Genomic DNA, 113119 nt, shown 5'->3' with positions numbered 1-113119 from the left:
TCGTGGATCGGTTTCGAGGCCGAGAAGTTCTTCGAGCACGGCCTGTCCCGCGACATCCACTTCGCCAACGACGCCGACGTCGCCGGCATCGCCGAGGTCCGCTACGGCGCCGCGAAGGGCATCAACGGTCTCGTGATCCTCACGACGCTCGGCACCGGCATCGGGTCGGCGATGATCTACGACGGCGTCCTCATCCCGAACAGCGAGCTCGGTCACCTCCAGCGTGCCGAGCACAAGAAGGATGCCGAGGGTTACGCCGCCTACTCCGCCATGGAGCGCGACGAACTGTCGTGGGAGAAGTGGGCGAAGCGTCTGCAGTGGTACTACGACTACGTCGAGTTCCTCTTCAGCCCCGACCTCATCGTCGTCGGCGGTGGCGTGTCGAAGCACTCCGAGGAGTTCCTCCCGCTGCTGAAGCTGCGCGCCCCGATCGTCCCCGCCAAGCACCGCAACAACGCCGGCATCATCGGCGCGGCGTCGCTCGCCGTCCCGGTGCCGGAGGCTCTGCCCGCGGTGAAGTGACCGCAGGGACCCGCGATGACGGCCGAGCGGAACGCGCTCGGTACGTCATCGACGGCTGGGTGCGAATGGGCCGGCCTGTACGCCGGGTTCTGTCCGGGGGCGTGAGCCCCGTGGACGGTCATCTCTCTCGGCGACACGTTGCCGTGCCGCTCCAGCGGCCTACCCGGGGACTCGGCGAGCCGCGTCGTCATCCCCTGTCTGGCCTTGCTCCGGACGAGGTTTACCTCGCGGGTCGTGTCACCACGACCCCGGTGGTCTCTTACACCACCCTTTCACCCTTACCCGCGCGGTGAAGCGCGGGCGGTCTGCTCTCTGTGGCACTGTCTCGCGGATTGCTCCGGGTGGGCGTTACCCACCGTCCTGCCCTGTGGAGCCCGGACGTTCCTCGGCACGGGCGAACCCGTGACGCGACCGTCCAGCCGACCCATTCGCACCGTCGAGTCTACGCGGGCGGCTCAGCCCTTCTCGGCCGTCTCGCCGATGCGCAGGTCGAGGGGGAAGTCGATCGGGAACGTCCCGAACAGCAATCGACCCGCGGATGCCGCGGACTCCCGCACCGCGTCCGCAACGGCATCCGCCTGTTCGACCGGGGTGTGCACGACGATCTCGTCATGCAGGTAGAAGGCCAGGTGCGGCACCCGCGCGAACGCCGGGCCGGACGCGGGCGCGGAGCGCGTGGCATCCACAGGTTCGAGGGCGGAGAGGCGCGTGCGCAGATCGGCGAGCCACGCCAGGGCCCATTCGGCGGCGGTCCCCTGCACGACGAAGTTGCGGGTGAAGCGACCGCGGTCGCGCGCGGCCCGGCGGGCTCGGGTTTCATCGACGCCGGATGCCTCCGCGTCGCTGGCCTGAGACTGCACCGCCCGCCACAGGTCGCCCGCGGGCGGTGAGGTCCGTCCGAGCCAGGTGTGGACCCGGCCGCCCTCTTCGCCGACGCGCGCGGCGTCGTCGACGAGCGCCATCGCCCGCGGGAACGTGCGCCGCAGCCGCGGAACCAGACGCCCGCTCTCGCCGCTGGTCGCCCCGTACATCGCGCCGAGCATCGCGATCTTGGCATCGGCGCGGGTGCCGACGGCTCCGGCATCCACGATTCCGGCGTAGAGATCGCGACCGGATGCCGCCTCGGCCAATGCCGTGTCGCGGGCCATGGCGGCGAGCACGCGCGGTTCGAGTTGCGCGACGTCGGCGGTGACGAGGGTCCAGCCCGGGTCGGCGCGGACGGCCGTGCGCAGCTGCCGCGGGATCTGCAGCGCTCCCCCACCCGACGATGCCCAGCGCCCCGTCACGACGCCGGCGGGCACGTACACCGGGCGGAAGCGGGAGTCGTGCACCCACTCGGCCATCCACGCCCAGCCGTTGGCGGTGTAGAGGCGCATGAGCTTCTTGTAGGCGATGAGCGGGGCGACGGCGGGGTGGTCGTGCTCGGCGAGCTCCCAGCGGTTGGTCGAATCGACGAGGAGTCCCGCGCGATGCAGCGCGCGCAGCAGACGGGGTTGCGAGTCGAGCGAGACCGTCGGGTCGCCGAGCGCCTCACGGACGGCGGCCGCAGCCTGCTCGATCCTCGTCGGAAGCCCACCGCCGACACGGGTTCCGAGCTGGTCCGCGAGCAGACGCTCGTGCGCGTCGACGCTCCACGGCAGGCCCGCGGCGTGCAACTCCGCAGCGATGAGGGCACCCGCCGACTCCGCGGCGGCGAGCAGACGCAGCGCCCCCGGCGTCGACGCGGCGGCTATCGCGGCTCGCTGCCGGCGATACTCGGCGGCGGCCGACTCGGCGTCGTCGGGCGGACCACTGCTGGCGGCGCCAAGGGAGAAGAGCGTGTCGGTGTCGTCGGACGTGGGGGCGGCGGCATCCCACTCCCGATGCGCGCGGAGGTCGTGATCGTCGACGACGGCTTCGGCGTCGCGCAGGACGGCATGGACGAGCCGCAGATCCCAGGCCCGGGCGACCCGGATCCCGGACGCAAGTACCGGGCCGTACCAGGTGGGGGTGTCGCTCCACACCCACCGCACGTCACCGGCCGTCTCGCGGTCGCGGATCGCGGCGGGCAGCTCGTCACGCGCGACCTCGCGCGAGCGGGCGACGGAGCCGTCGGCATCCAGGTCGGTCAACGAGATGGTGCCGGATGCCGTGCGCCCGACGACGACCTCAGTCGAGGACGCCAGGGCGGGTCACCGTGATTCTTCGGTGCGGACGAGGATCGCGCCGCACTCGGGGCAGAACACGACCTCGTCGGTCTGCGCGCGGCGGACCACGGCGATGTCGCTCGGCGGCAGCACCATGCGGCAGGCCTCGCACGCGCCCGCGCGGAGGAGCCCGGCGCCCGTGCCGCGCGCGGCCAGACGCTCGTACAGAGCGAGGAGGTCGGCGGGGATGGCTCCGGCGACCGCACCGCGGTCGCGGCGCGCAGCCTCGAGACGGTCGGTGGCCTCGGCGACGACGCGCTTGGCCTCGGCGCTGAGCTCCGCGCCCTGCGCGTTGGTTTCGGCGATCAGGGTCTCTTGCTCGGCGACGGCGGCGTCGGCGGCTTCGAGCTGCTCCATCAGTGCGATCTCGGCGTCTTCGAGGTCGCTCTTGCGCCGGGCGAGCGAAGCCAGCTCGGCCTCGAAGCCCTGCGCCTGCTTGGCGTTGGTGGCGGCGGCGAGCCGCTCGGCGTCGCGCTTCACACGCGCGTCCACAACCGCGACGTCGGACTCGACCCGGGCCAGTTCGGCCCGCAGATCGTCGCGGACGTTCGCGCGATCGCCCAGTTCTTGCGACAGCGTCGAGCGCTGCGCGAGGAGCTCGCGCACCTTCGCGGCCTGCGGCGGGTTGCCCTTGACGTGCTCGTCGCGCAGGATCCGCGCGTCGAGGTCGGCGAGATCGAGCAGTTTGCGCTGGTCTGCGGGGTCGGCATTCACGGACTCCACGCTACCCCGGCCGTCCGACACGCCGGGACCTCGATTAGCCTGGGGCCACGGACCCCCCCACCGATGAATGGATGCCATCCGATGACCTGGAGCATCGATCACGCTCATGCGCGCGGTATCCGCCCTCCCGTCGACGAGATGGATGACGTGCGCGACGAGAACACCGCGATCATGGCCCGCGGCCTGCTGGGTGCGGACGAGCAGCCTGTGGGAGTCGTCCGGTGACCGCCGGGCTGCTCGGCGGCATCCTCTTCCTCGCCGGCGGGATCGTCGCCTACACCGGCACCTGGAAGGGCTGGATCCGCGTCCGTCGGGGGTTCGGCGCGACCATCGGATTCGCGTGGCTGTGGATCGGACTCGCGCTCCTCGTGGGGGCCGCGGCCCTGCTGGTCGAGTCCGCTTCGCGTCCCGCCTTCTTCGTCCTGATCGGTGTGGCCGCGGTCCTGCTGTCCGTCGGAGCGGTCGGGCTCTTCTGGCTGCCGCGGTTTCTCCTGCCCGCGTGGTTCCGGGTCCTGCGTGGCGACGACGCTCGACCGCGCGGACGGGCATGAAATTCTTCGCCGGCCGGGTCGCCCCCGAACCCGCGATCCTCATCGCGGAGACGCCGCACGCGACCGTCACCTACCCGAACTGGCTCGAGACGTCGCAGATCGACGGTGCCGACCTCGTCCTCACGCCGATCGACAGCCCCGAGGGCGTCATCCCCACCCTCGTGTTGACCTCGGTCGCCGGCGCGGCTCCCTTGATGGATGCCTCGACGGCCGCGTTCCATGCCGCCCGGGCCCGGCACCCCGGGTCGTACGTGCTCGCGGTCGACCTGTGGCATCCGACGCGCGACGACTCCGCGCCGCGCGGACGGCGCATCATCTTCGTGTACCGCGCGGAGAACGGTCAGGACGTGGTCGTCGCTGAGTGGGTGTGGGCCACCGGCACGCACCACGTCCACCTATCGGCGAGCTGCTCCCCTTCGCAGTGGACGGGGTGTTCGCCGGTGTTCGACGGCATCGCCGCTCGGCTGACGCTGACAGCCGACCCGGCGGACGTCGCCGAGGCGGCCGGCGCGACGGGCGACGCGCCGCTCGATGCGGCACTGTCCGCCCGGGCGGGTCACCCCATCGAGTCGCTCGACGGGATCTCTGCCCCTACGTTCCTCTCGGCGGCCCCGCGCGTCTCGACCGAGGCCCTGCAGGCGCTCCTCACCGGAGCGACGAAGGCGCGCATAGGCGCGGCCTACGGCATCCTGGCCCGCGCCGACCGCGGCACCTCTCGGGCGCGGGAGCTGCAGAATGCCGGCTGGATCGACGGCGAGGGTCGACTGACGCGCGAAGGCGGCGCCGCGGGCACGGCTCTGGCGGCGAACCGGCCCGTCGTGACCGTCCAGACACGGCGAGCCGATCGGGCCGCAGTGCTGGTCGCCTACGCGGGTCCGCGCGGAGTGCTCGTCCTGCACGATCCTCCCCTCACCGAGGCGTCGGCGACGGAGGGCGCTGCGCGCCACGCGGTCGTTCTCGACCCGGATCACGTTCCCACCTTCGTCTCGGCGTGGCTCGGGCTCACCCCGGGCTGGCCGGTGAGCGAGGAGGACGAGCAGATCACGGTCGCCGACCTCGCCGCGCACGTAGCCGCCGCCGACCCGGCCGTCGAGCCGTGGACCGAGGTGCTCTTCCGCAGCGAGGACGGCCAGCTCGCCGACGCGATCTCCCCCTCGCGGGGCTGGCTGCACCTCGGGCCGCCGGTCGACGGCATCCATCCCCTCCGCGCCGAGCCGACGGCCGCCGTGTTCGACGCGCTGGCGGCGTCGGTCTCGCGCGCCCGCGCCTGAGGGCGCCGACCGTCTCGGGCTAGACTCGAGGCATCCAGGGCCTTTAGCTCAGCTGGTAGAGCGCCACGTTTACACCGTGGATGTCGTCGGTTCGATCCCGGCAGGGCCCACCCCTCTTCTTCGCCGATAGCCTCGCTGCATGAGTGGACGACGCTGGGCCGGCATCCTCGTCATGACGCTCGTGCTCGTGACGTCGACGGTGTTCGCCGTTTCGGAACTGTTGGCGGGATCCTTCCCGCGGCACGCGGTCGGCGCGATCGTGGCTTCGGCGGTCGGTCTGGTGCTGTTCTGCAGGCCACGGGACGAGCCGGAGCGCTGATCGCGATGGACTCTTGGGCGTGCGCGACGGCTTGCGTCCGGGCGCACAGCTGACAGGGTGGTGCCATGGCGTCCCTGATCCAACAGCGGCTGGCGATCGAACGCATCCGCGTGCGAGCACTATGGATCGTCTGCGTCAGTGCCGGAATGTTCGTCCTGGGGTGCGCACTCGTCCTGAGCGGCACGACGAATTCGTTCTCGATTCCCCCTCTGGTCATCTGGGCCGGCGGGATCGTGACGGGCATCGTCGAGATGCGACGATATCGCCGCGCACTCCGCGAGTTCGAGGCGGAGCATGGGGTCGGTGCGGGCGACCAGACGTCGGGCACCGACTCGTGACGGCGCCTCATCGGGGCGCGAAGCTCCACGGGCGCACCTTCCGACAGCACGGGGTCGCGCTGGTCGTGTTCTCGCTGTTGTTCGTCGGATTCGTCGTCCTTGCGCTCCTCAGCGTGGATCTGCTCTCCGCAACCCCGATTCGCTGGTTCGTCGCCGGATTCCTCCTGCTGTCATCCGGGCTGACGGCCGCGTGGGAACTGCGCCTGGTTCTCCTCATGCGGCGAGGCGCGACCGACCCTCAGCGCACGAGCTGACCCTCGGTTGACGATGTCCACGCGGCGTCTCGCGTGGGTGGGCGATGGCGGGACGCGATCGTCATCGGTCTTTCGCATGGGTCGGAAGCGCACCCTGGATGGCGAGGGTCAGGCGCGGGCCCAGCGACGCGGCGAAGCTCGCGGTGAGGTGATTGGGGTCGCGGTACGCATTCCGGTTGTCGACCACCGGGCTGCAGATCGCGTCATCGCAGAAGACATCCGTGTTGTCGAGGACGTGAACAGACGGCCGCGCCTCCGCCGCGCGCGTCAGCGGATCGGGGGCAGGGGCCGCATTCTCACGCGACACGACACAGTCGCTCACGGTGCGGTTCAGCAGGCAGAGATTCGGATTGGTGGGGAAAGCGGGGTTGTCGACCACCGCGACGATCGGAATCGCGGCAACCGACGGACTGTCCCAAGCGCCCTCGAATCCCGCAACGGCCGCGTCCGTTCGGGACGGATAACCCGCGACGGAATACTGCGTGCCCGAATAGGCCGAGGTGACGATCACCGCTGGTGTTTGAGTGAGCAACCAACTCGACAGGTTCTCGCGCCACTGATCGCACACGCGTGCGAACGGAACCTCGGGGCCCAGCTTCGCCGTGCTCCACGGGCACCCACCCTTGAGCTCCGTCGTCAGTCGCCACCCTTCGCGGTCCGCGATGTCGGCGAGGACGTCGATGTACTGGAATGCGTGGCTGTCTCCGATCAAGAGCACGACGGGCGCCGCGGGGTCGTCCGAACCGAAGGTGCACGTGCGCGGTCTTGCGTCGTCGAACTGAGCGAGGCACTCCGGTGAATCCGGTGCATCCATGCCCGCGATGCTCGCTGCGGGCGCGAACCCGTCCGAGGAGAGGGCGCCGCAGGCATCCACGGATTCGTTCGATGGTGTGGAGCACATAGTCGGATCGGCGCGGAGATCCGCGAGCGCGGACCGGGCGCTGAGGTAGTGCGGGAGATTCGTCGCGGCGAGTCCGATCGTGAGGACCACGACGGCCGCCATCGCCACGCCGCCGACGGCCAACGTTCGGCGGGGGCGGGCGCGAACGAGCCAGGGCCATGAGCGAAGCGGCTCTTCGACGAACCGCTGAGTCAGCCAGGACAGAAAGACGGTCACGAGGAGCAGCGCCGTTGTCTGAGCGATATCCCCGGACCACCACGGCAGCGCGGGAACCAGCAGGATCAGCGGCCAGTGCCAGAGGTACAGGCTGTAGGAGATCTGCCCCACGAAGGCGAATGGCTGCACTGAGATCAAGCGAGTCGGAAACCACCATGACCCGCCCGTGGTGACGGCGAGGATGAGGGCAGTCGACGCGACGGGCAGAAGCGCGGCGTATCCCGGGAAATGGACGGCGTCACTCATCATCGTGAACGACACGGCCAACCCCGCGAGGCCGAGCCCGCCGCAGATCATTCGGCTGGTCGAACCTCGCGCACGCAGCCGGGGAACGAGCGCCAGCATCGCCCCGGCCCCGAATTCCCAGACGCGGGTGAAGGTGGCGAAGTAGGCCGCTGCGGGATTGACCTCGGTGAACCACACGCTCGCCCCGAAGCTCGTGAGCGAGATCAGCAGTACCGCACCGAGCATCCCGGCAGGACTCCGGCCGTGGAGACGGCGAGCGAACGCCACGCCGGCCAGGAGCGCCAGAGGCCAGACGACGTAGAACTGTTCTTCGGCCGACAGCGACCAATAGTGGCGGGCGAACGTCGGACTGTTCGAGTCTCCGAAGTAGTTGGCGGACGTCGCGACGAGGTGCCAGTTCGCCACGTACGAGGTCGCGGCCACGATCTCTTTCACCCGAGCGGGGAGCGCCGACAGCAACGCGAGCGACGGGCTGGAGATCACCACGGCGCAGAAGCCGAGCACCAGCAGCGCTGCGGGCAGCAACCGACGCACGCGCCGTGCCCAGAACGCCGCCAGACGCACCGTGCCGGTGGCGACGAGCTCGCGTCGGAGATGTCCGGTGATCAGGAAACCGGAGATGACGAAGAACACGTCGACGCCCACGAAGCCGCCCGGCAGCGCGGACGGCCAGAGGTGGAAGGCGACGACGCCCAGCACAGCTATCGCCCGCAGGCCTTGGATGTGGGGAACGAAAGACGGCTGATCGGTGCGCGGGGGCGATGAGGTCGACACGCGCGAAAACATCTCATGTGAACATGCCCTCGCTGTGCGGGTCGCCGACGGAGAGGGAAGGGTGATGCGTCGGTCGTCACGACCACCCGAGGGTCACACCTCGAACCAGGCGGCCCCGACCCCGTCGGTGAACAACATGAAGCTCCTCATCTGTCCCGTCCCAACGAAGGACGGGCTGGAGGGACGCAGAACGATGTTTCCGGAGACGAGGGATACGCTTCCTCCGTCGCTGACGACACGTACGACCTGACCCGAGTACGCATCGGTGAAGTTCGAAAATCGAACTTCACTGCTCAGCTTGATCGTTGCTCTCCCCGCGACGGACACGCCACCGTCAGCATCCGGCGTGAGAACCGTCGACACCTCCTGCGACCACGGCTCGATTGACAGCGCCGACAGGAGCTGGGCACGGTCAACCTGCTCGTAGCGGACGGCCTCGATGTGTCCCGGGTCGCCGTTCACTGTGGTCGGTAGGCCGTACCAATGGGGATGCCAGCCAGAAATCCGATTTCCGTTGCCCACCCCCAGCCCGATGGTGGCGAGGGATCCGGGAACTGCGTCGGCGTCGTCCGTACGCGCAGGGAAGTAGATGACCGGATCGAGGATGCGCGATGCTCCGCCTCGAAACCGGAAGAGGTCAGCGCGCGCCTGCTGCAGCGGGGCGCCGACCCCTCCTTGATCTCCAGTGACCCCGTCGTGGATGGTTCGGGCTACGGAGAAGCGACAGGCGGACAGAGTGACGTCATCGCCGAGATCGAAGCAGGCAGGTTCACCGTCGGCATTGCCACAACCGTTGAAGTCGCAACTGGTAAACGTCGCGTCGGAGCCGGCGAACCATCGTTCGCCTCCACCATCGGGCACCGTGAAGTGACAGGTATTGAAGGACACAGACGTTTTCGCCTTCTCGGATTGACTCCCTACGTAGCCCCTCTCCTCGATCCTGATGTGGGTCGGGTGCGTCCCCTCGTGCGCGTATGTGTTCTGGACGAACATGCAGGACGAGAAACTGATCTCGCTGACGCGCTCCGCGGCCGCGTAAGCAGGCGCTGACAGGCCGATCTGAATCGGCGACGCGACCGAGGAGGTTCCCCACCCGTGCTCGAACTTCGAGCCAAGAAAGTCGACGTGCCGAGTACCACGATCGAGGAACAGTTCGAGGGTGCAGAACTCGATATGGCATCCGATAAATCTCAAAGCGTTGCAGTTCTCTCGAAGTCGCCCCTCGGAGTCCCGTTGGCTGATGAGAGCGAGGGCGTACGGCTGAGGCTCGGCGTCGCTCATGCGAGCGCACCACCCGATGTTCACCTGAAGGAAGGTTGAATCCATGACCCCCTCGAGACGAAGCCCTTCGCGACGGAAGCCGAAGATGGAAACTCGTTCCAGCGTGATCTCCTGCGCTTCATGAATCAGCATGCCTACCCGATCGCTCACGGTGAAAGCCTGGAGCGGGTTGCCGTCGCTCTGGATACTGAGCCCCCGGATCGTGACGCGTTTGAGAAGATCTCGACTGACCCCGGACGAGTCAGGGCTGCCGAGGTAGACAACCGGACTGCCCGCGGTGTCCGAACCGGTGTAGTCCTTTGCAACGAGGACCGCACCGTCGGCCTCGACGAGGATGCGAACGGACCATTCGCCGAACTGGCGGCCGACATCACCCTCGAGATCCGAGAGATGTAAGTCGGCGGCGGTGACGGAGAGGTCCCACGTGTCTATCGGATAGAAGCCGGGCGGAACTCGCAGGGTCACCCCCGCGACCGGCTCTGAGACACTGTCGAGACCGGACGACGGCGAGGTTTGCATGAACGAGATCGTTCGAAGCCGCTCGAGCGCTTGTTTCCACGCCTGACGGAACACGCGGGAATTGATCCGTGCGCGTCGCGCGTACTCGAGTTCGTCGAGTGATCCCGTCGACAACGCATAAGGCACGCCTCGCAGCGCCCCCGACACTGTGATGGTCTCCATTGCAAACTCGCCATCGTCCACCTCGGCTGCAGAGGCGGGGTTTCCTTGAATGAGCGCAGTCAGACCGGCTGCCACTCCTGCGCCTGTGAGCAAAGTCCGGCGGTGCAGACGCCCGTTCAGTGTTTCCATGTGACGGAGAGTGCCAGTCTCGGGGAGCCTCCAATCAACTCGTCGCCACGGATTCCTTGCCAACCCGTGGAGTCCTCAACCCGACCGAGTCGTGGGCAACCGCGAATATCACCCTCAGGCGGACAACCAGAAGACGCACTATCGCCCTGTGCGTTTCGAGTTCCCATCCCGGCGGCTTCCCGGCCGCGTCGACGGATTCAGTTCAGGATGTTCACGCTGCGCGCGATCACCAGCGCCAGCAGCACGAACCCGGTGATCGCCTGCACCATCATGAACAGCTTCGCGCGGATGCTGAGGGGCATCACGTCGGTGGGGCTGAACGCCATCGCGTTGGATGCCGAGAAGTACAAGTAGTCGATGTAGCCGGGCGCCCAGTCGGCGGTGTTCGAGGAGCGGCGCTTCACTTCGCTCACGGCATCCCCGTCGGAGTCCTGCGGGAACTGGAAGTCGGCCGGCTGCAGTTGGTCGCGGGGGTCGCGGCGTCGGGCGACCGGACCGCCGCGGTCCATCTCCCAGTAGACCGCGCCGTAGCCGATGACGTTGATGGCCCACACCTGCGCGGCGCCGAGCAGGGTGACCGCGCCGCTCCCCTGGCCCGTGAGCAGTTGATGGACGAGCAGGACGAACGCGACCTGATTCGCCGCGAGCAGGATCGACACGAACCCGAGCGCGAAGGCACGCCCGATGCGCGAATCCCGGTCGAAGCGCGTGGGGTGCGCGATGAGCATCGCGATCGTGCACAGCAGGCTCGCGCCCATGACGACGTAGCGGAGTTCGCCGGACACGTCGCTCGGGAGCACGGCGTACAGCACCGTGCCCAGGGCCAGGCAGATCAGCACCGGCCAGCGGTGCTCCGGCCGCGTGCGGAACCCCGCGTACTCGCTCGACGTCACGCGCTCAGGCTAGACCTGCCGTTCGGCGACGCGACGACCATCGACGGTGCGCCCGCATCGCGGGTCGCTCGACGAACAGCCAGCTCGCCCACGCCAGAGGCACGGTGACGACGATGGCGAGCACGAGGGGCACCACGACGGGGACCCCGCGCTCGGCGAGGACGAGAGCGAGCATCTGCTGCACGGGGAAGGCGTAGATGTAGATCCCGTACGAGATGTCGTTCCGGGCCCCGATCCGGCGGAGCGGGAGCACGATCCCCAGCGAGAGCACGAGGTAGGCCATCGCGGGCCCGGCGATCGCCGTCGGCGCGCCCGAGATCGCCACCGCCGCAACGACGGCCGCCGCGGCCATGATGAGGCCCGGCCGAACCGGGACCCGGTCCCGTCCGAGGAAGAGGAGCGTGCCGGAGAGGTAGAAGGCGAGCAGGGTGGCGAAGGTCGCCAGCGTTCCCGGGACCGGGAGGAGCCCCAGAACCGACAGGACGGATGCCGTCATCGCCCCCGCCCAGAGCGCGACCGTGATCCGTGCTCCCCACCGGACGGCGAGGCATCCGAGGAGCCCGGTCACCACGTAGCACGCGAACTCGAACGCGAGGGTCCAGAGGGAGCCGTTCCAGACCCCGGGATACGGGATGTCGGCGAGCATGCCCGGGATGGTGGGCTGCGCGATCCAGAGTCCCGCGTTACGCAGCACGTAGAGAGCCCCGGCGCTGGGCGACCAGGGGCCTGCGCCCAGGAAGGCGGAGGCCGCGGGGGCGAAGGCGAAGGCGACAACCACGAGGACGACGAGGAAGGCCGGATAGATCCGGACCGCTCTTCGCGCGAAGAACTCCCCCACGCCTCGACCGCGGGCTCTGCTGAGCGCGATGAGGTAGCCGGAGATGCAGAAGAATCCGGCGACGGCCCAGGGCCCCAGCGGCTTGGTCTGCAGACCGTACCCGCCCAACTCCCACGCGTGGGCGATGAGCACGAGCAGCGCGAGCCCCAGCCGCAGGGCGTTCAGACTGTTGGACCCGGGATCGAGTCGACCGCCGATGGTCGCCGGAGCCCTGCGCGATCGGTCCCGGAGGATCAGATCTGGAACCACGCGGATCCCGAACCGTAGGTGTAGAAGACGAAGGACGTCATGTCGGACGTTCCCGCACGAAGCGTCTGGGTACCGCGGAGCACGAGAAGCCCCCCGATGAACGTGATCGGTTCGCCGTCCGCGACGACGCGGATCACCTGCCCGGCGTGGGCGTCGGTGAAGCCCGTGTACGTGCGGCCGCCCTGCACGCGCACCTGTTCCCTGCCGCACACCGACACCCGACCGTCGTCGTCGGGTTCGAGGATCGGGGTCGAGGTCCCGGTCAGAGCCTCCCAGGTGAGCGACGTCCCCAGCTGCGTGCGGTCGGGGTCTTCGTAGCGGACCGCGGCGATCGGCCCGGGCCGGCCGCTTCCGTCGCTGGGGAGGCCGTACCAGGCGGGATGCCACCCCGCCAGGCGGTTCGCGTCGCCGACGTCGCGCGCGAGCGTCGCCACGGACCCCGGCGAGGTGTGCACGCCATCCACCGGCGGCGGGAAGTAGATGACGGGGTTCAACACCCGCGAGGCGCCGCCGCGGAAGCGGAACAGGTCGGCCCTCGATCCAGGTACGGCGGTGCCGGCGTTCCCGTGCTGCAGCGAGCCGGTGACGCCGTCGTGCAGTTCGGCCACGGCGGAGAACCGGCAGTCGTCCAAGGTCACGTCGTTTCCGAGGTCGAAGCAGGCGGGTTCGCCGTCCGCGTTCCCGCAGCCCCCGAAATCGCACCCGACGAACGTCGTGTCACCGCCGGTGAACCAGCGCTCGCCGATGCCGTCCGGCACCGAGAAATGGCATCCGAGGAAGGTGACCGCCGTCTTCGCCGCCGCCGCCCGCCCGCCCACGTACGAGACCTCGCCGACCACGATGTGGCTGGGGTGGCTTCCGGCGTGGGCGTAGGTGTTCTGCACGAACATGCACGAGGTGAATCCGATCTCGAGCACGCGGTCGAGGGTGGAGCTGGGATTGGGAGGGAAGCCGATCGACACCGGGGAGTGTTCGGATGTGGTCCCCCATCCGTGCTCGAACTTGCACCCGAGGAAGTCCACGTGGCGTGTGCCGCGGTCCAGGAACAGCTCCTGTTCGCAGAACTCGACGTGGGTGTCGACCACCCGCAGGGCGTTGGAGTTCTCGATGATCTCGCCGCCCGCGTTGCGGGTGCTGACGATCGACAGACCGTAGGGAAGCGGGTCGGGTGGGGAAGGGAGCCGCGACGGGCGTCCGCACCAACCGATCACGGCCGCGTCGATCGTGGAGTCCATGACTCCCTCGAATCGGATCCCTTCGCGCGCGAGTCCGAACACCGACACCCGCTCGAGCCGCACTTCCTGGCTCTGGTGGACCAGGATGCCGACGCGGTCCGCGACGTAGTCGGCCTGGAGCGAGTGTCCGTCGCTCTGCACGGTGAGGCCGCGGATGACGACCCGCTTGAGGAGGTCTTTGCTGCCACCGGGCGAATCCGGATTGCCGAGGTACACCACGGGGCTGCCCGTGACGGAGCCGGGGTGATCCTTCGCCACCAGCACGACGCCGTCCGCTTCCACCGTGATCCGGACCGACCATTCGCCGTACTGCTGTCCGTCGGGTTCCGATCCCGGCAGTCCGAGATCGGCGGGTCGGGTCGCCATCGACCACTGATCGATGGCGTAGAACCCCGGCGGCACCCGCAGGACGACACCGGAGTTCGGGCGCCAGTTCACGCTGTTCCCCGACGCGGGCGAGTCCGCCGGCGCCGGCACCTCCGCGAGGCGCTGGAGAGCGCGCTTCCAGGCGTTCGTGAAGGCGTCGCTGTTGACCTGCGCTCGCCGCGAGTATTCGGCGACGTCCAGGATCGCGGTGCGGGTGCGGTACGGGATGCCGGGGATGGCGCCCTCGACCGTGATGACGTCGACGGGACCGGTCGGAGTGTCGGCGTGCGCGGACTGGGAGGGAGGGGCGGCGACGACGCTCGCGGCGGCGAGGGCGGCTCCGGATCCGGCTGTGGCGAGGAAGAGGCGGCGGTCGAGGGAGAGGGAGGGGCGGCTCACGAGCGTCACGCTAGGAGGCGTGTCGGGGGGCTGTCGTTCCGCCTCCGCCACCGTGCCGACACAGGTGAACGGGGCGGATGCGCGGGAACAGGGGCATGTTCGCATGCGCTTCCGCCCGGCCCACGACGGGGCGTCTCGCAGATTTGGCCCGGACCTTCACCCGGTCGCCGTATCGGTCCGATGGTTCGACACCGAGGCATCCTTCGGACCCCGCGGAGGTGGCGCCGCGCGTGGGCATCCGGCGGGGCACGAACTGACTAGGCTGGACGACGGTGAATTGTGCGGAGCAGACAAGGGTTGCCGCACACGTATGGCGATTCTCTGGCATGACCTGCCAGACGACGAAAGGTCTTCCGTGACTGTTCACGATCAGGATCCGTATTCGCAGGGGCCGCAGGACAGCGACCCGGAAGAGACCGGCGAGTGGCAGGAATCCCTGCGGCAGCTCGTCCAGGCCAAGGGCCCCGGTCGAGCGCGCGAGATCATGCTGAGCCTGCTCAAGGGCTCGAAGGAACTGCACCTCAACGTGCCGATGGTTCCGACCACCGACTACATCAACACGATCGCGCAGAAGAACGAGCCGGAGTTCCCCGGTGACGAAGAGCTCGAGCGTCGCTACCGCAAGTGGATCCGCTGGAACGCGGCGGTCACGGTCCACCGTGCGCAGCGTCCTGGCATCGGCGTCGGCGGCCACATCTCGACGTACGCCTCGTCGGCCGCCCTGTACGAGGTCGGCTTCAACCACTTCTTCCGCGGCCTCGACGACCCGTCCGGCGGCGACCAGATCTTCATCCAGGGCCACGCCTCCCCCGGCGCGTACGCGCGCGCCTTCCTCGAGGGGCGTCTCACCGAGGCGCAGCTCGACGGCTTCCGCCAGGAGAAGTCGGCTGGCCCCAACGGCATCCCCTCGTACCCCCACCCCCGCCTGATGCCGGAGTTCTGGCAGTTCCCGACGGTGTCGATGGGTCTCGGCCCGATCAACGCCATCTACCAGGCGATGTCGAACAAGTACCTCAGCAACCGCGGCATCAAGGACGTCTCCGACTCGCATGTCTGGGCGTACCTCGGCGACGGCGAGATGGACGAGGTCGAGAGCCGCGGTCAGCTCCAGGTCGCCGCGAACGAGGGCCTCGACAACCTGACGTTCATCGTCAACTGCAACCTGCAGCGACTCGACGGCCCGGTGCGCGGCAACGGCAAGATCATCCAGGAGCTCGAGAGCTTCTTCCGGGGCGCCGGCTGGAACGTCATCAAGGTCGTCTGGGGTCGTGAGTGGGACGACCTGCTCGCCCGCGACACCGAGGGCGCGCTGCTGAACCTGATGAACTCCACGCCCGACGGCGACTACCAGACGTACAAGGCCGAGAACGGCGCGTACGTCCGCGAGCACTTCTTCGGTCGCGACCCGCGGGCCCTCGAGCTCGTGAAGGACTACACCGACGAGCAGGTCTGGGGCCTCAAGCGCGGTGGCCACGACTACCGCAAGGTCTTCGCGGCGTTCAAGGCGGCCAAGGAGCACAAGGGCCAGCCGACTGTCATCCTCGCCAAGACCATCAAGGGCTACGGCCTCGGCCCGCACTTCGAGGGTCGCAACGCCACGCACCAGATGAAGAAGCTGACGCTCGACGACCTCAAGTCGTTCCGCGACGCGATGGACATCCCCGTCACCGACGCGCAGCTCGACGAGAACCCGTACCAGCCGCCGTACTACAACCCCGGCGAGCAGGACGAGACGATCAAGTACATGCTCGAGCGTCGTCGTTCGCTCGGGGGCTTCCTGCCCGAGCGGCGCACGACCCACGTGGGTCTGGAGCTTCCCGGCGACCAGGCGTACGTCCTGCCCAAGAAGGGCTCGGGCACGCAGGAGATCGCCACCACGATGGCGTTCGTGCGCCTGCTCAAGGACCTGCTGCGGGTGAAGGACTTCGGCCACCGCATCGTGCCGATCATCCCCGACGAGGCGCGCACCTTCGGTATGGACGCGTACTTCCCGACGGCGAAGATCTACAACCCCAAGGGTCAGCACTACACCTCGGTCGACCGCGAGCTGCTGCTGGCGTACAAGGAGAGCCCGCAGGGCCAGATCATCCACGTCGGCATCAACGAGGCGGGCGCCCTCGCGGCGTTCACCGCGGCGGGGACGGCGTACGCCACCCACGGCCAGCCGCTGATCCCGGTCTACGTCTTCTACTCGATGTTCGGCTTCCAGCGCACGGGCGACGCCCAGTGGGCGGCGGGCGACCAGATGGCGCGCGGCTTCATCATCGGCGCGACCGCCGGTCGCACCACCCTGACCGGTGAGGGCCTCCAGCACGCCGACGGGCACTCGCAGCTGCTGGCGTCCACCAACCCGGCGACGGTGTCGTACGACCCCGCGTACGGATACGAGATCTCGCACATCGTCCGCTCGGGCATCGAGCGGATGTACGGCGGCGAGCACTCCGACCCGAACGTCATGTACTACATCACGGTGTACAACGAGCCGTACGTGCAGCCGGCCGAGCCCGAGGGCGTCGACGTGGACGGTATCGTCCGCGGCATCCACCGCGTCTCGGTGGGCGAGGGCGAGGGTCCCCGCACCCAGCTGCTCGCCTCGGGCGTCGGTGTGCCGTGGGCGTACGAGGCCCAGCGCCTGCTGAAGGACGACTGGGGCGTCGTCGCCGACGTGTGGTCGGTGACCTCGTGGAGCGAGCTGCGCCGTGACGGTCTCGCCGCCGACGAGCACAACTTCCTGCACCCCGATGAGGAGCCCCGCACCGCTTACCTCACCGAGAAGCTCCGGGATGCCGAGGGCCCGGTGGTCGCGGTCAGCGACTGGATGCACGCCGTCCAGGACCAGATCCGCCAGTGGGTTCCGCAGCGCTACCTCACGCTCGGCGCCGACGGGTTCGGGTTCTCCGACACCCGCGCCGCGGCCCGTCGCTTCTTCAAGATCGACGGCCCGTCGCTCGCCGTGCGCGCCCTGCAGGGACTCGCGGACGAGGGCAAGGTCGACCGCTCGGTGATCGCCCAGGCGATCGAGAAGTACCGTCTGCATGATGTCAACGCCGGCACGAGCGGAAACGCCGGCGGCGAGGCCTGATCGCGTGACCGATCGCGCGGCCGTCGACGGCTCGGGAGGGAGCGGGCAGACCGCCCTCTCCCGGGCCGCCGAAGAGAAGGCCGAGACCCTGGCGTGGCTGCGCCGGATCTCGGGCGATCTCGCGACCGCGACGATCCAGCGTCTCGAAGAGACGCTGCCCTGGTACGCCGAGATGCCACCGGCCCGCCGTTCCGCGGTCGGGCTGGTGGCGCAGGCGGGCATCACCTCGTTCCTGCAGTGGTTCGAGGAGCCGGCCTCCACGCCCGCGATCGCCGCCGACATCTTCGCAGCGGCCCCCCGCGAGCTGCTGCGGAGCGTGAGCCTGACCCAGACGCTGCAGCTCGTCCGCGTCACCGTCGAGGTCATGGAGGAGCGCGTCGCGGGCCGCAGCGAACGGGTCCGCGAGGCGATGCTGTCGTACTCGCGCGAGGTCGCGTTCGCGGCCGCCGACGTCTACGCGCGCGCAGCCGAGGCCCGAGGCCTGTGGGACGCGCGGCTCGAAGCCCTCGTCGTGGACTCGATCCTGACGGGCGAAGCCGACGACGAACTCCCCAGCCGCATCGCCGCACTTGGCTGGCACGGCCACGGCGAGGTCGCGGTGCTGGTCGGGACGACTCCCCCGCAGCTCGACGTCGACCACGTCCGTCGCACCTCCCGCAAGCTCGGCGTCGACGTGCTCATCGGCGTGCAGGGCTCGCGGCTCGTCCTCGTGGTGGGTCGCGCGGATCTTCCGGTCCGCGGTCGCGACGACACCACGGAGCTGCCGTTCACCGAGATCGCGAAGCGACTCGAGCCGAGCTTCGGTTCGGGGCACCTCGTCCTCGGCCCTGCGGTCGCCGCCCTGGTCGACGCCGGGCAGAGCGCCCGCGCGGCCCTGGCCGGATTCGCGGTCGCACGCGCCTGGCGGCACGCCCCGCGGCCCGTCGAGGCCGATGACCTTCTGCCCGAGCGGGCCCTGGCCGGAGACGCGGTGGCCAAGCAGACCCTGGTCGACCGCGTGTACCGCCCGCTCCACGCCCACAGCGCCGACCTCGTCGCGACGCTGTGGAGCTACCTCGACAACGGACGCTCGCTCGAGGCCACCGCCCGCGAGCTGTACGTGCACCCCAACACGGTGCGGTACCGCTTGAAGCGCGTGTCCGAGGTGATCGGGTGGGATGCCACGGGCCCCCGCGAAGCGCTGATCCTGCAGACCGCGCTGATCCTCGGATCCATGGGTACCGAGGCCACGCGACGCCGAGGATCGGCGAACCGGCGCCCCGCGACGTCGCGCTGATGCACGGCGCGCACAAAGACACGCCGATTTCTTGTGCCGATATCTCCAGAACGCGTCGCCGGATCCTTGACAGGATGGGACGGTGATCATCGCCGTCTTCCCCGGGCAGGGGTCCCAGACCCCCGGGTTCCTCTCACCGTGGCTCGAGATCGACGGGACGCGTGAGCGTCTGGCCGAAGCCTCCGAGCACGCCGGAGTCGACCTCCTCGCCGCGGGCACCGAATGGGATGCCGACCGGATCCGCGACACCAGCGTCGCGCAGCCGCTGATCGTGGCCGCGAGCCTGCTGTCGTGGAGTGTCCTGCGGGACCGCGCGGCCACGGCCGCCGACGGCGTCGCGGGTCACTCGGTGGGCGAGTTCGCCGCGCTGGCGGCATCCGGGGTCCTCTCCGAGGCCGACGCCCTGCGCCTCGTCGGCATCCGCGGTCGCGCGATGGCCGAAGCGGCCGCGACGGTGCAGACCGGAATGAGCGCCGTCGTCGGTGGCGACGAGCAGACGGTGCTCGACCGCCTCGACGCGCTCGGCCTCACGCCCGCCAACTACAACGGCGGAGGACAGATCGTCGCGGCGGGTGAGCTCTCGGCTCTCGCCGAACTGGCGGCCGAGGCGCCCCGCGGGTCGCGCGTCATTCCGCTGCAGGTGGCCGGTGCCTTCCACACCCGCTTCATGGAGCCCGCCGTCGAGACGCTGCGCGCCGCTGCGGCCGACGTGGCGGCATCCACCCCCGGAACGACCCTGTGGACCAACTCCGACGGCTCGGTCGTCGACGACGGCCGTCGCGCCGTCGACCTGGTCGTCTCGCAGGTCTCGTCGCCCGTGCGCTGGGACCGGAACATGGCCTCCTTCGCCGAGCACGGCGTGACCGGCATCATCGAACTCGCGCCCGCCGGTGCCCTCACGGGCCTGGCGAAGCGCGCACTGCGCGGCACGCCGACCGTCGCAGTGAAGACCCCGGACGACCTCGACGCGGCCGTCGCACTCCTGAAGGGAGAGCAGGCATGAGCACCCCCGTCCTCCGTCAGCTCCAGGGCCCGGCCCACACCCGCATCTACTCCTACGGCGCCGCCCGCGGGGAGAACTTCGTCCCGAACGACGACCTCGTCGGGCCGATCGACTCGAGCGACGAGTGGATCCGCCAGCGCACCGGCATCGTCACGCGCGTCCGCGCGAACAAGGAGACGGATGCCATCGACCTCGCCTCCGAAGCAGCCCGCGAGGCCGTCGAGCGCTCCGGTGTCGACCCGGCGGAGATCGACGCGGTGATCGTCGCGACGATCAGCAACCCGAAGCAGACGCCCTCGGCCTCGGCGATCGTCGCCGACCGCATCGGCGCGAACCCGGCCGCGGCGTACGACGTCAATGCCGCGTGCGCGGGCTTCGCGTACGGCGTGGGCCAGGCGGATGCGCTCATCCGCGGCGGCCTCGCGACGCACGTCGTCGTCGTCGGCGCCGAGAAGTTGAGCGACATCGTCGACCCGACCGACCGCAGCATCTCGTTCCTGCTCGGGGACGGCGCCGGTGCCGTCGTGATCGGGCCGAGCGACACCCCCGGCATCGGCCCCACCATCTGGGGATCCGACGGATCCAAGGCCGACGCGGTGGGCATGAACGCCACGCTGACGGACTTCCGCGACGGCGCTGCTCCGTGGCCGACCCTCCGCCAGGAAGGCCCCACGGTCTTCCGGTGGGCCGTCTGGGAGATGGTGAAGGTCGCCCGACAGGCCATCGAGGCCGCCGGCATCCAGCCCTCCGACCTGGCCGCCTTCGTGCCGCACCAGGCGAACATGCGCATCATCGACGAGTTCGCCAAGCAGCTGGGTCTGCCGGAGACCGTCGTCATCGGCCGCGACATCGAGACCACCGGGAACACCTCGGCCGCCTCGATCCCGCTGGCCACCCATCGACTGCTCGAGGAGCACCCCGAGCTCAGCGGCGGCCTCGCACTGCAGATCGGCTTCGGTGCCGGTCTGGTCTTCGGCGCGCAGGTCGTCGTCCTCCCCTGACGCAGCGTCGTCGAACTCTAGACTGATCGGGGCCCGGACGACTCCCCGGGCCGCCCCCAACAACAGGAGAAATCATGGCATTCACCAACGACGAGGTTCTCGCCGGCCTGGCCGAGCTCATCACCGACGAGACCGGCATCTCGGCCGACGAGGTCGCGCTGGAGAAGTCCTTCACGGATGACCTCGACATCGACTCGATCTCGATGATGACGATCGTCGTCAACGCCGAGGAGAAGTTCGGCGTCACCATCCCCGACGACGAGGTCAAGAACCTCAAGACCGTCGGCGACGCCGTCACGTTCATCACGTCGAACCAGTCCTGACCCTCCCGGTGGGGGCTCCGGCCCCCACCGGTCACGACCTTTCCGGCCGCACCAAGGATCCCACCATGAGCACACCCCGCATCGTCGTCACCGGTATCGGTGCCACCTCGCCCATCGGCGGGACGGCGCCCGAGAGCTGGAACGCGCTGCTGTCCGGTGCCTCCGGCGCGCGCACCCTCGAACACGAATGGGTCGAGCAGTACCAGCTGCCCGTCACGTTCGCCGCCGAGGCCCTCGTGCGGCCCGAGACCGTCCTCGAGCGTCCCGTCGCCAAGCGCCTCGACCCCTCGTCGCAGCTCGCGATGGTCGCGGCGAAGGAGGCGTGGGAAGACGCGGGCGCCCCGGACATCGACCCCGAGCGGCTCGGCGTCGACTTCGCCACCGGCATCGGCGGCGTGTGGACGCTCCTGGATGCCTGGGACACCCTGCGTGAGAAGGGCCCGCGGCGTGTCATGCCGATGACGGTGCCGATGCTCATGCCCAACGCCGCAGCCGGCAACCTGTCGCTCCACTTCCACGCCCGCGCCTTCGCGCGCACCGTGGCGTCGGCGTGCGCGTCGAGCACCGAGTCGATCGTCAACGCGGTGCAGCACATCCGCGACGGTCTGGCCGACGTCGTGATCGCCGGTGGCACCGAGTCGGCGATTCACCCGATCACCATCGCGTCGTTCGCATCCATGCAGGCGCTGTCCAAGCGCAACGACTCCCCCGAGACCGCGTCGCGCCCCGGCAGCATCGACCGTGACGGCTTCGTCATGGGCGAGGGCGCCGGCGTGCTCATCCTCGAGACCGAGGAGCACGCGAAGGCCCGCGGCGCCAAGATCTACGCCACGATCGTGGGCGGCGGCGTCACGGCCGACTCGTACCACATCACCGCGAACGACCCCGAGGGCCGGGGTGCGGCCCGCGCCGTGCGCATGGCGCTGGAGATGGCGGGTGCGTCGCCCGACGACGTGACCCACATCAACGCCCACGCCACCTCGACCCCCGTCGGCGACCCGAACGAGTACCAGGCGCTGCGCGCGGTGTTCGGCGCCCGCGTCGACGAGATCCCGGTGTCGGCGACGAAGGCATCCACGGGTCACCTCCTCGGCGGCACCGGCGCTCTCGAAGCGATCTTCACGGTGCTCGCGCTGAAGAACCGCGTCGCACCGCCGACCATCAACCTCACCGAGCAGGACCCCGAGGTGCCGTTCGCGATCTCGGGTTCGCCGGTTGAGCTCGGTGCGGGCGACCAGCTGGCCATCAGCAACTCCTTCGGCTTCGGCGGTCACAACGCCGTCGTCGCGATCGCCTCCGTCTGATCACGACCGAACGCCCCCGGCATCCCCCGACTGCTACGGGGATGACGGGGGCGTTCGGTGTTGCATCGGGCCGGGGATACGCGGTCCCGGTGCCGGGAATGGTCACCGGCCTCCGGTAATGGCGCCTCCCCCACCCGACATCTCTCAGCCGACCTTGTGCAACCAGACAATGTGCTGGTCGTCGCCGGCGTGGCGGAAGGGCTCGAGCTCGTCGTCCCAGGCGGACCCGAGGGCGACGTCGAGTTCGCGCTGCAGTTCGAAGGCGTCGCCGGCGGCGACCTCCAGGGCGTAGCGCACGCGGTCCTCGCCGATGACGACGTTCCCGGCCGCATCCGTCTGGGCGTAGTGGATGCCGAGCCCCGGCGTGTGCATCCACCGGCCGCCGTCGCTGCGGGGCGTCGGATCCTCGCTCACCTCGAAGCGCAGGTGCTCCCAGCCGCGGATCGCGCTCGCGAGGGAGGCGCCGGTGCCCACCGGACCCTCCCAGTAGAACTCGGCGCGACGGCTGCCGGCGAGCACCGGCTGGTCGGCCCAATCGAAGTTGACCGCACGGCCGAGGGCGCGTCCCACCGCCCACTCGAGGTGGGGGCACAACGCGCGCGGCGCTGAGTGGATGAGGATCACTCCGCGCGAAGACGTGGTCGCCATGGTCTCTCCTTCGTCAGGTACGTCTTCCCCTACGACCTGCGCGAGAGCGGTGGCGGCTGTTCGATTGTCTCGGTCATTATCGCCGGTTGATAACGAAATCACAACTGTGATTCCTCAGCCGAACCAGAGCTTCCAGTAGAGCGCGAAGTTTCGGTTGCCGTAGGTCGAGCAGGCATCGCCCTTGTCCCATCGCGCGGCGATCGCCGCCGGGTTCGGCTGATACGGCGTGTAGTTGTACAGCGCCGCGGTGGCGTGGTTGCGGATCTCGATGTCGGTGCCGCCGCACGCGGGGTCGGGCGAATACGCGATGTAGTGGGTGCCTGGTTGCCGCATGAAGTCCGACGCCCGGTACGCCTTGAGGTCGGTCGCCCCCTGCGCCACCTGCGCGGCGAAGCCGGCCTGCCCGGGGTCGCACGCGGCGTCGTCGGGGCAGCGCGCACCCATCGCGGCGCCGAGAGCCTCGGCCGACGGGGCGCGCGCGATCCGGCCGGACACGAGGCTCTGCTCCTTCTGCAGGGTGACCAGCAGCACCTTCGCCGAGATGCCGCAGGCCCGCTGGATGCGGTCGATGATCTGCGCCGCGGTGAGCTCGCCGCCGTCGTAGCCCTCGCAGACCGTTTCACCGGTGTCCTCCGACACGATCGCGTCGCGAGCGGGGAGGTCGGCGCGCAGGACGGCGAGGCAGGAGTCGTTCGCGCAATCGCCGACCTCGTCGTCGAGGAACCGCTGGATCTCGTCGGCATCCATCGCATCGCCGTCGTAGAAGTCGGCGTCGTCGACCAGGAACCCGGGGTCGAAGCCGGTGAGGTCGATCGAGGCCTTCCGGGTCTCGGCGTTCCAGGCGGAGACGAGGTGCACGAGCGGGATCGCGGCGGCCACGACCAGGCCGACGACGACGGTGGCGAGGAGGCCGAAGATCAGACGTCGCCGCCGCAGTTCGCGCGCACGCGCGGCGGTGCGCCGGGGGCGGCGGGCGGCGGGGCGCTTGGACCGTGCCGGGGTCGGGCGTCGGCGTGCTCCCGTCCCCTGCTTCGCCATGCTCCGATCGTGCCGCACCGCGCTGACCGCGTGCTGGACGCGGCCCGCGCGGCGCGGCGGAATCGAGCGGTCAGCTGCCCTTCACCGCCGGAGCCGTGGCGCCGGGCGTCGGCGCGTCACCGGCCGCGGGCGGGGTGGGCGCCGTGCCGTCGGCAGGCGGGGTGGGCGCCGTGCCGTCAGCAGGAGGTGCGGGCGGGGTGTGTCCGTCCGCTCCGGGACCGCCGGGGTGACCGGGGGCTCCGCCGGGGCCGCACTCGCCCTGCTGCGGCCCGCCCTCCGGCGCGGCCGGTGCCGTGCCGTCGGCGGGCGGGGTGGGCGCCGTGCCGTCGGCGGGCGGGGTGGGCGCGGTCGTGGGGGCTCCCGTGGGCACGCTGGTCGGTGCACCCGCGCCGCCGTCGGCGCTCGGGGCGTTGCTCGTCGCTGCCACCGTCGTGGGCGTGCTCGACTGGGCAGCGAGCGCCGCCGTTCCTCCGGTGAGCCCGACCGCGGCGACCACCGCGGCGGCGATCACCGCGGGGCGGACCCATCCCCGACGCTGCGGGGCGGGCGCCGGCTCGTCGTAGCGCGGAAGCGGCTGGGTGGGGTAGTCGTCGTCCGACATGGTGTTCCTCTCCGGCCGGCGCATCTCGTCGGCGTCGATGACCAGCCTTCGAACCGGAACTGAAGCCGACCTGAAGCGACCGGAATGCGGGCGAACACCTAGCGCTCGCATAAGGGCCGTCCAGTGTCCGCCCGTATCGTCGGCCGGATGTCCGCCCCCGCCCGCGTGCTCGTCCTCGACGACGACGAGACCATCCGCCTCGCCGTCGTCCTCGCGTTGCGCGCCGACGGCTTCATCGCCGAGTGGGCGCCCGACGGCACCGACCTGACCGAGCGGCTGGAGAGGTTCCGCCCCGACCTCGTGGTGCTCGACTGGATGATGCCCGGGCCCAGTGGCATCCGGCTACTCCCCGTCGTGCGCGCCGCCGCCGACACCGCGGTGATCATGCTGACGGCACGCGACGAGGTCGACGATCGCCTGCGCGGCTTCGCCGAGGGCGCGGACGACTACGTGGTCAAACCGTTCACGATGGCCGAGCTCGTGGCCCGCACGGGCGCCGTTCTGCGGCGGCGCGGGCGGCTGCCCCAGACGGTGTCGGTGGGGGATCTCGTCGTGGATGCCGACGCCGCCACGGCGCACCGGGCGGGCACGCTGCTCGACCTCACCGCGACGGAGTTCCGCCTGCTGCGCCTCCTCGTCGAGAGCCGCGGCCGGACGCTCTCGAAGGCGCAGATCCTCACCCAGGTGTGGGGGTACGACGACTACGACGTCAACCTCGTCGAGGTGCACGTGAGTGCGCTCCGGCGCAAGATGGAGACGCAGGGCCCGCGCCTTGTCCACACGGTCCGCGGACTCGGGTACCGCCTGAGCGAGCGCTCATGAGCGCGCCGCGGCCCCTGCGGTCGGGATCCCTCCGCCGCCGGACGATCGTGTCGGTCCTGGCCCTGGTCGCGTTGCTGCTCGTGGTCCTGGCGGTGATCGTCGACATCGCGCTCGGGGCGCGGCTGCGGGGTCAGATCGAGGACCGGCTGCGCGACCGCGCCGCCGCGACCGCGTCGCTCGTCGGGATCGTGGATGCCACCGACCTCGCCGACCGCCTGTCCGCTCAGGGCCTCGCGGTGCGCATCGACGGCGCCGAGGGCGACTCCGTCGTCGCGGGACCGAGCCCCGACCAACTGCGCAGTGCGCCGGCGGGACCGGCCGGCGGCGGTCCGCGCGGTGGGGAGGCTCCCCCGACACCGTCGCCCGGGGCGGTGACCGTCACGGCCTCGGACCTCACCGGCGACGCGGACCTCGTCACGCTGCGCTCGACGCTCAGCGACGGGTCGACCCTGACGCTGACCGCCTCGGCGGCCGGGATCGGCGAGACCCTCGCCCAGGTCCGCTGGATCATGGCGATCGCGTCCGTCGTCGTGCTGGTGCTCGCTGCGGGCGCGGTGATCCTCGTCGTGCGGGCCACACTGCGACCGTTGGACGACGTCTCCGAGGTCGCGCGCGCCATCGGCGGAGGCGAGCGCGACCGCCGGCTGCGGCCCACGCACCCCGAGACCGAGATCGGTCGCGTCGCGAGCGCGCTCGACGACATGCTGGACGATGTCGTGGGCGCCGAGGTCGCCGCGCGCGCCGCGGAGGAGAGGCTCCGCGCCTTCCTCTCGGATGCCGCCCACGAGCTGCGGACGCCGGTGGCCGGCATCCGCGCGGCCGCCGACACCCTCGTCCGCGCCGATCTCGACGGTCCCGAGCGCGAGATGCTGGCCGGGCACGTGGTCCGGGAAGCGACGCGCGCGTCTCGCCTCGTCGATGACCTGCTCCTCATGGCGCGGGTGGACCGCGGTCTCGAGCTGTCCGTGGCGATGACCGACCTCCGCGAGGTCGTGGCGGCCGAAGCCGACCGGGCCCGCCTCGTTCACCCGGCCATGACGGTGCGAACGAAGCTGCCGGATGCCGCGGTCCCGGTCGCGATCGACCGCGACCGCATCGCGCAGGTGCTGTCGAATCTCGTGGAGAACGCCGCCCGCGTCACCGACGGCCGCGGCCGTGTGGAGCTCGGCGTCCGATACGAGGGCGCCGACGTCGAGGTGCACGTGCAGGACGACGGGCCGGGCATCGCCGTCGCGGATCGCGAGCGGATCTTCGACCGCCTCGTCCGACTCGACGAGGCCCGCACGACCGCCGGCGGCGTCGGACTCGGGCTGCCCATCGCGCGCGGGATCGCCCGCGCGCACGGCGGCGACGTGCACTGCCTCCCCGCGGACGCCGGAGCGTCGTTCGCGCTCCGGCTTCCGCTTCCGGCGACCCGTCCGGCTCAGCGCGCGGGGCGCGCCGGCGCGGCCTGAGGTGTCGCGATCCCCGATCCCGTGAGGGTGAGGCCGTCGGCGCCGCTCGCGTCGTGCATCATCTGGTCGACGAGCTCACGGTCGATCGCCGGTTCGCGCCCGCCGTAGAACTGCAGCACCAGGGCGTTCGAGGCGTGGATCCACAGACTCGCCTGGCGCACGCCCTCGTTCACCGGAACCTGGAGCATGAAGCCCTCGTTCCGGCGGAGCTTGTTCATGATCACGATGCGCAGATGCGCGAGCAGACGGTCGTCGATGTCGAACGTCGCACGGTCGCGGTAGATGAGGCGTCCCACGGCTGGTCCTTTTCTGGCGCGCCGAAGCGTACCGGTAGAGCAAGGGCGGGACCACGCCGGGAAGCGAGGCAATGCGGGGGTCACCATTCTGCCACCCCCGTGGCATCCCGGGGCACCACAGCGATTTCAAAGCGAGCGACGGTATCTTTCTGGTCACCGAATCGACGACCCACGAGAGAGAATCCCCCGTGAGCCATCCCCGCACCTCCCCCGACCAGGAGGGCCGATCTTCGAGCCCTCTCGTGACGCGAGGGGGTGAGATTCGATGCTGACGGCGGTTCTGACACTGCTTCTGGGTGTGATCGTGACGCTCGCGATCATCGCGGCCTGCGGTTTCTTCGTGGCCCAGGAGTTCGCCTACATGTCGGTGGATCGATCGCGGCTGGCCGCGCGCGCCGAGAAGGGCGATGTGCAGGCGAAGCGGGTCCTCGCGATCACGCAGCGCACGTCGTTCATGCTGTCGGGCGCCCAGCTGGGCATCACGGTCACCGGGCTGCTGATCGGCTACGTGGCTGAACCGCTCATCGGCGTCTCGATCGGAACGCTTCTCGGAGGCGTCGGGATCGACCCCGGCGTCTCGGTCGCCATCGGAACGGTCGGAGCGCTGCTGCTCGCCACGGTCGTCACCATGATCTTCGGCGAGTTGTACCCGAAGAACCTCGCGATCGCGAACCCCGAGCCTCTGGCCCGGGCACTGGCGGTCCCCACCCGCATCTACCTGCTCGCCTTCGGCTGGCTGATCACCGTCTTCGACGTCGCCGCGAACGCCCTCCTGCGCCTGGTGCGCATCGAGCCGCTCGAGGACGTCGACGAGAGCGCGACCGCGCGCGACCTCGAGGCGATCGTCGAGGAGTCTCGCGCGAGCGGCGACCTACCCGACGACCTGTCGATGATCATCGACCGCATCCTCGACTTCCCCCAGCGCGACGTCGAGCACGCCATGATCCCGCGCTCGCAGGTCGACTCGGTGCGCCCGGACACGACGGTGGGCCACGTCCGGACGCTCATGGCGACCGGCCACACCCGATACCCCGTGATCGGCGACGAGGACTCCCCCGTCGGCGTCATCGAACTCATCGACCTTCTCCGCGAGCAGCCGGATGCCGCGGACCCGGTGTCGTCGGTCATGCGACCGGCGGTCGTGCTCCCGACGTCGATGCTGCTCCCCGTCGCCCTGGATCGCATGCGTCGCAGCCGCAACGAGCTCGCGTGCGTGGTCGACGAGTACGGGAACTTCGACGGCATCCTCACGATCGAGGACCTCACCGAGGAGGTCATCGGCGAGCTCTCCGACGAGCACGACGTCGAGATCGACGAGGTCGCCTCGGTCGGCGCCGACGCGTGGACGGTTCCGGGCGACCTGCACCTCGACGAACTGGAACGCCTGATCGGGCACGACCTCGCCGAGGGCGACGTCGAGACGGCCGCGGGACTCGTGATCGAGGCGCACGGCGATCTGCCCGCCGCGGGCACCGTCGTCCGCGTCGACCTGCCCGAGCGCGCGGGTGAAGTGGTCCAGGGGCTGAACCTGGAGCGCTGGCTCGACATCGAGGTCACCGAGGTCGACCGACACGTCCCCTCGCAGCTCGTCGTGCGCCTGCGGGAAGTGGACCGGGATGCCGATGCCGCCGTGCCGGCGGAGTCGACCGACGAGGAGGTGGCCCGATGAGCTGGTGGGTCGTCACCCTGATCACCGCGGCGCTCATCGTCGCCAGCGCGTTCTTCGTGATCGTCGAGTTCGCGCTGCTCGCCGCGCGCCGCCACCGTCTGGAGGAGGAGGCGGCCACGAGCGCCTCGGCGCGCGCCGCCCTGCGCGGAGTCAACGAACTCACCGTGATGCTCGCGTTCGCACAGCTCGGCATCACCGCCTGCACGTTCCTGCTCGGCGCCATCACGAAGCCCGCGATCGACTACGCCCTGGCGCCGGTGTTCGAGCAGTGGGGTCTCCCCTACGTCCTCGCCGACATCATCGCGTTCATGCTGGCGCTGATCGTCGTCACGTTCCTCCACCTCGTCATCGGCGAGATGGCGCCGAAGTCGTGGGCGATCGCGCACCCTGAGACCGCGGCGAAGGCGACCGGCATCCTCGCCCGCGCGATGACCTGGCCGCTGCGGCCGTTTCTGCTGTGGATCAACCGCATCGCCAACCGCCTGGTGCGCGCGTCCGGCGTCGAACCGGTCGATAAGGCGGCGGCGGGCGGCCAGGACGCCGACACGATCCGCGAACTCGTCGCGCACTCGCGGCGCGCAGGCACGCTGGACGAGCAGTACTCCGCACCGATCGCGCAGGCGATCGAGCTGGGCACGCTGACGGTCGGCGACATCGTCCGCACCGATCGCACGCCCACGGTCGTGCCGGCCGACGCGACCGCGGCAGACGTGCAGGCCGCGGCGGCGGCATCCACCCACCTCCGCATCCTCGTCGGTTCCGGTGCGTCGGCCCGGGTCGCACACGTGCGCGACACACTCGCCGTGGCGCCCTCGACTCCGGCTTCCGCCATCGCGCGCGAGCCGCTCGTGCTCGCGCCGGACGCCTCGGCGTACGACGCGCTCGCGCGCATGCGCCGCGGACGCGTGCAGCTGGCGACGATCGTCGACGGTGAGCGGCTGCTCGGCGTCGTGACGCTCGACGACCTGCTGAAGCAGATCCTGCCGGGGGTGGGCGCGGCCTGAGCTTCGCGCCACCGCGCGGCGGACGCGTCGCGGGTTCGGGGCCTCGTTCGTGCACCGGGGCGGACATCGCGTCCCCCGGTGCACGAAACGCGCCCCGGTTCATCGTGAGTACGCGTCCACGAGCAGCGGACCCCGGATGCCGCGGAACGCCTCGATCAGCCGGTCGATCGCCGCACGATTCCAGCTCGTGAGATGCAGGTCGTGGGGTCCGAGCGGCTCGAGCTTGCCGGTGCGCACTCGCACGACCTCCCACCCGACGGCGCGGAGCGCGCGATCCTTCCGCCGATCGGCCTGCTCGCGTCGACCGACGTGCTCGAGGCCGTGCCGCCCGATCGAGTCATACTCGACCGCGATGCGGAGTTCGGTCAGCACGAGGTCGGGCCAGATCTCCCGGTGCTGGAAGAACGGCCGGGTGACGCGGACGGCGTTCAGCCCTTCGGTCAGGGCGAGCCGCGCGAACAGATCGGCGCGCAGGCGGTCCTCCGCCGCGGACGCCGGAAGTGGCGCGCACGTCGAGACGAACGCTTCGCCGGGCGGCAGGTCGGGCGTCTTGTCGCACAGCGGCGGCGACTTCTTGGGCCTCCGGGGGCGCAGCACTCCTGTCGCGGACACCGGCGGCGCGTCGACGGATTCGCGCATCGGCAGCGCGGGGACGCGCGTCGGGGACGCCAGCTCGCTGCACTCCGGACACCAGGCGCTGCGGCGCCGCTCGCGACCGGGGCGGAGCCGTTGCTCGGTGGGCGTCGCGGCGAACCGGTGGCCGGAGTCGCACTGCCAGAGCAGCAGCACGTCGGCGGCGGGCGGGACCTGGCTCAGGGCGATCCCGCCGTTGAGGTCGGGGTGGTACTGCCGGATCAGCGCCGGGAAGGCCGCCCACGCTTCGCGGTACGCGCCGATCGCGTACGGGACGTCGACGCCCTTCGACCACCGCCGCCGGGCCCACCACGCTTCGACTCTCTCCGCCACGGGAAGACCGTAAAGGAGGCCTCCGACACCGGCCTCAGTCGTCCCAGCGGTCGTCGTCGCCCGCCGACTCGTCGGAGCGTGACCAGGCGAGCCGGAAGCCGCAGTCGCGGCACTCGTCGGCATCCACGCCCTCGTCCAGGAGCGGGTGCATCGTGATGCCGCACGACGGGCAGATGGGCTGCGCGGCATCCTGGTCGTCGTCGTACGGGAAGAGGAAGGTCATGGTCGGTCCGCTCGGGTCGGCGTCTCCGTCAGGTGCGGAAGACGACGGGGAGAACGCCCCGCGCTGTCGCGGTGTTCCCGCATCCGTCCGTGGGCGGGGCGTGAGTAGGGCGGGTGGGACTTGAACCCACGATCGTCGGGTTATGAGCCCGCTGCCTTGACCAGCTTGGCCACCGCCCCGTGTGCGTCCGAGCCTACCGGCATCCGTGTGCCCCGCCGAAGCGGCCGGATCACGTGATCCGGTCGACCGTACGGGCTGTGGGGCGCCACGGCGGGTACGTTCGGCCACGTCACGTGATCTGGCGCCGCGTACCCGGCGAAAGCTCACGCTCGGGTCGAGCGCACACGTTCGGGCCGACCCGGTCGTGTGCGCTCGACGCGGTCATGTGCGCTCGAGTGGATCCTGTGCGCTCGAGCGGGTCGTGTGCGCTCGGCTGGGGCGTGTGCGCTCGAGTGGATCGTGTGCGCTCGAGCGGATCGTGTGCGCTCGAGCGGATCGACAGCGCCGCGCGCCGTCAGTGCACGCGGGGCTTCTTCGGCTTGCCGTCGGCGGTGATCTGCGGGTGGTGGCGGGTCAGCTGGATGACACCCCACGTGGCGATCGCGCCGGCGATGACGAAGCCGATCAGCGCCCAGGCGGGAGCCGTCGAGGCCTCGCCCAGCACCGAGAGTCCGATGAGCACGGCGACGATCGGATCGATGACGGTGAGACCGGCGATCACGAGGTCGGGCGGCCCGACCGAGTAGGCGGTCTGCACGAAGTAGGCGCCGACGCCGACCGCGGCGAGCAGGGCGATGACGCACAGCAGCGTCAGCCACTCGAAGTTCCCGGCCTGGATGCGGCTGATGATGACCTTTGCGAGCGTCGCGACGAAGCCGTAGATGACGCCGGCGGCCATGATGTAGAACAGCGCCTGCGCGCGGCGCCGGACGAGGAACCAGAACACCCCGAACACGACGACCACGACGGCGAGTATGCCGAGGATGATCCACAGCTCGCGCGAGGTGACCACGTGCTCGGTCGCGAAGAACGCGGCGATCGTGACGAAGATGAAGATGCCGCCGACGCAGGCCGCGATCGCGATGAGCGATTGGCGCGTCGGCTTGTGGTGGCTGACCCGGGCGTTCAGGACCGTCGTGATGACCAGGGCGATCGCGCCGAGCGGCTGCACGAGGATCAGCGGCGCGACCGAGAGGGCCGCGAGCTGACACACGATCGCGAGGGCCAGCATCAGGGTGCCGGCGACCCAGGACGGGCGCGTCAGCAGCGACGTGACCTGAGACCGCGAGAGTCCGCCGGTCGTCTTGCCGGAGAGGCGTTCGACCTTCTGCACGCCGCGGTGCTGGTATTGCGCGCCGAACGACATGAAGACCGCGCCCAACAGCGCCAGCGGGATACCGAGCAGGATGCGGGGATCGCGGAAGACTCCGACGAGCTGATCGATACCGTCGGTGAGGGAGACATCGAGCGGAATCACCCTCCGACGATAGCCGCCGCGTCGCCGCATAGGCTGGTGACGTGGCCGTTCTCCCTATTCGCATCATGGGCGATCCCGTCCTGCACTCCCCCGCCTCCCGCGTCGACGAGATCACCGACGAGATCCGCACGTTGGTCGCCGACATGTTCGAGACGATGGATGCCGCTCCCGGCGTCGGTCTCGCCGCGCCCCAGGTGGGCGTGGGTCTGCGCATCTTCACGTACACGTACGAGGACGACGAGGGCCAGCCGTGGCGCGGGGTCGTCATCAACCCCGAGTTGTGGATCCGTCCGCTCGAGCCGGGCTACCCCGATCCGGACGAGGAGTCCGAGGGATGCCTGTCCTTCCCCGGTGAGCGGTTCCCGCTGCGCCGGTCGGAGTCGGCGTTGCTCACGGGGGTCGACCTCGAGGGCCAGCCGGTTCGCATCGAGGTGTCGGGCTGGCGCGCCCGCATCCTGCAGCACGAGTTCGATCACCTCGACGGCGTGCTGTACGTCGACCGGCTCGACGAGGAGGACAGCCGGATCGTCGCGAAGATCGCCAAGAAGCGCAAGTGGGGGAAGCCCGGCGCGTCGTGGATGCCGGGGGTCGGCGACATCGACGCCTGAGTCCGGGAAGCACCCCGAGCGCAACCCCTGTTCTCCGCTCCGGTGGCCCCGCTAGACAGTTCGCGGGGGGTTGTCGTGGGCAAGCGTGTCGCGGGCTGGGTGTGGATCGTCGCGGGAGCCGTGGCGGTCGTGATATCCGCCGTCCTGCTGCCCCGCGGAGGCGTCGCGAGCCTCCTCGCGGCCCTGTGCCTGTCTGCGGGGGTCGCTGTGGCGGTGTTCGGTGTGACGGTCCTCGTGCGCGCGGAAGGCGCAGCCCTCCGCGCGGCGGTGAGCCCGGCCGACGCGCGTCGGCGCGCGCGGCGGTCGATGTGGGCGATCGTCGTCATGGCGTTCCTGGTTCCGGTGCTCGCGGCCGTCAGCGTCCTGACGACGGTGCTGAGCGGGGCGGCACTCTCCCCCGCGAACGTCGTCTTCGTCATCGGCGGCGCGTTGGCTGTAGCCGGCGGAATCGTCGTGGCGATCGAACTCTCCCGCAGCCGACGCGGGGATCCGGACCCCTTGCAGCCCGGGATCGCCGCGCCGCCGGAGGGGGACGTCTGGGTGGTCGTCGCGAGGCGTGATATCGGGGCGATGCTCCTCTACGCCGCGTCGTTCGTGGGATTCGCCCTGCTGCTCGGGTTCACGTCGCTCCGGCTGATCGTGCTGCTCCTGGAGAACACGCCCGCCGCCTGGGTCGTCGTCGTCCTCCTCGTGGCAGTCCTGAGCGTCGCCGGCGGGTGGTGGTTGTGGCGTCGCTTCCCGGCCGTCAGCGTGAACCCGGGTCTCGGGCTCATCCGGGCCGGCGGCCGAGAGCTCGCCGCATCGGAGGTGTCGTCCGCACGTCTCACCGTGGCATCCACCGTGCCGGGCGGTCCTCGAACACTCTTCCTGACGCTGGAGGGCCCCCGAGGGTTCCGCGCCCCGCTTCTGCTGCGGCGGGGCGGCCGTCTCGTGATGACCGAGGTCGAGCGCGGCGCGGCTCTGTCGATCACTCGTGCGGCATCCATCCGGCTTCCGCACGCGCCGGAGGATCCGAAGGGCAAGTTCTCCCGCTTCAGCCATCCGGGCTACGTGGATGCCACGCAGGCGGCATCCGTCGTGGAAAAGCCTCCGCGCGACGGCGAGGAGCTGCCCGTCTCGCTGGTGTGACGCCTCAGTACAGGCCGCGCGTCTGCAATTCCTGCTGGAGGATCGGCGCGAGGCGCTCGGCGAACGCCGGAGTCAGGTGCGTCTCGTCGTAGCGCACCGGTGTGTCGCCCGCGAAGGCGGGGCAGACGTTCTGAACGCAGGTGAACGGCAGTGCGCTGATGGCGGTGTTGCCTGTCGCGGTCGCCTCCGCCTCGGTCGCCCTCTCCATCTGCGTCCACACGTCGTCGACCGCGGCCAGGCAGGAGGACGGGCCGGTCAGGGGCGAATAGCACCGGTTCAGGTCGGCACCGTGCGGCGGCGGCGAGAGGAACACCGTTCGCCCGGTCGGTGCCCACGTGCCGACTTCCGCGAAGGTCGAGGTCGCCAGTTGCGCGGGGTCGAGAGACGCACCTCCGATCGCCGTCCCCAGGGTGAAGGCGTTCGAGACGATCACGAGGTCCGCCGGGTCCGCCGCGATCATCGCCCGCACCTGCGCCTTCCGTGTCTCGCACCCGGCGTTGACCGCGGGATCACGGCTCTCGATCATGACGTCGGTGAAGCGGCATCCATACATCCCCACCGTGGTCGCGCGCCACGAGCCGCCGCTCTGCTCCGCGAGCTTCGCGATCGCCGGTGCGTAGGCCATGGCACTGGAGTCGCCCACGAGATACAGGTGATGGGATGCCGTGGGATCGCCGAACGTGCAGCGGCTGGGATCGGGCGCGACATCGGGGGTGAAGCAGTCGTGCGCGCGGTTGTCGGAGGACGACTCGCGGATGACCTCGTCGAGTCCGGGGTGGAGCTCGGGCCAGGTGGACGCGCTCACCGCCGCGGCGAGCTCCGCCTGCAGGGTGGGGAGGGCCGCGGCGACCTCGGCCGGGTCGGCGGCGGGAGGGGCGGCCACCAGCGCGGGCAGCTGCAGGACGGGGGCGCCGTAGGCCACGAAGATCGCGAGGACCGTGGCGCCCGCGCCGATCGTGAGCGTGGCCGCGGCGAGGCCGATCCGCGCCGAGTAGCGTTCGCGCCACGCCGCCCACGTGGGCGGGCGCAACGGGGCGACCACCGGTTCCGATCCCGGTCGAGGTTCGGATTCGGGTGCGACCGGCGGAACCGCGACCGTCGGCGGTTCCGGGTCGACAGGTGCCGGGGGCGCGGCATCCGGCTCGCCCATCCGCGGTCGTGCCCCGGGGTAGTACCGCTGGCCCGGCACCCACCCCGCGGGACGGGAGGCGAGCGTCGTCGGCCGCGCGACCGGCGCCGCCGCAACCGGCTCGGGAACGTCCGGCTCCTCCCCCATGGCACGGCGGCGCTCGAGCCACGGCGACCGGTGGATCGGCTGCTCGATACCCAGGTACGTCGCGATCGTGAGCACCGCGGTGATCAGCAGCACGATCGGCATCCAGGAAGGACCCGGCGGGAGCAGGACTCCGGCGAACACGATCACGGGCAGATGCCACAGGTACAGCGAGTAGGACACGTCGCCCAGCGCCACGCTCAGCGGGTTGGTCAGCGGGAAGAGGTGGCGGTGGCGCGGGTCTCCCCCGATGCCGCCCGCGACGACGAGGGCCGCGCCGGCCACCGGAAGGGCGGCCCACGGCGCGGGGAACGGCGACGCGGGCTCGATGACGAGGAAGGACGCCCCGACCACCGCGAGACCGAGCCAGGCGAGGAGGCCGCGCAGCGGCGCGGGCATACGTGAAAGTACGGGCGAGAGGGCGGCGAGGACCGCGCCGACCCCGAGCTCCCCCACTCGGGCGAGGGTCGAGAAGTACGCGCCCGCGGGGTCGCTCGCCGTGAGTTGGACCGCGGCGCCGGCCGAGGCCGCGACGACGAGGACCGCGATCACGCCGACGACCGCGCGGGTCACCGCTCCCCGGCGTCGCGCCACCGGAAGGACGGCCACCGCGATGACCAGCAGGAGCGGCCACACGAGCGAGAACTGCTCCTCGATCGACAGCGACCAGAAGTGCTGCAGCGGCGAGACGTCGGTGGCGGAGAAGTAGTCGCGCCCCTCGAGCCCGAACCTCCAGTTCGAGACCAGGCCGAGCGCCGAGAGCGCGTCGCCCAGGGTCTGTTCGGCGCGAGTGCGGTGGAACACGACGTACCCGAGGCTCACGACGACCGTCAGCACGAGGAGCGCGGCGGGTAGCAGCCGGCGAAGACGGCGGCCGAAGAACCCCCGCAGATCGACCGAGCCGGACGCTTCGAAGTCACGCAGCAGGATGCCCGTGACGAGAAAGCCCGAGATCACGAAGAACACGTCGACGCCGGCGAACCCGCCGGTCGGCCACCCGGTCAGGTGGCCGGCCACGACCCCCACTACCGCGAGAGCCCGGAGCCCCTGCAGGTCGCGACGCGGACGGCTCGCACTGCTGGGCACGGTGTGGCATCCTTCCGGGCCGCCGGGCGCAGCCGGAGAGAGCTTACTGGAACCGCTCCCACGGCGCGGATCCGGGGCGTCACCCCGTCGCGAAGCTGTGCAGTCCGAGATCCTCGCCGAGCGTCTCCGCGATGAGCCGCCCGCGGACGCTCGTCCCCTGCGCATCCAGCGGAGGACTCACCACGGCGGCCCCGAGCCGCCCCGGGACGGACAGGACGATCGCGCCCGACACGCTCGACTTCGCCGGGATGCCGACCGCCCGCATCCAGCGGCCGGAGCCGTCGTAGACCCCGCAGGTCGCCATGACCGAGACCACGTCGCGCGCTACGCGCGCCGGTACCACCCGCTCGCCCGAGCGGGGGTTCACGCCTCCGAGCGCGAGCGTCGCGCCCATGAGCGCGAGGGTCTCGGCATCCACCATGGTCGCGCAGGCCCGGGCGTACACCGCGACGGCGTCGTCGGCGCTCACGCGCATCGTGCCCTCCGCGCGCATGAGGTGGGCGAGGGCGTGGTTGCGGTCGCCGAGCAGGTGCTCGTTGTGGGCGATGGCTTCGTCGACCTCCAGCGCGCGCCCGGCGAAGGCGGCCAGACCGCGCGAGATGCGCTCCATCCGCCCCTCGACGCCGTCGCCGTCGACGAGCGACGCGGTGAGCAGCGCGCCGGCGTTGACCATCGGGTTCGGCGGGCGACCGGTCCCGCTCTCGAGCTTGAGGGCGTCGAACGCCTCGCCCGTCGGTTCGATGCCGACGCGGTCGAGGGCCTCGCCGTCGGTGTCGAGCAGGGCGAGGGCGAAGAGGAATGGCTTCACCGCGGACTGCAGACTGAAGGCCACGTCGCTCTGCGAACTCGATCGCACGTCGCCGTCGGGCAGGGCGAGCGCGAGCGCGCAGAGGTCGGGATCGGCATCCGCCAGCTGAGGGATGCTGTCGTCGACGCGGCCGCCCCGGTCGGGCAGAACGCGGGCGCGGAGGCCCTCGAAGTCGTACGAACGCGGATCGGAGGGGGATGCCATGCCCTCAGCCTGTCAGGCGGAGGCGCGGTCCGGGTCGCCCGGTGCGGAGCCGCGACCCGGGCAAAAGGTAAGGCCCGGGGTGGAAGCCCGGGCCTAGGTGAGAGGCGCGTTTAGATGGACGCGGATCTCTCGCTCCCCGGCTTGGACTCGAACCAAGAACCTATCGGTTAACAGCCGATTGCTCTGCCAATTGAGCTACCGAGGATCATGCCCGCCTGGCGGTGGGCAACCAGACGATACTAACAGCACCGCGCCGCAGCGGAAAAATCAGCCCGCCGAAATCCGTCGGTCGGGCGCGCCGTCGGGGGTCCACTGGAGTCCCTCGGCGCCGTGGCCGTACGCGACGACGTGACCTCCGCGCAGCACCAGCACATCGGCATCCAGGTCACGGGGGGCGTCGGCGTCGTTGGTCACGACGAGAGAGGCCATTCCGCGCTCGTCCCGGCGACGCGTGATCGCCGTGCGTGCCGCCCGCCGGACCTCGACGTCGAGGTTCGCGTACAGATCGTCGGCGACGAACAGGCGCGGTTCCAGCACGAGCGCCCGGGCCAGCGCGACCCGCTGCCGCATCCCCGCGCTCAGCTCGTACGGATATTTCGGCGCCGTTCCCAAGGGCAGCTCCATCTCATCGAGCAGCGTCGCCACGCGCACCGCGAGGGCGCGCGTGTTCACGCGACGGTCGCGGGCCGTGATCGGCTCGGAGATGACCTCGTGCACGGTCAGCCGCGCGGGCAGGTTCGCGCCCGCGCCCTGGGGCAGATACCCGGTGTGGAACGTCCATTCGCGCACCCCCCGACCCGGATGCCGCGCGGAGATGCCGTGGACGCGCGCGTCTCCCCCGACGACGCTCAGCCCCTCGTCGGGGCGTCCGGCCAGGAGCGACGCGAGGGAGGTCTTGCCCGAGCCGGTCGGTCCCATCACCACGAGGCTGTGCGCCGCCGGGAGCGTGAAGGCGACCCCGTCAATGACGCGGACGCCGTTTCGGGCGAGCGAGAGGTCGTCGGCTCGGATGGCGACGTCGGTGTCGAGGGTCCGGGGCATGTGGACATCCTCCCTGACGGATGGCGCGGACGCCACCGCGACGCGTCAGGAAGCCGTCAGCCTCTGGCGATCGGCATCCAATTCGCGCAGTCGCAGACGCAGCCGCCGACCCTCCTCGGAGTCGGCCGGGACGCGCTGGATGTCGCGCAGCAGACCGTTCTTCTCCCGTTCGAGCTCGCGGACGAGGAGGCCCCGCGCCAGGTCGTTCGCGGAGGCCACCGCGCCTTCTTCGTTGCGCGCGGGGAACTCCGCCGTGAGCAGTTCGGCCGCGAGGGTCCGGAAAGGTTCGCGTACCGCTTCGACGGCGGCCACGGCCCAGCCCGGTTGCGACAGATCGGTGGATGCCAGGGTGCTCCGCACCGCCTCGAGGGCGGGGTGGCCGAACGGCGTCTGCAGGGCGCGGAGGAACAGATCCGGTTCGATGCGGTGCCCGTACTGCAGGAACGCCATCATCGCACCGCGCTCGAGCGCGACGTCGCGGGTGTTGGGGAGCTGCGCCATCGTCACGGACACCGCCACGGGGGCCGGAGCCTCAGCCGCTCCCCCGCGCTGCGCGTCGCGCTTCTCGGCCCGATCCGCACCGCGCGCCGCGCGTTCGACGGCGCTCTGCACCTCGGGGATGTCCAGCCCGAGACGCCGCGCGAGGACCCGCACGTATCCGGGGCGCAGGGCCGGGTCGCGGATGTCGGCGACGATCGGCGCCGCGGCTCGCAGCGCCCCCGCGCGGCCCTCGACGCTGGAGAGGTCGTAGTCCTTCAGGCGCTGGTCGATGACGAACTCGAACATCGGGGCCTTGTTGTCCATGAGCGCGCGCACCGCGCCGTCGCCGCGCTGCAGGCGCAGGTCGCACGGATCGAGGCCCTCGGGAGCCACGGCCACGTACGTCTGCGCGGCGAAGCGCTTCTCATCGGCGAAGGCGCGCAGCGCCGCCTTCTGGCCGGCGGCATCCGGGTCGAAGGTGAAGACGACCTCGCCCGACGACGTGTCGTCGCCCATCACGCGTCGGAGGACCGTGATGTGATCGCTGCCGAACGCCGTCCCGCACGACGCGATCGCGGTCGTGATGCCCGCCAGATGGCAGGCCATGACGTCGGTGTACCCCTCGACCACGACGACCCGGTGCTCGCGCGAGATGTCGCGCTTGGCGAGGTCGAGGCCGTACAGCACCTGCGCCTTCTTGTAGATCGGCGTCTCGGGGGTGTTGAGGTACTTGGGGCCCTGATCGTCGTCGTACAGCTTGCGCGCGCCGAAGCCGATGACCTGCCCGGTGACGTCGCGGATCGGCCAGACGACCCGCCCGCGGAAGCGGTCGTAGACACCGCGCTGCCCCTGCGACACGAGCCCCGCCTGCACGAGCTCGTCGCGCGAGAACTTCTGGCCGAGCAGGTGGTCCATGAGGGAGGACCATCCCTTGGGGGCGTAGCCGACGCCGAAGTGCGCCGCGGCACCCGCGTCGAACCCGCGGTCGCCGAGGAAACGGCGCGCCGTGTCGGCCTCGGGCGACATCAACTGCCCCCGGAAGTATTCGGCGGCCGCCGCGTTGGCGGCGTACAGGCGGGAGCGGCCGGTCGTCTCGGGAGCCGCTCCTCCGTCTTCGTAGTGCAGGGTGTAGCCGACGCGTGCGGCCATGCGTTCCACGGCCTCGGTGAACGACACGTGGTCCATCGCGCGGAGGAACGAGTACACGTCGCCCGACTCCCCGCAGCCGAAGCAGTGGTAGTACCCGACCTGGGGGCGCACGTGGAAACTGGGACTGCGCTCGTCGTGGAAGGGGCACAGCCCCTTCATCGATCCGACGCCCGCGGGCTTCAGCGCGACGCGCTCACCGACGACGTCGGCGATGTTGACCCGCGCTTTGACCTCGTCGATGTCGGCCTGCCGGATACGCCCCGCCATCAGGCATCCGCTCCCCGCGGCGGCCGGGCGCCCGGCGCCCAGATACCGAGCTCGGCGGCATCCACTTCGCCCACGAGCCGCCCGTGCCACGCGATTGCGAGCTGATCGGTGAGACTCGCGACCTGGTCGACCACCACCCGGCGCCGTGCGACGTCGTCGACGGCGGTCTCGAAGTCGGGCGCGTGCAGGGTGTCGAGCGCGTCGGGGTGCTCCCACAGGGCGGACGCGAGTCGCTTCAAGACGCGTCGCTGCTCTCGGTACAGCGCCTTCCGGCCGTCGATCGAGACGACGGTGGCGCCGATGATGCCCTTAAGCACCGCCATCTCGGCCTCCACGACGCGGGGAACGACCACGTGCGCACGGTACCGCGTGAGGTCGCGGGCCGGGTAGGCCTCGCGGGTGGCGGTGGTGGCCGCGCGGGCGAAGCGCCCGATGAGGTCGGACGTCAGGTTCTTCAACCGGGCGAGCGCCGGACGCGAGCCGTCGAACGAGCCGATCCACTCGGGCAGACGCATCAGGCGGTACAGCGCGTCGGCCAGTTCATCGCGCGCGAAGTCATAGCCGACCCACGTCTGGATCGCGGTGAGCAGGGACTCGTGGCCGGCCGGGGATGCCAGAAGGGCGGGGTCGATGTAGCGGTTGACGACCGCGTCCTCGAAGTCATGCACCGAGTAGGCGATGTCGTCGGAGAGGTCCATGACCTCGGCCTCGATGCAGCGCACCCGGCCGGGCGCGCCGTCGCGCATCCAGTGGAAGACGGGCTCGTCGTCCGGATAGACGCCGAACTTCAACCGCCCGCCCGGGTCGGGCAGCGGCGCATCGGCCGTCCACGGGTACTTGCACGTGGCATCCAGGCTCGCCCGGGTGAGGTTGAGGCCGAAGGAGTGCCCGTCGGGACCGATCACCTTGGGCTCGAGCCGCGTGAGGATCCTCAGCGTCTGCGCGTTGCCCTCGAAGCCGCCGATGTCCTCCGCCCACTCGTTGAGCGCCCGCTCGCCGTTGTGGCCGAAGGGCGGGTGCCCCAGGTCGTGGCTGAGGCACGCGGTGTCGACGACGTCGGGAGAGAGCTCGAGCGCGGTGGCGAGCTCGCGCCCGACCTGCGCCACCTCGAGCGAGTGCGTCAGACGATTGCGGGCGAAATCGGCAGGGCTCGCGGGGCTGAGCACCTGCGTCTTGGCGGCGAGGCGCCGCAGAGCCGCCGAATGGAGAACGCGCGCGCGGTCGCGCGCGAAGTCGTCGCGCTGGGAGCGGTGCTGCTCCTCGTGGAACCGGGCGGCGTCGACGTCGTCGTACCCGGACGGGCGTGCGACGCCCACCCCCGCCTCATCCGCCACTGTGGTGCAGTTCCGCGTCGGCGAGGGCGCGGCCGGCGTCGACGCCGATCTCACGGGAGTCGAGCCATCCGTCGGGCAGGGCGGGACGCTTCGGCGTGCCGGCGCGACCGCGCTGCCCTTCGGCCGCCTCGCCCGGGTAGGGCGCGTCGAGGTCCATCGTGGCCAGCAGCTCGTCGATCTCGTCCAGCGTCGACGCGGTCGCGAGGCTCGCGCGCAGCTCACCGCCGACGGGGTAGCCCTTGAAGTACCAGGCGACGTGCTTGCGGATGTCACGGCATCCGCGCCCCTCGTCCTCGAAGAATTCCACCAGCAGCTCGGCGTGGCGGCGGAACGCCCGCGCGACGAACCCGAGCGTCGCGTCGACGGGCTCGCCGGGAGCCGCGCCGGGGCGGCCGAGCGCGCGCGCCAGGTCGCCGAACAGCCACGGGCGCCCGAGGCAGCCGCGGCCGACGACCACGCCGTCGCACCCGGTCTCGTCCATCATCCGCACCGCGTCCGCGGCCGACCAGATGTCGCCGTTGCCGAGGACGGGGACGCTCGTCACGGTCTCTTTGAGCTTCGTGATCGCGCTCCAGTCGGCGGTGCCCGAGTAGAACTCGGAGGCCGTGCGGGCGTGCAGCGCGATGGAGGCGACACCGGCACCCTCGGCGACGCGTCCCGCCTCGAGGTACGTGAGGTGGTCGGCGTCGATGCCCTTGCGCATCTTGATCGTGAGCGGGAGGTCGCCTGCCGCGCGCACCGCGCGCTCGACGATCTCGCGGAACAGCGTGAGCTTCCAGGGCAGCGCGGCCCCGCCGCCGCGGCGGGTCACCTTCGGGACGGGGCAGCCGAAGTTGAGGTCGATGTGATCGGCGTGGTCTTCCTCGACGATCAGGCGCACCGCCGCTTCGACCGTCGCGGGGTCGACGCCGTACAGCTGGATCGAGCGCGGTGTCTCCGACTCGTGGTGGCGGATGAGGCGCATCGTCGTGTCGTTGCGCTCGACGAGGGCCCTCGTCGTGATCATCTCGCTGACGTAGAGCCCGGCTCCGTACTCGCGGCACAGTCGCCGGAACGCCGTGTTGGTGATTCCGGCCATGGGCGCGAGCACGACGGGGGCGTCGAGTTCGATGGGGCCGATGCGCAGGGTGCGCTCCGGGGCCAATGCCGTGGTCATCGTTCCATTCTCCCAGACCTCGCGCAGGGGCGGTGCCGCCCCGCGCGCGAGGTGGACTGGGGAGGAGGGGTCACGCCTGGGCGGTCTCCGGCTCGGTGGCCGCCGCGCGACGCTCGCCCCACACCTGACGGGCGATCTGGGTGAAAGCCTCGACCGGCTGGGCTCCGCTGACGCCGTACTTGCCGTCGATCACGAAGAACGGGACCCCGCTGATGCCGTAGGCCTGGGCCTGCGCCTGGTCGGCGCGGACCGCGTCGCGGAATCGCCCCGAGGTCAGTGCCTCGCGGGCGAGCTCGGCATCCAGGCCGACCTCCACCGCGAGCTCGACGAGGTCGTCGTCGCGGCCGACGTGCTTGCCCTCGAGGAAATAGGCCGCCATCAGGCGCTCCGACAGGTCGAGCTGGCGACCCTGCTCCTTGGCGAAGTGCAGCAGCTCGTGCGCCTTCACGGTGTTGGTGTGCTGCAGGATGTCGAAGCGGTACTCGAGCCCTGCCTCGGCGGCGACGCCGGTGACGCGGTCGAGCATCTCGCGCGCCTGAGCGGGCGAGATGCCCTTGTGCTGCGAGAGGTAGTCCACCTCGCCGCCGACGAAGTCGACGGGGGTGTCGGGCGAGAGCTCGAACGAGTGGTACTCGATCTCGACGACCGGGGCGTCGTCGTCATCGGCGGTGGCGGCGAGGCCGTTCTCGAGGTTGCGCTTCCCGATGAAGCACCACGGGCAGGCGATGTCGCTCCACACGTCGATCTTGATGGCATCCGTCATGTCGTGTGCAACCTTTCGGGTGAGGGGCTTATTCCGAAAACGGCATTCATCCCGCAGTCGGCGTGTCGACCGCGCCGCCGAAGCGTCGATCCCGGGACACGTACAGACCGATCGCGTCCCACAGGTGCCGGCGCCGGAAATCGGGCCACAGCGTGTCGAGGAACACCATCTCGGCGTACGCCGACTCCCACAGGAGGAAGTTCGAGGTGCGCTGCTCGCCGCTGGAGCGGAGGAACAGATCGACGTCGGGCATGTCGGGAACGTAGAGATTCTTCGCGATCATCTTCTCGCTGATCGCCGACGGCTTCACCTTGCCGGCGGCGATGTCCTCGCCGAGGCGCCGCATGGCATCCACGATCTCGAGGCGACCGCCGTAGTTGACGCACATCGTCAGGGTGAGGCCGTCGTTCCCCGCGGTGAGGCGTTCCGCCGCCTGCAGCTCGTTGATGACCGAGCCCCACAGTTTGGGCCGGCGCCCGGCCCAGCGGACCCGCACGTTCCACTCGTTCAGCTGGTCGCGGCGGCGCTGGAGCACCTCGCGGTTGAATCCCATGAGGAAGCGGACCTCGTCGGGCGACCGCGTCCAGTTCTCGGTCGAGAAGGCGTACAGCGACAGGTGCTTCACACCCGCCTGGATCGCTCCCGCGACGATGTCGAGGATGGTCGCCTCTCCGGCCCGGTGCCCTTCGATCCGCGGAAGGCCCTGGCGATTCGCCCAGCGGCCGTTGCCGTCCATGACGATCGCGATATGAGCGGGAACCGACCCCTTCGGGAACGCCGGCGGATACTCCCCGGTCCAATCCAGGGGGCGGTACGGGGCGGCGTTGCGGTGCGTGAACGGCTTCGGGGTCATCGATTCGATTCCAGGTGCGAGAGGGAACGGATGCCGCGCTCGAGATGGAACTGCGCGTAGGTGGCGACCAGCCCCGAGGCGGCGGCGGTGGTGCGACCGGAGGCCGCGTCCACGACGTCCCACTCCCCCGCGATGAGCGCGCGGAGCAGGTCGACGGTGTCGCGGGCGACGCGCGGCGAGCCCGCGGGTGCGCAGGACGCGCACACGACGCCCCCGAGTTGGGCGAGGAAGTAGTCGTGCTCGCCGACCGTGCCGCAGCGCGCGCATTCGCCGAGACCGGGGGCCCAGCCCGAGAGGGCCATGGCGCGCAGCAGGTAGGAGTCCAGGACGCTGCGGGCGGCGTGGTCGCCGCGCGCGAGCGACCGGAGTCCCCCGACGAGGAGGAGGTACTGCTGCGGCGTGGCCTCGGCTTCGTTCAGCCGGTCGGCGGTCTCGACCATGGCGCTGGCGGTCGTGTACCGGTCGTAGTGCTGCGCGATGTCGGCCCCGTAGGCGCCGAGCGACTCGGCCTGCTGCACGATGTCGAGGTTCCGGCCCTGGTACAGCTGCACGTCCGCGACCATGAACGGCTCCAACCGCGAGCCGAACCGCGACGAGGTGCGGCGTACGCCCTTCGCCACCGCGCGGATCTTGCCGTGGCGTCGGCTGAGGAGGGTGACGATGCGGTCCGCCTCCCCGAGCTTGTGGGTACGCAGGACCACGACTTCGTCGCGGTAGGTGGGCACAGTCCATTATCCGTCCGCGACCCCGGGAGTCGGCGGTGCGCCGCGCGCGGGCCCGCGCAGGCGGGGCGGGAGAATGGATGCCGTGAACCCGCCCGTCTTCATCATCCCGCTGTGGGCCGACCTCACCGCCGTCGCGCTGGGCGGCGTGCAGGGCGCGTTGTTCGCCGCGGGATTCCAGGGTCAGCGACGGCTCGACCTCCTCGGGGTCGCCATCATCGGCATCCTCCTGGGGATGGGCGGCGGACTCATCCGCGACCTCCTGCTCGGGGTTACTCCCTCGACCCTGCAGAACAACTGGTACCTGCTCACGGCGATCGGGGCCTCCCTCGTCGGGATGCTGCTGTCGGGGATCTTCCAACGCCTCAACCGCGCGATCGTCCTGCTCGACGCCGTCGTGATCGGACTCTTCGGCGCGTTCGGCACGTCCAAGGCGCTCGCCCTCGGACTTCCGGCGGTGCCGGCGGTGTTCGTCGGCGTCGTGGCCGCGGCGGGCGGCAGCGTGCTGCGCGACGTGCTGATGGGGCTGCCGGTGGCGATCATGCACGTCGGGTCGCTGTACGCGGTGGCGGCCGGGGGCGGGTGCGCCGTGCTCGCGACGGTCGCGGCCTTCGGCGTGCCGCTCCCCGTGGCGGCCGTGGTCGGCGTCGTGGTGACGACGGTGATCCGCGTCCTCGCGGTGCTGTTCGACCTGTCGCTCCCCGAGCAGCGGAAGCTGTACCGCCGCAAGGTCGCGGTCGAGACGACCGGCATCCCGATCATCCGGGTCGACCCGGAAGCGTGAGGTGCGGCTTCGCGTGAGTCGCCGGAATTTGTCGCTTGGGCGTGCCTCCAGGCGACAAATCCTGGCGACTCACGCGGGCGGTTCGAGCAGCGCGCCGAGGATGTGCGCCGCCTGGTCTCCGTCCAGATCGCGGAGCGCGGGGAGGTCGAGGAAGTGGCGGGCGATGGTGACTCCCAGGATGCTCGAGACCAGGATCGCCGCGCGGATCCGCCCCTCATCGCCGCGGCCGTCGGCCAGCGCGTCCGCGCGGTTCTCGAGATGGGCGCGCAGAGCCTGAGCCGCGTCCGGGGATGTCAGTATCGACCGCAACAGGGCCCGTGTGGCGGGGTCGAGCTCGCGGAGGCGAACGTCGAGCACGTCGCTCAGGTGGGACTCGACGTCTCCGTCGCCGAGGTCGGCCACGGGTTCGACCGCGAGTGCGAACAGTGCGGCTTTCGACCCGTAGTGCTGGAGCACCAGGGAGGGATCGATCCCCGCGCGAGCCGCGATCCCTCGGATGGTGGCTCCGTCCATCCCGCGGTCGCCGAACTCCGCGCGGGCCGCGAGCAGAATGCGTTCCGCCGTCGCTGCGCGCTTCTCCGCGCGGGACCCTATGACCTCCATGAATTCACTCTACAGCTGATGAGCGAGAGCGTAGAGTTTCGCTCATCAGTTGTTGAGTGGAGGATGCCATGGCCCACACGCCCCTGTCCCACCGATCGGTTCTCGTGGTCGGTGCCTCGCGCGGTCTCGGTCTCGCGATCGCCCGGACCTACGTCGACCGAGGCGCGCGAGTCGTCGCGACCGTGCGCGGGGATGTCTCGAAGTCGCTGCGGGCGGTGCGGGACGCCGCTCCCGACCGTGTCGAGTTCGAGCACGTCGACATCGCCGACGGCGCGGAGATCACCGCCCTCGCGAACCGCCTGCGGGGTCGCACGTTCGACCTGCTGTTCGTGGTCGCCGGAATCTCGCTCGCACCTCAGTCGCAGGTGGCGGCCGACATCGACGACGACGACTTCGCCCGTACCCTGGCGACGAACGCGCTCGGGGCGATGCGTGTCGTCGAGAGGCTGCACCCCTTCGTCGCCGACACCGGAACGATCGCGGTCCTGTCGTCGGGACAGGGCAGCATCACGAACAACACGTCGGGCGGGTTCGAGGTGTACCGCGCGTCGAAGGCGGCGTTGAACCAGCTGATGCGCAGTTTCGCCGCGCGTCACCCGAACGACGCGCGCGCCCTGCTACTGCTCGCGCCTGGATGGATCCGCACCGACATGGGCGCGCCGGCGCGGGCCTCGAGATCGACGAGGCGATCCCGCCCCTCATCGACACCGTGGAGGCGCATCGCGGCACGCCCGGCCTCCGCTTCCTGGACCGCACCGGCGCGCCGGTCCCCTGGTGACCTGCCCCGACCCGTGTGAGTCGCCAAGAATTGTCGCGCTCGCGCGCCCGGAAGCGACTAATCCTGGCGACTCGCGCAAAGACGAGACCGCCTAGGCGCGGGCGAGGATCTCACCGTGCGGGAGCAGGATCCAGCCGTCGGGGTGGGCGGCCCACTCGCGCCAGGCGTCGGAGATGCGCTGGAGCGTCGCGTCGTCGGCCAGGCCCAGTCGGCGGGCGTGCCCGGCGAAGGCGGATGCCACGACCCGGTCTGCCCACATCCCGCCCCACCACGCGCGCTTCTCGGGCGTGTCGAACACCCACACGCTCGCGCTCGCCTCGATCCGCGTGAACCCGGCCTCGCGCGCCCACGCCTTCAGGACGCGGCCGGCGTTCGGCTCGCCCGACACTCCACGGTGCACCGCGTCATAGAGCGCGAGCCACTCGTCGAGTGCCGGGATCTGTGGATGCCAGATCACCCCGCCGTAATCCACGTCGCGCGCCGCGACCAGACCGTCCGGCCCGGCCACCCGTCGGAACTCCCGCAGCGCGTCCACCGGTCGGGCCAGGTGCTGCAGGGTCTGGTGGGCGTGGACGATGTCGAACGAGGCATCCGGGAGGTCGAGCGCGTAGGCGTCGCCGACGAGGAACTCGACGTTCGTGCGCTCACCGATCGCAGCGCGGGCGATCTCGACGACGTCGGGAGCGGCATCCATCCCCACGACCCGCCCCGGGAGGACCCGGTCGGCGAGGTCGACGGTGATGGTGCCGGGGCCGGCGCCCACGTCCAGGACGCGGGCACCGGCGAACAGCGAAGACACCAGGTAGGCCGCCGAATCGGCGACGGTTCGGGCCGCGTGGGAACGCAGCACGCTCTCGTGGTGTCCGTGGGCGTACGCCACGGCCGTGCCTCAGACGATCAGACGCCGGCGAGGGCGCCGGAGCGCTGACGCGTGCGGATGGCGCGGTTGACGCCCGACACGATCGCCTTGAGCGACGCCGTCGAGATGTCGTTGTCGATGCCCACGCCCCACAGGCGCTGGTCGTCGACCTGCAGCTCGATGTACGCCGCAGCCTGCGCGTCGCCGCCCGAGCTGAGCGCGTGCTCCACGTAGTCGTACAGCGTCACGTCGAAGCCCTGCGCGCGCACGATCTCGAGGAACGCGGCGACGGGGCCGTTGCCGACCGCCGACGCGGGATGCGTCGACTCGCCGTCGCGCAGCGTCACCTCGAGCGAGACGTCGCCGGACATGTCGCTCGAGGACCGTGTCGAGAGCAGCTCGAACCGACCCCAGCGCTGGTCGTCCTCGGTCGTCGGCAGATACTCGTCGGTGAAGATGTCCCAGATCTGGGCGCTCGAGATTTCGCCGCCCTCGGCGTCGGTACGGGTCTGGACGACACCGGAGAACTCGATCTGCAGCTTCCGCGGCAGGTCGAGGGCGTGGTCGGCCTTCAGCAGGTACGCGACGCCACCCTTGCCGGACTGCGAGTTCACGCGGATGACGGCCTCGTAGGAGCGACCCAGGTCCTTCGGATCGATGGGCAGGTACGGAACCGCCCACTCGATGTCGTCGATGCTCTTGCCCTCGACTGCGGCCCGGGCCTCCATCGCCTCGAAGCCCTTCTTGATGGCATCCTGATGCGAACCGCTGAAGGCGGTGAACACCAGATCGCCGGCCCACGGGCTGCGCTCGGGCACGGGCAGCTGGTTGCAGTACTCGACGGTGCGCTTGACCTGGTCGATGTCGCTGAAGTCGATCTGCGGGTCGATGCCCTGCGTCAGCAGGTTGACACCCAGGGCGACCAGGTCGACGTTGCCGGTCCGCTCGCCGTTGCCGAAGAGGCAGCCCTCGATGCGGTCGGCGCCGGCCATGTAGCCGAGCTCCGCCGCGGCGACGGCGGTGCCCCGGTCGTTGTGCGGGTGCAGCGACAGGATCACGTTCTCGCGGTGGTTGAGGTTCCGCGACATCCACTCGATCGAGTCGGCGTAGACGTTCGGCGTCGCCATCTCGACCGTGGCGGGCAGGTTCAGGATGACCTTGCGCTCAGGGGTCGGCTGGAAGATCTCCAGGACCTCGTTGCAGATGCGCAGCGCGAACTCGAGCTCGGTGCCCGTGTAGCTCTCGGGCGAGTACTCGTAGTAGACGTCCGTCTCGGGGATCGTCGCCTCGTACTTCTTGCACAGGCGGGCGCCCTCGAGGGCGATGTCGACGATCCCCTGCTGGTCGGTGCGGAAGACGACCTCGCGCTGCAGCACGGACGTGGAGTTGTACAGGTGCACGATCGCCTGCTTGGCACCGGCAATCGCCTCGTACGTCCGCTGGATGAGGTGCTCGCGCGCCTGGGTCAGCACCTGGATCGTCACGTCGTCGGGGATCAGGTCTTCCTCGATCAGCTGACGGACGAAGTCGAAGTCGGTCTGGCTGGCGCTCGGGAACCCGACCTCGATCTCCTTGTAGCCCATCTTCACCAGCAGGTCGAACATGACCCGCTTGCGCTCGGGGCTCATCGGATCGATGAGGGCCTGGTTTCCATCGCGCAGGTCGACGGCGCACCAGCGGGGTGCGGTCTCGATGCGCTTGCTCGGCCACGTGCGGTCGGGCAGGTCGACGCGGATCTGCTCGTGGAACGGACGGTACTTGTGGACCGGAGCGGACGTGGGCTTCTGAGTGTTCTTCATGAGGGGGTCGCTTCTCTTGTCTGTCTGATGGGGCCGACGACGAGCTCCGCGACGAGGAAGGCCCTTAGAACGAGGACTCGTCGCGGCAGCTAAGAAGAAGCAGGCCACCGAAGCGCATTCTGCGATGGTAGCACCCGCGCGCGCCGCGCCTTACGCGATCGGCGTCCACTCGCGCGCCAGCACCGCGTAGTCGACCTCGTCGCTCCACCGGTCCTTGAACCACCCGCTCTCGACGAGATGCGCTTCGCGCCGCATGCCGAGACGTTCGGCCAGGGCGACCGATCGCACGTTGTCGGGGTCGATGCGGGCGACCAGGCGCCGCAACCCGTACACCGAGAACGCGGTGTCGACGAGGGCGCGGACGGCCTCGGTCGCCAGACCCCGTCCGGCGGCGGCCGGGTTCACGACCCACCCGATCTCGGCGGTGCCCGAGGCCGGGTCGAGGTGGAACAGCACGAGATCGCCGACCACGGCGCCGTCGTCGAGGCGCTCGATCGCGACCACCAGTCCCCCGCGCTCGCCATCGAGGCTCGTTCCGCCGAAGAGGTGGCCGATCCGCTCACGGATGTCGTCCGGGCTCTGCGGTTCGAAGGGGAGGAAACGGCACACGTCGGGGTCGCCTCGGTACACGACCATCGCGTCGATATCGGCGTCCTCGAGGGGGCGCAGCCGCACGCGTTCGCGCACGACATCGACGCGCGCGGGCGCAGGAGGGAGCACGAACGGAGACCCGGTCACGGCAGCAGCGCGACCTTGCCGCCGGGGTGGCCCTGCATCACGAACTGCACGGCGTCCTTCGCGTCGGTCAGCGGGAACGTGCGCGCGACGGGGACTTCGAGATCCCCGGATGCCGCGAGCTCCAGGATGCGGGGCCGGGCGATGTCGCGGAACCGGGCGCTCTCCGGACGGGCGCCGGCGACCCACAGGATGCCGTCCGATTTGGCACGCTGCGGCGCCACGATCGTGACGATGCGGTCGCGCTCCGCGACGAGCGCGAGCGAGACGTCGATCGCCTCGTCGGTGCCGACGGCGTCCCACGCCGCGGCGATCGGCGCGCCCGCGGCCGCCTCGACGACCCGCTCCTCGAGTCCGTCTCCGTAAGCCACCGGGATCCCGCCGTACCGACGGACGCGTTCCGCGGACTCCGCGGAGTCGGGTCCGACCGTGCCGATCACGCGGATGCCGAGCACCCGCGCCTGCTGCAACAGACTCACGCCCACGGCGCCGGACGCGGCGTGCAGCAGCACGGTCTCGCCCTCGGCGGCGCGCGTGACCTGGATCATCTCGGCCGCGGTCGTGCCGGCGAGCAGCAGATTCGCGGCCTCGGCGTGTGACAGCGTCGCGGGCTTGGCGAAGACGTCGCGCGCGGGGACGTTCAGCTCGGTCGCGTAGGCGCCCTGGACGCGGAACGCGACGACCTCGTCGCCGATCGCGAGCTCGCCCGAACCGCCGACCGCGTCGGGGCCGACCGCGGTGATCTCCCCGGACAGCTCGTACCCGATGGCGACGGGGAACTCGACCCCCGGACGCGCGGACGCGACGTGCTTGGCATCCGCGGGGTTGATCCCGGCCGCGCGGACGCGGACCGTGACCTCACCGGGACCGGGTGCCGGCACCTCGACCTCGTCGAACGTCCAGTCCTCCACCGGACCGGGCTGGTGCGCCCGCCACTGCTTCGCCATGATCGTCGTCCTCTCGTCGCGGAGGGCCTGCTCAGAACCCGAGTCGACCGAGCTGCTTGGGGTCGCGCTGCCATTCCTTGGCCACGCGCACGTGCAGGGACAGGTATACCCGACTTCCCACGAGCGGCTCGATGCCCTTCCGCGCGCGGGCGCCGACGCCGGCGAGTCGCGAACCCTTGTGGCCGATGATGATGGCCTTCTGGCTGTCGCGCTCGACCACGATGTTGGCGAAGACGTCGGTGAGGTCGGTGCCCTCTCGCGGTGCGACGTCCTCGATGGTCACGGCGATGGAGTGCGGCAGCTCGTCGCGCACGCCGTCGAGAGCCGCCTCACGGATGATCTCGGCGATCCGGTCCTCGAGCGACTCATCGGTGACGACGTCGTCGGGGTAGAGCGCCGGCCCCTCGGGCATCAGCGAGAGCAGCTCGTCGCTCAGCACGTCGAGCTGATCCCGCGTCACGGCCGACAGGGGGATCACGGCCGCCCAGTCCTCGCGCAGCGCGTCGACCTCGATGAGCCGCTCGGTGATCTGCTCGCGGCTCGCGGCATCCGTCTTCGTCACCAGGGCGACCTTCTTCGCCCGCGGGTATCCCGACAGGGATTCGGCGATGCGCCGGTCTCCGGGACCGACCTTCTCGGTCGCGGGGACGCAGAACGCGATGACGTCGACATCGCCGAGCACCTGCTCGACCAGGTCGTTGAGGCGCTGGCCCAGTAGCGTGCGCGGGCGATGGATGCCGGGCGTGTCGACCACGACGAGCTGGCCCCCGGGGCGGTTGACGATGCCGCGGATCGCGCGACGCGTCGTCTGCGGCTTGTCGCTCGTGATGGCGACCTTCTCGCCCACCAGGGCGTTCGTCAGGGTGGACTTCCCCACGTTGGGGCGACCGACGAAGGTCACGAAGCCGGATCGGGTGGCGCTCATCTGTCGTTCCTCTCGCGAGCGGAGCCCGCGGGCGCCGTCTCGTCGTCTTCCTCATCGTCGTCGGCCCGCTCGACGATTACCGTCGCGATGCCGCGGTTGCGCCCCCGGGACGCGCCGCCGGTCATGACCAGGCCGGAGTGCTCAGCGGTGGCGCCGGGCTGCGGGATCCGGCCGAGCGCCTTGCCCAGCAGGCCGCCGATCGAATCCACGTCCTCGTCGTCGAGTTCCAGGCCGAACAGGTCGCCGACCTCGTCGAGACCGAGGCGCGCGCTCACGCGGTAGCGGCCGTCCTCCAGCGGCACGACCTCCGTCGAGGGCGCGTCGTACTCGTCGGAGATGTCGCCCACGAGCTCCTCGATGAGATCCTCCAGCGTGACGAGCCCCGAGACACCGCCGTACTCGTCGACGGCGAGGCACACGTGCACGGCATCCTTCTTCATCTGCTGGAGCAGGGTCTCGGCCTTCATCGTCTCGGGGACGAACACCGCCGGGCGGGCGATCCGGCGGATCGGCGCGTCGCGCCAGCCCTCCTCCTCGCGGAACGCGAACTGCACGAGGTCCTTCAGGTACAGCATGCCGACGATGTCGTCGGCCTCGTCGTCGGCGAGGGGCACGCGGGACACGCCCTTGTCGAGGAACAGGGCGAGCGCCTCGCGGGTCGTGGCCGCGGCATCCACCGTCACCATGTCGGTGCGCGGCACCATGACCTCGCGCACGTAGCGGTCGGTGAAATCGAACACCGAGTGGATGAGTTCGCGATCGTCCTCTTCGATGAGCTCGTTCTCGGCGGCCTCGTCGATGATGCTCAGGAGCTGCTCCTCCGACGCGAACGACGTCGAGCGGGCGAGGCCCGGCGTGATGCGGTCGCCGACCGCGACGAGCCCGTGCGCGAGCGGCCCGAGCAGGATGCGCATGCCCCGGATGATCGGCGCCCCGCCCCGCAGCAGGCCGGTGGCGTGCTGACGACCCACCGCCCGCGGGCTCGCGCCCACGACCACGAACGAGATGCCGGTCATGAGGACGGCCGCCGCGATCAGGGCCAGCCAGATGTTGTCGAACAGGAGCATGAACGCCGCCGCGACGAGGACGGCCGCGGTGGTCTCGGCCAGCACGCGGATGAACACCACGGCCGTGACGTGCGCGCTCGGGTCGTCGGCGATCCGCTGGAGCGCGCGGGCGTTGCGCCCTCCCGCGCCGAGTTCGGCCAGATCGGCTCGGGAGGTGACCCCCAGGGCCGCCTCGGACGCCGCCATGAAGCCGCCGAAGGCGACGAGGACGAGGGCGGCGACGAGGAGGAGGGCCGCGGTCATGCGCGGCGGCGGCGCTCGACGGCCTGGAAACCGGTGATGAGCTCGCGCTGCAGGCCGAACATCTCGCGCTCCTCGTCGGGTTCGGCGTGGTCGAAGCCGAGGAGGTGCAGAAGCCCGTGAGTGGTGAGGAGGATCAGTTCGTCCTGCGTGGAGTGCTTCGCGGTGACGGCCTGGGTCTCGGCCACGGCGGGGCACAGCACGATGTCGCCGAGGAGGCCCGCGGGGGTGGGCGAGTCCTCGGTCCCGGGGCGCAGCTCGTCCATCGGGAAGCTCAGCACGTCGGTCGGGCCCGGCTCGTCCATCCACTGCACGTGGAGGGACTCCATCGCCCCCTCGTCGACGAGCACGATGGCGACGTCGGCGTCCGGGCTCACGTGGAGCTCGGCGAGGTTGTACTCCATCAGACGCAGCAGTACCTGCTCGTCGACGTCGTGGCCGGATTCGTTGTTGATCTCGATGGTCATGAGCGGTTTCGTCTCGGGAGGTGATCGCGCGGACCCGCGGGACGGGCGGCGCTACGGCGTTCGGCACGGCTGGCGAATTCGGATGCCTCGTCGCGTTCGCGGCGGGCCACGAGACGCTTCTCGTCGTATTCGCTGTACGCATCGACGATACGGCCGACGAGCGTGTGACGCACGACGTCGGCGCTCGTGAGATACGAGAAGTGGATGTCGTCGATGTCGCCGAGCACCCGCGTGACCAGCCTCAGCCCGGACGCGCCCTGCGGCAGGTCGATCTGCGTGATGTCACCCGTGACCACCATGCGCGTGCCGAACCCGAGACGCGTGAGGAACATCTTCATCTGCTCGGGCGTGGTGTTCTGCGCCTCGTCGAGCACGACGAACGAGTCGTTGAGCGTGCGGCCGCGCATGTACGCCAGGGGCGCGACCTCGATGGTGCCCGTCGCCATGAGCTTCGGGACGATGTCGGGGTCCATCATCTCGTTGAGCGCGTCGTACAGCGGGCGCAGGTACGGGTCGATCTTGTCGGTGAGGCTGCCCGGGAGGAACCCCAGGCGCTCCCCCGCCTCGACGGCGGGACGCGTGAGGATGATGCGGCTGACCTCTTTGCGCTGCAACGCCTGCACGGCCTTCGCCATCGCGAGGTAGGTCTTGCCGGTACCGGCGGGGCCGATGCCGAAGACGATCGTGTTCTCTTCGATCGCGTCGACGTACGCCTTCTGCCCCAGGGTCTTGGGGCGGATGACCTTGCCGCGCGACGACAGGATCGCCTCGCCGAGCACCTCGGACGGGCGGGGCCCGCCGTCGGAGCGGAGGATGCGGCTGGAGCTCGAGACGTCGGACGGGTCGAGGCCCTGGCCGTTGCGGGTCATCGTGAGGAGCTCCTCGACGAGACCCTTCGCCGCGGCCACGGCCGATGCGCCCCCGGTGAGGGTGATCTCGTTGCCGCGCACGTGGACGTCGACGTCGGGGTGCTCCTTCTCGACCACGCGCAGCAGTCGGTCGTGGGGGCCCAGGAGCTGGACCATGGCGACGCCGTCGGCGTACAGACGCTCGACGACGGGTTCTTCGGGGGAATCAGCCACCCGTGCTCTTTTCGTTCAGTCCGCCCGCGAGAACGTGGGCGTGTACATGGAAGACCGTCTGACCGGCACCGGCGCCGGTGTTGAAGACGAGTCGGAAGTCGCCGTCGGCGTGCTCGGCGGCCAGGGAGTTCGCGAGCCCCACGATCTCGGTCAGAAGGTCGGGGTCGCCGGCGGCCAGTTCCACGACGTTGCGGTACTGCTCGGTCTTGGGGATCACCAGCAGGTGTACCGGCGCCTGCGGCGCGATGTCGCGGATCGCGAAAGCGTTCTCGGTCTCGGCGACGATCTCGGCGGGGATCTCGCCCTGGAGGATGCGCGTGAAGATCGACGGCTCGGTCATGGCATCCAGTCTATCGACGGGGTCCGGCGCCGGGCCGGGAGGAGGCGCTACCAGCGTCCCGTCGCTGCGGAGAGCACGGAGATCGCCGCCGCGCCCGCTGTCGAGGTGCGCAGCACCGTGTCGCCGAGGCGGACGAGCCGGGCACCCACCGCCCGCAGCGCGTCGAGCTCCTCGGGCGCGATGCCGCCCTCGGGGCCGACGACGAGCACGACGTCACGATCGTCGGACGAATCGGATGCCACAGCGGTCAGCCTCTCGACGGCGGACGGCTCCAACACGAGAACGTGCGCGTCGCCCGCCCGCGCGATCAGATCCGACAGACGTGCGACGCCCTCTACCTCGGGGATCCACGCGCGATGCGCCTGCTTCGCCGCCTCGCGGACGATCGCGCGCCAGCGGGCGAGGCCCTTCTCGGCCTTGGCATCCCACCGCGAGACGCTCCGCGCGGCCTGCCAGGGGACGATCGCGTCGACTCCCAGCTCGGTCGCCGCCTGCACCGCGAGCTCGTCCCGGTCGCCCTTCGCGAGCGCTTGCACGAGGACGATGCGCGGCGACGGTGCGGGAACCTCGACGCGCGCGGTGACCCGCACGTCCACCTGCTTGGGCGTCGCGGCCGTCACGACACCGTCGAGCCACACGCCGCGCCCGTCGCCGAGCGTCACCGCCTCGTCGACGCGCACGCGCCGGACCGCGGCGGCGTGGTGCGCCTCCGGACCGGTCAACACGACGGCGTCGCCGACGCTCGCGGCCGCGGCGTCGTCCGTGACGAAGTGCAGCGCCACGGTCAGTGCCGGAAGCGGTCGCGGAACTTCGAGAACAGGCCCTGCTGGTGCTCGGCCAGGCGCGGCTGGGGGGCCTTCGTGCGCTTGGCGAACTCCTCGATGAGGGCGCGCTCCTTGTGGTCCAGTCGTGTCGGGGTCACCACGTGCACGCCGATCTTCAGATCGCCGCGCTGGCTGCCGCGCAGCGGCGTGATGCCCCGGCCCTTGATCGTCAGCACGTCACCGGACTGCACGCCCGGTCGCACCTCGAGGTCGACGCTGCCGTCGAGCGACTCGATCGTCGTGGCGGTGCCGAGGATGGCATCCGGCATCGAGACCTCGAGGGTCGCGAGCAGGTCGTCGCCCTCGCGGCTGAAGGCGTCGTGCGACTCGACGGTGATCTCGAGGTACAGGTCGCCGTTCGGGCCGCCCGCGGGACCGACCTCGCCCGAGCCGGGGAGCTGCAGGCGCAGGCCCGTCTCGACGCCGGCGGGGATGTCGACCGACACCGTGCGGCGGGCGCGGACGCGCCCCTGACCCTGGCACGTTCCGCAGGGGTACGGGATCGTCGTGCCGTGGCCCTGGCAGACGCTGCAGGGCTGGCTCGTCACCACGTTGCCGAGGAGGCTGCGGACCGTGCGCTGCACGTGTCCCGACCCGTGGCAGATGTCGCAGGTGACCTCGCCCGTCCCGGGCTGCGTGCACGCGCCCTGGCAGGTCTCGCACAGGACCGCGGTGTCGACCTCGAGGTCGCGGTGCACGCCGAAGACGACGTCGCCGAGCTCGAGCGTGACGCGGACGAGAGCGTCCTGCCCGCGCTCGCGACGGGACCGGGGACGCGGGCCGCGCCCGCCCCCGCCCTGTGCGCCGCCGAAGAACGTCTCGAAGATGTCGCTGAAGCCGCCGAAGCCGGCCGCTCCGCCGCCGCCGAAGGGGTTCTGGTCGCCGCCCATGTCGTAGCGGCGACGCTGCTCGGGGTCGCTCAGCACGTCGTAGGCGTGGGTGACGAGCTTGAACCGTTCGGACGCGTCCTCGCCCGGGTTCACGTCCGGGTGGAGCTCGCGCGCGAGACGCCGGTACGCACGCTTGATGTCGTCGGGGCCGGCGTCGCGCGCGACGCCGAGGACCTCGTAGTGGTCAGCCACAATCGCCTTCCTGCCCGCTCACGCGGGGTCGTTCCGTTTCCGTGCGGTCCTCGTCAACGAGCGGTGTCGTCGTCTTCGAGCATCCGGGTGAGGTAGTGCGCGACGGCGCGGACCGCCGCGAGGTTGGAGGAGTAGTCCATGCGCATGGGGCCCAGCAGGCCCACGCGCGCGCCGCCCGCGGAACCGTCGTACCGGCTCGCGAGGACGGATGCCTCCACCAGACCGAACGGTTCGTTCTCGCGGCCGATGCTGGCCGAAAGACCCTGCTCGTCGGCCACCATCTCGGTCATGAGCCGGAGCAGCGTGACCTGTTCCTCGATGGCCTCGAGAAGCGGGTAGATGCTGCCGCGGAAGTCGGATTCGCGTTTGGCGAGGGTCGCCGCGCCCGCCATGACCAGGCGGTCCTGACGGAATTCCTCGAGCTCTTCGCCGACGACGCGGAGCACCGCATCGGCGATCGCGTCGAGCGCGTTGCCGGGTCGCGGCCCGTCGGTCGTCGCGACCGTCTGCGCGCAGTCGGCGACGCTGCGGCCCACGAGCAGCGCGCCCACCCGCGCCCGCAGTTGGACGATGTCGCTCTCGGACGGCTCGAACGGGACCAGGGCGATCCGCTGGGAGACACGGCCGGTGTCGGTGACGAGGATGACCAGCACACGGGGGCCGCCGAGGGCGACCAGCTCCACGTGCGAGAGGTTGGCGCGGGCGAACGAGGGGTACTGCACGATCGCGACCTGGCCGGTCAGCTGCGTCAGCGCGCGCACCGTCCGCGCGAGGAGGTCGTCGAGGTCGCCGGCCTCGTCGAGGAAGGACGTGATGGCGCTCCGCTGCGCCGACGAGAGCGGGCGGAGCTCGGCGAGGTGATCGACGAAGACGCGGTAGCCCTTGTCGGTGGGTACGCGCCCCGACGATGTGTGGGGAGCGACGATGAGGTCTTCGTCCTCCAGCAGCGCCATGTCGTTGCGGATGGTCGCCGCCGACACCCCGAAGGCGTGCCGCTCGACGATCGCCTTGCTGCCGACGGGTTCGCGCGTGTCGACGTAGTCCTGGACGATCGCGCGGAGCACTTGCAAGCCGCGTTCGGACACCATGGCCTGCTCCCTTCTCCTGGCACTCCGGTCACCTGAGTGCCAATTCTAGAGCACCCGCCCGCCGTGGAGCCGGAAGCGCGCTCAGGCGGTGAGGGCGCGGACGACGGCGTCGGCGAGCAGTCGGCCCCGACGCGTGAGCACGATGCGCCCGCGCACGGCATCCGGTCCTTCGACGAGGCCGTCGGCGATGAGGGATGCCACCGCCTTCCGGCCCGCGCCGAGGAGTTCGGACACCGGCAGCCCCTCGCGGATCCGGCTGCGCAGGAGCACCGACTCGAGGCGCCGTGCGGTCTCGTCCGGCCGCTCGCGTGCCGCGGCCGGCGACTCCCCCGCAGCCAGACGCTGCGCATACGCCGCGGGATGCTTCACGTTCCACCACCGGAGTCCGGCGATGTGGCTGTGCGCGCCCGGGCCGAAGCCCCACCAGTCGGTGCCGCGCCAGTACGCGAGGTTGTGCCGCGAGCGGTGGGCCGTGTCGGTCGCCCAGTTCGACACCTCGTACCAGTCGTAGCCGGCACCGCCGAGGAGGTCGTCGGCGAGCTCGTACATGTCGGCCTGCAGGTCGTCATCCGGCATCGCCACGACGCCGGAGCGGATCTGGCGCGCGAGCTTCGTGCCGTCCTCGACGATCAGCGCGTACGCCGAGACGTGATCGGGCCGCAGCGCCGTCGCCGTCTCGAGCGACGAGCGCCAGTCGTCGAGCGACTCCCCCGGTGCGCCGTAGATGAGGTCGAGCGACACGTCGAGGCCGGCGCGGCGCGCCGACGCGACCGCCGTCGCGACATTGCGCGGGTCGTGGGTGCGGTCGAGCACCGCCAGGACGTGCGGCTGCGCGGACTGCATCCCGATCGACAGTCGGGTCACCCCCGCCGCCGCCAGCGTCTCGGCGACGCGGTCGTCGACGGTGTCGGGGTTCGCCTCCACCGTCACCTCGGCACCGTCGGCGATGCCGAACTCGTCGCGCACCGCTCCCAGCATCCGTGCCAGATCCCCCGGTGGCAGCAGCGTGGGGGTGCCGCCGCCGAAGAACACGGTGGATGCCGCGCGCCGCCCGCCCGCGGCATCCATCACCCCGCCCGCCAGGCGCACCTCGGCGGCCAGCGTGTCGGCGAAGTCCTCCTGGCGCGCACCGCGGAGCTCGCTGGAGGTGTAGGTGTTGAAGTCGCAGTAGCCGCAGCGCACCCGGCAGAACGGGACGTGGAGGTACACGCCGAAGTCGGCGGCGGGATCGAGCGGCAGGTCGTCGGGCAGTCGCCCGTCGACGGGGGCCGGGTCGCCGAGCGGGAGCGGTCCGCCCATCAGGACGTGTACAGCGGCGAGATCGCCCGCAGGTACCGCTGGAACAGCGCCCGCCGGCGACGGCGCACGAGACCGAGGAAGACCCGGTACGACGGTGCCGTGGGGCGGTCGAAGGCCCGCACGACGAACCACACCTCGTCGTTGTCGCGCCACTCGACCGAGAACAGTTCCTCGCCGCTGACGATCGAGTGTCCGACCGTGCCGAGGATGTAACCCACGCGCCGCGGCTCTTCGAACACCGAGATCACGCGCAGATGGGCGTCGGCGCGGTGGCCGTCGACCTTGCCGTGCAGGCGGACGCTCGTGCCGGGGCGGACGAACGGCGTCCCGTCGGCTGCGAACCGCTGCTCGGACTCGAGACGGCTGGGGGCGATCGGGGCGCCCTCCGCGTCGAAACCGACGCCCGAGTAGCCGCCGTCGGCCGCCGGGCGCACGTCGGTGATGCTCAACTCCTCGGACCGCAGCGGTGCCCACGACAGCAGGAGCTCGCCCGCCGCGACGAACCGCTCCTCGCCGCTGCCGATCCGCCACGCGTCCTCAGCGGGGACGGAGTGCTCCGGCGGATATTGCATCAGGTCGTGCGCCTGGGTGGCGCCGACCGCCGCGTAGTCGACCGTGTCGTCGGTGAAGTTTTGCCGGCGCATGATCCACCCCTCTCGGTTGTAAGCGCTACTTCTTGGTCTCGACGTCGCCGGACAGGGCGGCGATGAACGCCTCCTGCGGCACCTCGACGCGGCCCACCATCTTCATGCGCTTCTTGCCTTCCTTCTGCTTCTCGAGCAGCTTGCGCTTACGGGTGATGTCACCGCCGTAGCACTTGGCGAGCACGTCCTTGCGGATCGCGCGGATGGTCTCGCGCGCGATGATGCGGGCACCGATCGCGGCCTGGATGGGCACCTCGAACTGCTGCCGGGGAATGAGCTTGCGCAGGCGCTCGGCCATCAGCGTGCCGTACGCGTAGGCCTTCTCGCGGTGGACGATCGAGCTGAAGGCATCCACCTTCTCGCCCTGCAGCAGGATGTCGACCTTGACCAGGTCGGCGGTCTGCTGACCGGCCGGTTCGTAGTCGAGGCTCGCGTAGCCCTGCGTGCGGCTCTTCAGGTGATCGAAGAAGTCGAAGACGATCTCGCCGAGCGGCATGTTGTAGCGCAGCTCGACGCGGTCTTCGCTGAGGTAGTCCATGCCGAGCAGCGTGCCGCGGCGCGATTGGCACAGCTCCATGACCGTTCCGACGTAGTCCTTCGGCAGCAGGATGCCGACCTTCACGATCGGCTCGGAGACCGAGGCGACGCGACCGTCGGGGTACTCGCTGGGGTTGGTGACCGAGACCGTCTCGCCGGTGTCGGTGGTGACCTCGTACGTCACCGACGGGGCGGTGGTGATGAGGTCGAGGCCGAACTCGCGCGAGAGGCGCTCGGTGATGATCTCGAGGTGCAGGAGCCCCAGGAAGCCGGCGCGGAAGCCGAAGCCGAGCGCGACCGAGGTCTCGGGCTCGTACTGCAGCGAGGCGTCGGAGAGCTTGAGCTTGTCGAGGGCTTCGCGCAGCTCCGCGTAGTCGCTGCCGTCGATCGGGTAGATGCCCGAGAAGACCATGGGCTTCGGGTCGGTGTATCCGGCGAGGGCTTCGGTGGCGGGCTTGCGGTGGTTGGTGATCGTGTCGCCGACCTTGGACTGCCGCACGTCTTTCACGCCGGTGATCAGGTAGCCGACCTCGCCGACGCCGAGACCCTTGGTGGGAACCGGCTCGGGGCTCGAGACACCGATCTCCAGCAGTTCGTGCGTCGCCGTCGTCGACATCATCTGGATGCGTTCGCGCGGCGACAGCGCGCCGTCGACCATGCGGACATACGTCACCACACCGCGGTAGGCGTCGTACACGGAGTCGAAGATCATCGCGCGGGCCGGGGCGTCGGCCTTGCCGACGGGGGCCGGGATCTTCTCGACGATGAGGTCGAGCAGCTCTTCGACGCCCATGCCCGTCTTGCCGCTCACCCGCAGCACGTCTTCCGGCTTGCCGCCGATGAGACCCGCGAGTTCGGCCGCGTACTTCTCGGGATCGGCCGCCGGGAGGTCGATCTTGTTGAGCACCGGGATGATCGTGAGGTCGTTCTCGAGCGCGAGGTAGAGGTTGGCGAGCGTCTGCGCCTCGATGCCCTGCGCGGCGTCCACGAGGAGGATCGCGCCCTCGCACGCGGCGAGCGAACGGCTGACCTCGTACGTGAAGTCGACGTGGCCGGGCGTGTCGATCATGTTCAGGGCGAACGTCTCGCCGTCGATCGCCCACGGCATCCGCACGGCCTGCGACTTGATCGTGATGCCCCGCTCGCGCTCGATGTCCATGCGGTCGAGGTACTGCGCGCGCATGTCGCGGTCGCTGACGACGCCGGTGATCTGCAGCATGCGGTCGGCCAACGTCGACTTGCCGTGGTCGATGTGGGCGATGATGCAGAAGTTGCGGATCTGCGCCGGCGGGGTGGCGGACGGCTCGAGGGGCTTCAGGGCGCGCGGTGACATGTTCCGTCGATTCTACGGGCGACCGGCGACATCCCCGTCCCGAGCCGCTGCACAGACGATGTTCGTAGGCTGGATGCCATGACGGTCCAGGTCGTGCTCGTGCACGGCATCCGGACGTCCGCGACCATGTGGCGGGCTCAGGTCGAGCACCTGCGAGAACGCGGCAACCCCGTCACCGCGGTGGATCTGCCGGGGCACGGAACCCGCCGCGGCGAGGTCTTCACCCTCGGCGAGGCGTTCGCGACGATCGACCGGGCGGTTCAGGATGCCGCGACCCGGGGGCCCGTGCTGCTCGTCGGGCACTCGATGGGCGGGCTGCTGTGCATCGACTACGTCGGGCGCGAGGATCCACCGCCGGTCGCGGCGTTCATCGCGGCGTCCTGCACCTCGATCCCGCGCGGGGTCGGGCTCGCGGCGTACCGCTTCCTCGCGCGGCGGTTCGACGGTCTGCCCGACCGGGGCCTCGGGTTGACCAACTACGTGCTCGACCGGACGCTGCCCACCGAGACGCGGCACGACTTCGGTGCGGGCGGATACGCCTTCGACGCGCAGGACACCGCGCTCGCGTCATTGTCGGTGCTCGACCTGCTGGCGGCCCTGCGTCGGATCGACGTGCCGATGTGGTTCATCAACGGGCAGTGGGATCAGCTGCGGGCCAATGAGAAGCTCTTCACGTCGATCGCGCGGGATGCGGAGGTGATCGTGGTGCCCCGCACGACGCACCTCGTCACGGCGATGCGACCGCGGGTGTTCAACGCGCTGCTCGACGTGGCGCTCACCACGGTGGAAGCGACGACCTGATAGACTCGGTCCTTGGCTTGCGTGTGGGGTTTTTCCCGACCTCCACGATCGCCGGTACAGCGCCCCTCTACCGCTCGGCCGGCACTTCCAACACTCACTCAAACGAAAGACCGTCGAACGTGGCGAACATCAAGTCGCAGATCAAGCGCAACAAGACCAACGAGAAGGCGCGCGAGCGCAACAAGGCCGTCAAGAGCGAGCTGCGTACGCACGTGCGTCGCACGCGCGAGGCCGTCCTCGCCGGTGACAAGGAAGCCGCCGAGAAGGCGCTCGTCCTCGCCGGCAAGAAGCTCGACAAGGCCGTGAGCAAGGGTGTCATCCACCAGAACCAGGCCGCGAACCGCAAGTCGGCCATCGCGAAGCAGGTCGCCGCTCTCTGAGCCGCATCCTTTCGACAGCCCGTCCCGCATCGCGGGGCGGGCTTCGTCGTTTCCGGGCCTGGGGTGCGGTGCGGGTTTGGGGCGCGAGATTCTGTTCGGGGCGAGGAATGCCGCGCCCCAGACGGCCGATCCCGCCCCAAACCCTGGCCGCCTCGGCCAGCTCGGCCTCGTCGGACCCGCGATCAGAGTCGGGCGCGGTCAGCGGCCGTAAGGCTGGCGGGTCGCGATGATCGTGATCATGCGCTCGAGGGCGAAGACCGCGTCGCGCGAGGCGCCCTTCACCTCGGCGTCGGCGCGCGCGGTGGCGTGGATCGCCATACCGAGGGTCGTGGCGCTCCAGCCGACGAGGTCGCGGCGCGCGCGGTCGACCTGCCAGTCCTTCATGCCGAGGCGCTGTGCCAGCGCGCCCGACGATTCGCGGTTGCCGGCGACGCGCGCCATCGTGCGCAGCTTCATCGCGACCGCAGCGACCAGCGGGACGGGGTCGGCTCCGGATGCCAGGGCGTGCCGCAGCGCGAGGAGGGCCTGGCCGTAGTGACCGGCGATCGCCGTGTCGGCGACGGTGAACGCCGAGGTCTCGACGCGGCCGCCGTAGTAGCGCTCGACGGTGCGCTCGTCGATGTCGCCGGGGACGTCGGCGATCAGCTGCTGGCACGCGGCCGCGAGCTCGGTGAGGTCGTCGGCGAACGCCGAGACGAGAGAGCGCAGCGCGACCGGGGCGATCTTCTTCTGCGCGGCCTTGAACTCGCCGACGGCGAAGTCGAAACGGTCGGAGTCGCGCTTGATCGCGGGGCATGCGATCTCGATGCCGTTCCCCTGGCCGGCACGGATGGCATCCAGAAGCTTCTTGCCGCGCACGCTCGCGCCGGTGTGCCGCAGGACGACGGTCGCCCCGTCTTGCGGGTGCTCGAGGTACGCCAACGCCTCGGTGAGGAACGTGTCGGAGCACTTCTCGACGCCGCCGACGCGCACGAGGCGCGGTTCGCCGAACAGCGAGGGGGACGTGACGCCGAGCAGGGTTCCGGCGGTGTAGTCGTCGGCGCGGACGTCGGTGACTTCGAGGCTCGGGTCCTCGCTCTTGAGGAACTCGCGGACGCCCGCGATCGCGCGCTCGGCGCACACCTCTTCGGGACCTGAGACGAGCACGATCGGCGCGGGCTGCGGGGTGCGCCAGCCGATCTGCGGGATCGCCGACTTGGCCTTCGCGGGGGCGGAGCGTCGGGGTGCCGGGGTCACTCCCCCAGCCTACCGACCGGGTCGGACACGGATGCCGGGGCGCGGCCCCTCCCGGCGGTGGCCGTTCCGCGCCCGTAGGTTCGCGGCGCCGGCACGGCCGCGCCCGGCGGGCACCCGGCCCCGCAGCGCCCGCGCGATCACGGCGCCCGCTGGCGCCACAGCGTCAGCTTCCCTTCGTCGCCGCGCCAGACCGCGAGGATGCCGTCGGTGTCGGTGCGGGCAGCCACCGTCCCATTCGCCCGCAGGATGTCGAGCAGATGCTCCGTCGGATGCCCGTACGTGTTCCCCGCGCCGACGCCGATCAGCCCGAGGTCGGCGTGGAGACGCTCGTAGAGGGCGGGGTCCTGGTCGGCGCTGCCGTGGTGGGAGACCTTCACGATCTCGACGCGGGGGACGTCGACGCGGCGGAGCAGGGCGGCTTGGGGCTCGGCACCGAGGTCGCCGAGCATCACGGTGCGGGGGAATCCCGTGCCCGTGACGTCGATCGCGACGCTGGCGTCGTTGCCCGGCTCCGTGCCCGGCAGCGGGCCGAGAGCCTGCCAGCGGGTGTCGCCGACCTGTCCCGTCATCCCGATCGTGGCGGCGATCACGCGGGCGCCACCGGTACGGAACCGATCGAGCAGCCTCTGGTCGGCGGCTTCGCCGGTGGGTCCGTGCACCACGGCGTCCGCCTTCCCGATGATCGCGGCGGACCCACCGACGTGGTCTTTGTCGAAGTGCGTGAGGACGACCAGGTCGAGGCGATCGATCCCGAACGTCTGAAGGCACGCGGCGAGCGGTTCGGGCTCGGGGCCGGTGTCGACGAGCGCGACGGCGTCGCCGGAGCGCCAGAGCGTGGCATCCCCCTGCCCGACGTCGCACATGGCCACCTGCCATGTCGTCGGCACGGTGAGCGGGCCCGCGACCGTGCGGATCGTGCTCGTCCCCCCGGCCGCGCCGACGAGGATCGCGACGACCAGGGTGGCGAGCGCGGTCAACCGCGGCACCCGCCGCGGGCGCGTGACCGCGACCGCGATCGCGGCACCGACCACGGCGAGGAGGGCCGCACCCGGGAGACCGTCCGGCCAGGGGAGGTTCTGGGCCGTCGACGACGCCGTCGTGTGCGCGACGCCGGCGATCCACGCGGCGGGGATCCACGCCAGAGCCGTCAGCCCGTCGCGCAGCCACGGGAACGGCGCGACGCACGCGAGCGCTCCGGCGATCGTCGCGGGCGCGGCCGCCGGGTCGGCGAGCAGGTTCGCCGCGATGCCCAGCAGCGGCACGTGCGGGTCGATCAGCACGATGAGCGGGCCGCACACCAGTTGTGCCGACGTCGGCACCGCCAGGGCGAGGGCGAGGGGGCGCGGCATCCATCGTCCGAGTCCGTCGGCCAGAGGTCGGGCGAGCACGAGGAGAGCGGCGGTGGCCGCGGTCGACAGCGCGAAGCCGAGGGATCGGCACAGCCACGGGTCGGCGATGAGGAGTGCGGTGACCGCGGCGGCGAGGACGGCGATCCCGACGGTGGGTCTGCCGAACCCGAGGGCCAGGATGCCGATCGCGCTCATCGCCGCGGCCCGCACCACGCTCGGCTCGGGCGTGACGAGGACGACGAACCCGGCGAGCACCAGGAGGGCGCCGGTCACCCGGACCCAGCGACGCGCACCGCACGCGGCCAGGAGTGCGAAGGCCGTACCGACCGCGAGGGCGCAGTTGGCTCCGGACACCGCGGTGAGGTGTGAGAGCGAGGACGCTTTCATCGCCGTCTCGGTGACGGGGTCGAGGCTCGACGTGTCGCCCACGGCCAGCCCGGGGATGAGACCGGCGCCGGGTTGCGGTAGTCCTCGGGTCGAGGCGACGAGCCCGTCGCGCAGATCCTCGAATGCCGCCCACACGCCTCGCGGCGGAGGGGCGTGCTCCACGTCGTCGGCCCGGAGCACGAGGATCGCCCGTTCGGCCGGATCGGCCGGGATCGCGCGCCCGGACACCACGACCTCGCTCCCCTGCCCCGCGGCGGACAGACGCTCGCGCTCCTCGGCGTCGACACCGATCCGCGCGGGAATCACGCCGCGCACGGTGATCTGGCCCGCGGAGACGCTCGTCACCGTCGCGTCGAACCACGCCCCGCCGTCGGCGCTGCCCGACACATGCCCGGTGACGGTGGCGGTCACGCGCAGATGACGGCCCCCGTTGACCTCGAGGTCGGCGACGGCCTGGCGCGTGGGGGCGAGCGCGGCGACGGTCCCTCCCGTGGCGGCGGCGCACGCCAACGCGACCGTCGCGACCAGCAGAACCGGGTGCCGGAACCGGACGAAGACGGCGCCGACGGCCGCGGCGGCCAGACCGAGGCCGACCGCCACCGGCCCCGCCTCCGGCGTCGCGGTCGTGACGGCCGCCGCGATCCACGTGCCGACCGCCACGGCGACCGTTCGCCACGCCCGCCTCCGGAGGGCCTTCCGCTCGCTCATACGCGCACCAGATCGCGCAGGCTCGCGAGCATCTTGTCGCCGATGCCGGGAACCGATCCCAGGTCGTCCACGCTCGTGAAGCGGCCGTTCTCCTCACGCCAGGCGAGGATGCGGTCGGCCAGTGCCGGACCGATTCGGGGCAGAGCGTCGAGTTGCTCTCGCGTCGCGGTGTTCAGGTCGAGCGGACCGGAAGCGGCGGTGCTGCCGCCCGCCGACGCGGTCGTCGGCTCGGCCCCCACGACGGGGACGACGATCTGCTCGCCATCGGTCACCGTGCGCGCCAGGTTCACCCCGTCCCGGGCGGCGTCGTCGGCGAATCCGCCCGCTCGGGCGATGGCATCCGCGACCCGGTCGCCGACCTCGAGCCGGTAGAGGCCGGCCGCGCGGACGGCACCGGCGACGTGCACGTACACGCCGGCGGCGGGTGCCCCGCTCACGTCCGGCGCCGGTGTGGACGACGCCGTCACCGTCTCTGCGCCCGTTGCGCCGCGGAAGATCCCGATGCCCACCGTCACCGCGAAGGCGAGCAGCACCAGCACGATCACGGCCCCCACGCCGAGCCGCCGTCGCGGAGGCAGCCGGAGCGACGGCGGATCGGTGTCGGGGACGGTGGCCACCCGAGCACGCTACGAAGTCGGACCACGGGCCCGGAGCCGAGGAGCCCCGAACGGTGGACAGCCCGCGGAATCAGTCCGCTGGGGAGGACTCGCGCCTAGCCTGGAGGGATGAACGAGAACGCCTGGCGCGCCATTCTCGCCGCGCTGGCCGACGACTCCGCCCGCGAGGTGTACGCCCGCGTTGTCCTCGGTGAGTCTGCCACCCCCACCCTCGACGCGCTGACGCCCGCGCGCGCCCGCCGGGTCGTCTCGGCGCTCACCTCGGCCGGGCTCCTCACCGAGACGCCCGAGGGCTACTCCGCCTCGCCGGCGGTCTTCGCCGACGCCCTGAAAGCCGCACCCCGTGCCGCACGCCCGACCGGCGTCGACCGGTTCTTCACCGACGGCCGCCTCACGGACTACCCCTCACGGGCCGGCGACCGACGCGAAGTCCTCGCCGCCGTGGCATCCCGGGTCCTCGCCGACGGCGAACGCCTCACCGAGCGCCAGATCAACGACCGGCTCGCCGACATCGTCGACGACGTCGCCGCGATCCGCCGGTACCTGGTCGACGAGGGCCTGATCGAGCGCACGCGCTCCGGTACCGAGTACGCCCTGGCGCGTTCCTGAACGACGGATGCCACGCCCCCGCGCTCCGCAGAGCGTCAGGGGACGTGGCATCCGGAACGACGAACTACTTCGTCGAGAAGCTGACCACCTTGGGCGGACGCACGACCGCACGCACGATCTCACGGTCGCCCAGTGCCCGCCGCACCTTCTCGTCGGCGCGGGCGGCGGCCTCCAGCGCGTCGGCGCCGATCTTGGCCGAGACCTCGAGCGTGCCGCGCACCTTGCCGTCGATCTGCACGACCGCCGTCACGGTGTCTTCCACGAGCAGCGTCGGGTCGGCCTGACGCCAGGTCTGCAGGCCGACGAACCCGTCGTAGCCGAGCGTCTGCCACATCTCCTCCGCGGTGTGCGGGGCGAACAGGTCGAGGGTCATCGCGATGACCTCCGCCGCTTCGCGGACGGCGGGGTCGCTCGTGCCGGCGGAGCCGTCGATCGCCTTGCGGGTGGCGTTGACGAGCTCCATGAGGCGCGCGACGACGACGTTGAACTTCGTCTGCTCGATGAGGTTCGGCGCCTCGGCCAGCAGGCGATGCGTGACACGGCGGAGAGCCTGATCGCCCTCGGCCCACACCACGTCGGTCTCGCTGTCGACGTCGTGCGCGATGCGCAGGGCGCGCGCGAGGAACTTCGCCGCCCCCGTGGTGGAGACGTCGTTCCAGTCCTTGTCGTCCTCCACCGGGCCGGCGAAGGCCAGGGCGACGCGCAGCGCGTCGGCGCCGTGGGCGTCGAGCTCCTCCTGGAAAAGCACCAGGTTGCCCTTGCTCTTGGACATCTTCGCGCCGTCGAGGATCACCATGCCCTGGTTGATCAGGCTCGAGAACGGCTCGGTGAACTCCACCAGGCCCATGTCGAACAGCGCCTTCGTGATGAAGCGCGCGTACAGCAGGTGCAGGATCGCGTGCTCGACACCGCCGATGTAGAAGTCGACCGGACCCCACTTGCGGGCCTCGGGCAGCGAGAACGCCTCGTTGGGGTCGTTGGGCGACAGGAAGCGCAGGAAGTACCACGAGCTGTCGACGAACGTGTCCATCGTGTCGGGGTCACGCAGCATCTTCTGGCCGGTCTCGGGGTCGGTGACCTCCACCCAGTCGGTGGCGGCGCCCAGCGGCGACGAGCCCTTGGGCTTGAGGTCGAGGCCCTCGACCGACGGCAGCACGACGGGCAGCTCGTCCGCGGGCACGGGCACGATGGTGCCGTCCTCGGCGTGCAGCATCGGGATCGGCGTGCCCCAGTAGCGCTGACGCGAGATGAGCCAGTCGCGCAGACGGTAGGTCTTGGCGGCGCGGCCCACGCCGTTCGCCTCGAGCTCCTCGATCATGCGCGCGATCGCGTTGCGCTTGGACAGGCCGTTCAGCGACCCGGAGTTGATCATGCGACCGTCCCCGGTCAGCGCGACACCGGTCTTCGCGGGGTCGAGGTCGTCGACGTCGCCCAGCGGGTCGATCGGCACGCCGTCCTCGTCGAGCTCGATGACCGGGATCGCACCCGTGACCGGGGCGTTCGTGTCGACGACGACCTTGACGGGCAGGTCGAACGCGCGGGCGAAGTCGAGGTCGCGCTGGTCGTGCGCGGGCACGGCCATGACGGCTCCGTGACCGTAGTCGGCCAGTACGTAGTCGGCGGCCCAGATCGGCAGCTTCTCGCCGTTGATCGGGTTGATCGCGTAGTGGCCGAGGAACACACCGGTCTTCGGACGGTCGGTGGCCTGCCGCTCGATGTCGGTCGCGCGCTGCACCTCCTGCAGGTACGCCTGGAACTTCTGCCGCACCTCGATGTCGGCGGATGCCGCGAGCTCGGCCGCGAGGTCGGATTCGGGCGCCACGACGAAGAACGTCGCGCCGTGGAGGGTGTCGGGACGAGTGGAGAACACCGTGATCTTCTCGGCGCGGCCCTCGATCTCGAAGGTGATGTCCGCGCCGATGGAGCGACCGATCCAGTTGCGCTGCATCTGGATGACCTTCTGCGGCCAGAACCCCTCGAGCTGGTTCAGGTCGTCGAGCAGCCGGTCGGCGTAGTCGGTGATCCGCAGGAACCACTGGGTCAGCTTCTTCTTCACCACGACCGCGCCGCTGCGCTCGCTCGTGCCGTCGGGCAGCACCTGCTCGTTGGCGAGCACCGTCTGGTCGACCGGGTCCCAGTTCACCAGCGCGTCCTTGCGGTACGCGAGGCCCTTCTCGTACAGCTTCTGGAACAGCCACTGGTTCCAGCGGTAGTACTCGGGGTCGCTCGTGTGGAGCACCCGGCTCCAGTCGAAGGAGACGCCGTAGTCCTTCAGGCTCTCCTTCTGCTGCGCGATGTTCGCGTACGTCCACTCGACGGGGTCGGCCCCGCGCTTGATGGCCGCGTTCTCGGCGGGCAGGCCGAACGAGTCCCACCCGATGGGGTTGAGCACGTTGTAGCCGCGGTGGCGCCAGAAGCGCGCGACGATGTCGGAGTAGAGGTAGTTCTCGGCGTGCCCCATGTGGAGGTCGCCCGAGGGGTAGGGGAACATCGCGAGCACGTACTTGCGCGGACGTGTGTCGCCGTCGCCACCGGCGCGGAACGGGTCCTTCTCGGCCCACGCCTGCTGCCACTTCGCCTGGATCGCATGGGGGTCGAAGCCTCCGTCGACGGACGGCACGGAAGGAACGTTCTGTGACACGGGTGAGACCAATCGTGAAAGTCGGGAGACCACAAGGGCCAACGTCCAGGCTACCGGACCCCGCGACACGCCTTCCGGCGCCGGCGGGCGCTCACCATCCGGGCGGGACGACCGCGCCGACGGCGGCGAGCGGAGCCCGCGCCTTGATCCCCACTTCGGCGACCTCGGATGCCGCGACCGACCGCCACGTGATCCCTCCGCCGGCGCCGACCCAGGTGGCATCCGGCTCGAAGACGATGCTGCGGATGACCATCGCGAGGTCGGCCGCGCCGTCGTCGCCGATCCACCCGAACGCGCCGGAGTAGACCCCGCGCGGGGCGCCCTCGAGGCCCGCGAGGATCTCCATCGCCGACGCCTTCGGGGCACCCGTCATGCTCCCGGCCGGGAACGTCGCGGCCACGAGGTCGCCGATCGTCGTCCCGGGGCGGAGGGTGCCCGAGACCTCGCTGACCAGCTGATGCACCGTGGGGTACGTCTCGACCTCGAGCAGCCGGTCGACGCCCACCGACGACGGCTCGCACACCCGCGACAGGTCGTTGCGCATGAGGTCGACGATCATGACGTTCTCGGCGCGCTCCTTGGCATCCGTCCGAAGGTCGTCGGCGAGGGCGCGGTCGTGAGCGGGGTCCGGATGCCGCGGGCGCGTGCCCTTGATCGGATGGGTGTGGACGCGGCCACAGCGCACCTCGAGGAACCTCTCGGGTGACGCGCTCACGAGCGCCGTGTCGCCCTGCCGGACGAACCCGCCGTGGTGCGACGACGCCTGCCGTCGCAGGCGGCGGAACGCGGCGAGGGCGTCGGCGGTCCCCGACAGCCGGAAGCGGGTGGTGAGGCACAGCTGGTAGGCGTCGCCGTCGGCGATGCGCTCCCGGCAGGCCGCGATGAGATCCGCGTACTCCTCGGGTGTGTGGCGCGCGGATGCCGCGCCCCGGTGTTCCGCCTCCGGGACGGCCGGAGCGATCCCGGCGCCGTCCGCGGTGTGCGCGAGTTCTTCCGCGGAACCTGCCGCCGAGAACGCCCAGACACGGCGCGCGGCGTGGTCGAACGCGAGCCACTCCTCGACGCGGAGCCACGCGGGGACGCCCTCGTACGAGATCCAGCCCACCCAGCCGCCGCGGAAGGCGGGACCCTCGTGGTCCTCGTGGGCCGTGGCATCCACCGCCAAAGGCTCTGCGCCGGGGACGGGATGCCCGGTGCCGAGGTAGCTCCAGCCCGATGACGCGTCGGGGCCCGCGTCGAGCCAGAACGCGTGCGGTGCGGTGGCGAACAGGGTGGAGAAGACGTCGTCGGGGTCGCGCCACCGCGGCAGGGCGACCGGGGAGACAGAACGCGGCACGCTCCCAGGCTAGGCCGCGCGGACGCCCGTAGGCTGAGCGAGGTGAACGAGATCCTCACGTGGCTGCTCGACGTCGTCCAGAACGTCGACCCCGTGGTGCGCACGCTCGTCGCCGGAGTCGCGATGATGCTGGAGACCAGCGTGCTGGTCGGTCTCGTGGTCCCCGGCGACACCGTCGTCATCGTCGCGGGCACGGCGATCGCGTCACCGCTGGAGGGGATCCTGCTCGGGGTGGCCGTCGTGATCGGGTCGCTCGCCGGCGAGAGCCTCGGCTTCTGGCTGGGACGCTACTTCGGTCCGCGCATCCGCGCCTCCCGTCTGGGGCAGAAGCTCGGCGACCGCAACTGGGAGCGTGCCGACCGGTACCTCCGCCGTCGCGGGGGCCCCGCCATCTTCCTGTCACGCTTCCTCCCCGTGCTGCATTCCCTCGTGCCGCTGACGGTCGGCATGAGCGGCTACCGCTACCGACGTTTCCTGGCGTGGACGGCGCCCGCGTGCATCGTCTGGGCCGGCCTCTACATCACCGTCGCCGCCACGGCCGCGGGTACCTATCGCGAACTCGCCGACCGCATCCACTACGCCGGGTACGTCTTCGTCGGGATCATCGTCGTCTTCCTCCTCCTGGTCTACATCGGCAAGAAGGTGTTGGAGCGCATCGAGCGCCGGCATCTCGCCGAAGAGCACGACTCCCTCGAACCGGCGGGCGACGACGTGAAAGACTGAGCGGGATGCCTCGCTCCCCTCGCGCCAAAGTGCTCTGGTTCGCCCGTCTGGAGTACCGCTTCCATGCCTGGCGCGAGCGTCGCGCGCGGGCTCGCGGTCTCCGCCCCTCCGTCACCGGTTTCCCGGGATACGGGACCGAGGAGTGGGTTCGCGTCCTGGGCCGCGTCCTCATCGCTCCCCCGGTCAAGCGCACGTCCACCGGCGACTTCGCGAGCCTGAGGGGATGGCGCAGCTTCGCGGCGGTCCCGGTCGGGTACGCCCAGGTCACGGTGACGATCGAGGGGGTCGCGCACGAGGTCGTCGCCGATCGCGGCGGCGTCATCGACGCGAAGCTCCCCGCGTCGCTTCCTCCCGGATGGCAGACCGTGACGATGACGGTCGAGGGCAGCGAACCGACCGAGACCCGGGTGTTCGTCGTCGGCTCGGACGTGCGTTTCGGCGTCGTCAGCGACGTCGACGACACCGTCATGGTCACGGCGCTCCCCCGTCCGCTGCTCGCCGCCTGGAACTCTTTCGTCGTCGACGAGCACGCCCGCCAGCCCGTCCCCGGCATGGCCGTGATGCTCGAGCGGCTCTCGCGTGAGCACCCCGGCGCCCCCGTGATCTACCTCTCCACGGGCGCGTGGAACGTCGCGCCGACGCTCACGCGCTTCATGCGCCGCCACCTCTTCCCCGCGGGCGCATTCCTGCTGACCGACTGGGGGCCGACGCACGACCGGTGGTTTCGCAGCGGCCGCGACCACAAGGAGGGCAACCTCCGGCGACTGGCCACCGAGTTCCCGAACGTGAAGTGGCTCCTGGTCGGCGACGACGGACAGCACGACGACGCGATCTACACGCAGTTCGCGATCGAACACCCCGAGAGCGTGGCCGCCGTCGCCATCCGGCGCCTGCTCCCCGCCGAGGCGGTGCTCGCCGGTGGTCGCACAGCCGTCGACGACCACTCGGCCGCCGACGTGCCGTGGGTCTCGGAATCCGACGGCGCCGGACTCCTCGAGCGGCTCGAGGACGTGGGCGTCATCGCCGGCGACGCCTGACGCCGCCGCGGCCGCGGCCGCGAGACTGCACCTGGCTGACGAACCCACTGCAGCCTGCAACGGAGATGTCAGGCGCGTGCTGTCTCAGGGCACAGACCGCGCCGCCGGACGGCTCGGCCGGGCGATCCGCGCCGGCCGCAACCCCACCCGCACCGCCGCCGATGTCGGAACCCCCGCGTACGGTGGAGGCATGTGCGGTCGATTCGTCGTGGCCAATGTGGCATCCGAGCTCGTGGGGGTGCTGCGCGTCGACGTCGAGACCGATGAGCTGCCGCCGCCGTCGTACAACATCGCGCCCACGGCATCCGTGGCTATCGTGCTCGACTCGGTGAAGACCGAGCCGCCCGTGCGGCGCCTCGAGGTCGCACGGTGGGGGCTCGTCCCCGGCTGGGCGAAAGACGTCAAGATCGGCGCGCGGGCGTTCAACGCGCGGTCGGAAGAGATCGAAGACAAGCCGATGTTCCGCAACGCCCTGATCAAGCGTCGCGCGGTGATCCCCGCCTCCGGCTATTACGAGTGGAAGACCACCGAGGCGGGCAAGACCCCGCACTACATCCATCCCGCCGACGGCTCGCCGCTGTTCTTCGCCGGGCTCTACGAGTGGTGGAAGGATCCCGCCAAGGCGGAAGACGACCCGACTCGCTGGGTCCTCAGCTGCACGATCCTCACGCGCGACGCGATCGGCCGCCTCGGGTCGATCCACGACCGGATGCCGCTGTTCATGGACCCCGACTTCGCCGACTTCTGGCTCGACCCGACGACCGAGAACGTCGGCGACATCCTGGATGCCGCGGTCGACGCCGCCCCCGACGTCGCTGAGACGCTCGACGACCATGTCGTGTCGTCCGCGGTCGGGAACGTCCGCAACGACAGCCCCGACCTCATCGAGCCGGTCGAATGACGACGCTCCTCGAGACGGACGTGCTTCCGCGCGCGGAGTGGACCGCGCGGGCGGACGCGCACGCCGAACGCGCCGACGCGCTGACGGCCGCTCACCGCGCCCGCGCGTCCCGGGGGCAGAAGCATCCGGTCGAAGACTTCCTCTTCACGTACTACTCGTACAAGCCGGCGATCCTTCGACGGTGGCATCCCGGTCCCGGCATCGTGCTGGCCGAGGCCGACGAGCGCGCGTCCTGGCGCTGGTACCGGGTCGCGCCGGAGGGGACGGAGGTGGATGCCGAGGCGTTCCGTCGCGACCGCGGTTCGCTGTACCGCGGCGTGGTGAACCTGCTGCGGGCCACCGCCGCCCGCCCGGCTCAGTTCGGGTGCTTCGGGCTGCACGAGTGGGCCATGGCCTACCGCGCCGACGAGGTGCGCCACGCGGTGCCGTTGCGTCTCGGGCGCGACGGCACGAACGCCGTGGTCGAGGCGCACGATCTCAAGTGCACCCACTTCGACGCGTTCCGGTTCTTCACGCCCGAGGCGGTTCCGCGCAACCGGACCCCGCTCGCCCGCGAGGGGCAGATCGACGTCGAGCAGCCCGGATGTCTGCACGCCGGCATGGACGTCTACAAGTGGGCGGTGAAGCTCGGCCCGCTCGTGCCCGGCGAGATCCTGCTCGACGCGTTCGAGATGGCACGCGACATCCGCACGCTCGACATGGAGGCGTCGCCCTACGACCTCGCCGACTGGGGCTACTCCCCCGTCGCGATCGAGACCCCGGAAGGCAAAGCGCAGTACGTCGCCCGTCAGCGCGCCCTGAGCGAGCGTTCGCAGGCGCTGCGGACAGCGCTCGTCGCCGCGGTCACGGAGGGCGACGACACGCCCGGTGGAGCCGATTTCCTGCGCCTGGAATCCGTGTAGTAAGCTCATGGAGTTGCCTCGAACGGGGCGAAAACAGAAAACGGGCCTGTGGCGCAGCTGGTAGCGCACCTGCATGGCATGCAGGGGGTCAGGGGTTCGAGTCCCCTCAGGTCCACCGAATCGAATGCCCCGCGAGTGATCTCGCGGGGCATTCTGCGTTTCCGGGCGCCTTGCAGTATTCGGAGTCCGAACACGCGATCGCCACGTCCACCGTCACGGAATGGGTCGAAACGCCGAACGACGCCCGCGTGCGGACGGGGGTGTCGTTCGTCTCGCAGAGAAGCGGTCACGACGTGACGCGTGTCCCGAAGGCCACGCCCGCGATACAAAGATCGTCGGCCTCGCCGCGGAAGAAGAGAACCGCAGGTACTTCTCGACCACTGGCCCCCTCGTCAGGCCGCGACTGTGAGACGTTGATGAACCATGTCGGGGAGAGGTCGGCATATTCCTCCCACTGCTCACCGTCGAACTTCTCCGGCTCGCCGGCCGACAAGCCGTCCCACGAGGTCGGATCCCCGAGGTCCACCGAAGCGTCCGCGCATACCCTTCCGTACTGCCCGGAGGTGGTGACCTCCGCGATGACGTCATTGCTGACGGCTCTCACGGCAGCCCCGTCGGAGCCGTAGACGGCCGCCTCCGGTGAGCAGGCCGTGCACGCGAGCACGAGACCCGATCCGGCGGCGAGTGTGGCAATCCGCGTACTCGTTCGCATATCCCTCTCCGTTCATGAACTCGCCGGATCACTCCGTGGGTGTCGTTGTGACAACCTAGCCCTCCGACGTGCCTGCTGCTCCGAATCCTGCGTGAACTCCCACTCCGGGCGCGGGTCGTCCACGACCGTATGCCCGTTTCCGACCTACCCCAGCACCACGACGTCGAACTCCCGCACGACGGCTCGCACCTCGTCGAGGTAGCGCTGCGCCTGTTCGGTGAGCGGGATCGCGGAGTGGGCGATCCACCCGATCTCGATGCGTTCGTCCACGTCGAGCGGCACCGCGACGATCTCGGGATCGAGGTCGTCGCTGATGATCCCGGTCGAAATCGTGTATCCCTCGAGGCCGATCATGAGGTTGAAGATGGTCGCGCGGTCGGACACGCGGATCTCCTGCTCGCTGGACAGGGTCGAGAGGATCTCCTCGGCGAAGTAGAACGAGTTGTTGTTGCCCTGGTCGAACGTGAGGCGCGGCAGGCCGGAGAGATCGTCGAGCGTCACGCGCTCGCGCGCGGCGAGGGGGTTCTTCCGCGAGACGAAGATGTGAGGATCGGCGAGGAACAGCGGATGGAACGTGAGCCCCGAGTCGCGCAGGAGCTTGTCGATGACGTCGCGGTTGAAGTCGTTGCGGTACAGGATGCCGAGTTCGCTGCGCAGCGTCCGGACGTCTTCGATGATGTCCCACGTCCGCGTCTCCCGGAGGGAGAACTCGTATCGTGCCGCCCCGCTGGCCTTGACCATGCGGACGAACGCGTCGACGACGAACGAGTAGTGCTGCGCCGACACTCCCAGAAGGCGCCGGGACGCCGGGTCGCCCAGGTACCGCTGCTCGAGGAGGGCGACCTGCTCCACGACCTGGCGCGCGTATCCGAGGAATTCCACACCGTCGGTCGTCAGCGCGATGCCGCGCGCCGACCGGATGAGCAACGAGCGACCCACCTTCGTCTCCAGATCCTTCATCGCGGCCGACATCGTGGGCTGCGATACGTAGAGCAGGTCGGCTGCGGCGGAGATGGAGCCCTCCGCGGCGACCTCGATGAAGGACTGGAGCTGCTGCAGCGTCACACCGCTGGAACGACGGGCCATAGGGAAAGACTATATGAGCGGATAGTCCAGACGGATTACCCGATGGATGCCGCAACCGAGCACCATGGTCCCACCGATGACCGCGGCGAGAGCCGACGAGCGAGAGGAGCCTCGGCGATGTCCACCGACTTCACCTACCGGATCTCGACCACCCGATTCGACGAGGACTACTCGCCGTCCGAAAGCTCGCGCGCCACGACGAACTTCGCCAACCTGGCCCGCGGTGACGACCGCCGCGAGAACCTGCGCAGCGCGCTGACGATGATCGACCGCCGGTTCAACGACCTGGCACGATGGGACAACCCGGAGGGCGACCGCTACACCCTCGAGCTCGACATCGTCTCGGTCGACGTGGAGTTCGCGGCATCCGGTGACGACCAGGTGTTCCCGCTCCTCGAGGTGCTCGACCTCGTGATCGTGGACCGAACGACCGGTGCCCGCCACCACGGGATCGTGGGCAACAACTTCTCGTCGTACCTGCGTGACTTCGACTTCAGCGTGCTGCTGCCCGCAGCCAGCGCCGCCGCCGGGTCGTTCACCGTCCCCGACGACTTCGGCGCGCTCCACGGAAAGCTGTTCCAGGACTTCCTGGAGTCCGCCGCGTACCGGGAGCGGTTCACGGTGTCGCCGGTCATCTGCATCAGCGTCTCCACCAGCAAGACCTACCGGCGCACCGACAACCATCACCCCGTCCTCGGTGTCGAGTACGCGCAGGACGACTACTCGCTCACCGACGACTACTTCGGGAAGATGGGGCTGCAGGTCCGCTACTTCATGCCGGCCGGCAGTGTCGCTCCTCTCGCGTTCTACTTCCGCGGCGACCTGCTCAACGACTACTCGAACCTGCAGCTCATCGGCACGATCAGCACGATGGAGACGTTCCAGAAGATCTACCGCCCCGAGATCTACAACGCCAACGCCGCCGCCGCACACGTGTTCCGTCCGACTCTGGACAGCGGCGACTTCTCGCGCACGCGGGTCGACTATGACCGCGAAGAGCGCTCGCGTCTCGCGGTCACCCAGGGGAAGTACACCGAGGAGCACTTCGTGAAGCCCCACGGCGAGCTTCTCGCCCGCTGGGCCGGCCTCTCCCCCGCCCTCGTCCACTGACCCGTCGGAGCCCTCACCCATGAACGCACTCCTCCCCACCGCGGTCGTCGGCAGCCTGCCCAAACCCTCGTGGCTCGCCGAACCCGAGAAGCTCTGGTCGCCGTGGGCGCTCGAGGGCGATGCCCTCGTCGAGGGGCAGCAGGACGCTCTGCGCGCCGCCGTCCACGAGCAGCGACAGCGCGGCATCGACATCGTCAGCGACGGCGAGCAGACCCGCCAGCACTTCGTGACGACCTTCATCGAGCATCTCAGCGGCGTCGACTTCGAGAACCGTGAGACGGTCCGCATCCGCAACCGGTACGACGCGAGCGTGCCCACGGTCGTCGGGCCCGTCGAGCGTCCCGAGCCGGTCTTCGTGGCGGATGCCGCCTTCCTCCGCGCGCAGACCGACCAGCGGATCAAGTGGGCGCTGCCCGGGCCGATGACGATGATCGACACCCTCTCGGACCGCTACTACAAGAGCCGCGAGAAGCTCGCGTGGGAGTTCGCCGGCATCCTGAACCAGGAAGCCAAGGAGCTCGAGGCGGCCGGGGTCGACGTCATCCAGTTCGACGAGCCCGCCTTCAACGTGTTCTTCGATGACGTGCGCGACTGGGGCATGGCGACGCTCGAACGCGCCGTCGAGGGTCTGCGCGCCGAGACGGCCGTGCACATCTGCTACGGCTACGGCATCAAGGCGAACACCGACTGGAAGGAAACGCTCGGCCCGGAGTGGCGGCAGTACGAGGAGTCCTTCCCCCTGCTGCAGAAGTCGAGCATCGACATCGTCTCGCTGGAGTCGCACAACTCCCGCATCCCGATCGAGGTCATCGAGTTGATCCGCGGCAAGAAGATCATGCTCGGTGCGATCGACGTGGCCTCGCACGAGATCGAGCGCCCCGAGGAAGTGGCCGACACTCTCCGTCGCGCCCTGGACTTCGTGGATGCCGACAAGCTCATCGCCAGCTCCAACTGCGGCATGGCCCCGCTGCCCCGCGACATCGCCCTGGCGAAGCTCAGCGCGCTGAGCGCGGGCGCGGCGATCCTGCGCGAGGAACTGGCCGGCGCGCTGGTCTGAAACGCCGAAGCGCCGCTCCTCGCGTGGAGCGGCGCTTCGTTTCGATGAGCGTCAGTCGGCGGAAGCCGGAGCTGGGATCTCCAGCGGCACGACCGGGCAGTCCTTCCACAGGCGCTCGAGGCCGTAGTAGACGCGCTCCTGCTCGTGGAAGACGTGCACCACCAGGTCACCGAAGTCGAGGAGCACCCAGCGCGATTCCTGGCGTCCCTCACGGCGCAGCCGCTTGTGACCGGCTTCCAGGAGCTTCTCCTCCACCTCGTCGGCGATGGCGGCGACGTTGCGCTCGTTGCGCCCCGTGACCAGGAGGAAGATGTCGACGAGCGGCAGCGGCTCGGACACGTCGAGCGCGACGAGGTCTTCGCCCGCTTTCGAGTCGGCGGCGATCGCGGCGATGCGCGCCATCTCGATGCCGTTGGGGCTGGCTGTCATCCGAAGACTCCTGTCGTGAAGGCGAGGACCAGCGCGACGGCGACCGCCACGGCGAGAGCGCCGGTGGTGATGATGAGACCGATGACGAGCTTGCTGCCCTTCTCCGGTGCCGGGGGGCGGATGATCTCACCGGGTTGCTTGACGGTGCTGATCGCGGCGCTGGCCGCGATCGGGGTGGGCGACGACGCGGGTGGAAGCTCGCCGTCGAGGAGGACGGCGTCGATATCGCGGCCGTCGGTGGTCCCGGGAGCGTGGCCGGCGGAGCCGAGCCCCTCGGGGAGTTCGAACGTGCCCGTGATCAGCACCTCACCGGTCGACGTGACCGGACCGACGAGCGGGACGCCCGCGGGCGTCTGCGACAGGATCAGCGCGTTCGGCGTCGACACCGACCCCGTGGTCGCGCCTCCGCGCGAGATGAGCTGATCGAAGGACGGCGGCAGCGTGATCTCGGGAGTCTGGCCGCTGAGCAGATCGGAACCGAGGGCGGGGTTCACGGTCGAGAGCGGTGCCTCCGCCTCGGCGGCGGGCGCTTCCTCCGGAGCTGCGGGACGGAAGATCGCCGGCGCCTCCGCCGGGCTCTCGTGCTCGAGCGGGGCCGCCGGTTCCTCCGTGACCTCGGCGGCCTCGGACTCGGGCGACGCGTCCTCGGTGGTGTCCGGGGCCTCGACCAGCGCGGCATCCGCGGATCCGGTCTCGGATGCCGTGACGTCGGTCTCCACCGGCTCAGCCGACGCGGCGGCGGCCGGCGTCTCCTCGCGCACCGCGGGCACGCCCGGCTCGTGGTCGGGCGCGATGATGGGCACCGAGGCGGTGCGGATGCGCTCCTGGGCACGCGCCTGACGACGGGTGAGGCCGGTCACGCCGAGATCGCCACCGTCGGCGGGCGGGAATGACGCCGGGACGATCGGCGGTACGGGGACGGGAGCCGGCTCCGCGTCGACAGCGGGAGTCTCGTCGACCGGCGCTGCCTCGGCCTTGCCCCGGCCGAAGAGTCCGCCGAACATGCCGCCCTTCTTGGCGGGCGCCTCCTGCGCGGCCGCGGGCTCCGCGGAGGGCGCCTCGGGCTCGGCGGCAACGGCCTCGGGCTCGGCGGCTTCGGGGGTGGCGCCGGGCGCCTCCGCCGCGGCGGGCTCCTCGGCTGCGGCGACTGCCGCGGCGGGCGCGTCCGTGGCATCCGCTGCCGCAGGCGCCTCGGCCGGGGCCGCGTCGTCGGCGTCGAACTGCGGGTTGATGATCGGCGTGGCGCCGGTGTTGCGGAGTTCGCGCAGCTGACGCCGCGTCAGCGGCGGGGTCTCGGGGTTCTCGGATGTGCTCATGCAGGGCTCCGGTAGAGGTGATGCTTCGCGATGTACTGCACGACACCGTCGGGCACGAGGTACCACACGGGGTGGCCTCGGCGCACTCGGGCGCGGCAGTCTGTGGACGAGATGGACAGCGCCGGGATCTCGAGCTGGCTGACGTCTTCGGTGGGGAGACCCTCCGTCGTCAGCACGTGCCCGGGTCGGGAGACGGCGACGAAGTGAGCCAGGTCCCACAGCTCCTGATGATTGCGCCACCCCAGGATCTGGGCCACGGCGTCGGCGCCGGTGATGAAGAACAGGTCGGCGCCGGGACGTTCACGCTTCAGATCGCGCAGCGTGTCGATCGTGTAGGTCGGCCCGGCGCGATCGATGTCGACGCGACTGACGGTGAACTGCGGGTTGGAGGCGGTCGCGATGACCGTCATCAGATAGCGGTGCTCGCTCTCGGTGACGTCGGCTTTCTGCCATGGTCGACCCGTGGGGACGAAGACGACCTCATCGAGATCGAACGACTGAGCGACCTCGCTGGCCGCGACCAGGTGACCATGATGGATGGGATCGAACGTCCCACCCATGACCCCGATGCGAGGGGCGCGTGTCACCGACATACAGTGGGCCTCAGTGGCCGTGCGCCTCGGGGGTGGGCGTGCCGTGCTTGGCGGTGTAGGCCTCCGCCTTGTGCGCGTGCCGGTTCGAGACGTTGCGGTACGACAGGGTCACGAGGCTCAGCGTGATGAACCCGGCGAGGGCGATGGCACCGATCCACCACGTCTCGGCCTGCGCGTTGCCGCCGTGGTGGGCGCCCTCTTCAGCGGCGAGGGCGATCAGCGAGGCAATAGTCATCAGTGCTCCGTTCGAGATTCCTGCGCGACGCGCAGGGCCATTTTAGCGGTCAGGCCCGGACCTGGCCGTCGCCGCGCCCGAGCCACTTGGTGCTCGTGAGCTCGGCGAGACCCATGGGGCCGCGCGCGTGCAGTTTCTGGGTGGAGATCCCGACCTCCGCGCCGAAGCCGAACTCGCCGCCGTCCGTGAATCGCGTGGACGCGTTCACGAGGACCACGGCGGAGTCGACCTCGGCGAGGAACCGGGCCGCGGCCGCGTCGTCGTCGGTGATGATCGACTCGGTGTGGTGCGTGGAGTACCGACGGATGTGCTCGAGCGCGGTGTCCAGATCGTCCACGACCCGGACGGCCAGGTCGAGGCTCAGGTACTCGGTCGCCCAGTCGTCCTCGGTGGCCGCGACGACGCGGGGGTCGTATCCGGCCGCCGTCTCGTCGCCGTGCACGCGCACCCCGGCGGCGGCGAGCGACCCCAGGAGTTCGGGCAGCAGTCGATCGGCGGCGTCCCGGTGGACGAGGACGGTCTCGACGGCGTTGCAGACGCTCGGACGCTGCGTCTTCGCGTTCAACACGATGTCGCGCGCCCAGTCGGCTCGGGCCGTGGCATCCAGGTAGACGTGGACGACACCGGCACCCGTCTCGATCACCGGCACGGTCGACTGCGTCACGACGGTCTCGATCAGCCCGGCGCTCCCGCGCGGGACCAGGACGTCGACCAGGCCCCGGGCGTTCATGAGGGCCCGGGCGCCGTCGCGGCCGAAGTCGTCGACGGTCTGGATCGCCTCGGGCGAGACGCCCTGGCTCTTCAGCGCACCGCGCATCACCTCGACCAGGGCGGCGTTGGAGTGCTGCGCGGCGGAACCCCCGCGCAGGACCACCGCGTTGCCCGAGCGCAGCGCGAGCGCCGCGATGTCGACGGTGACGTTGGGGCGCGCTTCGTAGATGGACCCGACGACGCCGAACGGCACCGCGACCTTCTCGAGCGCGAGACCGTTGGGGAGCGTGCGGCGGTCGAGCACGCGGCCGACCGGATCGGGCAGGTCGGCGACGTCGCGGACGGCGGCGGCGAGGGACGCCACCCGCCCGGCATCCAGCCGCAGGCGATCCAGCAACGCGTCGCCGATGTCGGCGGCGCGACCGCTCTCGAGATCATCGGCGTTGGCCGCGACGATCGCGTCGCTCGCGGCGTCGATCGCGTCGGCGATCGCCCGCAGCATCGCGGTCTTGGCCGCGGAGTCGAGGAGCCCGACCTGGCGGGCGGCGTCCTTCGCGAGACGCAGGCGTTCGTCGACCGAAACGGCGGTGAGGGTCATCGCGTCAGTCTATCGCCGCGGGCACCGCGCCCACGGGGCCGGTGGCGAGGGTGACGGGGTCGGGATGCGGGGCGAACCACGTGCCGACCGAGGCGCCCGAGAGGGCCTCGGCGACGAGGTCGGCGCTCGTGACCAGCACACCCACGCCGGCAGCGGAGGCGAGCTTCGCGGCGGAGGCCTTGGTCGCCGCTCCCCCGGTGCCGACGCCGTTCACGGTGACGGAGCCGAAGGTGTACTCCGAGAGGTCGTCGCCCCACTCCACATCGGTGATCGGGCGCGCTCCCGGTTCGCTCGGCGGCGCCGTGTACAGGCACTCGATGTCGCTCAGCAGCACGAGGGCGTCGGCACCGATGAGCTGCGCGACGAGGGCTGCGAGCCGGTCGTTGTCGCCGAAGCGGATCTCGTGGGTCGCGACGGTGTCGTTCTCGTTGACGATGGGCAGGATGCCGAGCCCCAGCAGCCGCTCCATCGCCCGGCGCGCGTTCGACCGGTGCGTCGCGTTCTCGAGGTCCCCGGCGGTGAGCAGCACCTGCCCTGCGAGCAGTCCGAACCGGTCGAGCGAGGTCTGGTAGCGCCACATCAGCACGTTCTGGCCGACGGCCGCCGCCGCCTGCTGCGTCGCGAGGTCGTTCGGACGCCCCTGGAGGTCGAGCAGCGGCAACGCCGTGGCGATCGCCCCGCTCGACACCAGGACGACCTCGATGCCGCCCTCGCGGGCGCGCGCGAGGGCATCGACGATCAGGTCGATGCGGAACGCGCCGTCGCCGCTGATCGACGACGACCCGACCTTCACCACGACACGGGACGCCGAAGGGAGATCGGCGCGCGAGCGAGCGGTCATCGCTCCTCGTCCTCGAAGGTCAGAGCGGACGAGTCGCCGTCGGGCGAGATCCCCGCGGCACGCGCTGCGCGGCGCTCGGCCTCGAGCTCGGCGCGGGCGTCGGCCTTGGCATCCATCCGCTCGTGATACTGCTCGCGGCGCTCCGACGAGGTGCGGCGGTTGCTCTGCAGAAGACGCGGGTCGGTACCGCGCGGCGCCGTCATCAGCTCCGCCGTGGAGCTGAGCGTCGGCTCCCAGTCGAAGACGATGCCGTTCCCGGGGCCGATGACGACGGTCGCATCCGCGACGGCTCCGGCGCGGAAGAGCCCGTCCTCGACTCCCAGACGCGCCAGGCGGTCGGCGAGGTAGCCGACGGCCTCTTCGTTCTGGAAGTCGGTCTGCTGCACCCACTTGACCGGCTTGTCGCCGAGGATCCGGTACACCGGTCCGTAGGTTCCGCCCTCGACCTTGATCTCGAAGTCCTTCTCGGACCCCTTGGGGCGGATGACGACGCGCTCGGCGGGAGCCTCGGCGATCGTGGCGAGGCGGTGCTCCTCGACGATCTCGCCGAGGGCGAACGTGAGCTCGCGCAGCCCGGCGCGGCTCACCGTGGAGATCTCGAACACGCGGAAACCGCGCGCCTCGAGGTCGGGGCGGACGAAGTCGGCCAATTCGTGCGCCTCGGGCACGTCGATCTTGTTCAGCACGACGATCTGCGGGCGCTCGAGCAGCGGAAGCTGACCCTCGGGGACCGGATAGGCGGCGAGTTCGCCGAGGATGACGTCGAGATCGCTCAGCGGGTCGCGGCCCGGGTCGAGGGTGGCGCAGTCCAGCACGTGGACGAGCGCGGTGCAGCGCTCGACGTGACGGAGGAACTCCAACCCCAGGCCCTTGCCCTCGCTCGCGCCCTCGATGAGGCCCGGGACGTCGGCGATGGTGTAGCGCGCATCGCCCGCCTGCACGACGCCGAGGTTCGGGTGGAGGGTGGTGAAGGGGTAGTCCGCGATCTTCGGGCGCGCGGCGGACACCGCGGCGATGAGGCTCGACTTCCCGGCGGAGGGGAAGCCCACCAGGGCCACATCGGCGACGGTCTTGAGCTCGAGGACGACGTCGCCCTCCCAGCCGGGGGTCCCCAGCAGCGCGAAGCCCGGGGCCTTGCGCTTGGGCGAGGCCAGCGCCGCGTTGCCCAGACCTCCGAGACCGCCGGGCGCCGCGACGAAACGCATTCCCGGTGTCAGCATGTCCACGAGCACGTTGCCGTCGGCGTCCTTCACGACGGTGCCGAGGGGAACCGGGAGTTCCTGGTCCTCGCCCAGGGCGCCGGAGCGGTGGTCGCCCATGCCGAACCCGCCGTTCCCGGCGGACCGGTGCGGCGAGTGGTGATACGACAGCAGCGTCGTGACCTGCGGGTCGGCGACGAGCACGACGTCGCCGCCGCTGCCGCCGTTGCCGCCGTCGGGACCGGCCAGCGGCTTGAACTTCTCGCGGCGCACCGACACGCAGCCGTTGCCGCCCTTGCCCGCACGCAGGTGCAGGGTGACGCGGTCGACGAAGGTGACCATGAGAGATCCTTCCGGAAGGGGGCCGGTGCGGCCGGGACGGGTCCGGCGCTGCCGGTGCGGAGAAAAACGACGAGGGGGCGGGCCAGTGCCCACCCCCTCGGGAACGCCGTGCGCTGCGGGATTACTCCGCGGCGGCGACGATGTTGACGACCTTGCGGCCGCCCTTCTGGCCGAACTCGACGGAGCCGGCGGCGAGGGCGAACAGCGTGTCGTCGCCACCGCGACCGACGTTGGCGCCGGGGTGGAAGTGCGTGCCGCGCTGACGGACGATGATCTCGCCGGCGAGGACGGCCTGGCCGCCGAAGCGCTTCACGCCGAGGCGCTGTGCGTTGGAGTCACGACCGTTGCGGGTGGAGCTTGCGCCCTTTTTGTGTGCCATCTCTGCGTCTCCTGGCTCTTACTTGATGCCGGTGATCTTGACGCGCGTGAGGTCCTGGCGGTGGCCCTGGCGCTTCTTGTAGCCGGTCTTGTTCTTGAACTTCTGGATCACGATCTTCGGACCGCGCTCCTCACCGAGGACCTCGGCCGTGACCGAGACCTTCGCGAGCTTGTCGGCGTCGGTCGTGACCGTCTCGCCGTCGACGAACAGGACGGCGGGCAGCTGGATGCTCTCGCCGACCTTCGCCGCCTGGCGGTCGAGCACGACGATCGTGCCGACCTCGACCTTTTCCTGCCGGCCGCCGGCGCGCACAACTGCGTAAACCACTTCACACCTGTTTCGTTCGGGAGCGCACGGCTCCGGTTGTCTGATGACGTCGGGAGGGCTTGACGCCCTGAGTCTCGGTGCGATCCGGCCGGCCTGAGCCTGCGGGGTCTCGCGTCAATCGCGCGGACACGACGCACCAAAGGACGAGTTTAGCTCACCGGGCGGCATCCGGCAAAAGCATCGGCACCGCGTGTCGGCCGTAGGATCGCGGGGTGGCGATTCTCATCGACGACCCGCAGTGGCCGGCGCACGGCAGGCTCTGGGCGCATCTGGTGAGCGACGCGAACCTCGACGAGCTCCACGCCTTCGCCGCGGCGGCCGGTATCCCCCGCCGGGCCTTCGACCTCGACCACTACGACGTCCCCGACGAGCGCCACGCCGACCTCGTCGCGGCCGGTGCCGAACACGTCGGAGGTCGCGAGCTGGTGCGCCGCCTCCGCGCGTCCGGCCTGCGCATCACCGCTCGCGAGCGTCGCGCCCGCTGAGGCGCATGCGTGAGGGGTCAAGATCTGTCGCCTCTGACCTCGGTCAGGCGACAGATCTCGACCCCTCGCGCGCGCGGAGACGCGGGCAGGAAGCGGCCTACGCCTGGTCGGTGGGCTGGGCGTTGACCGGAGTCCCCGTCAGGGCGGCGGTCGTCACGCGGCGGCGCGAACGGCCCTGACCGGGAGCCTTGGGCTCGGGCAGCGCCTCGAGCACCGACTCGAGCAGCGCGTCCTTCTCGGTGCGCGGGGCCCGCGGTTCGCGCTTCTTGCGCGGGCGCTTCTCGCGCACGGGCGCCTCGACCTTGGCATCCAGGACCGCCTCCACCGAGGCGACGACCGCCGCCTCGACGACGGCCGGGTCATCGACCGTCGGGTGGATCGTGGATGCCGCGATCTGCGCCAGAGCGGACTTCACGCCCTCGGTGATCACGTGCGTGCCGCCCGTCGGGGCCGTCTGCGCACCGTTGCCGTTGCCGCCGTTCGCACCGTTGCCGCTCGCGGAGCCGTTGCCGCCGCGGCCGCCGCTCCGGCGGTTGCCGTTGCCGTTCCCGTTGCCGTTCGTCGACGGCGCGGAACGGTGCTTGACCACGGGGTCGTGGTGCACGACGACACCGCGCCCGGCGCAGACCTCGCACGCCTCGCTGAACGTCTCGAGCAGGCCCAGGCCCAGCTTCTTGCGGGTCATCTGCACCAGGCCGAGGGAGGTGACCTCGGCGACCTGGTGCTTCGTCCGGTCGCGGCTCAGGCACTCGATCAGTCGACGCAGCACGAGGTCGCGGTTGGACTCGAGCACCATGTCGATGAAGTCGACGACGATGATGCCGCCGATGTCGCGCAGGCGCAGCTGGCGGACGATCTCCTCCGCCGCTTCGAGGTTGTTCTTGGTGACCGTCTCCTCGAGGTTTCCGCCCGACCCGACGAACTTGCCGGTGTTGACGTCGACGACGGTCATCGCCTCGGTGCGGTCGATCACGAGCGATCCGCCCGAGGGCAGCCAGACCTTGCGGTCGAGGGCCTTCTCGATCTGCTCGGTGATGCGGAACGCGTCGAACGGATCCTGGTCGCCCTCGTACTTCTCGACGCGCTCGAGCAGGTCGGGGGCGACGCCCGCGAGGTAGTTCGAGATGGTCGTGAGCGCTTCGTCGCCCTGGATGAGCATGCGCGTGAAGTCCTCGTTGAAGACGTCGCGCACGATCTTGACGAGGAGGTCGGGCTCGGAGTGCAGGAGCGCCGGCGCCTGGATCGACGAGACCTGGGTGCTGATGTGCTCCCACTGCGCGGTGAGGCGCTGGACGTCGCGCGTGAGCTGATCCTCGGTCGCGCCCTCCGCGGCGGTGCGGACGATGACGCCCGACGACTCGGGCAGCACCTCCTTGAGGATCTTCTTCAGGCGCGCGCGCTCGGTGTCGGGGAGCTTGCGGGAGATGCCGTTCATCGACCCGTTCGGCACGTACACGAGGTAGCGGCCGGGGAGCGAGATCTGGCTCGTCAGGCGTGCACCCTTGTGGCCCACCGGGTCCTTCGTGACCTGCACGAGCACGCGGTCGCCGGACTTCAGCGCCAGCTCGATGCGGCGGGGCTGGTTGCCGGTCTCGACGCCGTCCCAGTCGACCTCGCCGGAGTACAGCACGGCGTTGCGGCCGCGGCCGATGTCGACGAACGCGGCTTCCATGCTCGGCAGCACGTTCTGCACGCGACCGAGGTAGACGTTGCCGATGAGCGAGGCGTCCTGGTTGCGGGCGACGTAGTGCTCGACGAGCACGTTGTCTTCGAGCACACCGATCTGGATGCGGCCGGACTTCGACCGCACGACCATGACGCGGTCCACGGCCTCGCGGCGGGCGAGGAACTCGGCTTCGGTCACGACGGGGCGGCGGCGCCCGGCCTCGCGGCCGTCACGGCGGCGCTGCTTCTTGGCCTCGAGACGCGTCGAGCCCTTGATGCGCTGCGGCTCCGTGATGAGCTCGACCGCGCGCTGACGGACGGGAGCGGCGGGGGCTTCGGCCTGCTCGTCCGCGCCGGAACCCGTGGCCGCTCCCCCGCGGCGACGGTTGCGGCGCCGGGCGTTCGCGGACGTCCGCTCCACGGGCGCATCGTCGTCGTCCTGGTCGTCGGCCTCGTCGCGCGCGGGGAGCGGCGGGAGCTCGGGCGCGTAGAAATGCAGCTGCGTCGACACGGCCGACACGAACACCTCGGGAAGCAGACCGAGCGAGACCGCGGTGGGGAGAGCGGGCTTCTCCGGTTCGGCGGGGGCTTCGGGCGCTGCCGCAGGCTCGGGTTGCGGCTCGGGCTCAGGCTCGGCCGCTGCCGCAGGCTCGGGCTCGGCCTCGGCGGGCGCCTCCGCGGCTGCCTCGGTCCCACCCTCCGCGGCTGCCTCGGCCTCAACCGGGGCCGCGTCGACCTCGGGCTCCACGGCGTCAGTCGCCGTCACGGCGGCGGCGTCCGCGGCATCCACCGCGTCGATCTCGAGGACGGCGGGCTCACCGGCGTCGGTCGCGGCGGCGGCCTCGGCGTCGTCCGCCGCGACCTCGTCGTCGGGATCGGCGTCGACCGTCGGCGCGTCGGCCGTGGGGTTCTCTTCCTCCACCGACTCGGGGGCGTCGGTCGTGGGGGTCTGATCTTCTGTTGCGTCAGCCATATCGGGCGTACTCCCTGGCGGGCGACACCGCGCGTCGCCCGGCGAAATCTCGTGCGGCGCCGCACCCGGCGGGGCCGCGAACTCACTCGGTCTGCAGCAGGCCTGCGGCTCGTGCTGCGAAGGGCGGTCATCGCCCGAAGTCTTCTGGTGATTCGCCTGCGGCGCGGCCGCGGCTCATCGAAGCTCCATTATCGCACGGTCGGCCGGATTCGCTCACAGGCGCGTGGGGTCATCCTCCGTGAGAAACGCGATCCGCGGCGGGAAACGGCGGGAGACGCCGTTTCTGCACGCCGATCGCGTTTCTCGCCAGGTGGGCGCGGGGCGCCGGCATCTCGACGACGAGGCATCCCACAGCAGCCGCACCGCCGGACGGTGGAAGAATCGCGAGCATGAGTGAAAGCGTCGCGCCGCGCCGGCCCACAGTCCTCGCGGTGTGGTTGATCATCGCGGGAGTCGTCGGATGGTGGGCGGCGTTCTCGCTCACGATGGAGCGGTTCCGTCAGCTCATGGACGGCGGGCAAGCGGCATCCTGCGACTTCAGCGTGCTCGTCCAGTGCACCGCGAACCTGAAGTCGTGGCAGGGCAGCGTCTTCGGTTTCCCCAACCCGATCATCGGGCTCGCGGCGTGGATCGCACCGATCGTCGTCGGCGTCGCGATCCTCGCGGGCGCCCGGTTCGCCCGTTGGTTCTGGATCGTCTTCTGGCTCGGCATCGTCGGGGCGCTGGCGTTCGTGATCTGGCTGATCTCGCAGAGCATCTTCGTGCTCGGCACCCTGTGCCCGTGGTGCATGGTCACGTGGTCGGTGGTGATCCCCACGTTCTTCGCCGTCACCCTGCACGTTCTGCGGGAGGGGATCCTCCCGGTCGGCCGGAAGACGCGGGATGCCGCGGCCTCGCTGATGGCCTGGGTGCCGCTCATGGCGCTCGGCGGCTACGTGATCGTCGCCGTCCTCGCGCAGCTTCGCCTGGACGTCCTCGGCCAGCTCTGACGTCGGCGATCCGCGGACGGAAGTCCGTGTCGCGCGGATGCCACTGAGCCGGTGCGGATCGCGGAGCCGGTGCCGAACAGTCGCCGCCGACGAACAGAACGGCCGCCGCCCCACGGGGGACGGCGGCCGTCGTGGCATCCGGGATCAGTCGAACCAGATCGCGAGCTCGCGCGCGGCGGACTCGGGGCTGTCGCTGCCGTGGACGAGGTTCTGCTGGACCTTCAGGCCCCAGTCGCGACCGAAGTCGCCGCGGATCGTGCCCGGGGCCGCGGTCGTGGGGTCGGTGGTGCCCGCGAGGGAGCGGAAGCCCTCGATGACACGGTTCCCGGCGAGGCGGATCGCCACGGACGGGCCGGAGAGCATGAACTCGAGCAGCGGCTCGTAGAACGGCTTGCCCTCGTGCTCGGCGTAGTGCTGCGCGAGGGTCTCGCGGTCGGGTTCGACGAGGCGGATGTCGACGAGGGCGTAGCCCTTCGCCTCGATGCGGGCGAGGATCGCGCCGGTCAGGCCGCGCGCGACCCCATCGGGCTTGACCAGGACGAGGGTCTCTTCGGTGGCCATGGGTCATTCTCCGTTCGAGAGGTCGGGGTCGGCGGCCCTCCGCGCATTGGCGCGATCGAGAGCTGCTCCCTTGATCGTCGCATACGCCCACATGCCACCGAAAATGAGGGCGACGACGGCGAGAGCCGGGACCAGGATGCCACCGAGGGCGAGGATCACCTGGAGGGCCCACCCGACGACGACGGCCCAGCGGTGGCGGAGCAGACCCGAGGTCGCGACCATGGCGACGGCCATGACGGCGCCGCCGACGATGCCCCACCACGGCTCGATTCCCCAGGGCAGAGCCTTGAGGCCGTAGACCACGAGTCCGCCGAGGAACACGACGATCGACTCGAAGCCCAGGACGACCGCCCCGAGCGACTCGAGGGCTCCGCGGGTGCGGCGCGGGCGCCGCTCCCGGGCGCTCATCCCTGCCACCCGGCCTTCCAGTCCTCGAGGTCGGCGAGACGGATCGCCTCGCCCGCGAGAACCACCGATCCGGCGATGATCACGGCGCGGCGGTCGGACTCGGCGGCCCACGCGCGGGCCGCGTCGGCCGCATCCTCGAGCGTCGGGTGGACGGTGACGGGGACGTCGGCCGCCTCGGCCACGTCCGCGATGAGGTCGGGGTCGCCTGCGCGCTCGCTGTCGGGCGCGGTCGCGAAGACGCGCGCGACGGCCGGGGTCAGCGTCGAGACGATGCCGACGGTATCCTTCCCCGCCAGGATGCCGACCACCGCTCCCCACTCGTCGATGTCGAACGCCTCGTCGAGGGCGGCGACGAGGGCGCGGGCCCCGTGCGGGTTGTGCGCGGCGTCGACCAGCACGGTCGGCGCGGTGCCGAGGAGCTGCAGACGGCCGGGCGAGGTCGTGGCGCCGAGGCCGTCCGCGACCACCTCGGCGTTCAGCGGCTGGTCTCCCCCGCCGATGAGCGATTCCACGGCGGCGATGGCCAGAGCGGCGTTCGCCCCCTGGTGCGCACCGTAGAGCGGGAGATACAGCTCGGGGTAGCTCCCCGCGATCCCGCGCACCGTGAGCAGCTGCCCGCCGACCGCGAGGGTCTGCACCTCGAGCGAGAACCCCTCGCCGGCGAACGCGACGGTGGCATCCATCCTCTCGGCGCGAGCGAGGATCGCCCGGCGCGCCTCCTCGGGCTGGGCAGCCGAGACGACCGCCGCGCCCTGCTTGATGATCCCGGCCTTCACGGTCGCGATATCCGCGATCGTGTTCCCCAGGCGGTCGGTGTGGTCGATGTCGATGGGGGTGAAGACCGCGACGTCGCCATCGGCGGTGTTCGTCGAGTCCCACTCGCCGCCCATGCCGACCTCGAGCACGAGGACGTCGATGGGCGCGTCGGCGCACGCGACGAAGGCGAGCACCGTCAGCAGCTCGAAGAACGTCAGGGGCGCGTCGCCGGCCGCCTCGAGCTCGGCATCCACCATCTGCACGAACGGCTGGATCTCGTCCCACGCGTCGGCGACGGCGGCATCCGCCACGGGCTCTCCGTCGATGAGGATGCGCTCCGTGAAACGTTCGAGATGCGGACTGGTGAACAGGCCCGTACGCAGCCCGAGCGACCGCAGCAGGCTCTCGATGATGCGGCTGGTCGAGGTCTTGCCGTTGGTGCCGGTGACGTGGATGACGCGGTAGGTGCGCTGCGGGTCGTCGAGCAGCTCCAGCACGCGCCGCGTGCGCTCGACCCGGGGCTGCACCCACTGCTCGCCCTGCCGCTCGAGGAGGGCGGCGTAGACGCCGTCGGCGCGGGAACGGTCGCTCATGAGGATGCTCCGATCCGGGCGACGGCGACGGTGACGGGGCCGACGTTCGCGTAGGTCTTGGCCGCGATGACGTTCTCGAACTCCGGCGTGCGGGACTCCCCGCGCTCGATCAGACGTTCGGTGCGGCTGGCGAGCACGACGCCTTCGGCGAGGGTCTCGGATGCCACGCCGGCGAGGTCGAACGCCTGGGCCACGGCCGCGGCGTCCGCGGCATCGTCGAACGTCAGGGTCAGCGCGACGCGGTCGCTCACGTCGAAGCCGGCGGCCTTGCGGGTGTCCTGGATCGCACGGATCATGTCGCGCGCCAGGCCCTCGGCTTCGAGCTCGGGCGTCGTGGTGGTGTCCAGCAGCACGAAGCCGCCCGACGAGAGCACCGCGAGGGCTTCGCCGTCGGGACGACCCGCTGTTTCGACGACGAGGTCGTACTCGCTCGGCTCGAGCGGGATGCCGCCGGCGACCACGCGACCGTCGACCTCGCTCCAGTCGCCCTCGCGCGCGGCCTTGATGGCCTGCTGCACCTGCTTGCCCAGGCGCGGACCCGCGGCGCGGGCGTTCACCGACAGACGGTGGGTGATCCCGTACTCGGCGGCGGTGCCCTCCTGCAGGGCGACCTGCTCGACCGCCTTGACGTTGAGCTCGTCGCGGAGAATGTCGTCGAACTGCGCGAGGCCCGCGGCATCCGGGGTCACCACCGTCAGACGCGGCAGGGGCAGGCGCACGCGCTTGCCCTCGCGCTTGCGCAGGGCGTTCGCGACGCTGGAGACGTCGCGGACGGTGTCCATGGCGGTCCGGATGTCCGCTGCCGCCGGGAACGCCGACGCGTCCGACCAGTCCTCCAGGTGGACGCTGCGGCCACCGGTGAGGCCCTGCCACACGCGCTCGGTGACGAGGGGCAGGAGCGGGGCCGCAACACGGGTCAGCGTCTCGAGCACCGTGTACAGCGTGTCGAAGGCCTCGCGGCTGGACGGGTCGTCGGTGACGCCCACCCAGAACCGGTCGCGCGACCGGCGGATGTACCAGTTGGTCAGCACCTCGGCGAAGTCGCGCAGGCGCTCGGCCGCGGTCGTGGAGTCCAGGCCCTCGAGGTCGGCGGCGACGTCGCGGACGAGGTCACCGGTGAGGGCGAGGATGTAGCGGTCCAGCACGTCGGTGGAGTCCGTGCGCCACTGCGCCTCGTAGCCGTCGGAGCCCGAGGCGTTGGCGTAGGTGGCGAAGAAGTACCACGCGTTCCACAGCGGCAGCAGGAACTCGCGCACGCCCGAGCGGATGCCTTCCTCGGTCACGACGAGGTTGCCGCCGCGGAGCACCGAGCTGGACATGAGGAACCAGCGCATGGCATCCGAACCGTCGCGATCGAAGACCTCGCGCACGTCGGGGTAGTTGCGCAGCGACTTCGACATCTTCTGGCCGTCGTTGCCGAGGACGATGCCGTGGCAGGACACCCCCGTGAAGGCGGGACGGTCGAAGAGCGCCGTGGACAGCACGTGCATGACGTAGAACCAGCCGCGAGTCTGCCCGATGTACTCGACGATGAAGTCGGCCGGCGAGTGCTCGTCGAACCACTCGTGGTTCTCGAACGGGTAGTGCACCTGCGCGAACGGCATCGAGCCGGAGTCGAACCAGACGTCCAGGACGTCCTCGATGCGACGCATGGTCGAGCGCCCCGTCGGGTCGTCGGGGTTGGGGCGCGTGAGGTCGTCGATGTACGGACGGTGGAGGTCGACCTCACCCTCCGCGTTGCGCGGCAGGCGGCCGAAGTCCGCCTCCATGTCCGCGAGCGAGCCGTACACGTCGACGCGCGGGTAGTTCGGGTCGTCGCTCTTCCACACCGGGATCGGCGAACCCCAGTAGCGGTTGCGGCTGATCGACCAGTCGCGCGCGCCCTCGAGCCACTTGCCGAACTGCCCCTCCTTGACGTTCTCGGGCACCCAGGTGATCTGCTGGTTGTTCTCCAACAGACGGTCCTTGACCTCGGTCACGCGCACGAACCAGCTCGACACGGCCTTGTAGATCAGGGGGTTCCGGCAGCGCCAGCAGTGCGGGTACGAGTGCTCGTAGGACGCCTCGCGCAAGAGGCGACCGCCCTGCGTCAGCAGGCGGATGAGCGGCCGGTTCGCCTCGAACCACAGCTCCCCCGCGACGTCGGTGACGGCCGACAGGAAGCGTCCGCCGTCGTCGAGCGAGATGATCGTGGGAAGGCCCGCGGCATCCGCGAGGCGCTTGTCGTCCTCGCCGTAGGCCGGGGCCTGGTGGACGATGCCGGTGCCGTCGCTGACGGTGACGTAGTCGTCGACGAGGATCTTCCACGCGTCCTGCGTGCCCCACGTCTCGGCGTCGGCGTAGTAGTCGAAGAGGCGGTCGTACGACACGCCGGCGAGCTCGGCGCCGGTGATCGTCGTCTGCACCGCCGCGCGGGCGGCATCCGCCGAGTCGTACCCGAGGTCCTTCGCGTAGCCCGGCAGCAGGTCTTCGGCCAGCAGGTAGCGGTGCGCCGTGGCCTCGATCGCCTCGTCGGGCGTGCCGTCGGGCGCGCGGTGCACGTCGGCGGCACCGTTCGGTCCGCCCGGGACGACGGCGTAACGGATGCCGGGACCCACGGCCAGGGCGAGGTTCGTCGGCAGGGTCCACGGCGTCGTCGTCCACGCGAGCGCCCGCACGCCGGTGAGGCCGAGCGCCTCGGCCTTCGCCCCGACCAGCGGGAACGTGACGGTGACCGACGGGTCCTGGCGCATCTTGTAGACGTCGTCGTCCATGCGCAGCTCGTGGCTGGAGAGCGGCGTCTCGTCGCGCCAGCAGTACGGCAGCACGCGGTAGCCCTCGTAGGCGAGACCCTTGTCGTGCAGGGTCTTGAACGCCCACAGGACGCTCTCCATGTACGACGTGTCGAGCGTCTTGTAGCCGCGCTCGAAGTCGACCCAGCGCGCCTGGCGGGTGACGTAGTCCTGCCAGTCGCGGGTGTATTCGAGCACCGACTCGCGGGCCTTGCCGTTGAAGACGGCGACGCCCATGCGCTCGATCTCGTCCTTCTCGGTGATCCCGAGCTGCTTCATGGCCTCGAGCTCGGCGGGGAGGCCGTGCGTGTCCCAGCCGAAGACGCGGTCGACCTTCTTGCCGCGCATCGTCTGGAAGCGCGGGAAGACGTCCTTGGCGTAGCCGGTGAGCAGGTGCCCGTAGTGCGGCAGGCCGTTGGCGAACGGCGGGCCGTCGTAGAACACCCACTCCTCGGCGCCGTCGCGGTTCGCGATCGACGCGCGGAAGGTGTCGTCGGCGTCCCAGAACGACAGCGTGTCGCGCTCGATGTCCGGGAACCGGGGGCTCGGGACGACGGATGCCGCGGCGTCGGCGGCCGGGCCGAAGGATGAGGGGCGTGGGTAGGTCATGTCTCTCCGCAGGTTGCGATCCACCTGCGGGGACGATCCGTTCGGACCGCGGTACCACCCCGCATTGCGTCCACCGGAGTGGGCGCCGCTCTCACTGCGGCTGTGACGGGCCTGACCCGCTCGGTTCTACTGGGGGCCGTGACCCTGTTCTTCCGAGAGCTCCCCGGTGATGGCCGGATCGGTGCTGGTGCCTCCATTCTACGCGGTCCCCCGCGCCACCGCGGGCGGGTCGGGGAATGCCCCGGGGCGTCGGGAGGTTTCTGGACTCGTGCCAAGATCGACTCCCGTGACTTCTGCTCCTCCCGCTGCCCGTCCGACCTCTTCCGCACCCGCGCGCCGTGTCGCGTGGGCGTCGATGATCGGCACCTCCCTCGAATCGTTCGACTTCTACGTCTACGCCTACTTCGCCGCGTTCTTCGTCGGGCCGCTGTTCTTCGCCCCCCTCGGCCAGGTCGGCGCGACGCTCGCGTCGTTCTCGACGATCGCGCTCGCGTTCGTCGTGCGCCCGATCGGCGCGATCATCTTCGGTCACATGGGCGACCGGCTCGGTCGACGGACGACGCTGCTGTGGACCGTCGCGATCATGGGAGTCGCCACGGGGCTGATCGGCGCCCTCCCCACGTACGCGCAGGCCGGATGGCTCGGCGTCGTGCTGCTCCTGGTGCTGCGCATCGCGCAGGGCCTGTCGCTCGGTGGCGAGTGGGGCGGCTCCATCCTCCTGGCGACCGAGCACTCGAGCCCGGTGAAGCGCGCGTTCTGCGCCGCGATCCCGCAGCTCGGATCCCCGGTCGGGTCGATCCTCTCCGCCGCCGTGTTCATCGTCATGACCGTCGCGCTCCCCGCCGACCAGCTCGCCGAGTGGGGCTGGCGGATCCCGTTCCTGCTCGCGCTGCCCCTGCTGCTGGTCTCGCTGTACCTGCGGTGGTCCATCGACGAGACGCCCGTGTTCGAAGACGTCGTCGCCTCGGGTCGGCGTGAGCGCCTCCCCGTCCTGGCGATGTTCCGCGCGCGGCCCGTCGCCGTGGTGATCGCGATCGGCGCCGCGCTGCTGGGCATCGGGTCGTACTCGCTGATGAACACCTACACGATCAACTACGGTGTCGCGCAGCTCGGCTTCAGCTTCCAGGACCTCCTGGTGGCGACCACGATCGGCGCACTGCTGCAGCTGGTCACGATCCCGCTGTTCGGCGCGTGGGCGAACCGCATCGGTTCCGCGAGGGTCGTCGCGTGGGGCGCGCTCGGCACCCTGCTGATCACGTTCCCGATGTACTTCCTGCTGCAGTTCGCGACGTTCCCGATCCTGGTCGCGACGATGATCGTCGGCGGCATCCTCCCGACGATGTCGTGGGCGGCGCTCGGCGGCCTCATGAGCGATCTGTTCCCGGACCACTTCCGGTACTCGGCGCTGTCGCTCACGTACGCGATCGCCGCGACCATCTCGGGCTTCGTCCCGCTGGCGACCACGGCGCTCGGCACGCAGACGGCGTTCGCGTGGTGGCATCCTGGTGTCGTGCTCGCGATCCTCTCGGCCGTCACGCTCGTCGCCGCGTGGGCGGCGTCGCGCCGTCGCCCCGAACCGCTCGAGGCCTGAGTGGTCCGCGCCCGCGGTCCGCTGCCGCCCCGCCTCTCCGCGCCCGACCTGCCCCGGGTGCTCGAGAGCGTCGACGGACTCGGACCGCGGGCGGACCTGCTGGGCACGCGCGTCGTCTCACTCGCGGGTCACGTGGATGCCGCGCACTCGGCGCTCGCGGAGAGCGTGATCGCCGAGGCGTCCGTCGACTCCCTCGACCTGACCGGTGCGTCGCTCGCCGACGTCGAGATCGCCACGCTGCGCGCGACCGAGCTGCTCGCCCGCGACGGGCGCTGGCGGAACGTCGCGGTGATCGGCGGCCGCATCGGAACCCTCGACCTGTCCGGCGCCGAGCTCGACAGCGTGGAACTGCGCGGACTCCGGATCGACTACCTCTCGCTGCGCGGCGCGAGAGTGCGCGACGTCCTCGTCGCCGACTGCGTGATCGGAACGCTCGACCTGCCGCTCGCGACGCTCTCGCGCGTGCGATTCGACGGCTCCCGGGCCGATGAGGTCGACTCCGACGGTCTGCGCGCCGAGCACACCGACCTCCGCGGCCTCGAAGCGCTCTCGTTCGGGCGTCCCGACTCCCTGCGCGGCGTCACGCTCACCCACCGGCAAGTGGAGCTGGCCGCCGCCGACTTCGCGCGGGCACTGGGCATCGACGTGCAGGACTGACCCCGGGCGCCCTCCGCCGCACCCCGGCGTCTCGCCGCCGCCCGATAGACTCGAGAGACATCCCACACTCAGGCACGATCACACGGTGCCGCCTATATCGCTCGAGGAGTACCCATGTCGCTGATTCCGGACAAGCCCGCCCTGGAGGGCCTCGAGCAGAAGTGGGATGCCGCGTGGACCGACCGCGGCACGTACGTCTTCGACCGCGTCCGCGCGGCCGAGCTGGGCCGCGCGGGAGTCTTCTCGGTCGACACGCCTCCGCCGACGGCATCCGGAAGCCTGCACATCGGTCACGTCTTCAGCTACACCCACACCGATGTGAAGGTGCGCTTCGAGCGCATGCGCGGCAAGACGGTGTTCTACCCGATCGGCTGGGACGACAACGGCCTGCCGACCGAGCGTCGCGTGCAGAACTACTACGGCGTGCGCTGCGACCCGTCGCTGCCGTACGACCCTGATTTCACTCCCCCGTTCTCGGGCGGCGACAACAAGAGCAGCAAGGCCGCCGACCAGGTGCCCATCAGCCGCCGCAACTTCATCGAGTTGTGCGAAGAGCTCACCGTGGAGGACGAGAAGGCTTTCGAAGCTCTCTGGCGCGACCTCGGACTCAGCGTCGACTGGGGCCAGACGTACCGCACGATCTCCGACGACTCCATCCGCACGAGCCAGCTCGCGTTCCTCCGCAACGTCGAGCGCGGCGAGGCGTACCAGGCGCTCGCCCCGACGCTCTGGGACGTCGACTTCCGCTCCGCGATCGCGCAGGCCGAGCTCGAGGACCGTGACCAGCCCGCCGCCTACCACCGTCTCGGATTCCACAAGACCGACGGCTCGGGCGACGTGTTCATCGAGACGACGCGTCCCGAGCTGCTCGCCGCGTGCGTCGCGCTCGTGGCCAACCCCGACGACGAGCGCTACCAGCCGCTGTTCGGGACGACCGTGCGCACTCCCCTGTTCGACGTCGAGGTGCCGGTGCTCCCGCACCCGCTCGCGCAGCAGGACAAGGGTTCGGGCATCGCGATGATCTGCACCTTCGGCGACGTCACCGACATCATCTGGTGGCGCGAGCTCGACCTCCCCAACCGCACGATCATTGGCAAGGACGGCCGCATCGTCGCCGACGCGCCCGACGTGATCGTGACGGATGCCGCGCAGGCGGCGTACGCGGAACTCGCGGGCAAGACCGTGTTCAGCGCCAAGAAGCGCATCGTCGAGCTGCTGCAGGAGTCCGGCGAGATGGAGGGCGCGCCGAAGCCGTTCACGCACCCGGTGAAGTTCTTCGAGAAGGGCGACCGCCCGCTCGAGATCGTGTCGACGCGCCAGTGGTACATCCGCAACGGCGCGCGTGATGCCGAGCTGCGCGAACGCCTCATCTCGCTCGGGCGCGAGATGTCGTGGCATCCGGACTTCATGCGCGTGCGCTTCGAGAACTGGACCAACGGGCTCACCGGCGACTGGCTCGTGTCGCGCCAGCGCTTCTTCGGCGTGCCGATCCCGGTCTGGTACGGCCTCGACGAGGACGGGGACCGCGACTACGGCCGCGTGCTCACGCCCGACCTCGCGACGCTCCCGATCGACCCGACGACCGACGTGCCCCCGGGCTACACCGAGGACCAGCGCGGCGTCCCCGGCGGGTTCGAGGCCGAGCAGGACATCCTCGACACGTGGGCGACGTCGTCGCTCACGCCGCAGCTCGCCGGCGGCTGGCAGCGCGACGACGAGCTCTGGAACCTCGTCGCGCCGTTCGACCTGCGCCCGCAGGGTCAGGACATCATCCGCACGTGGCTGTTCTCGACGATGCTCCGAAGCGCCCTCGAGGACGACCGCGCGCCGTGGTCGGATGCCGCCATCTCGGGCTTCATCGTCGACCCCGACCGCAAGAAGATGTCGAAGTCCAAGGGCAACGTCGTCACCCCCGCCGACATCCTCCAGCAGCACGGATCCGACGCGGTGCGCTACTGGGCGGCGTCGAGCCGTCTCGGCACCGATGCGGCCTTCGACCCGCAGAACCCGACGCAGATCAAGATCGGTCGACGTCTCGCGATCAAGCTGCTGAACGCGGCGAAGTTCGTCCTGTCGTTCCCGGTGCCCGAGGGTGCCGAGGTGACGCATGCGCTGGATGCCTCGATGCTGACGACCCTCGACAAGGTCGTCGCCGACGCGACCACGGCGCTGGAGGCGTACGACCACGCCCGCGCGCTGGAGATCACCGAGTCGTTCTTCTGGACGTTCTGCGACGACTACCTCGAGCTCGTCAAGGAGCGCGCGTACGACCGCGCCGACGCCGGCCAGGCATCGGCGGCGCTCGCCCTGCGCACCGCACTGTCGACCCTGACCCGCCTGTTCGCCCCGGTGCTGTCGTTCGCCGCCGAGGAGGTCTGGTCGTGGTTCGAGGAGGGCTCGGTCCACACCGCGGCCTGGCCTCAGCCGCTCGGCATCCAGGGCGACCCGGTCGTGCTGACCGCCGTCGGCGAGGCGCTCATCGGCATTCGGCGCGCCAAGACCGAGGCCAAGGCCTCCCAGAAGACGCCGGTGCTCTCGCTCACGATCCACAGTCCGAACGTCGAGGCGCTGCGCCTCGCCGAGGGCGATCTGCGCGCCGTCGGCCGGATCGAGACGATCACCTTCGTCGAGGCCGACACCACCGCCGTCACCGACATCGTGTTCGCACCCCAGGAGGACTGATGCAACTCGGAACCCGTTGGACCGCCCGCGAGCAGCCCCCGGCTGCCGTGCCCGCGGTGCTGCACGCCCAGATCGCGGCCGTCGAGGCGGCGCTGAACCCGGACGGGCTCAGTGCTCCGGCCCCGCGGTGGACGCTCACCTTCCTCGAGGGGCGCCCGGTCGCCGAGCTCGACACCGGCGTGATCGTCGCGCAGGACGCATCCGGCGAGGTGGTCGTGCGCTACGACGACGAGGACGAGTTCGCCTGAGTGCGGACGAAGGGCCGGGATGCCATGCACCCCGGCCCTTCCGCTCCGTTCACCGCACGCGGAGGTAGGCCTCTGCCGAGAACTCGGGGCGCGCTCCGGCGGCGAGGGCGGTCTCGCGCTGGACGGTGACGTCGATGCGTGCCGCGCGAGCGCGCATCCGGGCGTGTGCGTGGTCGGCGAGGATGCGCGACAGCGCCAGCAGAAGCCGCTCGGGCGCGGTCGGTGTCGAGAGGGGTGCGGTGAGGGCGCTCATCGGATGCCTCCTTCGGTGGGGAGCGGGAAGACGTCGGCACGCATGGTGACCACGCGGAGGCCGTCGCCGGTCTGATCCCGGTAGCGGTCGACGGTTTCGGCGATGACGGACTGCAGCCGATCGGCGAGCTCCGCCATCTGCGCGACGGTGAGCCGGGCGCTCGCGGTCGAGATCAGGCTCTTGTCGAGCCACTCCTCGTCTTCCTCCCATCCGTGCGTGACGAACGACATGAGCTGCTGCTGACGAAGCGTGAGCGTCTCGGAGTGCACGGCTTCCATCACCGCGCGTCCGCTCGCGGTGGCGGCCATCTCGGGGTTGATCAGCGTCACCGCGCCCTTCGGGCGTTCCCACCACCGCTCTCGCGCGGTTCCCCGCCCCGCGACCTCGCGGATCAGGTCCTGTTTGGCAAGAGCCCGCAGGTGGTAGCTGGTCGCGCCGGTGGACTCCCCCGTCAGTGTCGCGAGCCCGCTGGCCGTCTGCGGTCCGTACTGGCTCAGCAGGTCGTAGAGCCGGACGCGGAGCGGGTGCGCCAACGCTCGCAGCGCACCGGCGTCGAGGACGCGCCCCTCGGGACGGGAATCGGAGCTCATGCATGCAAAGATACCTTTGCAACGCCCTTCTTGCAAACACTTCTTTGGAAACATCCCCACCCGCGGTGACTACGCTGGAGCGATGACGGATGCCGTGACCAATCCCCTCCTCGCTCCGACGCCCCTCCCCTACGATCTGCCGCCGTACGGCAGCATCCGGGTCGAGCACTACCTCCCCGCGTTCCACGAGGCGTTCGCCGCGCAGCGCGCCGAGGTCGACGCGATCACCGCGCAGACCGAAGCCCCGACGTTCGAGAACACCCTCGTCGCGCTGGAGCGCAGCGGCGCGCTGCTCGACCGCGTCGCGCGGACGTTCTACACCGTCTCCTCCCCCGACGGCACCGCGGAGGTGCAGGCCGTCGAGGAGGAGCTCGCCCCGCTCATGTCGGCCCACGGCGACGCGATCCAGCTCGACGCGGCGCTGTACGCGCGCGTCACGGCCGTGCACGACGCTCTCGACAGCCTCGACCTGGACGCCGAGAGCCGGTACCTCGTCGAGCGCCGGTATCGCGAGATGTCGCTGGCCGGAGCCGGCCTCGACGACGCGCAGAAGCAGAAGCTCACCGACCTCAACCAGCGTCTCTCCACGCTGACGACGACGTTCGAGAAGAACCTCCTCGCCGACACCAACGAGCTCGCGGTCGTGTTCGACCACGCGGCCGAGCTGGACGGACTGAGCGACGGCGAGCTCTCCGCCGCGGCGCAGGCCGCCACCGAGCGCGGACTCGACGGGCGCTACGTCGTGACCCTCACGCTGTACACGGGGCACCCGTACCTCGCCTCGCTCACGAACCGCGAGAGCCGTCGCCGACTGCTCGAGGCTTCCCGCGCGCGCGGCACCCGAGGGAACGTCCACGACAACCGCGCCACCCTGCGCGAGATCGTGCGGCTGCGCGCCGAACGGGCCGCCCTCCTCGGCTACTCCTCGCACGCCGCCGCGGTGCTCGCCGACCAGACCGCCGGGTCTCCCGAAGCGGTCCACGATCTGCTGCGTCGCCTCGCGGTGCCCGCGGCCGCCAACGCCCGGGCCGAGCAGGCCGCGCTCCAGCGCATCGCGGACGGCGACGGCATCCGGATCGAGGCGCACGACTGGGCGTTCTACACCGAGAAGGTCCGCGCCGAGCAGTACGACCTCGACCGCGCCGCACTGCGCCCCTGGTTCGAGGCCGAACGCGTGCTGCGCGACGGCGTGTTCTCCGCCGCCGAGCAGCTGTACGGCCTCCGCATCTCCGAGCGACACGACCTGCAGGGCTACCACCCCGACGTGCGCGTGTTCGAGGTGCACAACGCCGACGGCAGCGAGCTCGGACTGTTCCTGCTCGACCTCTACACGCGCGACTCCAAGCGCGGCGGCGCGTGGATGAACTCCATCGTCACGCAGTCGCGCCTGCGCGGCACCGCGCCGGTGGTCGTCAACAACCTGAACGTCAACAAGCCCGCGCCCGGCACGCCGACGCTGCTGACGCTCGACGAGGTCACGACCCTGTTCCACGAGTTCGGTCACGCGCTGCACGGCCTGTTCGCCACGGTGACGTACCCGCACTTCGCGGGCACCGCGGTGCACCGCGACTTCGTGGAGTTCCCGAGCCAGGTGAACGAGATGTGGATCTTCTGGCCCGAGATCCTCGCGCACTACGCGCGGCATCACGAGACCGGCGAGCCGCTCCCCGCCGACGTCGTCGAGCGTCTCCACGCCTCGGAGGCGTTCAACCAGGGCTTCGCCACGAGCGAGTACCTCGCCGCATCCTGGATCGACCAGGCGTGGCACGGCCTCTCCCTCGACGAGGCCGCTGCCGACATCGACGTCGCGGAGTTCGAAGTGCGCGCCCTCGCCGACATCGGCCTCGACAACCCGGTCGTCCCCACCCGCTACGCCTCGACGTACTTCGCGCACGTGTTCTCGGGCGGATACAGCGCCGGGTACTACTCGTACATCTGGAGCGAGGTCCTCGACGCCGACACCGTGGAGTGGTTCCGCGAGAACGGCGGCCTCACGCGCGAGAACGGTGACCGGTTCCGCCACCGTCTGCTGGGCGTCGGCGGTTCGGGCGACCCGCTCGAGGCCTACCGCGATTTCCGCGGACGGGATGCCGAGATCCAGCCGCTGCTCGAGCGCCGGGGTCTCACGGTCTGAACAACGACGGTCCCGGTCGCGAGCGCGACCGGGACCGTGGGCGTCGTGTGTCAGGCGCTCTTGCGCTTCTGCGCCAGCACCAGGGTCGCGGGGGCGCGGTCTTCGACCGACGCGCGCGTGATGACGACCTTCGCCACGTCTTCCGCCGATGGGATGTCGAACATCACCGGACCGAGCACGTCTTCGAGGATCGCACGGAGCCCTCGCGCACCGGTCTTGCGCGCCACGGCGAGGTCGGCGATCGCGCGCAGCGCGTCTTCCTCGAACTCCAGCTGCACGCCGTCGAGCTCGAACATGCGCTGGTACTGCTTGACGAGCGCGTTGCGCGGGGCCGTGAGGATCTCCATCAGCGCGTCCTGATCGAGGGGCGAGACGGATGCCACGACGGGGAGACGCCCGATGAATTCGGGGATCAGACCGAACTTGTGCAGGTCTTCCGGCAGCACCTCGCTGAAGAGGTCGGGCGCGTCCTCCTTGCGGTGGAGGGGCGCGCCGAAGCCGACGCCGTGCTTGCCGACGCGAGAGGAGATGATCTCTTCCAGCCCGGCGAAGGCGCCGGCCACGATGAACAGGACGTTCGTCGTGTCGATCTGGATGAACTCCTGGTGCGGGTGCTTGCGGCCGCCCTGCGGCGGAACCGAGGCGACCGTGCCCTCGAGGATCTTCAGCAGTGCCTGCTGCACGCCCTCACCCGAGACGTCGCGCGTGATCGAGGGGTTCTCGGCCTTGCGGGCGATCTTGTCAACCTCGTCGATGTAGATGATGCCGGTCTCGGCGCGCTTCACGTCGAAGTCGGCGGCCTGGAGCAGCTTGAGGAGGATGTTCTCGACGTCTTCACCGACGTAGCCGGCCTCGGTGAGGGCCGTGGCATCCGCCACCGCGAAGGGCACGTTGAGACGCTTCGCGAGCGTCTGCGCGAGATAGGTCTTGCCGCACCCGGTCGGCCCCAGGAGCAGGATGTTGCTCTTGGCGATGTCGATCTCTTCGGCGCGCTGCTCGGCGGGCTGCAGGGTGCCGAGCGCACGCACGCGCTTGTAGTGGTTGTAGACGGCGACGGCGAGGGCGCGCTTCGCGGGCTCCTGCCCGACGACGTACTCCTCGAGGAAGCCGAAGATCTCACGGGGCTTCGGAAGGTCGAAGTCGGCGACCTCGCCCGTCGAGGACTCGGCCATGCGCTCTTCGATGATCTCGTTGCACAGCTCGACGCACTCGTCGCAGATGTACACGCCCGGACCGGCGATCAGCTGCTGCACCTGCTTCTGGCTCTTGCCGCAGAAGGAGCATTTGAACAGATCGGCGCTCTCTCCGATGCGTGCCATGCCCGTGCCTCCTCATTCCCGGCCCCACGCCGGAGTGACTTTGAGCCTAACCGGTGCCCGGGACATTCGAGGGTATTTGCGCGAGCGCCGTCGCCGTGATCGCCACGGGCGGACATATGGGCCGCCCTTCGGGGTCCCGGCATCCGTCTCCCCCACCCCTCTTCTCGTGAGTCGCCAAGATCTGTCGTCTTCACCACGCGGGAGGCGACGAATCTTGGCGACTCACGCGCGAAGCACCCGCCGGACACGACGATGCCCCGCCGGACGGATCCGGCGGGGCATCGGGTGGAGCGGGTCAGGCGGTCAGGGCCGCCGGGACGCGCTTGCGGCTCGTCAGCACCTGGTCGACGATGCCGTACTCGAGCGCCTCCTGAGCGGAGAGGATCTTGTCGCGGTCGATGTCCTTGTTGACCTTCGCGACGTCCTGACCCGTGTGACGGGCCATCGTCTCCTCGAGCCACGTGCGCATGCGCATGATCTCGGCCGCCTGGATCTCGATGTCCGACGCCTGACCGTGACCGGACTCGCCGACGGCGGGCTGGTGGATCAGGATGCGGGCGTTCGGGAGGGCGAGGCGCTTGCCGGGGGCACCGGCCGCGAGCAGAACGGATGCCGCGGACGCCGCCTGGCCGAGCACGACCGTCTGGATCTGGGGCGAGATGTACTGCATCGTGTCGTAGATCGCCGTCATGGCCGTGAAGGAACCACCGGGCGAGTTGATGTACATGATGATGTCGCGGTCGGGGTCCTGCGACTCGAGCACGAGCAGCTGGGCCATGACGTCGTCGGCCGAGGCGTCGTCGACCTGGACGCCCAGGAAGATGACGCGATCCTCGAAGAGCTTGTTGTACGGGTCCTGGCGCTTGTAGCCGTAGGCCGTCCGCTCCTCGAACTGGGGCAGGATGTAGCGGCTGCTCGGCATGTGTGCGGCGCCGCCGCCGAAGGTGGGAGTGTGCATTGCGGTGTCCTTTCCTCTCGCCCTCGGCCTCAGGCCGCGGTCCCGCCGCCGCCGGCGACGTCGCTTGCGTGCTCGCGCATGTGGTCGACGAAGCCGTACTCGAGCGCCTCGGCGGCGCTGAACCAGCGGTCGCGGTCGCCGTCGGCGTTGATCTGCTCCACGGTCTTGCCGGTCTGGGCGGCCGTGATCTCGGCGAGACGCTTCTTCATGTCGAGGATGAGCTGGGCCTGCGTCTGGATGTCGCTCGCGGTACCGCCGAAGCCGCCGTGCGGCTGGTGCAGCAGCACGCGTGCGTTGGGCGTGATGTAGCGCTTGCCCTTGGTGCCGCTGGTCAGCAGGAGCTGGCCCATCGAGGCGGCCATGCCGATGCCGACGGTCACGATGTCGTTCGGGACGAACTGCATGGTGTCGTAGATCGCCATGCCGGCCGTGATCGAGCCGCCGGGCGAGTTGATGTAGAGGTAGATGTCCTTCTGCGAGTCCTCTGCCGCGAGCAGCAGGATCTTGGCGCAGATCTCGTTGGCGTTCTCGTCACGCACCTCCGAACCGAGCCAGATGATGCGGTCCTTGAGCAGCCTGTCGAAGACGCTCGTTGCCATAAGGGGTTCGGGCATGTGTGCTCCTCTTCCGGTGATCTGCAACGAATCTACCGGCGCGGTTCGGGGCGGGTCGCCGTGTTCGCCGCGGGCGGATCAGGCGTGTCCGTCCGGGATTTCGCGGGCGTATCCGGTCACTGAACGCGTGTAGCGCGGCAGGTGCGGGGCGAGGGCCTGAAGGGCGATGGATGCCGCCCGCTCGGACTCCCCCGACGACACCAGCGCGAGCGCGTAGAACGCCGCCGCGGCATCGTGCAGCGGGCCGCGGGGCTCGCGCTCGTACTCGGCGCGCAACAGCTCGCGTGCCTCGTCGATCTTGCCGAGGTTGCGGATCGTGCTGGCGAGCTGGATCGTCGCCTGCGTGCGGCGCTCGTCGTCGAGCCCGCCGGCCAGCGCCCGACGGTAGAGCACCTCGGCGTCAGCCTCGAGCCCGGCGGAGTCCCGCGCGCCCGCGCGCTCGAAGAGGGCGACCGGGTCGTCCTCGGGCCGTTCGGCCGCGAGGGCGTCGATGCGCTCGATCACCTGCTGCTCGGTCAACGACGTGTCGTCCCAGACCGCGTCGACGCGTTCCTGCCAGTCGCTCACGGGTGCTCCCTCTCGTGTCGTGCGGTGCGGCGTGCGCCTCGGCCGCACCCCCGTTCGATGTCCAAGACACGCCGTTCGACGCTCGCCGCATCGGCGTGTCTTGGACACTCGGTTGTCAAGCCGGAACGAGAACAGGGGGCGGATGCCGTGGCATCCACCCCCTGTCGACGAACCGGACGAGTCTTACTCGCTGTCGGCGGCCTTCTTCTTCGCGGGAGCGCGCTTCTTGGCGGGGGCCTTCTTGGGGGCCTCCTCGGCGGCGGCCTCTTCGGCCTCGACGACGGCGTCCGCGTCCGCGGCGGCGTCGGCGATCTCCTGCGCCTCTTCGACGACCTCGTCCTCGGCGTCCGTGGGCTCCTCGCCCTCGACGGCGACGAAGCCGGTCAGGTCGACGGGCTTTCCGTTGCTGTCGACGACGGTGACCTTGCCGAGCGCGATCGCGAGCGCCTTGTTACGGGCGACCTCGCCGACCATGGCGGGCAGCTGGTTGCCCTGCTGCAGCGCGTTGACGAAGTCCTGCGGAGCCATGCCGTACTGCGCGGCCGACTGGATGAGGTACTGCGTGAGCTCGTCCTGCGAGACCTGGACGTTGGCGTCCTCGGCGATCTTGTCGAGGATCATCTGGGTGCGGAACTGCTTCTCGCTGGCCTCGGTGACCTCGGCGCGGTGCACGTCGTCCTCGAGGCGGTTCTCGCCCTCGAGGTGCGTGTGGACCTCGTCCTCGATGAGCTGCGGCGGCACGGGGATCTCGACGGCCTCGATGAGGGCCTCGACGAACTTGTCGCGCGCCGCGGCACCCTGCGTGAACACCGACTGCTCGGACACGCGGCCCGCGAGCGAAGCGCGCAGCTCTTCGAGCGTGTCGAACTCGGATGCCATCTGGGCGAAGTCGTCGTCGGCCTCGGGCAGCTCGCGCTCCTTGACGGCCGTGATGGTCACGGAGACCTCGGCCTCCTCGCCGGCGTGCTCGCCGCCGACCAGCTTCGAGCGGAACGTGGTCTGCTCGTCGGCGGTGAGCGAGTCGATGGCCTCGTCGATGCCCTCGAGCAGCTCGCCGGAGCCGACCTCGTACGACACGCCCTCGGCGCGGTCGATCTCGTTGCCGTCGATCGTGGCGACGAGATCGAGCTCGACGAAGTCGCCCTTCGCGGCCGGACGGTCGACGGTCACGAGCGTGCCGAAGCGGGCGCGCAGGCGGTCGAGCTCGGCATCCACGGCGGCATCGTCGGTCTCGACGGCGTCGACGGTGACCGTGATGGTGTCGTAGGCGGGGAGCTCGAACTCGGGGCGCACGTCGACCTCGACGTCGACGACCAGGTCGCCCGAGTAGTCCTTGAGCTCGGGCAGTTCGACGATCTCGGCGCTCGGGCGACCGATGACGCGGAGCTCCTGGTCCTCGACGGCCTGGCGGTAGAACCCGTCGAGACCCTCGTTGACCGCGTGCTCGATGACGGCGCCACGGCCGATGCGCTGGTCGATGATCGGCGCGGGCACCTTGCCCTTGCGGAAGCCGGGGATCTGAACGTCCTGCGCGATGTGCTCGTAGGCGTGGGCGATCGCGGGCTTGAGCTCTTCGGGCGAGACCGTGATGTGGAGCTTGACCCGGGTCGGGCTGAGCTTCTCGACGGTGCTGTTGACCATGCGGTGTGTTCTCCTCGTGTGGCCCGCGCGCACGCGGGGGCCGGCTAGGCCTGTGGTCTGTGGGGCCGTTGCGTCGGGGCGACAGGATTTGAACCTGCGGCCTCCCGCTCCCAAAGCGGGCGCTCTACCAAGCTGAGCTACGCCCCGGGGCGACGCGCAGGACGCGTTCGACGAAACGACCCCTGGAAGTCTAGTCGATCGAGGTGTGGGGGCCGGTCTGGGAGTCGATCGGATGCCATGTGCTTCGCCGGGACGCGTCGATCGGGCGACATGTCCCCGGGCACGAGAACAGGGCATGCCACGGGAACAGGCCGTTTCGGACGACGATCGCCTGCTCTGGGCACATGCCCTGTTCCGGCGACGTCGGTGTCCGTGGCATCCGCGGACGTGAAGTAGAGTTGTCCACGCTGCGGTTCGCCGCCGCGGGGATGTAGCTCAATGGTAGAGCCTCAGTCTTCCAAACTGATGGTGCGGGTTCGATTCCCGTCATCCCCTCCACATCACGCTCGACTCGATGCCGGCCCGCCCCTTCCGGAGCGGGCCGGCATCGTTCGTCAGCCGCCCAGAGTGCTGCAGGCGACCTCGTTGCCGTTGACGATCACGGTGCCCGTGAAGCCGGCAACCTCGCAGGCCTGGTATGCGGCGGCGCCGAAGCCGATGGCCGTGACGATCAGGATGGCCACGATGATCCCGACGACCGTGAGCACCGCGCCCACGATGATCGCCGCGACGGCGAAGCCGTTCTTGTGCCCGGCCTTACGGCTCTGCACCAACGCCACGATGCCCAGGATCAGCCCGATGACATTGAAGAAGATCGCGACGATGAGGGCCACGATGCCCAGGGTGCGACCGGGGACGGGAGCGGCGGCGGGCCGGGTGTTTTCGACGGACATGGTTCCTCCAGAACGATCCTGTTGACTCCGTACGAATCGGACACTAGCGGTCGGAACCCGATCCTGGGTGTCTCCTATGAGCGAGTCTTCGTTCGAGTCGGGCGTCCTCCGCGGTCGTGCGATCACGGAGCCGGCTGTCCGCGAGACGAGTGGTCACGGCGCCCGAGAGGCGGCTCAGCCCCTGCCCAGCGCGGCGCGGAACGACTCCGGCAGCACCACGTTCTCCCCCGCTCCCGCGAAGAAACCCGCCACCTGCTCCGGCCGGTATCCGGCGATTCCGCAGCCGACCTCGGTCACGAGGAACCGCAACTCCGGATGATCGGCCGCGAAAGCGACGAAACGCCGCGCCTGGTCCTCGAACACGGCCAGCCCCGACATCGTGTCGATGCCGTACGACTGGCCCTGCAGCCCCTCGGACTGGCCCCACACGGCACCGAAACGGTCGAGGGCGAACCGCGCGGCGCCGCCCCCGTGCGCGCCGGAGGCGTTGGATCCGAAGACGAAGACTTCGCCGGGCTCGAGACGAGTGATGTGCATGGCGTCACGCTACGCAGATCGGGCGCGCCGTCGAGGGGGTTGTGGGGCAGTGTCACACAGCCGACACACAGGTGTGGTACGAATGGCGCGTGGTCGCCCGAGACCACGGAACGCTCGTCGCAGGGGTGCGGCGGGCGCGGCGCGTGCCGTTATGGGGGGAAACATGACCACGTCTTTCCGTGCGCGTGCACGACGATACGTCTCGAGCGCCGTGGCGCTGACGCTGGCGGTGTCGCTGAGCCTGGCGGTCGCCCCCGCCGCGACGGCGGCGCAGCCGACGCCCACGCCCGCGCCGACATCGGTGTCGAGCCCGAGTCCGACGCCGACCGGCTCGAAGGCGGCATCCCCGAGCCCGACGGCGGCGCCGTCCGCGACCCCGACGAAAACGGCCGCACCGACGCCCACGCCGACGAACACGGCGGTCGCCACGCCCAGCCCGACGAAGACGGCGACCCCGACGCCCACGCCGACGAAGACACCTACGCCGACGAAGACACCTACGCCGACGAAGACACCCACGCCGACGCCGACCCCGACCCCGACCGCTCCGCAGCTCATGTCGATCGCCGGTCGCATCTCGGCGCCCAGTGGCTCGACACTGCCCACGACCGGGATCGTCGTCCGGGCTTTCCCTGCCAACGACCCGTGGCGCGAGGCCGCCTCCACGACCGCGGCGTCGACGGGCAAGTACACGCTCAGCGGTCTGCCCGCGGGATCGTACGTTCTGCAGGTCGACACGGATCCCGGCACGGGTCTCCTCGACGAGTGGTACAACGACAAGTCGGACCGGTACTCCGCCGACAGAGTGTCCCTCGTCGCCGGGGTGAACAAGACCGGGGTCAATGTGACCCTCGCCAAGGCGGCATCCATCTCGGGTCTCGTGACCGTTCCGGCCGGCACGCCCGGTGGCGCGAGCAGTGTCTTCGTGGCCGCCTATGACGCGTCCCGCAGCTGGGTCGGGTCGGCGAACGTCGACGAAGACGGCACCTACACGATCGGATCGCTGCCGGCCGGGCCGATCGTGCTCCAGTTCACCGCGACGTCCGACAGCGGTCTCCTCGACGAATGGTTCGACGACAAGCGGGACTTCGCCTCCGCCGACGCGATCACGCTCGCACCGGGAGAGAAGCGCACAGGGGTGGATGCCGGCCTCGCCAAGGGCGCCACCATCAGCGGGCGGGTGTCTGTCCCCTCCGGAT

Annotated in this window: 107 protein-coding genes, 6 tRNA genes and 1 other RNA gene (2 of these 114 only partly in view); 41 read left to right on the top strand and 73 right to left on the bottom strand. The window is 70.5% G+C overall.

Features of this window, described 5'->3' with window-relative positions:
- Positions 1 to 522: the 3' portion of a polyphosphate--glucose phosphotransferase gene (gene ppgK, locus QM517_RS04360; protein WP_077051487.1), read on the top strand. Its footprint begins 264 nt before the window's first position; 522 of the gene's 786 nt are visible here — the last part of the coding sequence; its start codon lies off the left edge, out of view; its stop codon occupies positions 520 to 522.
- A 62-nt stretch (positions 523 to 584) separates the two neighbouring features.
- Here the strand turns inward: ppgK and rnpB are convergent.
- From rnpB to QM517_RS04345, 3 genes are all read right to left on the bottom strand, one after another.
- An RNA gene (gene rnpB, locus QM517_RS04355) (RNase P RNA component class A) lies at positions 585 to 949 on the bottom strand.
- Between the two features lie 28 nt (positions 950 to 977).
- The gene (locus QM517_RS04350; protein WP_283285808.1) at positions 978 to 2687 is read right to left on the bottom strand and encodes a bifunctional 3'-5' exonuclease/DNA polymerase; all 1710 of its coding nucleotides are present in this window, start codon (positions 2685 to 2687) and stop codon (positions 978 to 980) included.
- 6 nt (positions 2688 to 2693) lie between these two features.
- Positions 2694 to 3422 carry a zinc ribbon domain-containing protein gene (locus QM517_RS04345; RefSeq protein ID WP_283285452.1) on the bottom strand — a complete coding sequence of 243 codons (729 nt, stop codon included), beginning with the start codon at positions 3420 to 3422 and terminating at the stop codon, positions 2694 to 2696.
- A gap of 90 nt (positions 3423 to 3512) precedes the next feature.
- Between QM517_RS04345 and QM517_RS04340 the strand changes: the two genes are divergently transcribed.
- The 7 genes from QM517_RS04340 (at position 3513) to QM517_RS04310 (ending at position 6164) form a co-directional block, all read left to right on the top strand.
- Complete coding sequence (locus QM517_RS04340) at positions 3513 to 3656, top strand: hypothetical protein (protein WP_283285451.1); 144 nt, start codon at positions 3513 to 3515, stop codon at positions 3654 to 3656.
- Positions 3653 to 3982: a hypothetical protein gene (locus tag QM517_RS04335; RefSeq protein WP_283285450.1), complete on the top strand. Its 330-nt coding sequence runs from the start codon at positions 3653 to 3655 to the stop codon at positions 3980 to 3982. Before QM517_RS04340 ends, QM517_RS04335 begins: the two co-directional genes overlap by 4 nt.
- Positions 3979 to 5253: a hypothetical protein gene (locus tag QM517_RS04330; protein ID WP_283285449.1), complete on the top strand. Its 1275-nt coding sequence runs from the start codon at positions 3979 to 3981 to the stop codon at positions 5251 to 5253. The genes QM517_RS04335 and QM517_RS04330 overlap by 4 nt, the downstream gene beginning before the upstream one ends.
- Positions 5254 to 5290: 37 nt before the next feature.
- Positions 5291 to 5363, top strand: a tRNA-Val gene (locus QM517_RS04325).
- Between the two features lie 29 nt (positions 5364 to 5392).
- Positions 5393 to 5572: a hypothetical protein gene (locus QM517_RS04320; RefSeq protein WP_283285448.1), complete on the top strand. Its 180-nt coding sequence runs from the start codon at positions 5393 to 5395 to the stop codon at positions 5570 to 5572.
- Between the two features lie 65 nt (positions 5573 to 5637).
- Complete coding sequence (locus QM517_RS04315) at positions 5638 to 5910, top strand: hypothetical protein (protein ID WP_283285447.1); 273 nt, start codon at positions 5638 to 5640, stop codon at positions 5908 to 5910.
- On the top strand, positions 5907 to 6164 hold the full coding sequence (locus tag QM517_RS04310; protein WP_283285446.1) for a hypothetical protein: 258 nt from the start codon (positions 5907 to 5909) through the stop codon (positions 6162 to 6164). The genes QM517_RS04315 and QM517_RS04310 overlap by 4 nt, the downstream gene beginning before the upstream one ends.
- A gap of 61 nt (positions 6165 to 6225) precedes the next feature.
- Here the strand turns inward: QM517_RS04310 and QM517_RS04305 are convergent, their stop codons facing one another.
- From QM517_RS04305 to QM517_RS04285, 5 genes are all read right to left on the bottom strand, one after another.
- Complete coding sequence (locus QM517_RS04305; protein WP_283285445.1) at positions 6226 to 8301, bottom strand: acyltransferase family protein; 2076 nt, start codon at positions 8299 to 8301, stop codon at positions 6226 to 6228.
- 93 nt (positions 8302 to 8394) lie between these two features.
- Positions 8395 to 10392 carry a hypothetical protein gene (locus tag QM517_RS04300; protein WP_283285444.1) on the bottom strand — a complete coding sequence of 666 codons (1998 nt, stop codon included), beginning with the start codon at positions 10390 to 10392 and terminating at the stop codon, positions 8395 to 8397.
- Between the two features lie 197 nt (positions 10393 to 10589).
- Positions 10590 to 11285: a hypothetical protein gene (locus tag QM517_RS04295; RefSeq protein ID WP_283285443.1), complete on the bottom strand. Its 696-nt coding sequence runs from the start codon at positions 11283 to 11285 to the stop codon at positions 10590 to 10592.
- Between the two features lie 4 nt (positions 11286 to 11289).
- Positions 11290 to 12372 (bottom strand): acyltransferase family protein, encoded by a 1083-nt coding sequence (locus tag QM517_RS04290; protein WP_283285442.1) that lies wholly within the window; start codon positions 12370 to 12372, stop codon positions 11290 to 11292.
- Positions 12357 to 14372 (bottom strand): hypothetical protein, encoded by a 2016-nt coding sequence (locus QM517_RS04285; RefSeq protein WP_283285441.1) that lies wholly within the window; start codon positions 14370 to 14372, stop codon positions 12357 to 12359. Before QM517_RS04285 ends, QM517_RS04290 begins: the two co-directional genes overlap by 16 nt.
- A gap of 355 nt (positions 14373 to 14727) precedes the next feature.
- Here QM517_RS04285 and aceE point away from each other — a divergent pair, with 355 nt between their 5' ends.
- From aceE to QM517_RS04255, 6 genes are all read left to right on the top strand, one after another.
- Complete coding sequence (gene aceE / locus QM517_RS04280; protein WP_283285440.1) at positions 14728 to 17454, top strand: pyruvate dehydrogenase (acetyl-transferring), homodimeric type; 2727 nt, start codon at positions 14728 to 14730, stop codon at positions 17452 to 17454.
- Between the two features lie 4 nt (positions 17455 to 17458).
- Positions 17459 to 18730, top strand: coding sequence for a PucR family transcriptional regulator (locus QM517_RS04275; RefSeq protein WP_283285439.1), 1272 nt, complete (start codon positions 17459 to 17461; stop codon positions 18728 to 18730).
- A gap of 82 nt (positions 18731 to 18812) precedes the next feature.
- Positions 18813 to 19733 carry an ACP S-malonyltransferase gene (locus QM517_RS04270; protein WP_283285438.1) on the top strand — a complete coding sequence of 307 codons (921 nt, stop codon included), beginning with the start codon at positions 18813 to 18815 and terminating at the stop codon, positions 19731 to 19733.
- Positions 19730 to 20734 carry a beta-ketoacyl-ACP synthase III gene (locus QM517_RS04265; RefSeq protein ID WP_283285437.1) on the top strand — a complete coding sequence of 335 codons (1005 nt, stop codon included), beginning with the start codon at positions 19730 to 19732 and terminating at the stop codon, positions 20732 to 20734. Before QM517_RS04270 ends, QM517_RS04265 begins: the two co-directional genes overlap by 4 nt.
- A gap of 74 nt (positions 20735 to 20808) precedes the next feature.
- Complete coding sequence (locus QM517_RS04260) at positions 20809 to 21057, top strand: acyl carrier protein (protein WP_022880558.1); 249 nt, start codon at positions 20809 to 20811, stop codon at positions 21055 to 21057.
- A gap of 65 nt (positions 21058 to 21122) precedes the next feature.
- On the top strand, positions 21123 to 22361 hold the full coding sequence (locus QM517_RS04255) for a beta-ketoacyl-[acyl-carrier-protein] synthase family protein (protein ID WP_278101696.1): 1239 nt from the start codon (positions 21123 to 21125) through the stop codon (positions 22359 to 22361).
- Positions 22362 to 22505: 144 nt separating this feature from the next.
- Here the strand turns inward: QM517_RS04255 and QM517_RS04250 are convergent, their stop codons facing one another.
- The 3 genes from QM517_RS04250 to QM517_RS04240 all read right to left on the bottom strand — a co-directional run bounded on the left by QM517_RS04250 (position 22506) and on the right by QM517_RS04240 (position 24648).
- Positions 22506 to 23009, bottom strand: a complete 504-nt coding sequence (locus QM517_RS04250) for a DUF3145 domain-containing protein (protein ID WP_283285430.1) — start codon at positions 23007 to 23009, stop codon at positions 22506 to 22508.
- Positions 23010 to 23123: 114 nt separating this feature from the next.
- Complete coding sequence (locus QM517_RS04245; protein WP_283285428.1) at positions 23124 to 24047, bottom strand: hypothetical protein; 924 nt, start codon at positions 24045 to 24047, stop codon at positions 23124 to 23126.
- 70 nt (positions 24048 to 24117) lie between these two features.
- The gene (locus QM517_RS04240; protein ID WP_283285426.1) at positions 24118 to 24648 is read right to left on the bottom strand and encodes a hypothetical protein; all 531 of its coding nucleotides are present in this window, start codon (positions 24646 to 24648) and stop codon (positions 24118 to 24120) included.
- A 147-nt stretch (positions 24649 to 24795) separates the two neighbouring features.
- Between QM517_RS04240 and QM517_RS04235 the strand changes: the two genes are divergently transcribed.
- Together QM517_RS04235 and QM517_RS04230 are read left to right on the top strand one after the other, a co-directional pair.
- Entirely contained in the window at positions 24796 to 25470 is a 675-nt protein-coding gene (locus QM517_RS04235) for a response regulator transcription factor (RefSeq protein ID WP_283285424.1), read from the top strand.
- Complete coding sequence (locus QM517_RS04230; protein WP_283285422.1) at positions 25467 to 26924, top strand: sensor histidine kinase; 1458 nt, start codon at positions 25467 to 25469, stop codon at positions 26922 to 26924. The genes QM517_RS04235 and QM517_RS04230 overlap by 4 nt, the downstream gene beginning before the upstream one ends.
- Here QM517_RS04230 and QM517_RS04225 read toward each other — a convergent pair.
- On the bottom strand, positions 26894 to 27220 hold the full coding sequence (locus QM517_RS04225; protein WP_077051506.1) for a DUF7882 family protein: 327 nt from the start codon (positions 27218 to 27220) through the stop codon (positions 26894 to 26896). The genes QM517_RS04230 and QM517_RS04225 overlap by 31 nt on opposite strands.
- Positions 27221 to 27485: 265 nt before the next feature.
- On the opposite strand from QM517_RS04225, the gene QM517_RS04220 reads away from it, so the two are divergent.
- Both QM517_RS04220 and QM517_RS04215 read left to right on the top strand, forming a co-directional pair.
- Entirely contained in the window at positions 27486 to 28889 is a 1404-nt protein-coding gene (locus QM517_RS04220; RefSeq protein ID WP_303655296.1) for a hemolysin family protein, read from the top strand.
- Positions 28886 to 29893, top strand: coding sequence for a CNNM domain-containing protein (locus tag QM517_RS04215; protein WP_283285418.1), 1008 nt, complete (start codon positions 28886 to 28888; stop codon positions 29891 to 29893). Before QM517_RS04220 ends, QM517_RS04215 begins: the two co-directional genes overlap by 4 nt.
- Before the next feature lie 99 nt (positions 29894 to 29992).
- Here the strand turns inward: QM517_RS04215 and QM517_RS04210 are convergent, their stop codons facing one another.
- The 4 genes from QM517_RS04210 to QM517_RS04195 form a co-directional block, all read right to left on the bottom strand.
- Complete coding sequence (locus QM517_RS04210) at positions 29993 to 30859, bottom strand: zinc-ribbon domain-containing protein (RefSeq protein ID WP_283285416.1); 867 nt, start codon at positions 30857 to 30859, stop codon at positions 29993 to 29995.
- Between the two features lie 34 nt (positions 30860 to 30893).
- The gene (locus QM517_RS04205; RefSeq protein WP_278101705.1) at positions 30894 to 31082 is read right to left on the bottom strand and encodes a zf-TFIIB domain-containing protein; all 189 of its coding nucleotides are present in this window, start codon (positions 31080 to 31082) and stop codon (positions 30894 to 30896) included.
- A 105-nt stretch (positions 31083 to 31187) separates the two neighbouring features.
- Positions 31188 to 31261: transfer RNA gene (locus QM517_RS04200), tRNA-Ile, on the bottom strand.
- Positions 31262 to 31596: 335 nt separating this feature from the next.
- Entirely contained in the window at positions 31597 to 32559 is a 963-nt protein-coding gene (locus QM517_RS04195) for a DMT family transporter (RefSeq protein ID WP_175627605.1), read from the bottom strand.
- Between the two features lie 41 nt (positions 32560 to 32600).
- Between QM517_RS04195 and def the strand changes: the two genes are divergently transcribed.
- Both def and QM517_RS04185 read left to right on the top strand, forming a co-directional pair.
- Positions 32601 to 33167 carry a peptide deformylase gene (def, locus tag QM517_RS04190; RefSeq protein WP_283285413.1) on the top strand — a complete coding sequence of 189 codons (567 nt, stop codon included), beginning with the start codon at positions 32601 to 32603 and terminating at the stop codon, positions 33165 to 33167.
- Between the two features lie 75 nt (positions 33168 to 33242).
- Positions 33243 to 34295 carry a hypothetical protein gene (locus tag QM517_RS04185; protein WP_283285410.1) on the top strand — a complete coding sequence of 351 codons (1053 nt, stop codon included), beginning with the start codon at positions 33243 to 33245 and terminating at the stop codon, positions 34293 to 34295.
- A gap of 4 nt (positions 34296 to 34299) precedes the next feature.
- Here QM517_RS04185 and QM517_RS04180 read toward each other — a convergent pair whose 3' ends face one another.
- The 10 genes from QM517_RS04180 to recO form a co-directional block, all read right to left on the bottom strand.
- Positions 34300 to 36654: an acyltransferase family protein gene (locus QM517_RS04180; RefSeq protein WP_283285409.1), complete on the bottom strand. Its 2355-nt coding sequence runs from the start codon at positions 36652 to 36654 to the stop codon at positions 34300 to 34302.
- 79 nt (positions 36655 to 36733) lie between these two features.
- Positions 36734 to 37666 (bottom strand): glutaminase A, encoded by a 933-nt coding sequence (gene glsA / locus QM517_RS04175; protein ID WP_283285407.1) that lies wholly within the window; start codon positions 37664 to 37666, stop codon positions 36734 to 36736.
- A 132-nt stretch (positions 37667 to 37798) separates the two neighbouring features.
- Positions 37799 to 37871, bottom strand: a tRNA-Asn gene (locus tag QM517_RS04170).
- Positions 37872 to 37933: 62 nt separating this feature from the next.
- Complete coding sequence (locus tag QM517_RS04165) at positions 37934 to 38707, bottom strand: ATP-binding cassette domain-containing protein (RefSeq protein WP_283285406.1); 774 nt, start codon at positions 38705 to 38707, stop codon at positions 37934 to 37936.
- 45 nt (positions 38708 to 38752) lie between these two features.
- Positions 38753 to 40603 (bottom strand): DNA primase, encoded by a 1851-nt coding sequence (gene dnaG / locus QM517_RS04160; protein ID WP_077051516.1) that lies wholly within the window; start codon positions 40601 to 40603, stop codon positions 38753 to 38755.
- A complete protein-coding gene (locus tag QM517_RS04155) occupies positions 40603 to 41919 on the bottom strand; it encodes a deoxyguanosinetriphosphate triphosphohydrolase (RefSeq protein WP_283285404.1) in 1317 nt (438 codons plus the stop codon). The genes dnaG and QM517_RS04155 overlap by 1 nt, the downstream gene beginning before the upstream one ends.
- Before the next feature lie 7 nt (positions 41920 to 41926).
- Positions 41927 to 43093 carry a tRNA dihydrouridine synthase DusB gene (dusB, locus tag QM517_RS04150; RefSeq protein WP_283285402.1) on the bottom strand — a complete coding sequence of 389 codons (1167 nt, stop codon included), beginning with the start codon at positions 43091 to 43093 and terminating at the stop codon, positions 41927 to 41929.
- A gap of 70 nt (positions 43094 to 43163) precedes the next feature.
- A complete protein-coding gene (locus tag QM517_RS04145) occupies positions 43164 to 43856 on the bottom strand; it encodes a DsbA family oxidoreductase (RefSeq protein WP_283285400.1) in 693 nt (230 codons plus the stop codon).
- Positions 43857 to 43902: 46 nt separating this feature from the next.
- A complete protein-coding gene (locus QM517_RS04140; RefSeq protein ID WP_283285398.1) occupies positions 43903 to 44709 on the bottom strand; it encodes an isoprenyl transferase in 807 nt (268 codons plus the stop codon).
- On the bottom strand, positions 44706 to 45434 hold the full coding sequence (gene recO, locus QM517_RS04135) for a DNA repair protein RecO (protein WP_283285395.1): 729 nt from the start codon (positions 45432 to 45434) through the stop codon (positions 44706 to 44708). Before recO ends, QM517_RS04140 begins: the two co-directional genes overlap by 4 nt.
- Before the next feature lie 73 nt (positions 45435 to 45507).
- On the opposite strand from recO, the gene QM517_RS04130 reads away from it, so the two are divergent.
- Positions 45508 to 46215, top strand: coding sequence for a trimeric intracellular cation channel family protein (locus tag QM517_RS04130; protein WP_374114654.1), 708 nt, complete (start codon positions 45508 to 45510; stop codon positions 46213 to 46215).
- 69 nt (positions 46216 to 46284) lie between these two features.
- Here the strand turns inward: QM517_RS04130 and QM517_RS04125 are convergent, their stop codons facing one another.
- Entirely contained in the window at positions 46285 to 46818 is a 534-nt protein-coding gene (locus QM517_RS04125; RefSeq protein ID WP_283285390.1) for a TetR/AcrR family transcriptional regulator, read from the bottom strand.
- A 68-nt stretch (positions 46819 to 46886) separates the two neighbouring features.
- Between QM517_RS04125 and QM517_RS04120 the strand changes: the two genes are divergently transcribed.
- Positions 46887 to 47615 carry an SDR family oxidoreductase gene (locus tag QM517_RS04120; protein ID WP_283285388.1) on the top strand — a complete coding sequence of 243 codons (729 nt, stop codon included), beginning with the start codon at positions 46887 to 46889 and terminating at the stop codon, positions 47613 to 47615.
- A 72-nt stretch (positions 47616 to 47687) separates the two neighbouring features.
- Here QM517_RS04120 and QM517_RS04115 read toward each other — a convergent pair whose 3' ends face one another.
- The 15 genes from QM517_RS04115 to lepA form a co-directional block, all read right to left on the bottom strand.
- Positions 47688 to 48476 carry a methyltransferase domain-containing protein gene (locus QM517_RS04115; protein WP_283285386.1) on the bottom strand — a complete coding sequence of 263 codons (789 nt, stop codon included), beginning with the start codon at positions 48474 to 48476 and terminating at the stop codon, positions 47688 to 47690.
- A 17-nt stretch (positions 48477 to 48493) separates the two neighbouring features.
- Positions 48494 to 50254, bottom strand: a complete 1761-nt coding sequence (gene leuA / locus QM517_RS04110; RefSeq protein ID WP_283285384.1) for a 2-isopropylmalate synthase — start codon at positions 50252 to 50254, stop codon at positions 48494 to 48496.
- Between the two features lie 150 nt (positions 50255 to 50404).
- On the bottom strand, positions 50405 to 50992 hold the full coding sequence (locus tag QM517_RS04105) for a GNAT family N-acetyltransferase (RefSeq protein WP_283285382.1): 588 nt from the start codon (positions 50990 to 50992) through the stop codon (positions 50405 to 50407).
- On the bottom strand, positions 50989 to 51936 hold the full coding sequence (locus QM517_RS04100; RefSeq protein ID WP_283285380.1) for a quinone oxidoreductase family protein: 948 nt from the start codon (positions 51934 to 51936) through the stop codon (positions 50989 to 50991). The genes QM517_RS04105 and QM517_RS04100 overlap by 4 nt, the downstream gene beginning before the upstream one ends.
- Positions 51937 to 51967: 31 nt before the next feature.
- Positions 51968 to 52861 carry a GTPase Era gene (era, locus tag QM517_RS04095; protein ID WP_077051524.1) on the bottom strand — a complete coding sequence of 298 codons (894 nt, stop codon included), beginning with the start codon at positions 52859 to 52861 and terminating at the stop codon, positions 51968 to 51970.
- Complete coding sequence (locus QM517_RS04090; RefSeq protein WP_077051525.1) at positions 52858 to 54171, bottom strand: hemolysin family protein; 1314 nt, start codon at positions 54169 to 54171, stop codon at positions 52858 to 52860. Before QM517_RS04090 ends, era begins: the two co-directional genes overlap by 4 nt.
- Positions 54168 to 54635, bottom strand: a complete 468-nt coding sequence (gene ybeY, locus QM517_RS04085) for an rRNA maturation RNase YbeY (RefSeq protein WP_077051526.1) — start codon at positions 54633 to 54635, stop codon at positions 54168 to 54170. Before ybeY ends, QM517_RS04090 begins: the two co-directional genes overlap by 4 nt.
- Positions 54632 to 55660, bottom strand: a complete 1029-nt coding sequence (locus tag QM517_RS04080; protein ID WP_139340754.1) for a PhoH family protein — start codon at positions 55658 to 55660, stop codon at positions 54632 to 54634. The genes ybeY and QM517_RS04080 overlap by 4 nt, the downstream gene beginning before the upstream one ends.
- A gap of 49 nt (positions 55661 to 55709) precedes the next feature.
- A complete protein-coding gene (locus QM517_RS04075; protein WP_283285377.1) occupies positions 55710 to 56057 on the bottom strand; it encodes an HIT domain-containing protein in 348 nt (115 codons plus the stop codon).
- A gap of 47 nt (positions 56058 to 56104) precedes the next feature.
- On the bottom strand, positions 56105 to 56839 hold the full coding sequence (locus QM517_RS04070; protein WP_283285375.1) for a 16S rRNA (uracil(1498)-N(3))-methyltransferase: 735 nt from the start codon (positions 56837 to 56839) through the stop codon (positions 56105 to 56107).
- A 2-nt stretch (positions 56840 to 56841) separates the two neighbouring features.
- Positions 56842 to 57963 carry a molecular chaperone DnaJ gene (gene dnaJ, locus QM517_RS04065; protein ID WP_283285374.1) on the bottom strand — a complete coding sequence of 374 codons (1122 nt, stop codon included), beginning with the start codon at positions 57961 to 57963 and terminating at the stop codon, positions 56842 to 56844.
- Between the two features lie 53 nt (positions 57964 to 58016).
- The gene (hrcA, locus tag QM517_RS04060) at positions 58017 to 59051 is read right to left on the bottom strand and encodes a heat-inducible transcriptional repressor HrcA (protein ID WP_160897393.1); all 1035 of its coding nucleotides are present in this window, start codon (positions 59049 to 59051) and stop codon (positions 58017 to 58019) included.
- Positions 59052 to 59132: 81 nt separating this feature from the next.
- A complete protein-coding gene (hemW, locus tag QM517_RS04055; protein WP_283285371.1) occupies positions 59133 to 60350 on the bottom strand; it encodes a radical SAM family heme chaperone HemW in 1218 nt (405 codons plus the stop codon).
- Positions 60350 to 60994: a DUF1990 family protein gene (locus QM517_RS04050; RefSeq protein ID WP_077051533.1), complete on the bottom strand. Its 645-nt coding sequence runs from the start codon at positions 60992 to 60994 to the stop codon at positions 60350 to 60352. The genes hemW and QM517_RS04050 overlap by 1 nt, the downstream gene beginning before the upstream one ends.
- Positions 60995 to 61019: 25 nt before the next feature.
- Positions 61020 to 62864, bottom strand: coding sequence for a translation elongation factor 4 (gene lepA / locus QM517_RS04045; protein ID WP_077051534.1), 1845 nt, complete (start codon positions 62862 to 62864; stop codon positions 61020 to 61022).
- Between the two features lie 78 nt (positions 62865 to 62942).
- Here lepA and QM517_RS04040 point away from each other — a divergent pair, with 78 nt between their 5' ends.
- Positions 62943 to 63665 carry an alpha/beta hydrolase gene (locus QM517_RS04040; protein WP_283285370.1) on the top strand — a complete coding sequence of 241 codons (723 nt, stop codon included), beginning with the start codon at positions 62943 to 62945 and terminating at the stop codon, positions 63663 to 63665.
- A gap of 119 nt (positions 63666 to 63784) precedes the next feature.
- Positions 63785 to 64045 carry a 30S ribosomal protein S20 gene (gene rpsT / locus QM517_RS04035; RefSeq protein WP_077051536.1) on the top strand — a complete coding sequence of 87 codons (261 nt, stop codon included), beginning with the start codon at positions 63785 to 63787 and terminating at the stop codon, positions 64043 to 64045.
- A 198-nt stretch (positions 64046 to 64243) separates the two neighbouring features.
- Here the strand turns inward: rpsT and holA are convergent, their stop codons facing one another.
- From holA to QM517_RS04020, 3 genes are all read right to left on the bottom strand, one after another.
- Positions 64244 to 65281 carry a DNA polymerase III subunit delta gene (gene holA, locus QM517_RS04030; RefSeq protein WP_283285369.1) on the bottom strand — a complete coding sequence of 346 codons (1038 nt, stop codon included), beginning with the start codon at positions 65279 to 65281 and terminating at the stop codon, positions 64244 to 64246.
- 137 nt (positions 65282 to 65418) lie between these two features.
- Complete coding sequence (locus tag QM517_RS04025) at positions 65419 to 67725, bottom strand: ComEC/Rec2 family competence protein (RefSeq protein ID WP_283285368.1); 2307 nt, start codon at positions 67723 to 67725, stop codon at positions 65419 to 65421.
- The gene (locus QM517_RS04020) at positions 67722 to 68342 is read right to left on the bottom strand and encodes a helix-hairpin-helix domain-containing protein (RefSeq protein WP_283285367.1); all 621 of its coding nucleotides are present in this window, start codon (positions 68340 to 68342) and stop codon (positions 67722 to 67724) included. The genes QM517_RS04025 and QM517_RS04020 overlap by 4 nt, the downstream gene beginning before the upstream one ends.
- Before the next feature lie 108 nt (positions 68343 to 68450).
- Here QM517_RS04020 and QM517_RS04015 point away from each other — a divergent pair, with 108 nt between their 5' ends.
- Positions 68451 to 68951 carry a DUF2087 domain-containing protein gene (locus QM517_RS04015; RefSeq protein ID WP_283285366.1) on the top strand — a complete coding sequence of 167 codons (501 nt, stop codon included), beginning with the start codon at positions 68451 to 68453 and terminating at the stop codon, positions 68949 to 68951.
- Positions 68952 to 69015: 64 nt separating this feature from the next.
- Here the strand turns inward: QM517_RS04015 and leuS are convergent, their stop codons facing one another.
- On the bottom strand, positions 69016 to 71592 hold the full coding sequence (gene leuS, locus QM517_RS04010; protein WP_374114653.1) for a leucine--tRNA ligase: 2577 nt from the start codon (positions 71590 to 71592) through the stop codon (positions 69016 to 69018).
- A 91-nt stretch (positions 71593 to 71683) separates the two neighbouring features.
- Entirely contained in the window at positions 71684 to 72928 is a 1245-nt protein-coding gene (pabB, locus tag QM517_RS04005) for an aminodeoxychorismate synthase component I (protein WP_283285364.1), read from the bottom strand.
- A 42-nt stretch (positions 72929 to 72970) separates the two neighbouring features.
- Between pabB and QM517_RS04000 the strand changes: the two genes are divergently transcribed.
- The 5 genes from QM517_RS04000 to QM517_RS03980 all read left to right on the top strand — a co-directional run bounded on the left by QM517_RS04000 (position 72971) and on the right by QM517_RS03980 (position 76606).
- Positions 72971 to 73651: a DedA family protein gene (locus tag QM517_RS04000; protein WP_077051542.1), complete on the top strand. Its 681-nt coding sequence runs from the start codon at positions 72971 to 72973 to the stop codon at positions 73649 to 73651.
- A 5-nt stretch (positions 73652 to 73656) separates the two neighbouring features.
- Positions 73657 to 74688 (top strand): App1 family protein, encoded by a 1032-nt coding sequence (locus QM517_RS03995; RefSeq protein WP_283285363.1) that lies wholly within the window; start codon positions 73657 to 73659, stop codon positions 74686 to 74688.
- A 190-nt stretch (positions 74689 to 74878) separates the two neighbouring features.
- Positions 74879 to 75589 (top strand): SOS response-associated peptidase, encoded by a 711-nt coding sequence (locus QM517_RS03990; RefSeq protein ID WP_077052631.1) that lies wholly within the window; start codon positions 74879 to 74881, stop codon positions 75587 to 75589.
- Positions 75586 to 76491: a 3-methyladenine DNA glycosylase gene (locus QM517_RS03985; protein ID WP_283285361.1), complete on the top strand. Its 906-nt coding sequence runs from the start codon at positions 75586 to 75588 to the stop codon at positions 76489 to 76491. Before QM517_RS03990 ends, QM517_RS03985 begins: the two co-directional genes overlap by 4 nt.
- A gap of 42 nt (positions 76492 to 76533) precedes the next feature.
- A tRNA-Ala gene (locus QM517_RS03980) sits at positions 76534 to 76606 on the top strand.
- Positions 76607 to 76777: 171 nt separating this feature from the next.
- On the opposite strand, the gene QM517_RS03975 is transcribed toward QM517_RS03980, so the two are convergent.
- Together QM517_RS03975 and QM517_RS03970 are read right to left on the bottom strand one after the other, a co-directional pair.
- Positions 76778 to 77203, bottom strand: a complete 426-nt coding sequence (locus tag QM517_RS03975; RefSeq protein WP_283285360.1) for a hypothetical protein — start codon at positions 77201 to 77203, stop codon at positions 76778 to 76780.
- 144 nt (positions 77204 to 77347) lie between these two features.
- Positions 77348 to 78289, bottom strand: a complete 942-nt coding sequence (locus QM517_RS03970) for a LysR family transcriptional regulator (RefSeq protein WP_283285359.1) — start codon at positions 78287 to 78289, stop codon at positions 77348 to 77350.
- A 117-nt stretch (positions 78290 to 78406) separates the two neighbouring features.
- Here QM517_RS03970 and QM517_RS03965 point away from each other — a divergent pair, with 117 nt between their 5' ends.
- On the top strand, positions 78407 to 79399 hold the full coding sequence (locus QM517_RS03965; RefSeq protein ID WP_283285358.1) for a putative oxygenase MesX: 993 nt from the start codon (positions 78407 to 78409) through the stop codon (positions 79397 to 79399).
- Between the two features lie 19 nt (positions 79400 to 79418).
- Positions 79419 to 80456 (top strand): methionine synthase, encoded by a 1038-nt coding sequence (locus QM517_RS03960; RefSeq protein ID WP_283285357.1) that lies wholly within the window; start codon positions 79419 to 79421, stop codon positions 80454 to 80456.
- Between the two features lie 51 nt (positions 80457 to 80507).
- Here QM517_RS03960 and rsfS read toward each other — a convergent pair whose 3' ends face one another.
- From rsfS to rplU, 9 genes are all read right to left on the bottom strand, one after another.
- Complete coding sequence (rsfS, locus tag QM517_RS03955; protein ID WP_077051549.1) at positions 80508 to 80885, bottom strand: ribosome silencing factor; 378 nt, start codon at positions 80883 to 80885, stop codon at positions 80508 to 80510.
- Entirely contained in the window at positions 80882 to 82201 is a 1320-nt protein-coding gene (locus tag QM517_RS03950; RefSeq protein ID WP_283285356.1) for a hypothetical protein, read from the bottom strand. Before QM517_RS03950 ends, rsfS begins: the two co-directional genes overlap by 4 nt.
- Entirely contained in the window at positions 82198 to 82794 is a 597-nt protein-coding gene (nadD, locus tag QM517_RS03945; RefSeq protein ID WP_076490350.1) for a nicotinate-nucleotide adenylyltransferase, read from the bottom strand. Before nadD ends, QM517_RS03950 begins: the two co-directional genes overlap by 4 nt.
- A 10-nt stretch (positions 82795 to 82804) precedes the next feature.
- On the bottom strand, positions 82805 to 83029 hold the full coding sequence (locus QM517_RS03940; protein ID WP_077051551.1) for a hypothetical protein: 225 nt from the start codon (positions 83027 to 83029) through the stop codon (positions 82805 to 82807).
- A 49-nt stretch (positions 83030 to 83078) separates the two neighbouring features.
- Positions 83079 to 84338, bottom strand: a complete 1260-nt coding sequence (locus tag QM517_RS03935; RefSeq protein WP_283285355.1) for a glutamate-5-semialdehyde dehydrogenase — start codon at positions 84336 to 84338, stop codon at positions 83079 to 83081.
- Positions 84339 to 84342: 4 nt separating this feature from the next.
- Positions 84343 to 85179 (bottom strand): glutamate 5-kinase, encoded by an 837-nt coding sequence (gene proB / locus QM517_RS03930; RefSeq protein ID WP_283285354.1) that lies wholly within the window; start codon positions 85177 to 85179, stop codon positions 84343 to 84345.
- A complete protein-coding gene (gene obgE, locus QM517_RS03925; protein WP_283285353.1) occupies positions 85176 to 86720 on the bottom strand; it encodes a GTPase ObgE in 1545 nt (514 codons plus the stop codon). The genes proB and obgE overlap by 4 nt, the downstream gene beginning before the upstream one ends.
- Before the next feature lie 121 nt (positions 86721 to 86841).
- A complete protein-coding gene (gene rpmA / locus QM517_RS03920) occupies positions 86842 to 87099 on the bottom strand; it encodes a 50S ribosomal protein L27 (RefSeq protein ID WP_077051555.1) in 258 nt (85 codons plus the stop codon).
- Between the two features lie 18 nt (positions 87100 to 87117).
- The gene (gene rplU, locus QM517_RS03915; RefSeq protein WP_022878253.1) at positions 87118 to 87426 is read right to left on the bottom strand and encodes a 50S ribosomal protein L21; all 309 of its coding nucleotides are present in this window, start codon (positions 87424 to 87426) and stop codon (positions 87118 to 87120) included.
- 212 nt (positions 87427 to 87638) lie between these two features.
- On the opposite strand from rplU, the gene QM517_RS03910 reads away from it, so the two are divergent.
- On the top strand, positions 87639 to 87911 hold the full coding sequence (locus QM517_RS03910) for a DUF4031 domain-containing protein (RefSeq protein ID WP_278101746.1): 273 nt from the start codon (positions 87639 to 87641) through the stop codon (positions 87909 to 87911).
- A gap of 97 nt (positions 87912 to 88008) precedes the next feature.
- Here QM517_RS03910 and QM517_RS03905 read toward each other — a convergent pair whose 3' ends face one another.
- A complete protein-coding gene (locus tag QM517_RS03905; protein ID WP_283285352.1) occupies positions 88009 to 90549 on the bottom strand; it encodes an Rne/Rng family ribonuclease in 2541 nt (846 codons plus the stop codon).
- Positions 90550 to 90938: 389 nt separating this feature from the next.
- Here QM517_RS03905 and QM517_RS03900 point away from each other — a divergent pair, with 389 nt between their 5' ends.
- Entirely contained in the window at positions 90939 to 91538 is a 600-nt protein-coding gene (locus QM517_RS03900) for a vitamin K epoxide reductase family protein (protein WP_077051558.1), read from the top strand.
- 144 nt (positions 91539 to 91682) lie between these two features.
- Here QM517_RS03900 and ndk read toward each other — a convergent pair whose 3' ends face one another.
- From ndk to ileS, 4 genes are read right to left on the bottom strand one after another with little or no spacing between them, the layout of a single operon-like run.
- Positions 91683 to 92099, bottom strand: a complete 417-nt coding sequence (gene ndk / locus QM517_RS03895) for a nucleoside-diphosphate kinase (protein ID WP_077051559.1) — start codon at positions 92097 to 92099, stop codon at positions 91683 to 91685.
- 3 nt (positions 92100 to 92102) lie between these two features.
- The gene (locus tag QM517_RS03890; protein WP_077051560.1) at positions 92103 to 92507 is read right to left on the bottom strand and encodes a DUF4233 domain-containing protein; all 405 of its coding nucleotides are present in this window, start codon (positions 92505 to 92507) and stop codon (positions 92103 to 92105) included.
- The gene (locus QM517_RS03885; protein ID WP_283285346.1) at positions 92504 to 93856 is read right to left on the bottom strand and encodes a bifunctional folylpolyglutamate synthase/dihydrofolate synthase; all 1353 of its coding nucleotides are present in this window, start codon (positions 93854 to 93856) and stop codon (positions 92504 to 92506) included. The genes QM517_RS03890 and QM517_RS03885 overlap by 4 nt, the downstream gene beginning before the upstream one ends.
- Positions 93853 to 97236, bottom strand: a complete 3384-nt coding sequence (gene ileS / locus QM517_RS03880) for an isoleucine--tRNA ligase (RefSeq protein WP_283285344.1) — start codon at positions 97234 to 97236, stop codon at positions 93853 to 93855. Before ileS ends, QM517_RS03885 begins: the two co-directional genes overlap by 4 nt.
- Before the next feature lie 355 nt (positions 97237 to 97591).
- On the opposite strand from ileS, the gene QM517_RS03875 reads away from it, so the two are divergent.
- From QM517_RS03875 to QM517_RS03860, 4 genes are all read left to right on the top strand, one after another.
- Entirely contained in the window at positions 97592 to 98827 is a 1236-nt protein-coding gene (locus tag QM517_RS03875) for an MFS transporter (protein WP_283285342.1), read from the top strand.
- Positions 98828 to 99484 (top strand): hypothetical protein, encoded by a 657-nt coding sequence (locus QM517_RS03870; RefSeq protein ID WP_283285340.1) that lies wholly within the window; start codon positions 98828 to 98830, stop codon positions 99482 to 99484. It abuts the gene before it with no gap.
- 114 nt (positions 99485 to 99598) lie between these two features.
- Complete coding sequence (valS, locus tag QM517_RS03865) at positions 99599 to 102166, top strand: valine--tRNA ligase (RefSeq protein WP_283285338.1); 2568 nt, start codon at positions 99599 to 99601, stop codon at positions 102164 to 102166.
- On the top strand, positions 102166 to 102414 hold the full coding sequence (locus tag QM517_RS03860) for a hypothetical protein (RefSeq protein WP_022878819.1): 249 nt from the start codon (positions 102166 to 102168) through the stop codon (positions 102412 to 102414). Before valS ends, QM517_RS03860 begins: the two co-directional genes overlap by 1 nt.
- Before the next feature lie 49 nt (positions 102415 to 102463).
- Here the strand turns inward: QM517_RS03860 and QM517_RS03855 are convergent, their stop codons facing one another.
- Complete coding sequence (locus tag QM517_RS03855; RefSeq protein WP_283285335.1) at positions 102464 to 102667, bottom strand: hypothetical protein; 204 nt, start codon at positions 102665 to 102667, stop codon at positions 102464 to 102466.
- Positions 102664 to 103257, bottom strand: coding sequence for a winged helix-turn-helix domain-containing protein (locus tag QM517_RS03850; protein WP_283285333.1), 594 nt, complete (start codon positions 103255 to 103257; stop codon positions 102664 to 102666). Before QM517_RS03850 ends, QM517_RS03855 begins: the two co-directional genes overlap by 4 nt.
- 82 nt (positions 103258 to 103339) lie before the next feature.
- On the opposite strand from QM517_RS03850, the gene QM517_RS03845 reads away from it, so the two are divergent.
- Positions 103340 to 105391: a M3 family metallopeptidase gene (locus QM517_RS03845; protein ID WP_283285330.1), complete on the top strand. Its 2052-nt coding sequence runs from the start codon at positions 103340 to 103342 to the stop codon at positions 105389 to 105391.
- A 50-nt stretch (positions 105392 to 105441) separates the two neighbouring features.
- Here the strand turns inward: QM517_RS03845 and clpX are convergent, their stop codons facing one another.
- The 6 genes from clpX to QM517_RS03815 form a co-directional block, all read right to left on the bottom strand.
- Positions 105442 to 106710, bottom strand: a complete 1269-nt coding sequence (gene clpX / locus QM517_RS03840) for an ATP-dependent Clp protease ATP-binding subunit ClpX (RefSeq protein ID WP_077051568.1) — start codon at positions 106708 to 106710, stop codon at positions 105442 to 105444.
- Positions 106711 to 107005: 295 nt separating this feature from the next.
- Complete coding sequence (locus QM517_RS03835; RefSeq protein ID WP_278101758.1) at positions 107006 to 107668, bottom strand: ATP-dependent Clp protease proteolytic subunit; 663 nt, start codon at positions 107666 to 107668, stop codon at positions 107006 to 107008.
- Positions 107669 to 107697: 29 nt separating this feature from the next.
- Entirely contained in the window at positions 107698 to 108282 is a 585-nt protein-coding gene (locus tag QM517_RS03830; protein WP_077051570.1) for an ATP-dependent Clp protease proteolytic subunit, read from the bottom strand.
- A 78-nt stretch (positions 108283 to 108360) separates the two neighbouring features.
- Entirely contained in the window at positions 108361 to 108849 is a 489-nt protein-coding gene (locus tag QM517_RS03825; protein ID WP_283285326.1) for a tetratricopeptide repeat protein, read from the bottom strand.
- 183 nt (positions 108850 to 109032) lie between these two features.
- Positions 109033 to 110490, bottom strand: coding sequence for a trigger factor (gene tig / locus QM517_RS03820; protein ID WP_283285324.1), 1458 nt, complete (start codon positions 110488 to 110490; stop codon positions 109033 to 109035).
- Between the two features lie 73 nt (positions 110491 to 110563).
- Positions 110564 to 110637, bottom strand: a tRNA-Pro gene (locus tag QM517_RS03815).
- A gap of 277 nt (positions 110638 to 110914) precedes the next feature.
- On the opposite strand from QM517_RS03815, the gene QM517_RS03810 reads away from it, so the two are divergent.
- Positions 110915 to 110988 (top strand) — tRNA-Gly (locus QM517_RS03810).
- 56 nt (positions 110989 to 111044) lie between these two features.
- On the opposite strand, the gene QM517_RS03805 is transcribed toward QM517_RS03810, so the two are convergent.
- Complete coding sequence (locus tag QM517_RS03805) at positions 111045 to 111383, bottom strand: hypothetical protein (protein ID WP_077051573.1); 339 nt, start codon at positions 111381 to 111383, stop codon at positions 111045 to 111047.
- Positions 111384 to 111557: 174 nt separating this feature from the next.
- Positions 111558 to 111920 (bottom strand): A1S_2505 family phage non-structural protein, encoded by a 363-nt coding sequence (locus QM517_RS03800; protein WP_077051574.1) that lies wholly within the window; start codon positions 111918 to 111920, stop codon positions 111558 to 111560.
- A 163-nt stretch (positions 111921 to 112083) separates the two neighbouring features.
- Between QM517_RS03800 and QM517_RS03795 the strand changes: the two genes are divergently transcribed.
- Positions 112084 to 113119, top strand: partial view of a carboxypeptidase regulatory-like domain-containing protein gene (locus QM517_RS03795; protein WP_283285321.1) — the 5' end (the start) only. The gene runs 3788 nt beyond the window's last position; only the first 1036 of its 4824 coding nucleotides appear in the window; its start codon is at positions 112084 to 112086; its stop codon lies beyond the right edge, outside the window.

Source organism: Microbacterium sp. IEGM 1404, from assembly GCF_030056775.1.
GTDB lineage: Bacteria > Actinomycetota > Actinomycetes > Actinomycetales > Microbacteriaceae > Microbacterium.
The sequence above is the reverse complement of the archived record's forward strand: the minus strand, read 5'-3'. Positions and strand labels throughout refer to the sequence as shown.

What these genes read in the sequence shown, in the direction of transcription:
- QM517_RS04340 (WP_283285451.1), top strand. Translation starts at nt 3,513, where the DNA reads ATGACCTGGAGCATCGATCACGCTCATGCGCGCGGTATCCGCCCTCCC.
- QM517_RS04330 (WP_283285449.1), top strand. Translation starts at nt 3,979, where the DNA reads ATGAAATTCTTCGCCGGCCGGGTCGCCCCCGAACCCGCGATCCTCATC.
- QM517_RS04320 (WP_283285448.1), top strand. Translation starts at nt 5,393, where the DNA reads ATGAGTGGACGACGCTGGGCCGGCATCCTCGTCATGACGCTCGTGCTC.
- QM517_RS04315 (WP_283285447.1), top strand. Translation starts at nt 5,638, where the DNA reads ATGGCGTCCCTGATCCAACAGCGGCTGGCGATCGAACGCATCCGCGTG.
- QM517_RS04300 (WP_283285444.1), bottom strand. Translation starts at nt 10,392, where the DNA reads ATGGAAACACTGAACGGGCGTCTGCACCGCCGGACTTTGCTCACAGGC.
- QM517_RS04265 (WP_283285437.1), top strand. Translation starts at nt 19,730, where the DNA reads ATGAGCACCCCCGTCCTCCGTCAGCTCCAGGGCCCGGCCCACACCCGC.
- QM517_RS04260 (WP_022880558.1), top strand. Translation starts at nt 20,809, where the DNA reads ATGGCATTCACCAACGACGAGGTTCTCGCCGGCCTGGCCGAGCTCATC.
- QM517_RS04255 (WP_278101696.1), top strand. Translation starts at nt 21,123, where the DNA reads ATGAGCACACCCCGCATCGTCGTCACCGGTATCGGTGCCACCTCGCCC.
- QM517_RS04250 (WP_283285430.1), bottom strand. Translation starts at nt 23,009, where the DNA reads ATGGCGACCACGTCTTCGCGCGGAGTGATCCTCATCCACTCAGCGCCG.
- QM517_RS04245 (WP_283285428.1), bottom strand. Translation starts at nt 24,047, where the DNA reads ATGGCGAAGCAGGGGACGGGAGCACGCCGACGCCCGACCCCGGCACGG.
- QM517_RS04240 (WP_283285426.1), bottom strand. Translation starts at nt 24,648, where the DNA reads ATGTCGGACGACGACTACCCCACCCAGCCGCTTCCGCGCTACGACGAG.
- QM517_RS04235 (WP_283285424.1), top strand. Translation starts at nt 24,796, where the DNA reads ATGTCCGCCCCCGCCCGCGTGCTCGTCCTCGACGACGACGAGACCATC.
- QM517_RS04230 (WP_283285422.1), top strand. Translation starts at nt 25,467, where the DNA reads ATGAGCGCGCCGCGGCCCCTGCGGTCGGGATCCCTCCGCCGCCGGACG.
- QM517_RS04220 (WP_303655296.1), top strand. Translation starts at nt 27,486, where the DNA reads ATGCTGACGGCGGTTCTGACACTGCTTCTGGGTGTGATCGTGACGCTC.
- QM517_RS04215 (WP_283285418.1), top strand. Translation starts at nt 28,886, where the DNA reads ATGAGCTGGTGGGTCGTCACCCTGATCACCGCGGCGCTCATCGTCGCC.
- QM517_RS04205 (WP_278101705.1), bottom strand. Translation starts at nt 31,082, where the DNA reads ATGACCTTCCTCTTCCCGTACGACGACGACCAGGATGCCGCGCAGCCC.
- glsA (WP_283285407.1), bottom strand. Translation starts at nt 37,666, where the DNA reads ATGGCATCCCCCTCCGATCCGCGTTCGTACGACTTCGAGGGCCTCCGC.
- QM517_RS04165 (WP_283285406.1), bottom strand. Translation starts at nt 38,707, where the DNA reads ATGCCCCGGACCCTCGACACCGACGTCGCCATCCGAGCCGACGACCTC.
- dnaG (WP_077051516.1), bottom strand. Translation starts at nt 40,603, where the DNA reads ATGGCGGGGCGTATCCGGCAGGCCGACATCGACGAGGTCAAAGCGCGG.
- dusB (WP_283285402.1), bottom strand. Translation starts at nt 43,093, where the DNA reads ATGACCACGGCATTGGCCCCGGAGCGCACCCTGCGCATCGGCCCCATC.
- QM517_RS04145 (WP_283285400.1), bottom strand. Translation starts at nt 43,856, where the DNA reads ATGACGGATGCCATCAAGATCGACGTGTGGAGCGACATCGCCTGCCCG.
- QM517_RS04140 (WP_283285398.1), bottom strand. Translation starts at nt 44,709, where the DNA reads ATGACCCCGAAGCCGTTCACGCACCGCAACGCCGCCCCGTACCGCCCC.
- QM517_RS04130 (WP_374114654.1), top strand. Translation starts at nt 45,508, where the DNA reads ATGGATGCCGTGAACCCGCCCGTCTTCATCATCCCGCTGTGGGCCGAC.
- QM517_RS04125 (WP_283285390.1), bottom strand. Translation starts at nt 46,818, where the DNA reads ATGGAGGTCATAGGGTCCCGCGCGGAGAAGCGCGCAGCGACGGCGGAA.
- QM517_RS04120 (WP_283285388.1), top strand. Translation starts at nt 46,887, where the DNA reads ATGGCCCACACGCCCCTGTCCCACCGATCGGTTCTCGTGGTCGGTGCC.
- leuA (WP_283285384.1), bottom strand. Translation starts at nt 50,254, where the DNA reads ATGAAGAACACTCAGAAGCCCACGTCCGCTCCGGTCCACAAGTACCGT.
- QM517_RS04100 (WP_283285380.1), bottom strand. Translation starts at nt 51,936, where the DNA reads ATGGCGAAGCAGTGGCGGGCGCACCAGCCCGGTCCGGTGGAGGACTGG.
- era (WP_077051524.1), bottom strand. Translation starts at nt 52,861, where the DNA reads ATGAGCGCCACCCGATCCGGCTTCGTGACCTTCGTCGGTCGCCCCAAC.
- QM517_RS04090 (WP_077051525.1), bottom strand. Translation starts at nt 54,171, where the DNA reads ATGACCGCGGCCCTCCTCCTCGTCGCCGCCCTCGTCCTCGTCGCCTTC.
- ybeY (WP_077051526.1), bottom strand. Translation starts at nt 54,635, where the DNA reads ATGACCATCGAGATCAACAACGAATCCGGCCACGACGTCGACGAGCAG.
- QM517_RS04080 (WP_139340754.1), bottom strand. Translation starts at nt 55,660, where the DNA reads ATGGTCCAGCTCCTGGGCCCCCACGACCGACTGCTGCGCGTGGTCGAG.
- QM517_RS04075 (WP_283285377.1), bottom strand. Translation starts at nt 56,057, where the DNA reads ATGACCGAGCCGTCGATCTTCACGCGCATCCTCCAGGGCGAGATCCCC.
- hrcA (WP_160897393.1), bottom strand. Translation starts at nt 59,051, where the DNA reads ATGGTGTCCGAACGCGGCTTGCAAGTGCTCCGCGCGATCGTCCAGGAC.
- hemW (WP_283285371.1), bottom strand. Translation starts at nt 60,350, where the DNA reads ATGGGCGGACCGCTCCCGCTCGGCGACCCGGCCCCCGTCGACGGGCGA.
- QM517_RS04050 (WP_077051533.1), bottom strand. Translation starts at nt 60,994, where the DNA reads ATGCGCCGGCAAAACTTCACCGACGACACGGTCGACTACGCGGCGGTC.
- lepA (WP_077051534.1), bottom strand. Translation starts at nt 62,864, where the DNA reads ATGTCACCGCGCGCCCTGAAGCCCCTCGAGCCGTCCGCCACCCCGCCG.
- QM517_RS04040 (WP_283285370.1), top strand. Translation starts at nt 62,943, where the DNA reads ATGACGGTCCAGGTCGTGCTCGTGCACGGCATCCGGACGTCCGCGACC.
- QM517_RS04025 (WP_283285368.1), bottom strand. Translation starts at nt 67,725, where the DNA reads ATGAGCGAGCGGAAGGCCCTCCGGAGGCGGGCGTGGCGAACGGTCGCC.
- QM517_RS04015 (WP_283285366.1), top strand. Translation starts at nt 68,451, where the DNA reads ATGAACGAGAACGCCTGGCGCGCCATTCTCGCCGCGCTGGCCGACGAC.
- QM517_RS03995 (WP_283285363.1), top strand. Translation starts at nt 73,657, where the DNA reads ATGCCTCGCTCCCCTCGCGCCAAAGTGCTCTGGTTCGCCCGTCTGGAG.
- QM517_RS03990 (WP_077052631.1), top strand. Translation starts at nt 74,879, where the DNA reads ATGTGCGGTCGATTCGTCGTGGCCAATGTGGCATCCGAGCTCGTGGGG.
- QM517_RS03985 (WP_283285361.1), top strand. Translation starts at nt 75,586, where the DNA reads ATGACGACGCTCCTCGAGACGGACGTGCTTCCGCGCGCGGAGTGGACC.
- QM517_RS03975 (WP_283285360.1), bottom strand. Translation starts at nt 77,203, where the DNA reads ATGCGAACGAGTACGCGGATTGCCACACTCGCCGCCGGATCGGGTCTC.
- QM517_RS03970 (WP_283285359.1), bottom strand. Translation starts at nt 78,289, where the DNA reads ATGGCCCGTCGTTCCAGCGGTGTGACGCTGCAGCAGCTCCAGTCCTTC.
- QM517_RS03965 (WP_283285358.1), top strand. Translation starts at nt 78,407, where the DNA reads ATGTCCACCGACTTCACCTACCGGATCTCGACCACCCGATTCGACGAG.
- QM517_RS03960 (WP_283285357.1), top strand. Translation starts at nt 79,419, where the DNA reads ATGAACGCACTCCTCCCCACCGCGGTCGTCGGCAGCCTGCCCAAACCC.
- rsfS (WP_077051549.1), bottom strand. Translation starts at nt 80,885, where the DNA reads ATGACAGCCAGCCCCAACGGCATCGAGATGGCGCGCATCGCCGCGATC.
- QM517_RS03950 (WP_283285356.1), bottom strand. Translation starts at nt 82,201, where the DNA reads ATGAGCACATCCGAGAACCCCGAGACCCCGCCGCTGACGCGGCGTCAG.
- nadD (WP_076490350.1), bottom strand. Translation starts at nt 82,794, where the DNA reads ATGTCGGTGACACGCGCCCCTCGCATCGGGGTCATGGGTGGGACGTTC.
- QM517_RS03940 (WP_077051551.1), bottom strand. Translation starts at nt 83,029, where the DNA reads ATGACTATTGCCTCGCTGATCGCCCTCGCCGCTGAAGAGGGCGCCCAC.
- QM517_RS03935 (WP_283285355.1), bottom strand. Translation starts at nt 84,338, where the DNA reads ATGACCCTCACCGCCGTTTCGGTCGACGAACGCCTGCGTCTCGCGAAG.
- proB (WP_283285354.1), bottom strand. Translation starts at nt 85,179, where the DNA reads ATGACCGCTCGCTCGCGCGCCGATCTCCCTTCGGCGTCCCGTGTCGTG.
- obgE (WP_283285353.1), bottom strand. Translation starts at nt 86,720, where the DNA reads ATGGTCACCTTCGTCGACCGCGTCACCCTGCACCTGCGTGCGGGCAAG.
- rpmA (WP_077051555.1), bottom strand. Translation starts at nt 87,099, where the DNA reads ATGGCACACAAAAAGGGCGCAAGCTCCACCCGCAACGGTCGTGACTCC.
- QM517_RS03905 (WP_283285352.1), bottom strand. Translation starts at nt 90,549, where the DNA reads ATGGCTGACGCAACAGAAGATCAGACCCCCACGACCGACGCCCCCGAG.
- QM517_RS03900 (WP_077051558.1), top strand. Translation starts at nt 90,939, where the DNA reads ATGAGTGAAAGCGTCGCGCCGCGCCGGCCCACAGTCCTCGCGGTGTGG.
- ndk (WP_077051559.1), bottom strand. Translation starts at nt 92,099, where the DNA reads ATGGCCACCGAAGAGACCCTCGTCCTGGTCAAGCCCGATGGGGTCGCG.
- QM517_RS03890 (WP_077051560.1), bottom strand. Translation starts at nt 92,507, where the DNA reads ATGAGCGCCCGGGAGCGGCGCCCGCGCCGCACCCGCGGAGCCCTCGAG.
- QM517_RS03885 (WP_283285346.1), bottom strand. Translation starts at nt 93,856, where the DNA reads ATGAGCGACCGTTCCCGCGCCGACGGCGTCTACGCCGCCCTCCTCGAG.
- ileS (WP_283285344.1), bottom strand. Translation starts at nt 97,236, where the DNA reads ATGACCTACCCACGCCCCTCATCCTTCGGCCCGGCCGCCGACGCCGCG.
- QM517_RS03875 (WP_283285342.1), top strand. Translation starts at nt 97,592, where the DNA reads ATGATCGGCACCTCCCTCGAATCGTTCGACTTCTACGTCTACGCCTAC.
- valS (WP_283285338.1), top strand. Translation starts at nt 99,599, where the DNA reads ATGTCGCTGATTCCGGACAAGCCCGCCCTGGAGGGCCTCGAGCAGAAG.
- QM517_RS03860 (WP_022878819.1), top strand. Translation starts at nt 102,166, where the DNA reads ATGCAACTCGGAACCCGTTGGACCGCCCGCGAGCAGCCCCCGGCTGCC.
- QM517_RS03855 (WP_283285335.1), bottom strand. Translation starts at nt 102,667, where the DNA reads ATGAGCGCCCTCACCGCACCCCTCTCGACACCGACCGCGCCCGAGCGG.
- QM517_RS03850 (WP_283285333.1), bottom strand. Translation starts at nt 103,257, where the DNA reads ATGAGCTCCGATTCCCGTCCCGAGGGGCGCGTCCTCGACGCCGGTGCG.
- QM517_RS03845 (WP_283285330.1), top strand. Translation starts at nt 103,340, where the DNA reads ATGACGGATGCCGTGACCAATCCCCTCCTCGCTCCGACGCCCCTCCCC.
- clpX (WP_077051568.1), bottom strand. Translation starts at nt 106,710, where the DNA reads ATGGCACGCATCGGAGAGAGCGCCGATCTGTTCAAATGCTCCTTCTGC.
- QM517_RS03835 (WP_278101758.1), bottom strand. Translation starts at nt 107,668, where the DNA reads ATGCACACTCCCACCTTCGGCGGCGGCGCCGCACACATGCCGAGCAGC.
- QM517_RS03830 (WP_077051570.1), bottom strand. Translation starts at nt 108,282, where the DNA reads ATGCCCGAACCCCTTATGGCAACGAGCGTCTTCGACAGGCTGCTCAAG.
- tig (WP_283285324.1), bottom strand. Translation starts at nt 110,490, where the DNA reads ATGGTCAACAGCACCGTCGAGAAGCTCAGCCCGACCCGGGTCAAGCTC.
- QM517_RS03805 (WP_077051573.1), bottom strand. Translation starts at nt 111,383, where the DNA reads ATGTCCGTCGAAAACACCCGGCCCGCCGCCGCTCCCGTCCCCGGTCGC.
- QM517_RS03800 (WP_077051574.1), bottom strand. Translation starts at nt 111,920, where the DNA reads ATGCACATCACTCGTCTCGAGCCCGGCGAAGTCTTCGTCTTCGGATCC.